Raw genomic sequence first — 115,074 nt, 5'->3', positions numbered from 1 at the left:
ACGTTCGATCATCCGGCCGGTCTGCAGACCTACTATCCGATCGTACGCGGCGACGGCATGGTGTTCTATGCACGCTGGAAGGATAGCGGCGGCGCGGACCAGATCTACACGAAGACCGCGGACCCGGCATCGACGCCGAACGCGCTGCCGATCAACGACTGCGTGAGCAACAACTCGGACCCGGCGCCGGTGACCGGCACGAACTACGTGTTCTTCTCGTCGACGACGGCGGGCGGCTACCAGCTCTACGTCGGCGACGTGACGACCGGCCAGCGCTGGAGCCTGTCGCAGTTCGGCGTGAACGCGGACACGACCAAGGCGAAGCTCGGCTCGAGCTACTACGGCGGCCCGGCCGCCGCGCAGCCGACGCTGCTGTCGCAAGGGCGGCCGGCTGCCGCGTCGGCGAGCTACAACACATCGCTGACGGCGGACAAGGCGTTCGACGGCAACACGACCAGCACGCGCTGGGATTCGCCGGAAGGCGCGGGCGTCGATCCGCAATGGATCTCCGTCGATCTCGGCGCGGTGAAGAAGATCAGCAGCGTCGATCTCTACTGGGACGCGGGCGCGCTCGTGTACCAGATCCAGACGTCGAACGACAACGCGAACTGGACGACGGTCTACTCGACGAACAACGGCGTGTCGTACGGTCACGTCACGTTGCCGAACCTGAATGCGCAGGGGCGTTACGTGCGGATGCTCGGTACGAAGCGGGCGACGCAGTGGGGGTACTCGCTCGACGAAATGCAGGTGTGGGGATCGTAAGCACCAGCAAAAAGCGGCCTTCGAGGCCGCTTTTTTTTATCGCGCAACTCGTGCGTCACGCATGAATCACATGCGCCGGAAACGCCGGCGCGGATGTCGCCGCGCCCGGCGCGAGCGGCGCGACCTGCTTGCGGCGTTCGCGCGTCGGCGCGACGCCGAACGCGTCGCGATAGCTCTTGCTGAAGTGGCACGCCGACTGGAAGCCGCACGCCATCGTGATGTGCATGATCGACATGTCGGTCTGCAGCAGCAGCTCGCGCGCGCGGCGCAGCCGCAGCGTCAGGTAATAGTGCGTGGGCGTCATCCCGAGGTGTTCGCGGAACAGGCGCTGCAACTGCCGCTGCGACATGTTCGCGAGCCGCGCGAGCTCCTCGCGCGACAGCGGTTCCTCGATGTTGTTCTCCATCAGCGAAATCACTTCGAACAGCGACTTGTTCGCCGAGCCGAGCCGCGCGACGAGCGGCATCCGCTGTTGCGCGCTCGTGTCGCGCACGTGTTCGACGATGAACTGCTCGGCGATCTGCGTGACGCGCGGCGTGCCTATCCGCGCGGCGATCAGGTTCAGCATCATGTCGAGCGGCGCGACGCCGCCCGTGCACGTGATGCGATCGCGGTCGACCACGAACAGTTCCTTCAGGAAGCGCGTGTCCGGAAACTCTTCCTTCAGCGCCGACATGTTTTCCCAGTGGATCGCGCACGCGTAGCCCGCGAGCAGCCCCGACTTCGCGAGCGCATAGGTGCCCGTGCACAGGCTGCCGAGCGGAATGCCCGAACGCGCGAAGCGGCGCAGCGTCGACAGATGGGCGGGCGTGGTCGCACGCTGCACGTCGACGCCGCCGCACACGAATACGATATCCGGCTGCCCGACGCACTCGGCCGGGCCCGTGTCGACCGTGAGGCCATTGCTCGCCGTGACCGGGCCGCCGTCCGGGCTGATGATCGACCAGCGGTAGAGCGGCTGGCCGCTCAGGTAGTTCGCCATCCGAAGCACCTCGATCGCATTGGTGAACGCGATCATCGTGAAGTTCGGTAAAGGCATGAACGCGAAGTGGGACAGCGACGCTGTGCGGTCGGGCGACATGGGGAGCGTTCCTTGAATCTCTAATAGCTTTTAGCCCGAGGCGCGGATCGGGCTGCCGTATTGTGGGAGCGAGCGCAACAACCGTGCCATACGGCTAAACCCTAGCTCCATACGTTGTATGGGCGCGGGGCGGATGCTGCACTGCACCGTAAGCGGGCCGCGCTGCACCCGGGAAGCACAGCACAGGCACCGGCGAAGTGCCTGTCCATCGGTGAATCGCGAATTCACCGCACACGCCGGCTTGCCTCGTCATCCCAAAAAGCACGACCGGTCACTTGTACAAAACGGACGCGCATGGCGGAAAAGGTAAAGAACGCGTCTAAATTCATCAATCCGTCGAAAATCCGAACGACAAGAATAGAGCCGTCGGCAGCCTTGCACTGGATGCGCTGGAAACCCAGGTACGGCGGGCCTCGAGCTTCGGTTTCACGCCCTTTATTCTTCGTCACGGACGCACTATGTCGAACACCCAGCCTTTCTTCTCGCAGCCCCTCGCCGAGCGCGACGCGCCGGTGCGCAGCGCCATCCTGAAGGAACTCGAGCGCCAGCAGTCGCAGGTCGAGCTGATCGCGTCGGAAAACATCGTGTCGCGCGCGGTGCTGGAGGCCCAGGGTTCGGTGCTGACCAACAAGTATGCGGAAGGCTATCCGGGCAAGCGTTACTACGGCGGCTGCGAATTCGCGGACGAGGTGGAGGCGCTGGCGATCGAGCGCGTGAAGCAGATCTTCAACGCCGGCTATGCGAACGTGCAGCCGCACTCGGGCGCGCAGGCGAACGGTTCGGTGATGCTCGCGCTCGCGAAGCCGGGCGACACGGTGCTCGGCATGTCGCTGGACGCCGGCGGCCACCTGACGCACGGCGCGAAGCCGGCGCTGTCGGGCAAGTGGTTCAACGCCGTGCAGTACGGCGTGAACCGCGACACGATGCGGATCGACTACGACCAGGTCGAGGCACTCGCGCACGAGCACAAGCCTAGCCTGATCATCGCCGGCTTCTCGGCATACCCGCGCGCGCTGGACTTCGCCCGCTTCCGTGCGATCGCCGACAGCGTCGGCGCGAAGCTGATGGTCGACATGGCGCACATCGCGGGCGTGATCGCCGCCGGCCGCCATGCGAATCCGGTCGAGCACGCGCACGTCGTCACGTCGACCACGCACAAGACGCTGCGCGGCCCGCGCGGCGGCTTCGTGCTGACCAACGACGAAGAGATCGCGAAGAAGATCAACTCGGCCGTGTTCCCCGGCCTGCAGGGCGGCCCGCTGATGCACGTGATCGCCGGCAAGGCCGTCGCGTTCGGCGAAGTGCTGCATGCGGACTTCAAGACCTACATCGACAACGTGCTCGCGAACGCGCAGGCCCTCGGCGAAGTGCTGAAGGCGGGCGGCGTCGACCTCGTCACCGGCGGCACCGACAACCACCTGCTGCTGGTCGACCTGCGCCCGAAGGGCCTGAAGGGCGCGCCGGTCGAGCAGGCGCTCGAACGCGCGGGCATCACCTGCAACAAGAACGGCATTCCGTTCGACACCGAGAAGCCGACCGTCACGTCGGGCATCCGCCTCGGCACGCCGGCCGGCACGACGCGCGGCTTCGGCGTCGCGGAGTTCCGCGAAGTCGGCCGCCTGATTCTCGAGGTGTTCGACGCGCTGCGCGCGAACCCCGAAGGCGACCACTCGACCGAACAGCGCGTGCGCCGCGAGATTTTCGCGCTTTGCGAGCGCTTCCCGATTTACTGATCGACGACCCCACATACAGCAGAGACTGGAGCGAAAGGCAGATATGAGCACGCTGCATCAGGACAGCATCATCATCGACGGACTGAACATCTCGAAGTTCGAGAAGCCGGTGTTCGAGGACATGCGCAAGGGCGGCATCACGGCCGCGAACTGCACGGTATCGGTGTGGGAGAACTTCACCAAGACCGTCGACAACATCGGCGTGATGAAGCAGAAGATCCGCGAGAACGGCGAACTGCTGACGCTGGTGCGCACGACCGACGACATCTTCCGCGCGAAGAAGGAAGGCAAGACCGGGATCATCCTCGGCTTCCAGAACGCGCATGCGTTCGAGGACAACCTCGGCTACATCGAGGCGTTCGCCGACATGGGCGTGCGCGTCGTGCAGCTCTGCTACAACACGCAGAACCTGGTCGGCACCGGCTGCTACGAGCGCGACGGCGGCCTGTCGGACTTCGGCCGCGAAGTGATCACCGAGATGAACCGCGTCGGCATCATGGTCGACCTGTCGCATGTGGGCGGCAACACGTCGTCGGAAGCGATCGCGTTCTCGAAGAAGCCGGTGTGCTACTCGCACTGCCTGCCGTCGGGCCTGAAGGAACATCCGCGCAACAAGAGCGACGCGCAGCTGAAGGAAATCGCCGACGCCGGCGGCTTCGTCGGCGTGACGATGTTCGCGCCGTTCCTGAAGCGCGGCATCGAGGCGAACATCGACGACTACATCGAGGCGATCGACTACGTCGTGAACCTGATCGGCGAAGACGCGGTCGGCATCGGCACGGACTTCACGCAGGATTTCGCGAAGGAATTCTTCGACATGCTGACGCATGACAAGGGCCGCTATCGCCAGCTGACGAACTTTGGCAAGGTGATCAACCCGGACGGCATCCGCACGATCGGCGAATTCCCGAACCTGACCGCGGCGATGGAACGCCACGGCTGGAAGGAGTCGCGCATCCGCAAGATCATGGGCGAGAACTGGGTGCGCGTGTTCAAGGACGTGTGGGGCGCGTAAGCACCCGCCGAGCCGAACCGCCACCCGCGATTCAACACTAGAACAATCGGGACGTGCCGGCGCCTGTCGCGCGGGCACGCGGACGATGTCGTGCCTGCGCCTGAGCCGCGCGGCCAATTTTCCTCACGGAGTCACCACGATGCAACCGCAACTGCCGATCAACGTCGATCCCGATACCGGCGTCTGGACCACCGACGCGCTGCCGATGCTGTACGTGCCGCGTCACTTCTTCACGAACAATCACGTCGCCGTCGAGGAAGCGCTCGGCGTCGAGGCGTATGCCGAGATCCTCTACAAGGCCGGCTACAAGTCCGCGTACCACTGGTGCGACAAGGAAGCGAAGCTGCACGGCCTCACCGGCATGGCGGTGTTCGAGCACTACCTGAAGCGCCTGTCGCAACGCGGCTGGGGCCTGTTCTCGATCATCGAGGCCGATCCGGCCAGCGCACGCGCGAAGATCGAGCTGCGCCACTCGTCGTTCGTGCTCCAGCAGCCGGGCAAGGAAGGCAAGCTCTGCTACATGTTCGCGGGCTGGTTCGCCGGCGCGATGGACTGGGTCAACGACACGACGCCGGAAGGCAAGGGCGCGCCGCGCGCGCAGTCGAAGGAAGTGCAGTGTGCGGCCGAGCACCACGATCACTGCGTCTTCGAAGTGTCGCCGATCGCGCACTGACGCGCCGACCCGACGACACAGCAACAAACAACACCCGCAACACGAGACATTCGAACGCCAGAGGTCGCCTGCGATGCGTTATCCCCACCTGTTCAAACCCATGCAGCTGAACCAGCTGACGCTGCGCAACCGGATCGTCAGCACCGCGCACGCGGAGGTGTATGCCGAGCCGGGCGGCCTGCCGGGCGACCGCTACATCCGCTACTACGAAGAGAAGGCGAAGGGTGGCGTCGGCCTCGCGATCTGCGGCGGCTCGAGCCCCGTGTCGATCGACAGCCCGCAGGGCTGGTGGAAGTCGGTGAACCTGTCGAACGACAAGATCATCGACCCGCTCACGCGTCTTGCCGACACGATGCACAAGCACGGCGCGAAGATCATGATCCAGGCGACGCACATGGGCCGCCGCTCGTCGTTCCACGGCGAGCACTGGCCGCACCTGATGTCGCCGTCGGGCGTGCGCGAGCCGGTGCACCGCGGTAACGCGAAGATCATCGAGATCGAGGAAATCCGCCGCATCATCGGCGACTTCGCGGCCGCCGCGAAACGCGTGAAGGCAGCCGGCATGGACGGCATCGAAATCTCCGCCGCGCACCAGCACCTGATCGACCAGTTCTGGAGCAAGCGTTCGAACCACCGCACCGACGAATGGGGCGGCAGCCTCGAGAACCGTCTGCGCTTCGGCATCGAAGTGCTGACGGCCGTGCGCGAAGCGGTCGGCAAGGACTTCTGCGTCGGCCTGCGCATGTGCGGCGACGAATTCCACGAGGACGGTCTCGATCACGAAGCGCTGAAGGAAATCGCGCAGGCGATGTCGGAGACGGGCCTGATCGACTACCTGAGCGTGGTCGGCTCGGGCGGCGACACGCACAACACGATCGCGAACTGCATGCCGCCGATGGCGCTGCCGCCGGAGCCGTTCGTGCACCTCGCGGCCGGCATCAAGTCGGTGGTGAAGATTCCCGTGATGCACGCACAGAGCATCCGCGACGCGGGCCAGGCCGAACGCCTGCTCGCGAACGGCATGATCGACCTGGTCGGCATGACGCGCGCGCAGATCGCCGATCCGCACATGGTGATCAAGATCCGCGACGGCCGCGAAGACGAAATCAAGCAGTGCGTCGGCGCGAACTACTGCATCGACCGCCAGTACAACGGCCTCGACGTGCTGTGCATCCAGAACGCCGCGACGTCGCGCGAAGCGACGATGCCGCACATCATCGAGAAGTCGCGCGGCCCGAAGCGCAAGGTGGTGGTGGTCGGCGCGGGCCCCGCGGGGCTCGAGGCCGCACGCGTCGCGAAGCTGCGCGGCCACGACGTCGTGCTGTTCGAGAAGAACGCCGAAGTCGGCGGCCAGGTGATGATCGCCGCGAAGGCGCCGCAGCGCGAACAGATGTCGGGGATCATCCGCTGGTTCGACATGGAAACCAAGCGTCTCGGCGTCGACCGGCGCCTCGGCGTCGCCGCCGACGAGAAGATGATCATGGCCGAGAAGCCGGACATCGTCGTGCTCGCGACCGGCGGTTCGAGCTTCACGTGGCAGGTGCCGGCGTGGGGCGTGGCCGAAGGTCTCGCCGTCAGCTCGTGGGACATCCTGACCGGCAAGGTCGAGCCGAAGCAGAACGTGCTGCTGTTCGACGGCGTGAGCACGCATGCGGGCGCCGGCGTGGCCGACTTCATGGCGAGCCGCGGCTCGAAGGTCGAGGTGGTGACGCCCGACGTGAAGGTGGCCGACGATTGCGGCGGCACGACGTTCCCGATCTTCTATCGCCGCCTGTACGCGCTCGGCGTGATCCCGACGCCGAACACGATGCTCGATCGCGTGTACGAGGAAGACGGCAAGATCATCGCCGTGCTGCGCAACGAATACACCGAGGAGCTGGAAGAGCGCGCGGTCGACCAGGTCGTGATCGAGAACGGTTCGTCGCCGAACGACGAGCTGTACTGGAAGCTCAAGCCGGAGTCGGTGAACCGCGGCCAGATCGATCCGCACACGCTGTTCGCGGCCGAGCCGCAGCCGTGCCTGTCGGAAGAACTGGGCAACGGCCGCTTCCTGCTGTTCCGTGTCGGCGACTGCATCTCGATGCACAACGTCCACGGTGCGATCTACGACTCGCTGCGTCTCGTCAAGGATTTCTAAAAAAATGAATCCGGCTTTCCTCATTACCGCACTGCTGTGGCTGTCGGTGGCGGGGCTCGCGTTCGCGGTCGCGAAGCGCTCGTCCTACTGGCGTCTCGGGCGCGCGACGGCGCCCGGCTCGTTCGGCATCGCGAACCTGTTCACGATCCCGAAGCGCTACTTCGTCGACCTGCACCATGTGGTCGCCCGCGATCCGTACATCGCGAAGACCCACGTCGCGACCGCCGGCGGCGCGATCGCCGCGCTCGCGCTGGTGTTCGTCAACTACGGCCTCGCGATCTACTCGCCGTGGCTCGACAAGCTGATCTTCCTCGCGGCGCTCGCGATGCTCGTCGGCGTGGTGTTCGTCTGGCGCCGCCGCGCGGCGAAGGACGTGCCGGCGCGCCTGTCGCGCGGCCCGTGGAACGCGCTGCCCTGGCTGCTCGGCTCGTTCGCGCTCGGCCTCGTGCTGTTCATGGTCGTGCCGACCGGCGCGATGTCGGGCGCGTTCGCGGTGCTCTGCGCGCTGCTGATCGGCGCCGGCGCCTTCACGATGACCGTCGGCGCCGCGAAGGGCGGCCCGATGAAGCACGCGATCGCCGGCTTGCTGCACCTCGCGTTCCACCCGCGCCAGGAGCGTTTCGCGGCCACCCGTGAATCGTTCACGGGCAACGGCACGGCCACGCCGCCGACCGCGCTGAAGCTGCCGGACATCGAGCACGAGGAGTATGGCGTCGCGAAGCCGGTCGAATTCCACTGGAACCAGCTGCTGAGCTTCGACGCGTGCGTGCAGTGCGGCAAGTGCGAAGCCGCGTGCCCCGCGTTCGCATCGGGCCAGCCGCTGAACCCGAAGAAACTGATCCAGGATCTCGTCGTCGGGATGGCGGGCGGCACCGATGCCGCATACGCCGGCAGCCCGACGCCGGGCCTCGCGGTCGGCCAGCATCGCGGCGAGCCGAACGGCCCGATCGTGTCGGGCCTGATCGAGGAGCAGACGCTGTGGTCGTGCACCACCTGCCGCGCATGCGTGCAGGAGTGCCCGATGCTGATCGAGCACGTCGACGCGATCGTCGACATGCGCCGCAACCGCACGCTGGTGCACGGCACGGTGCCGGGCAAGGGCCAGGAAGTGCTCGCGAACCTGCGCGAGACGGGCACGATGGGTGGCTACGACACGGCTGCGCGCTACGACTGGTCGGTCGACCTGAACGCGCCGGTCGCGCAACCGGGCAAGCCGGTCGACGTGCTGTTCGTCGCGGGTGAAGGCGCATTCGACATGCGTTACCAGCGCACGCTGCGCGCGTTCGTCAAGGTGCTGAACAAGGCGGGTGTCGACTACGCGGTGCTCGGCGGGACCGAGACCGACACCGGCGACGTCGCACGCCGCCTCGGCGACGAAGCGACGTTCCAGCAGATGGCGAAGCGCCTGATCGGCACGCTCGGCTCGCTGTCGTACAAGCAGATCGTGACGGCCGACCCGCACGTGATGCACAGCCTGCGCAACGAATACCGCGCGCTCGGGCTGCGCGTGACGGTCAAGCATCACACGACCTACCTCGCGGAGCTGGCCGACAGCGGCAAGATCGCGCCGAAGGCGGTCGAGTCGCTGCGCGAGAAGCGCACCACGTATCACGACCCGTGCTACCTCGGCCGCTACAACGGCGAGACGGAATCGCCGCGCAAGCTGCTGAAGACGATCGGCATCCAGGTCGTCGAGATGGAGCGCAACGGCATGCGCGGCCGCTGCTGCGGCGGTGGCGGCGGTGCGCCGCTGACCGACATCCCGGGCAAGCAGCGTATTCCCGACATCCGCATCGCCGACGCGCGCGCGATCGGCGCGGACGTGGTCGCGGTCGGTTGCCCGAACTGCACGGCGATGCTCGAAGGCGTCGTGGGCCCGCGCCCCGACGTGCTCGACGTGGCCGAACTCGTTGCCGCCTCGCTGGAGTGAATCGATGAACACGATCAAACGAATCGATCCGCGCCGGCCGTTCATCATCACGGCCGCGGGCCTGAAGCGCATCACGCTCGGCGAGGAAGGCAGCGCCGACGCGAGCGCCGCGCAGTGGTCCGCGCACGGCCACGGCGCCGTGGCCGCGAAGCCGCGCCGCGCGGTGCAGGACCCGAAGCACGTGATGCTGGTGGTGGCGCACGCCGAGCGCGGCGCGGTCGACGACCATGCGCGGCAGGCGATCGCCGCCGCCGCGGTGCTCGCCGACGCGCAGACCGAAGTCGCGCTGCTGGCATTCGGCGAACTGAAGGATGATGCCGCCGAACTCGGCGTCGACAAGCTGATCGAGTTGGCCGACTTCGACCGTCGCGCCTTCGCGCCCGAAAGCGAATTGCAAGCCTTGCAGGCATGCGCCGCGGCGCTCGCGCCGAAGCACGTGTTCGTGCCCGACAACGCGACCGGCGACGGCGATCTCGGCCGGCGGTACGCGGCGGCCGCCGGCGCGAGCGTCGCGACCCACGTGGTCGAGATCGACGCGAAGCATGTCGGCGCGTATGCGCAGGCCGGCCGCGCGTTCGCGACGCGCGGGCTGCCCGACGTGATCCTGCTCGCGCAGAACGCGGTCGAGGCGAAACTGCCGTTCGTCGGCGCCGGCGAGCGCCTGGCCGCCGACTTCATCCGCCCGGCCGGAGACGCGGCGCAGCCATACCGCGATCTCGGCCTCGAGGAAATCGACGCGGCGCAGGTCGCGCTGGAGGAAGCCGACTTCATCGTGTCGGCCGGCAACGGCGTGTCCGACATCGGCGCGTTCGAGCAACTGGCCGGCGCGTTCGGCGCGGCGATCGGCGCGAGCCGCGTCGCGGTCGACAACGGTCACTTCACGCGCGACAAGCAGGTGGGCGCGACCGGCAAGACGGTCGAGGCGAGCGTGTACATCGCGTTCGGCATCTCGGGCGCGGTGCAGCACTTGCAGGGGATCAAGGACTGCCGTCACGTGATCGCGGTGAACCTCGACGGCAGCGCGCCGATCGCGAAGCGCGCGAACCTGACGGTGGTGGGCGACGCGCAGGCGACGATCGCCGCGCTGATCGAACAGGTGCAGGCCGCGCGCGCGTCGCGCGGACAATCGCCGGCCGCGGTCGGCTCGCGTGAAACCGAAGGAGTCGCAGCATGAACGCCCCCCGCCAGTTGCAACGCATCGCGGTGCTCGTGTCCGTCGGCCGGCACCCCGTCAGCGGCACCGCGCGCTACAGCCGCAACGACGCGGCCGCGCTCGAGGTCGGCCGCCAGCTCGCGGAGCGGCATCGCGCGCAGCTCGACGTGATCCATGCGGGCGATCCCGCGAATGAAGCGCTTGCTGAATATCTCGCGCTCGGCGCGCGGCAGGTCGAGGTGCTGGCCTGCCACGACGGCGACGATGCCGCGCATGCGCTCGCCGCGCGCGTCGAAGGCTACGACCTCGTGCTGACCGGCACGCGCGCCGAGGGCGCGTACGACACCGGGATGCTGCCGTATCGCGTCGCCGCGGCGCTCGGCTATCCGCTCGTCGGCTCGGCCGTCGACGTGACGGTCGACGGCGGCCGCGCGGCGGTCCGGCAATTCTTGCCGAAAGGGCTGCGGCGGCGCGTCGACGCGGCGCTGCCGGCCGTCGTCGCGGTCCATCCGCTCGCCAACGTGGCGCCGCGCTACGCGTATGCGCGGCTGCGCGCCGGCGCGATCCGCCCGGCCCTCACGTCGACCGGCGCGGACGCCGATGCGGCGGCCTGGAAGGTCGGCCCGATCGAGCGTAAACCCGTAAAGCTGGTCGCCGCCGAGAAGCGCTCGGGGCATGCCCGGATGCTGTCCGCGACCACGACCGAAAGCCGCGGCGGCAACGTCGTAAATGAAGGGAGTTCAGTCGAAAAAGCACAAGTGATCCTCGCGTATTTGCGCGAGCATCAGCTCATCGACTACTGATTTTGATGCCTGTCGGCAACCACACTGGGACGCAAGGAATCCGGAGCAAACGATGAAAGTATCGGCAGACATTCGTGCACTGATCGAGCGACGCAAGGAAGGTTACAGCCTCGAGGCGCCGTTCTACACGAGCGAGGACATCTTCGCCCTCGACATGGAGGCGATTTTCCGCCAGCACTGGATCCAGGTCGCGGTCGAACCGGACATTCCCGAGCCGGGCGACTACGTGACCGTGGAACTGGGCAGCGACTCGATCCTGATCGTGCGCGACGACGACATGGAAATCCGCGCGTTCCACAACGTGTGCCGCCACCGCGGCGCGCGCCTGTGCAACGAGGATAAGGGCTCGGTCGGCAACATCGTGTGCCCGTACCACAGCTGGACCTACAACCTGACCGGCCAGCTGATGTTCGCCGAGCACATGGGCGAGAAGTTCGACCGCTGCAAGCACAGCCTGAAGTCGGTGCACGTGCAGAACCTCGCGGGCCTGATCTTCATCTGCCTCGCCGAGGAGCCGCCGGTCGATTTCGCGCAGCTGCGCGCCCAGATGGAGCCGTATCTGCTGCCGCACGATCTGCCGAACACGAAGATCGCCGCGCAGATCGACATCATCGAGGAAGGCAACTGGAAGCTCACGATGGAGAACAACCGCGAGTGCTATCACTGCGTCGCGAACCATCCCGAGCTGACGATCTCGCTGTACGAATACGGCTTCGGCTACCAGCGCTCCGACGCGAACGCCGAAGGCATGGACGCGTTCGCTGAAACCTGCGTGCGCCGCGGCAAGGAGTGGGCCGAGATGGGCCTGCCGTCCGCCGAAATCGAAAAGCTGCTCGACGTGACGGGCTTCCGCACGCAGCGCTTGCCGCTCGACCGCCACGGCGAATCGCAGACGCTCGACGCGAAGGTCGCATCGAAGAAGCTGCTTGGCCAGTTCGACCAGGCCGACCTCGGCGGCCTGTCGTTCTGGACGCAGCCGAACTCGTGGCATCACTTCATGAGCGATCACATCGTGACGTTCTCGGTGATTCCGCTGTCGGCCGGCAAGACGCTCGTGCGCACCAAGTGGCTCGTCCACAAGGATGCGAAGGAAGGCATCGACTACGACGTGAAGAACCTGACGGCCGTGTGGAACGCGACCAACGATCAGGATCGCGCGCTCGTCGAATTCTCGCAGCGCGGCGCGACCAGCAGCGCATACGAGCCGGGCCCGTATTCGCCGTACACGGAAGGTCTCGTCGAAAAATTCTCGGCCTGGTACATCGGCCGGCTCGCCGAAAAAATCGGCGCGTAGTACAGCAGACAGCAAGTGGAGCTACACATGATGCGAGATTCGGCCAATTTCGAGCCGGTGGACAGCCGGGTGACGCACCCGGCGTTCTGGAGCGCGCTGCCCGAGCGCTGGACGAGCGACGTCGAGGAAACGCTGGTGTGCTGCCACGTGCGTCAGGAAACCCACGACGTGAAGAGTTTCTTCTTCCGTTCGCCGCAAGGCCGTGCGTTTTCCTTCGAGCCGGGGCAGTTCATCACGCTCGAACTCGACATCGACGGCGAGACGATCAACCGGTGCTACACGATCTCGTCGTCGCCCGCGCGGCCGCACACGATCTCGATCACGGTGAAGCGCGTGCCGGGCGGCAAGGTGTCGAACTGGCTGCATGACAACCTGCAGCCGGGCGCGTCGGTTCGCGTGCTCGGCCCGGCCGGCGAATTCACGTGCGCGCGGCATCCGGCGCGCAAGTACCTGTTCCTGTCGGCCGGTTCGGGCGTCACGCCGCTGATGTCGATGAGCCGCGCGCACCATGATCTCGCCGAGGATCGCGACATCCTGTTCGTGCACAGCGCACGCACGCCGGACGACATCATCTTCGCGCGCGAGCTCGACCTGATCGCGTCGAACCATACGAATTTCCGCACGTCGTTCGTCGTCGAGCGCGTCGGTGCACGCACCAACTGGCCGGGCGTCACGGGCTTCCTGACGCTGCCGCTGCTGAAGCTGATCGCACCGGACTTCATGGAGCGCGAGATCTTCACGTGCGGCCCCGCGCCGTACATGAAGGCCGTGCGCGACCTGCTCGACGAAGCCGGCTTCGACCGCAAGCAGTATCACGAGGAAAGCTTCTCGTTCGAGACGCTCGCGCAGACCGCGAGCGACGACGTGCTCGCCGAACTCGCGCCGGCGGCCAACGACGGCGACGTCGCGACGAAGCAGTACACCGTCAGCTTCGCCAAGAGCAATCGCGAGATTTCGTGCGGCTCGGAGCAGCACGTGCTCGACGCGGCGCGCCAGTCCGGCGTGCGGTTGCCGGCGTCGTGCACGCAGGGCATGTGCGGCACCTGCAAGGTGAAGCTCGTGTCGGGGCAGGTCGAGATGAAGCACAACGGCGGCATCCGCCAGCGCGAGATCGATCAGGGGATGGTGCTGCTGTGCTGCAGCAAGCCGCTGTCGGATCTCGTGATCGACAAGTAGTCGTATCGAGCCATCGCCGGTCCGGGCGCGTCGCGTCGCGTTGCGTCGCCTCCGGACAAGCATCCGTCGGAAAACAACGATACCGCGGATTTGTGGTTGAAGAACCTAGAGAGACAACGCGCACGGTGCGCATTTCAAGGAGATCGACCATGAAGTTGTTCGGAAAACTGCTGTGGACCGGCGCACTGTCGGCGATGGTTGCATTGAGCGCGTCGGCGCTCGCGGATACGAAGCCCACGCTGAAGATCGGTTACGTCGAAGGCTGGGACGACAGCGTGGCGACGTCGAACGTCGCGGCACGCGTGATCGAGAAGAAGCTCGGTTACCAGGTCCAGCTCGTGCCGGTGGCTGCCGGGATCATGTGGCAGGGCGTGGCGCGCGGCGACCTCGATGCGACGCTGTCCGCATGGCTGCCCGTCACGCACGGCTCCTACTGGGGCGAATACAAGTCGAAGGTCGTCGATCTCGGCGCGAACTTCCCTGACGCGAAGATCGGCCTGATCGTCCCCGACTACGTGAAGGCGAAGAGCATCGAAGATCTGAATGCCGAGAAAAGCAGCTTCAACGGCCGGATCGTCGGCATCGATGCGGGTGCGGGCGTGATGCGCAAGACCGACGAAGCGATCAAGAGCTACGGCCTCAGCTACACGCTGATGCCGAGTTCGGGCAGCGCGATGACGGCCGAGCTGTCGCGCTCCGTCGGCGCGAACAAGCCGGTGATCGTGACCGGCTGGGCGCCGCACTGGATGTTCGCGAAGTGGAAGCTGCGCTTCCTCGAGGATCCGAAGAAGGTGTTCGGCGGCGCGGAGCACGTCGACAGCGTCGCGAACCCGCAGCTCGAAACGAAGGCCAAGCCGGTCGTCGCGTTCCTGAAGAAATTCCAGTGGAAGCCGGGCGAGATCGACAGCGTGATGCTCGCGATCCAGAACGGTTCGAAGCCGGAAGCGGCCGCCGATGCATGGATTGCCGCGCATGCGGACCGCGTGAATTCGTGGACTGAAGGCGCGCAGTAAAACCGCGGCGATTCGTCGCGCGAATCATCATAAATAAATACGCCGGGAATGGCATGCAGGAATCCGAAACAATCGTGAATTCATGCGGCCATATCCCGGCTTTCTTTTACTGATTCTGCAAAAAAGCGCGTAAGTTGTTACACTAGCGCCCTTGTGCGGAGTCATCACAGGAGGAATTGGATGAGTCAAGCAGGACTGCGTGCTAATCGCACCAGTGACGTTGAGGCAACCATCTCACATGATTCGACGGGCCACACGCTGCAACGTGGCCTGACTTGGAAAGACGCATTCTGGGTGACGAGCGGCGTGCCGGCAGGCGTGCTGTTCACGATCGGCGGCGTATGCGCGACGATCGGCCAGCCCGCGTGGGCGATCTGGATCGCCGCGATCACGATGGGGCTGATTCAAAGCGCGACTTATGCGGAAATATCGGGACTATTTCCCCATAAATCGGGCGGCGCGTCGGTATACGGCGCGATCGGCTGGGTCCGTTACAGCAAGCTGATTGCCCCGGTTTCCGTGTGGTGCAACTGGCTCGCGTGGTCGCCGATGCTCGCGCTCGGCTGCGGCCTCGCGGCGAGCTATGCGCTCACGAGTCTCTTTCCCGCCGACGCGGCGGTGCTGCACTGGCAGTTCAAGGTTGCGGATCTCGGGTTCATCAAGCCGGGTCTTTCCCTGCGAATCAACGCGACGTTCATCATCGCGACGATTCTGCTTCTCATCACGTTCAAGCTTCAGCACAGCGGCGCATCGAAAGCTGCGCGCACGCAGCGCATTCTCGGCATCGCGTCGCTCACGCCGCTGCTGATCGTCGGCATCGTTCCGTTCGTCACCGGCGACGTGCCGATGTCGAACCTGCTTCCGCTGCTGCCGCTCGGTCATGACGCTCAAGGCAACCTCACGACCGCGACCTTCGGTTCGTGGAACGGGCAGGGCGTGACGATGGCGCTCGGCGCGATGTTCATGGCCGGCTGGGCGTCGTACGGCTTCGAAACGGCGGTCTGCTACACGCGGGAATTCCGCGATCCGCGTCGCGACACCGCGAAGGCGATCTTCTGGTCGGGCGCGCTGTGCCTCGTCGTGATGACGCTCGTGCCGATGGCGTTCCAGGGCGCGCTCGGCACGCAGGCGATGCTCGACCCGGCGATCGGCGACGGCACCGGCGTCGCGGCCGCGATGGCGAAGATCGTCGGTGGCGGTGCGTGGGTCGCGAACGCGGTCGTCGTGATGCTGATGCTGTCGATCCTGCTGATCGTGATGACGTCGATGATGGGCTCGTCGCGCACGCTGTACCAGGCATCGGTCGACGGCTGGCTGCCGAAGTACCTGTCGCACGTGAACGAGCACGGCTCGCCCACGCGCGCGATGTGGACCGACCTCGGCTTCAACCTCGTGTTGCTGATGATGTCGGACTACATGACGGTGCTGGCGATCTCGAACGTCTGCTACATGCTGTTCGTATTCCTGAATCTCCAGTCGGGCTGGATCCACCGGATGGACCGCGGCAACTGGGATCGGCCGTTCCGCTGCCCGACCTGGCTGCTCGTCGCCGGCTCGGTCTGCGGCTACGCGAACCTCGTCTATGTCGGCGCGGGCGCGAACCTGCAGGGCGAAGGCACGCTGCGCAACGGGCTGATCGCGATGCTGCTGATCGTGCCGGTGTTTCTCTATCGTCACTACTGGCAGGATCGCGGCCGTTTCCCCGCGCAGATGCAGCGCGACATGGAACTCGAAGTGCCGAAGCGCGCGATGTGGCTGAACCTGATGCCGTATGCGGCGCTGGTCGGTGCTGCGCTGACGATCTGGCTGTCGTACTACTTTGCGTGGGTGAAGTAAGCATCTGAACGCGGCACGCGCGTCGCGCGACGAACCCGGACACCGCACCCGGGGCCGTTGCGCGACGCGGCGAACGCAACGCGATAAAAAACCCGACCGGCAGATGCTGCCGGTCGGGTTTTTTATTGGCTGCGCGCCGAACGGATGCGCTTACGGAAACACCACCGTCCGGTCGCCGTTCAGGAACACTCGCCGCTCGATGAACGCCTTCACCGCGCGCGCGAGCGTGATGCACTCGACGTCGCGGCCCACCGCGAGCAATTGCTCGGGACGCAGCGCATGATCGACGCGTTCGACCACCTGCTCGATGATCGGGCCTTCGTCGAGATCGTCGGTCACGAAGTGCGCGGTCGCGCCGATCAGCTTCACGCCGCGGGCATGCGCCTGGTGATACGGCTTCGCGCCCTTGAAGCCGGGCAGGAACGAGTGATGGATGTTGATTGCGCGGTTCGCGAGCTTCGCGCTGGTTTCCTGCGACAGCACCTGCATGTAGCGCGCGAGGATCACGAGTTCGGCGCCGCTCGACTCGAAGAAGTCGAGCCACTGCGCTTCCTGCTGCGCCTTGGTGTCGGCCGTGATCGGGAAGTGGCGGAACGGCAGCCCGTGCTGCGTGGCGAGCGGTTCGAAGTCCGGATGGTTCGACACGATGCCGACGATGTCCATCTTCAGTTCGCCCATCCGCCAGCGGAACAACAGGTCCGCGAGGCAGTGCTCGAGTTTCGACACCATGATCAGCACCTTCGGGCGCGCGTTCACGTCGTGGATCGCCCATTGCGTGTCGCCGTCACCGCCGCCGCCGAGCGCGGTCGCGATCGGACCGAACTCCTGGCGCAGCGCGTCGATCTGCAGCGTTTCATCCGTCGGATGAAACACGCAGCGTACGAAGAAGTGGTTGCTGAGATCGTCGTCGAACACGTTCAGCGCATCGACGTAGCAGCGATGGCGCTCGAGAAAGCCGACGACGGCGGCGACCTGGCCGGCCGCGCTCGGGCACGACAGCGTCAGGACGAATTGATCGGGGCGTGAGTCGGCGGTCATGAGATTCCTCGGATGTCAGGGAACGCAACGCGCGCGCGGCGGCGCGACGGGGCGCCACGCTACGCGGGTAGCGGGAGGCTCAAGTAAATCAGGACGATTCGGGCGCGGATAGAACCAACCCGCCGTGTGGCTGGTATCGGCGCGCCAGCGCCGCGGGGCGGTGGCGAGGCTTGAGGCGGGGGTTTTGGGGACGCTGGGCGGGGTGTCGGGGCGGGGCGGGCGCGGCTGGTCCAGCGAGCGTCAGGCGGTGCAGCCGTAGCCGGTCCAGCGAGCGTCAGGCGGTGCAGCCGTAGCCGGTCCAGCGAGCGTCAGGCGGTGCAGCCGCAGCCGGTCCGGCGAGCGTCAGGCGGCGCAGTCGTAGCGGCTCCAGCGGGCGTCAGGCGGTGCAGGCACAGCCGCTCCATCGGACGTCAGGTGTGGCAGGCGCAGCCAGTCCAGCGCGCGTCGGATGGGACAGCCGCAGCCGCTCCAGCAAGCGTCAGGCAGCGCTCCGCCGGCCAGCCGCCCGCTCAAGCCGGCGCGCACGCGTCCAGCAGCCAGCGCCGGAACACATGTGTCGCGTCCGGCTCGGGCCGCTGCGGCGGCCGCACGAGGAAGTAGCCGCGCGACGTGACGACGGGCGCGTCGACGAGCTTCACGAGCTGCCCGGTCGCGACGAGCTCGTCGACGAGCGGCGACCAGCCGAGCGCGACGCCGTCGCCGAGCAGCGCCGCGTGGATCACCAGCGCATAGCTGTTGAAGGTCACGCCGCGCGCGGCGGCCGGTGCGTCGAGGCCGTGCGCGTCGAACCAGCCGGCCCACGACAGCCAGCGTTCGGGGCGCGTCGCCTGCACGTGCAGCAGCGGCAGCGCCTGCAGGTGCTCGGGCCGCGCGACGTGCGCGTGCGCGGCGCGGAACGCCGGCGAGCAGACGGGCGTGACCGATTCGGGAAAGAGCCGCGCGGCCGTGCACGACGGCCAGTGGCCGTCGCCGAACAGAACCGCGATGTCGGCGTGGTCGCGCTGCGCGTCGTAATCCTGCGAGGTGACGACCCGCACGTCGACGTCCGGCATCACGCGCTTCAGGCCGGAGAGGCGCGGCATCAGCCAGTAGGTCGCGAAACCGAAATCCGTGACGATCGTGAGCGCGCCGTGCTCGCGGCGCGCGCGCAGCGTCGCGGTGGCGCCGCGCAGCGTGTCGAGGCTCAGCCGCACGGCTTCGTACAGGCACTGGCCGTCGCTCGTCAGCGTGACGCCGCGCGGGCTGCGCTCGAACAGCGGCACGCCGAGTTCCGCTTCGAGCTGGAACACCTGCTGGCTCACGGCCGGTTGCGTCGAGCCGAGCTCGCGCGCGGCGGCCGTGAAGCTCTGGAGACGGGCGGCCGATTCGAACGCGCGCAGCGCCTGCATCGACGGTAACGGTTCGGATTTCGACATAAGTCTCTCTAATGGCCTCATAAGGGCCGGACGCCTTCCCGCGCGAATTCGGGCGGGGGATAGTGCTTCGGACGGCACGGCGCCGCGCCAGGCCTTCCGCGATTCTAGCCAGTCGCGGCCGGTGCGCGCGGCACTTTCTTCAGGCTGCGTCCGTCATGCCGGCCGTGTCGCCGCCCGAGCGTCGCGCCGCTCCATTCGAACACCGATTTCCCCAAGACCGCCGATGACGAACCCGACTCCCAACATCCTGATCCTGATGGCCGACCAGCTGACGCCGTTCGCGTTGCCGGCCTACGGCAACCGCGTCGCGCGCACGCCGACGCTCGACCGGCTCGCGGCGCAAGGCGTGGTGTTCGACGCCGCGTATTGCGCGAGCCCGCTGTGCGCGCCGTCGCGCTTCTCGCTGCTGACCGGCAAGCTGCCGTCGGGTATCGGCGCCTACGATAACGCCGCCGAATTGCCGGCGCAAACGCTGACTTTCGCGCACTACCTGCGCGCGGGCGGCTACCGGACGATGCTGTCCGGCAAGATGCATTTCTGCGGACCCGACCAGCTGCACGGCTTCGAGGAACGGCTCACGACCGACATCTATCCGGCCGACTTCGGCTGGGTGCCCGACTGGGACCGCCCGACCGAGCGGCCGAGCTGGTATCACAACATGAGTTCGGTGCTCGAGGCCGGCCCGTGCGTGCGCACGAACCAGCTCGATTTCGACGACGAAGTCACGTTCGCGGCGAAGCAGAAGCTGTACGACGTTGCGCGCGAGCGCGCGGCCGGTCATGACGCGCGGCCGTTCTGCATGGTCGTGTCGCTCACGCATCCGCACGATCCGTACGCGATCACGCGCGAATACTGGGATCTGTACCGCGACGACGAGATCGACATGCCGGCCGTGCGGCTCGATGCGCAGCAGAGCGATCCGCATTCGCAGCGGCTGCGCTTCGTCTGCGAAAACGACCGCACGCCGCCGACCGACGCGCAGATCCGCGCCGCGCGCCGCGCGTACTACGGCGCGACGTCCTATGTCGACGCGCAGTTCGGCAGCGTGCTGGCCGCGCTCGAGCAATGCGGCTTCGCCGACGACACGATCGTGATCGTCACGTCCGACCATGGCGACATGCTCGGCGAGCGCGGACTCTGGTACAAGATGACGTTCTTCGAAGGCGGCTGCCGCGTGCCGCTGATCGTCCACGCGCCGGGCCGCTTCGGTGCCGCCCGCGTGCGCGGGCCGGTGTCGCACGTCGATTTGCTGCCGACGCTCGTCGACCTCGCCGGCGCGGCGCCGGCCGGCGGCTGGCCGGACCCGGTCGACGGCGCGAGCCTCGTGCCGCATCTGCAAGGCGCGCCCGCGCACGACGTCGCGCTGGGCGAATACCTCGCGGAAGGGGCGGTTGCGCCGGTCGTGATGATCCGCCGCGGCGACTGGAAATACGTGCATTGCCCGGCCGATCCCGACCAGCTCTACAACCTCGCCGACGATCCGCGCGAGCGCACGAACCTGGCCGGCCTGCCGGAAGCCGCCGGCGTGCTCGCCGCATTCCGCGAGGAGGCCGCGCGCCGCTGGAACCTGCCGGAACTCGACGCGCAGGTGCGCGCGAGCCAGCGGCGGCGCCGCTTCCATTACGCGGCGACGACGCAGGGCCGCATCCAGGCGTGGGACTGGCAGCCGTTCACCGACGCGAGCCAGCGCTACATGCGCAATCACATCGAACTCGACACGCTCGAAGCGATGGCGCGCTTTCCGCGCGTCGGGCGCTGAACGGGCCGCAGCGGACATTGACGAACGACGGAGGAAGCGAATCATGAAACGGCAATGCAATGCAGCAATCCGGAGTATGGGCACCGCGCTCGCCGCGGCCGCGTGCGTGGTGGCGATGCAGCAGCCCGCGCGCGCCGCCGACCCGCAGACGTGCCGCGACGTGAAGATGGCGGCGCCCGGCTGGACCGACATCGACGCGACGAACGCGATGGCCGGTGTCGTGCTGAAGGCGCTCGGCTATCGACAGGACGTCGCGAACCTGTCGGTGCCGATCACGTACCAGGGCTTGAAGAAAGGGCAGGTCGACGTGTTCCTCGGCAACTGGATGCCCGCGCAGGCGCCGCTCGTGAAGCCGTTCGTCGACGAGAAGTCGATCGACGTGCTGCACGCGAACCTGAACGGCGCGAAGTTCACGCTGGCCGTGCCCGACTACGTCGCGGCGGCCGGCGTGCACACGTTCGCCGATCTCGCGCGCTACGCGGACCGCTTCGGCGACAAGATCTACGGGATCGAGCCCGGCGCGCCCGCGAACCAGAACATCAAGCGGATGCTGTCCGACCATGCGCTCGGCGCGGCGAACTGGTCGCTCGTCGAATCGAGCGAGACGGGGATGCTCACGCAGGTCGAGCGCGCGGTGCGCGACAAGCGCTGGATCGTCTTTCTCGCCTGGGAGCCGCACCTGATGAACACGAAGTTCAAACTGACCTACCTGTCGGGCGGCGACGCGTATTTCGGCCCGAACTACGGCGGCGCGACGGTCAACACGGTCACGCGCGCGGGCTTTGCCGGCCAGTGCGCGAACCTCGCGCGGCTGTTCAGGCAGATGACGTTCTCCGTCGACGTCGAGAACCGGATGATCGCCGACATGCTCGACCACAAGACGTCGCCCGCGCTCGCCGCGCAGCATGCGCTGAAGGCCGATCCAGCGCTCGTCGAAGCGTGGCTCGACGGCGTTACCACGGCGGCCGGCGCCCCCGCGTTGCCGGCCGTGCGCGCGGCCCTCGACGCCCGCTGACAGCCTCCGCGCGGCCGGTTTCTCGCCGCGCCGCCCGCCTCCGTGTTTTCCCGAACGGTCGCATCGAGACCATTTGGTGTCGCCTTCAGACGGGTGACCTGAAATATGGGTTTGTATTTTTCGCCAATGGCTGCGTTATTGCGGAAAACGAAATGCCGAAGCCAGCGGACGTACCGAATTCGAATCAGCCGGCGTATTGCTGTGCGCGCCAGGCCACGGTTCTTTCCATCGAAGGGTTCAGGGAGGGTGGTCGACAATGAAGCAAAAGAAAGTTGCCGTAGCCGCCGCGCTGGCATGCGCGGCCTGTATTCCCGCCATCGGCCACGCGCAGAGCAGCGTGACGCTGTACGGGATTCTCGACGCGGGCATCACATACGTGAACAACACGGGCGGTTCGCACGTGGTCAAGTTCGATGACGGCGTCTCGTACGGGAACCGCTTCGGCCTGAAAGGCACGGAAGATCTCGGCGGCGGCCTGAAGGCCGTGTTTGCGCTCGAGAGCGGTTTCCACCTCGGCAACGGCCAGCTCGGCTTCGGCGGGGCGGAGTTCGGGCGGCAGGCTTATGTCGGTCTCCAGAACGATTGGGGCACGCTGTCGTTCGGCAACCAGCTCGACATCACCAACGAGCTCGTGTCGATCTACAACATCTCGGCATGGGGCAGCGGCTACGCGATCCACCAGGGCGACTTCGACCGCTTCAACGGCGACCGCCTGCCGAACTCGGTCAAGTTCCTGTCGAACGACCTGAACGGCGTCAAGTTCGGCGCGATGTATTCGTTCGGCAACGTCGCCGGCAACTTCCACCGCAACAGCGCATGGAGCGCGGGCGCGAGCTACACGAAGGGCGACTTCTCGATCGGCGCCGCGTACACGCGCCTGAACAACCCGAACGGCATCTACGCGTTCGACCCGTACGCGATGATCGGCACGCATACGTTCCTCGGCCAGCAGACCGTGACCGTCGATCCGGCGACCGGCGCGCGCACCGACCTGTTCGCGAACACCGCGATGGACGTCGACAGCCAGGGCACGTTCGGCGTCGGCACCAGCTACACGATCGGCAAGCTGACGCTCGACGCGAACTTCTCGTACACGACGATCAAGGGTTTCGGCCAGTCGTCGCACATGCAGGTGTATGAAGGCGGCGGCTTGTACCAGTTCACGCCGGCGCTGAGCTTCATCGCGGGCTACCAGCACACGCGCTTCGAAGGCCACCACTGGAACCAGGGCACGGCCGGCCTGCACTACCTGCTGTCCAAGCGCACCGATGTGTACATCTCCGGCGATTACCTGCGCGCGTCGCAGGGCGTCGATGCGGTGGTTGGCTACAGCTTCACGCCGTCGACGACGCAGACGCAGGCCGACGTGCGAATCGGGATGCGGCATTCGTTCTGAGCGGGGTGAGGTAGTTTTTTCGACGTCTTCAGCGAGGTCTCTCTTTGGCGCGAACCGTGGTTCGCGCTTTTTTTTTTGCGGCGCGATGCAACGTCGTGCGGTGTGCGCCGTCCTTGCCCGCGTCCGGCGAGCATCCGGCAAGGTTTCGTTGGTTGAAGCTATCATCGCGCTTTGGCCGCATCGCGTATCGGCGATCGCCGGCCTTCCTCCGATGACGTCTCGCCGATGACCACCCCGTTACCCGAATCCACTTCGCCGTCGCCGTTACCCGCCAACCTGTTCCGCCACACACCGTTCCAGCGCTTCTGGGGCACGCGCGTGATGTCGTCGCTCGCTTTCCAGATCCTGTCGGTCGCGATCGGCTGGTACGTCTATGCGCTCACGCACAGCGCATTCGCGCTCGGGCTCGTCGGGCTTGCGCAGTTCGTGCCGATGTTCGCGCTGACGCTCGTCGTCGGGCAGGTGGCCGACCGCTACGACCGCCGGCGCATCGCGACGATCTGCCAGGGCGTCGAGGCGCTGGCCGCCGGCGTATTCCTGTTCGGCGCGGCGCAAGGCGGGCTCACCGCCCCGGGCGTGTATGCGCTGGCCGCGATCGTCGGCACCGCGCGTGCGTTCGAATCGCCGTCGGTGTCGTCGCTGCTGCCGGCCGTCGTGCCGCGCGGCGACCTGCCGCGCGCGACCGCGCTGTCGACGTCCGCGAACCAGGCCGCGCAGATTCTCGGGCCCGCGTTCGGCGGGGTGCTGTATGGCGTCGGCGCGCCCGCGGCGTTCGGCACGAGCGTCGTGGCGTTCGCGATCGCGGCCATCCTGAGCGGCACGATTCCGCTGCGCAGTGCGCCGCCGGCGCGCGAACCGGTCACGCTGCGGTCGGTGTTTTCCGGCATCGCGTTCATCCGGCGCGAACCGGCGATCCTCGGCGCGCTGTCGCTCGACCTGTTCGCGGTGCTGTTCGGCGGCGCGACCGCGCTGCTGCCGATCTACGCGCGCGACATCCTGCAGGTCGGCCCGTGGGGGCTCGGCGCGTTGCGCGCGGCGCCGGCGGTCGGCGCGCTCGCGGGCACGCTGTGGCTCACGCGCTTTCCGCTGAAAGGGCGGCCGGGCCGCGCGATGTTCGGCGGCGTGATCGCGTTCGGCATCGCGACGATCGTGTTCGGGCTGTCACGCAATTTCGTGGTGTCGCTCGTCGCGCTGGCGGCGCTCGGCGCATCGGACGTGGTGAGCGTCGTCGTGCGCCTGTCGCTCGTGCAGCTGCGCACGCCCGACGACATGCTCGGCCGCGTGAGCGCGGTCAACTCGCTGTTCATCGGTACGTCGAACCAGCTCGGCGAATTCGAATCCGGCGTGACGGCTGCGTGGTGGGGTGCGCCGGTGGCGATCGTCGTCGGCGGCGCGGCGACGATCGCCGTCGCGCTGACATGGATGCGGTTGTTCCCGACCTTGCGGAACATGACGTCGCTGGAGCGCGATCATTGAATCGACGTCAGCGGGGCGATGCGTTTGCCGTTCACGGGAAACCGGCCTCATTCGCCGTAACTCATTTCAAATTGCTTTCTTGTTTCAATCGAATTCCAAACGGCATTCGGGTCGGATAATCGTCTGAACAATCAATCCGGTGCTGTCGTTTCTCGCGATGCGGGGTACCGGAGCTGAAAGCGGTGCTGGCATAATCGAGCCCACCGCGGTGGGAATCCGAAAAGAGGCTGATACTTCAGTGCCTTGCTGCACAAGGGTCCCAGCCCTGAATTTGTCAGACTGAATATCCCGATCAATTACAAAAGCCATTCATATAATTACATCAAACTTTCCGTAATTTTTCGAAACATCGTTCTTCCATATGACGAAGCGGGTATCGATTGAAACGAAAAGAAATATCTGGAATGATACCGATTCTCATTTTCATGACCGCGGCCACGACTGCGCTGCCGGTCACTCGTCAACCGTAGCCAGCTAGTGTCGCCGTCGGTCTGATCGTCGGCGGCCAGCGAGCCAGCGTATCCGTGCCTCGTGCGCGCGTCGCCGCGCGTCCACGCGGGGCGGTTTCAAATTCCGACTGGATTTTCATGCCGAACAAGACCCCGTTCGCGAGTGCGCTCGCGCTGGCCTTTGCTTTGCCTATCGCTTCGCCTGCATTCGCGCAGGGCACGAGCGCCGAATCGGCGCCGGCCGTCACCGCGAAACCGGGCAGTGCGACGCCGGCCGCGAGCGACACGCTGCCGACGGTCAACGTGTCGGGGCAGGCCGTGCATCAGGATTTCCAGGCCGAGCGTTCGAGCGTCGGCGCGAAAACCCCCACCGCGCTGCGCGACATTCCGCAGTCGGTCACGGTGATCAACAAGGCGCTGCTGGAATCGCAGGGGCTCACGTCGTTCCAGGACGCGCTGCGCAATGCGCCGGGCATCACGATCGGCGGCGCGGAAGGCGGGCAGATCGGCAACAACATCAACCTGCGCGGCTTCACCGCGCAGAACGACATCTATCTCGACGGCTTCCGCGACCGTAACCAGTACTACCGCGACACGTTCGATCTCGATTCGGTCGAGGTGCTGTACGGCCCGTCGTCGATGCTGTTCGGGCGCGGCTCGACGGGCGGCGTGATCAACCAGGTGTCGAAGAAGGCGAACCTGAAGCCGTCCGCCGAAGTGTCGACGACGATCGGCACCGACGACCACTACCGCGCGAGCGTCGACCTGAACCGGCCGCTCGGCGCGACCTCCGCGTTCCGCATCAACGCGTTCGGCCAGTCGCTCGGCTCGACGCGCGACGTGATGAAGAACAAGGACTACGGAATCGCGCCGGAGCTGCGCTTCGGCATCGGCACGCCGACGGAGATCACGCTGTCCGCGCTGGTCCAGCACAACTACGACATGCCGGACTACGGCGTGCTCGCGGTCAACGGCCATCCGGCGCCGGTATCGAAGCACACGTTCTACGGCCTCACCGACGACCGCACGATCCAGGACGTGCAGACGGTGTCCGCGCGCATCGATCATCGCGTCAACGACGCGCTGACGATCAGCAACCGCACGTCGTTCTCGCACTCGATGACCGATGCGCGCGAGACGGCCGCGAACGCGGTGCTGACCGGGCCGCTCGCGTCGAGCACCGCGCTCGCGAACGGCAACTACACGTCGTTGCCGATGTCCGCGCTGTACGTGAAGCTCGCGAGTCACGATCGCGTGATCGAAAACCATTCGGTCGACAACGACACGATGGCGCATTTCAAGTTCGACACGGGCTTCGTGAAGCACGACCTGATCGCGGGCGTCGAGGTCGGGCACGACAGCTACACGAACCAGGCGTACACGCGCAGCGGCCTGCCGATCCTGTCGCTGATCGATCCGGCCTATCTGTCGTCGAGCGCGTCCAACGCGACGCAGACGCCGGCCAATCACGCTGAATCGGGCGCGACGACGCTCGCCGCGTACATGAACGACACGGTATCGATCGGCCGCGACTGGAAGTTCGTCGGCGGGCTGCGCTGGGATCGCTTCCAGGCGCATCTCGCGAACACGGTGAGCGCGCCGCGCTACGCGTCGCAGACCAACTACTTCACGAGCGTGCGGGCCGGCGTGATCTACCAGCCGACCGAATCGCAGTCGTACTACTTCTCGTACGGCACGTCGTTCAACCCGTCGCTCGAGACGCTGACGGTCACGAACAACACGCAGAACCTGTCGCCGGAACACACGAAGTCGTACGAGGTCGGCGCCAAGTGGGATCTGCTGAACGACAACCTGTCGGTCACGTCGGCGCTGTTCCAGCAGGAGAAGAGCAACGCGCGCACGCTGACGTCGACGGGCGAATACCTGCTCGAGGGCGACATTCGCGTGCGTGGCTTCCAGGCGAGCGTGACGGGCCACATCACGCCGAAGTGGCAGGTGTTCGGCAGCTATACGTACATGAACGGCGTGATCCTGAGCGCGCTCGACGGCACCCAGGGCAAGACGCTGGCGAACACGCCACGCAACACGTTCACGCTGTGGACCACGTATGCGTTCACGCCGCACTGGGAAATCGGCGGCGGTCCGACCTACATGTCGGGTCGCTACGCGGCGAACACGAACTACGTGCAGGTGGGCGGCTATACGCGCTGGGATGCAACGGCCGCGTATCACGCGAAGCAGTGGGACCTGCGCCTGAACCTGCTGAACCTGACCAACAAGTTCTATTACGATGCGCTGATCCAGTCGGACGGCGGCCGCGCGGTGCCGGGCGTCGGACGCACGTTCCTCGCGACGCTCGACTACCGGTTCTGACCGCACGCGTGCGATCGCCGCGTCATTCGATGAAAAAGGTGGAACGATGCTTGTACACATCCCGAACGTGCTGACACCCGAGCAGGTGCGCACGGTGCGTGACCGGCTCGACCAGGCGGGCGACGCGTGGGTCGACGGCCGCGCGACGGCCGGCTACACGGGCGCGCCGGTCAAGCGCAACCAGCAGATCGCCGAGCATGCGCCGATTGCGCGCGAACTGGGCGACGCGATCCTCGCCGCGGTCGAGCGCAATCCGCTGTTCATCAGCGCGGCGCTGCCGAACCAGGTCTATCCGCCGCTCTTCAACCGCTACGAAGGCGGGATGACGTTCGGCAGTCACGTGGACGGCGCGGTGCGCGTGCTGCCGAACGGCGTGAAGCTGCGCACCGACGTGTCGGTCACGCTGTTCCTGTCCGCGCCTGACGAATACGACGGCGGCGAACTCGTGATCGAGGACGCGTATGGCGTGCAGCAGGTCAAGCTGCCCGCGGGCGACATGATCGTCTATCCGGCGACGAGCCTGCACCAGGTCACGCCGGTCACGCGCGGCGTGCGCGTCGCGAGTTTCTTCTGGGTGCAGAGCCTCGTGCGCAGCGATGCACAGCGGGCGCTGCTGTTCGACATGGACACGGCGATCCAGCGGCTCAACGCCGGCGGCGCCGATACGCAGGCTTGCCGTAGCCTGGTCGGCTGCTACCACAATCTTCTGAGAATCTGGAGCGAGACGTGAGCGTTGCCGATCCCATCGACATCGACGCGGCATCCGCGTCCCGCATCGCGCCGGGCATGCGCCCGGCCGGCTCCGGCGGCGCGCGTTCGCGCCGCGGCACCTTCATCAAATGGCTGCGCAAGGTGCACAGCTGGATCGGCCTGTGGGGCGCGGCGCTCGGCCTGCTGTTCGGCACGACGGGCTTCCTGCTGAATCATCGTGCGCCGCCGCTGCGCATCCAGACCGGCGCGCCGCGCGTCGAGACGTTGCGGCTCGGCGTGCCCGATCCGCGGCCCGCGTCACCGCGCGAGCTCGAGCAATGGCTGCGTGCGCAACCGGATCTGCATCTGCCCGAACGCATGGGCCGCGTGCAGAAGGAGCCCGCGCATCCGGTCGCATGGGGCGACCGCGAAACCGTGCAGCCCGAGCACTGGCAACTCGTGTTCGCGTCGCCGCATGAAAACGTCGCGGTCGACTACTGGGTCGGCAGCGACACGATGACGCTCAAGCGTACCGGTAACGGCACGCTCGCGTGGCTGACGAACCTGCACAAGGGCGTCGGGACGAGCATCGGCTGGGTGCTGCTCGTCGATACGCTCGCGGGCGCGCTGGTCCTGCTGTCGCTCACCGGCGTGCTGTTGTGGACGGAGATGAACAAGCGCAAGACGATCGGCGTGGTGCTCGTGATCGGCTCGATCGTCGCGATCGTGTGTGCGGCCGGCGCATAAGCGCATAACGGCTGACGGTCAGACGCCGGCGTCGCGCGCGACCTGTACGGCCGTGCCGTAGCAGATGACTTCCGTGACGCCGGACCCGATCTCGGTCGAGTCGTAGCGCATCGCGACGATCGCGTTCGCGCCGAGCTTGCGCGCGTCGGCGAGCATCTTGTCGAACGCCTGCTGGCGCGCCTTCTCGCACAGCGACGTATAGAGCGTGATGTTGCCGCCGAAGATGGTTTGCAGCGCCGCGCCGAACGAGCCGACGATCGAGCGCGAACGCACGATGATGCCCTGTGCGACGCCGAGCGAGCGGACGATCGTGTGGCCGGGCAAATCGAATGCGCTCGTGACGTGCTCGGGCGAGAGGGCGTCGACGGAGCGGGAGAAATCGGTCATGGCGGAGCACCGTGGTGCGGAAGTGGTCGAACGACGATTCTATCCGGAACGGAAAACGCGCTCGACCGGGCGCGCATGACGCACGCGCGCGCCCGGTGCGGCTCGCGCCGGCCGAGGCCGGTCAGCGCTTGACGGTCGTACTGCCGTCGCCGCCGAGATCGACCGCATACGCAAGCGCCAGCTTGCCGAACTTCAGCGCGTGGTTCGCCTGCCGGTCCGAATTCTCCAGCGTGTCGTTCACGGTATGGATATAGGGACTGTCGTTCTGGTCGGCCTCGAACGGGAACGACGCCGGATAGCCTTGCGCATGCCACGACGCGTGATCCGAGCACGCATAGCCGCATTGCGACGTGCCGATCGCGAGCTCGGGCAGGTAGGTCTTCGCGAGGTTCGTCAGGTAGGTGTTCTGCGCGGCGTTCGTGTAGTCGGTGATCAGGTAGATGTCTTTCGGATCGCCCTGGTAGTTCGTCATGTCGAGCTGCAGCACGCCGACCACGTTCGCGTTCTGCGTGCGGAACTGCTTCGCGATCGCCTTCGACCCGAGCAGGCCGGCTTCCTCGGCCGCATAGCCGACGAACTTGATCGTCCGTTTCGGCCGGTAGCCGTTCGCGAGCAGCACGCGCAGCGCTTCGGTCAGGCTGGCGATGCCGGACGCATCGTCGTCGGCGCCGGGCGAGCGCGTGTTTTCCGTCGTGCGGCCGACCGTCGAATCGAGGTGGCCGCCCAGCACGATCGTGCCCGAGGCCGGATTGCTGCCGCGGATCGTCAGGATCACGGATTTTTGCGGAAAGCCCGCATGCGTGAACTGCTCGACGGCGATGTCGGTGCGCGAGCCGGCCAGTTGCCGCCACTGCAGCGCAAGCCAGTCCGACGCGGCGACGCCGTGCGACGTCGTGTAGTAGCGGTTCGTGAAGCCGGACAGCGACGTGATCGTGCCGACGATGTTGCTGGCCTGCAGCTGCTGGATCCAGGCCTTGATCTGCGGCGCGTTCGATAGCTGGTAGGCGGGCACGGCCGCCTGTTTCGCGAGTGCTGCGGGTACCGGCTGCAAAGCCTGCCGTGCGTCGTCGAACGAGTCGTGCACGATGTAGCCGGGCCCGTGGCCGCGCGCATGGTGGACAGCATGGGCGAGTTCGCCGAGTCGTGAATCGTCGATCTCGACGATATGCACGGTTTCGCGGCGCACGGCGCCGTCGGCCGTCTTGCCGGCGTCGACCGCCGTGCTGTACTGCGCGGTTGTGCTCGCATCGATGCGTTGGAGCTGGCGGAACGCGGTGTCGCCGAGCGTGATCCACACCGGCGTCGCGTGCGCGGCGGCGGTCAGCAGCATGACGCCCAGCGCGGCGATCAGGCGGGTCAATGTCAGAGTAGGCATGTTCGATCTCGTGAGGATGGCGATGTCGAGGAAGAGGGGCGTCGCAGGTCATGCGACGCCCCCGCCTGCTGCGGAATTACGACTTCTGCGGCACGGTCACGCCGTACGTGCAGCTCTTGTTGTATGCATTGCCGATCGCCGTGAGTTGCGCGCTGCTGTAGCCGAGCGCGGCGGCGGCCGTCAGCACCGCCTGGGCGGCGGCCTTCTGGTTCGTCGAGCTGTTGGTCATCGACAGCCCTTTCAGGAAGGCCTTGTCCATCGCCTGCGCGCCGATCGCGTCGCGCGCGACGACGTTGCACGACGCCCAGTACTGGCCGGCCGTGTGGATCTCGGCGCCGCGTGCCTGCGCGTAGGTGCGTCCGACGTTCCAGTTCGTCACGCGGCCGCCCCAGTATTCGTTGTGGCCGTCCCAGTTGTAGACCCAGTGATACTGCGCGTCGGACGGGCTCCATTGATTGAAGTCGCGGCTGTACGCGGCGGCGAGATAGTCGCCCGTGCCTTCCGACAGGCCTTCCTGCTGCGACAGGCCGCCGTTGGTCACCCAGTCGTGGATGCCGTGGCCGAGCTCGTGGATCACGACGTCCGCATCTTCCGCGTCGTCGACACCGCCCTGGCCGAAGGTCAGCCGGCCGCTGCTCGACGAGTACGACGAGTTGTCGTCGCCCGATTCGCCGTGCGGGTCGTACTGCACGCCGCCCGTGTACTGGTAAGGCAGCGCCTTGATGCCGAGCGTCTGGTTCACGTAACGGAGGAACGTGTCGATGTGGTAGTACGTGTTCACCGCCTCGAAATAGAGGTTGCCGCGCGTGAACTCGAACGTCGGCGTCGCCTGCGCCGGACACGCGTTGTCGCGCGGCGCATCGAAGTCGACGCACGACGCATACGGGCCCGACAGCACGTAGCGCGAGTTCGACTGCGCGAGATCCTTCAGCGTCACGCGCACGCGCGCCGCCGTGAGCTGGGTGGAATCGGCGTCGTTGCCGTCCTTGTAGCCCGTGCTGCCGTAGCTGCTCTTCGTCGACGAAAGCGGATCGGGCCGGAATACGAAGCCGGTGCCGTCGGTCGCATAGAACGCCTTGTCCTCGGCGCGCAGCACTTCGCCGCTGTCCGCGTCGATCAACAGTTCCCAGTCGCCCTTCGGGCCGTCCTGCGGGCGGCCGCGTACCTTCCATGCGGTATGCGTGCCGGCCTTGTCGACGAACGCGACGCGCTGTGCGTCGAGGTTCGTGAAGCCGCTGACGCCGAGATACGCGCGGGCGCGGTCGAGCGCCTGCTGCTGGTCGACCGCCTGTGTCTTGCGCGCGGTGACGGCCACGCCGTTGATCGTGTTGCTCGCGACGTACAGGATGCGGCCGTCCTTCGCGACCGTCACCGCGATGTCGCTGCCGTACACGGGCAGTCCGGCCGCCTGCTGCTGGAAGCGCACGACGGTGAAGTCGACATCGCTGCGCTCCGACGTCACCGCGAGGCTCGCGAGCGCGGCCGGGTCGAGCCCGAGCTGCGTCGCCTGCGACGCGACGAAATCGCGCGCGGCGGCCGCGGGCGTGGCGGCCGCCTTGTTCGCGCGATAGGCGGGGTTGTACAGCGTGACGGCGACGCCGTCGGCGCGGAACTGCCCGGCGGCGGTATCGGCCTTGGCCGCGGCCGGTGCCACGCCGCGCGTCAGGCTTTCGCGCAGGCTCGACGCCTGCGGGTTCGCGACCTTGGTATCGGCCGCGCTGCCGCCGACGATGCCGAAACCGAGCGCGAGACCCAGGGCGAGCGGCAATGCTTTGCGTGATGTCTGCATGGGTGATCCTCATCTCAACGGTTGGACACGCCCGCGCGCTCGTGGCGAGCAGGCACGACACGGCTCGCGCGCCGGCTCGATGGAACCGGTGCGGCGAAGCGGTGCTGGGAGATTCGACTGACTGAGGATAACTAAGCGTCAGGTCGAAACGAATCGGAACGGAATGGCGGCGGGGAAGCGAACGGCAGGCAGGTGCGGCGACGGTGAGGCGAGCATCGTCATGTCATACCCCTCGGAATTGATATCGGTTTGGCAGCCTGCGTGGCGCGACATGCGTCGGGCCCGGGCTCTCATCTCCTTAGGGCTGCCTATCTAATTGCGAGGTATGTTACAGAATATTTTCGGCAACTTTGCAATTTATTTTCGAAGGCCGCTTCGGTCCGTCGATCAATCGCCGGCATTGTTGAGCGAATGGCGGGAAACGCTGCCGGCGCGTGCAATAGCGCGCCGGATTGTACGCAAAAGCGGCGCCGTTCAGCGCGTCGCGCGGCGGTCGCTGCGCGGGCTCACGCCGAAACGCGAGCGATATGTGCGCGAGAAATGAGACGGCGATTCGAAGCCGCACGCAACGCACACCGACGTGATGCTCATGTCGGTCTGCTGCAGCAGCTCGCGTGCGCGATCGAGGCGCAGGTTCAGGTAGAAGCGCGTCGGCGTGTCGTTCAGCGTCGCGCTGAACAGCCGTTCGAGCTGGCGCCGCGTGATCGCCACGTCCTGCGCGAGCGCATCGGAGCCGAGCGGAGTTTCCATGTGCCGCTGCATCGTGTCGATCACCTGGATCAGCTTGCGGTTGTGCACGCCATAGCGCGCGGCGATCTCGAGCCGCTGGCTGTCCGAGCGCTGCCGGATGCGGCTCACGACGAACTGTTCGGAGATGGCCGCCGCGAGATCGGCGCCATGCCGCCGGCCGATCAGGTCGAGCATCATGTCGATCGACGCGGTGCCGCCCGCGCAGGTGATGCGCCGGTCGTCGATCTCGAACAGTTCCTGCGTCGCGTTCAGGCCCGGGTAGCGCTCGCGGAACGCGGCGAGCGCTTCCCAGTGCAGCGTCAGCGTTTGCGAGGCGTCGAACAGCCCGGCTTCCGCGAGCACGAAGCTGCCGGTGTCGATGCCGCCGAGCGTCGCGCCGTGCCGGTTCTGGCGGCGCAGCCAGTCGGCGAGCGCACGGTCGTAGCACACGAGCGGATCGAAGCCGGCGACGACGAACACCGTCTCGACCTGCGCGACGTCCGCGTACGCGGCTTCGGCCGCGACCGGAATGCCGTTGCTCGCGGCGACGGGCGTGCCGTCCGCGCTGATCACGTGCCAGCGGTACAGCTCGGTGCGAAAGCGGTTCGCGACGCGCAGCGGTTCGACCGCCGACATGAAGCCGAGCGCGGAGAAGCCGGGCAGCAACAGGAAGTGGAAATCCTCTGGCATCGGGGCGTGGGGTGGAAGCGGGTGGTCGTCACGTACTGCGCGGGCGCGACACGGCGAGCGGGCAGGCCCGCGCACGCCGCGCCCGGCTCGCGGAAGCCGGACGTTCAACGCACGATTATCGCGGTTTTTGCCGGCGCTCAGCGCGTTTTTGCGCCGCGCACCGTCCGGCGCGCCGTCGTCGAAGGCAGTTCGCCGAACTGGGCCCTGTACGCGTTCGCGAAATGCCCGAGGTGGATGAAGCCCCAGCGCGCGGCCGCTTCGCTGATCGGCAGGTCCGACTGCCGCGTGTCGAGCAGCAGGCGTCGCACCTGCGCGAGGCGCAGCGAGCGCGTGTAGTTCAGCGGACCGGTCTGCACGACCGACTGGAAGCTGTTCTGCATCGTGCGCCGGCTCACGCGCAGCTGCGTGCACAGGCTCAGGATGTCGACGGGCGCTTCCGGGTGCCCGATCACGTAGTCGTGCACGCGCCGCACGATGTCGGCGTGGCACGCATGCGTGAGGCGGTGCGGCGGCTCGGGCATCCGGTAGGTCAGGAGATCGACGAGCACGTTGGCGACCTCGCCGCGCAACTCGGACTGCGCACGCGCCGCATCGAACGTGGCGGGTGCCGACAGCACGCGTTCGAGCAGTGTCGCGAACTGCAGGCTTGCGCGTTCGCGTGCGGCGACCGGCACGTCGACGACGCCGCGCCGCAGCGCGCGCTCGTCGACCCGGACGTCGGCGGCATCCTCGATCTGCTGCATCAGCTCGGCGTCGACGACCACGCCGATCAGCGACATGTCGTCGGGTGAATGCAGTTCGAACGGCGAGCCGCCGCGCGCCATCACGATCGTGCCGCGCTCGATGCGCGCATCGCCGAAGGCGAAGGTGCCCGAGCCGGTGAGCGGCATTCCGAATACCGTATGGCCAGCCGGCAGGCGCCCGCGCTGGATGACGCGCACGTTCGCCGCTTCCTGGAACAACTGCACGCCGTCGAGCTCCACGTGCTTGACCGTGCTGCGATACGAGCCGCAGCCGATCTGGTCGTAACGCTGATCCCAGCCGCGCAGCGCCTCGGCATGCCGGTCTGCGTCGTCGAACATCTGGTGAAACACGAGCACGGCGCCTCCGGCGGTCGTTCGGACCGCGCAAGATTAAACCGACCGGGCGGTCGGTGCAATACGGATGAGCGCTATTCCGGCAGGGGTTCTGGCGGGGTCGGATGGGGCGCGCCGCAGGTGCCTTTCAGGCGGTTTTCCAATATCCCGAATCGGCACGCACGCGTTGCCGGTCCGGGTGCTGAACCGATTTATTGTCGAACTACAGTCGCCCCACATTACCTGAATCCCAACTGGAGGCGACATGAGAACAAGGCGACGCACCGCGGCTTTCGCGGCGACGCTGGCGTTCGCGGCGGCGTGGGCCGGCAGCGCGGACGCGACGGAAAAGCCCGAGGAACTGGTCGTGCAGAAGATGCCGCCGTGGCATCCGCACGCGGTGTACGTCGTCGACATCGCGATGCCGACGATGACCGACGGGCGCATCTTCGTGTACGACGCCGACGCGAAGAAGCTGCTCGGCCAGATCGACGGCGGCTTCGCTCCCGGCCTCGCGATCTCGCCCGACCACAAGACGAGCTTCATCGCGACGACCTATTTCTCGCGCGGCTCGCACGGCACGCGCACCGACGTCGTCGAGATGACCGACAACACGACGCTCGATCACACCGGAGAGATCGTGATTCCGGCGAAGCACGGGCAGCACGTGCCGTCGCCGTACAACACCGCGTTCAGCGCGGACGGCACGCGGCTGTACGTCGCGAACATCACGCCGGCCGCGTCGGTGACGGTGATCGACGCGGTGTCGAAGCAGGTGCTGTCCGAGATCGACACCGCGGCATGCGTGCTTGCGTATCCGTCGGGGAACGACCGCTTCACCGCGCTGTGCGAAAGCGGCAAGGCGCTCACGGTCACGCTCGACGCGAACGGCAAGGAGGTGAAGCGCACGATGTCCGATGCATTCATCGACGTCGACAACGATCCGGCCTTCATCAACGCGTCGCGCTACCAGGGCGGCTATCTGTTCACGACCTACCACGGCAACGTGCGCAGCGCCGATTTCAACGGCGCCAGGCCCGCGTTCGGCAAGTCGTGGTCGCTGCTGACCGACGCCGAGCGCGCCGAAGGCTGGCGCCCGGGCGGCATGCAGCAGACGGCCGTGCAGGTCAGGCAGAACCGTTATTACGTGCTGATGCACAAGGGTGGCGACGGCACGCACAAGGATCCCGGCACGCAGGTGTGGATCTACGACCTGAAGACGAAACAGCGCGTCGCGCGCTGGGATCTCGCGCAGCAGAAGGTCGATCCGCTCGTGTCGATCCAGGTCAGCGAGGACGACAAGCCGCTGTTCTACGGGCTGACGGGCACGTCCGATCTCGTCGTGATGGACGCGCACAGCGGCAAGCTGCAGCACGTCGAGAAGCAGATCGGCAGTACGTCGACGCTGCTCGTGAATCCGTGAGGCCGCGATGACGCTCGATCCCGTACTCGCCACCAGCGCGCAGGCAGGCGCCGCCGTCGTCGTGTTGCTCGGCGCCTTCGCGAAGATGCGCCGGCCCGGGGCGTTCCGGCAGGCGCTCGCCGGCTATCGCCTGCTGCCCGATGCGCTCACCGCGCCCGCCGCGTTCGCGATTCCGCTCGCCGAAGCCGTCTGCGCCGCGGCGCTGCTGTTTCCCGATACACGCATGACCGGCGCGCTCGGCCTGATCGCATTGCTGCTCGTGTTCGCGGCCGGCGTGACGATCAACATCCTGCGCGGCCACACCGACATCGACTGCGGCTGTTCCGGTATTGCCGCGGCCGCGCGCACGGATGCGCCGCGCGGCATCGGCTGGCTGCATGTCGCGCGCGTGCTGCTGCTCGTCGTGCTGGCCGCAACCGCGCTCGTCGAGCCGGGCAGCCGCGCGGTCGTGTGGTTCGACTACCTGACGCTGTTCTCTTCCGTGCTGCTGATCGTCTGCGCGCTGCTCACCGTCGACGTGCTGCTCGCCAACGTACCGCGCCTTTCCCACCTGAGGAATTCATGATGCAAACCGCTCTCACCGTTTCCACCGCCTTGCTGTGGGTCGCCGTGCTCGCGCTCGGCGCGATCTGCCTCGCGCTCGTGCGCCAGATCGGCATCCTGTACGAACGCATCATGCCGGCCGGCGCACTGATGATCGACAAGGGGCCGGCGGTCGGCGCGATCGCGCCCGCCTTCGAGCTGACCGACATTCGCGGCTCGCAGGTGAAGGTCGGCGGCATCGATGCAGCGGGCAAGGCGACGCTGCTGTTCTTCCTGTCGCCGACGTGCCCGGTCTGCAAGAAGCTGCTGCCGCTGTTGCCGTCGCTGCAGGCGAGCGAGTCGACGCCGGTGAACATCGTGCTCGCGAGCGACGGCGATCCCGACGAACACACGCGCTTCGCGCAGAAGCACGACCTCGCGCGCTTCCCGTACGTACTGTCGCAGGAGCTCGGCCTCGCGTACCAGATCGGCAAGCTGCCGTACGCGGTGCTGCTCGACGACGCCGGCACCGTGCGCGCGAAGGGGCTCGTCAATACGCGCGAGCATCTCGAGAGCCTGTTCGAAGCGAAAGAGCGTGGCGTCGCATCGCTGCAGCAGTTCGTGCACGGCGATCACGACCACGACGGCCATCAAGAGCACGCGCAGCACGCGTGATCGGCCGACCTTCCTTCAACGTCAACGGAGAACAACGGAATGGGCCTGTTTGATTCATGGTTCGAACGGTCGGCGCGTGGCGTCGCGCAGCATAGTTCGCGGCGCAGCGCGATGGCGAAGCTCGGCAAGGTGCTGGTGGGATCGGCGATGCTGCCGCTGTTGCCCGTCGATCGAACCGCGTATGCGGCCGACGCGGCCTCGGGTGCATCGGCGGCGTCCGGTGCCGCCGCATCGGGCGCGAGCGACGATCCGATGAGCTGCGACTACTGGAAATACTGCGCGATCGACGGCTGGCTGTGCAGCTGCTGCGGCGGTACGTCGAGCAGCTGCCCGCCGGGCACCACACCGTCGCCGATCACGTGGATCGGCACCTGCCGCAATCCGCACGACGGTTCGGACTACATCGTGTCGTACAACGACTGCTGCGGCAAGACGTCGTGCGGCAAGTGCTTCTGCAACCGCAACGAGCGCGAGAAGCCGCTGTACAAGCTGTCGCTGAACAACGACATCAACTGGTGCATGGCGAACGGTAATTCGAATTACCACTGTTCGGTTTCGGTCCTGCTGGGAGCGGCAAAGCAATGAAAGTGAAGCAAGCTGGAAAGATCGTGGCCGCGTGCGTGGCGGCTGCCGCCGGGTTTCTGATGCTGCCGGGCGAGGCCGGTGCGCAGCAGGCCGTTCATTACCCGGCGGGCAAGAGCCTGTTCGACGCGCAGTGCGCGGTGTGCCACCAGGCGGGCGGCAAGGGGCAGGACGGCCTCGCGCCGCCGCTGACCGAGTATCCGGGCAAGTACGCGACGGCCGACGCGGGCCGCGCGCAACTCGTCGCGACGCTGTTGCACGGGATGTTCGGCGAGATCGAGGTGCACGACAAGCGTTACAACTTCAAGATGCCGTCGTTCGCGAGCGCGAGCGATGACGACATCGCGAACGTGCTCAACTACGTCGTGTTCGATCTCAACGACCGGCACGGCGACGCGAAGCCGTTCACGGCAGCCGACATTCGCGCGGCGCGGGCGAAGGAGATGGACGGCACGGCCGTTCACGCGCAACGGGCGGTCGTGACGAAGGGGCTGGGGCTGTGAATGCGGCCGGCATTCGGCGTCGCGGCGTGCGTACGGCGGCGTTGCGGATCGGCTCGTTCGTGACACGCCGTCTGTCTTCGGCGCTGGTGGTTGCTGTCACGACATGTGCGATTGCAGCTCCCGCGCATGCCGACGGTGCGGCCGACGCCACGCTCGCGCGGCAGCACTGGGTCCTCAACTGCATGGGCTGCCACACGGCGACGGGCGGCGGCATTCCGGGCAAGGTGCCGCCGCTCGCGAACTCGCTCGGCTATTTCACGCATCTGCCGGCCGGGCGCGAATACGTGATGCGCGTGCCCGGCGCGTCGAACTCGGCGCTGTCGGACCAGGATCTCGCCGACGTACTGAACTGGGTGCTCACGACGATGAATCGCGATGCGCTGCCGCGCGATTTCAAGCCTTATACGGCTGACGAAATCGCCGCGCGTCGACGGCCCGCGTTTTCCGATGTCGCGACGGTGCGTGCGAGGCTCGTGCGCGAATTGCACGAGCGCGGGATCGACGGTGTGTCCGAGCGCTATTGATTGGCGACGACGAGGCGACGCAGCATGTCGCGGCGCTTCGGTCGCGAACACCGGATTGGCAGCGCGCGGGTTCCGCGCTACGCTCGTCGTCATTGGCCGGCGCAGGCGCCAGGCGGATCGAACGGAGGTTCAAATGGCAATCGAATACTTCGCAGAAAGCAACCCCGTCACGCGAAACCTGGCTCGATCGTTGGCGACCAAAGCCGGCGATCTGGTATTCGTATCCGGTCAGGTGGCGAGAAACGAGGACGGCAGCATCGTTGCCGGCGGGATCGAAGCGCAGACACGTCAGACATTGAAGAACGTCGCACACGTACTCGCGCTGGCAGGATGCACGCTCGGCGACGTCGTGAAAACCACCGTCTGGCTCGAAGACGCGCGCGACTTCGCCGAATTCAATCGCGTCTATGCGGAGTTCTTCCCCGAGAACAAGCCGTCACGCTCGACGTTGCAGGCGACGAACATGGTCGGCACCAGGATCGAGATCGAGGCGATCGCGTGCAAGCCCTGAGTGCCATCGCGCAACGTCGATGCGGCCGCGTGCCGCTTCAGTGCGGCGGCGACAGCCGTTTGAAGCGGCTCCACAGCTGCTTCAACGTCTGATGATCGGCCGCGGCACGCGCGGCCAGAAAGCCGCGAGCAAAGCCCGCGCCCGGCGCGGCGTCGGGTGACGTGCGAGGCAGCGCCTTCAGAAACTGCTCGGCGACCACGGCATCGTTACGCCAGCCCAGATCATCCTGAAGTTCGGACAGCGCGTCGACGTACGAGCGGACGGCTTGCTTGCGGCACAGCGACGCGAAGAATTCGGTGGCGTACCGGACTTTCTTCGCCGCGATGCGCGCACGGTGACGCCGGTGATCGTCGAGATCGGCCAGCCTCTTGCCGCGTTTGATCAGTTTCCGGTGCCGGCGACGCAGAACTTCGTGAGCAAACGGACTCGCCGGCTGCATGATGGCATCGCGCCGTTCGTCAGGCATCCCGTCCCGCCAGCCCTTTCGGTTCACCCATGACGCGAGCTGTAACGCGAGCCGCGTGTAGCGAACCGATCCGACTGCGGAAGCCGCGCGCTGGCGATTGAGGGCGGCAATGCGCTTGCAGGCGTTCCGCACTGGACGGATCTCGTCCGGATTGCCGTTCGTGCCGGCATGGTCGAGCGTCGCTCCGGCAAGTACTTCCCAGTCGCGCGCGGCGCCGAGCTCGCCGGCGATCCAGCGCAGTTCGTCGTCAAGGCCGGGATACGCGGGAATCACTTTCGCGAACAGGTCGAGCGCCGAACGCAGGCGACGCAGCCCCACCCGCATCTGATGCACGCTCGACGGATCATGGCCGGACTCGACACCGCGTTCGTTGGCGCGGATCTGGTCCAGGCAGTTGCGCACGATCCGGCAGAACGCGTCTTCGATCGAATCGCGCTTCTTCAACTGCACCGGTCGCGCCTTGACGGCCGGCTGGTGCTCGGCGACGAGCAGCCCGTACCCGAGATCGGCCTTGCTCTCGTGATCGATGCGCAATGGCGCGATGTCGAGCAATTCCAGTGCGATGCCGTACAGGTTTTCGGGGCGGCCGCGTTTCAGTTCCAGTTCGATCGCGGCGATCGGGACCGACTTCGAATCCGCGTCGACCGTCCCCTTGTCGAGCGCGACCTCGACTTCGTCGCCGGAAGGCAGGCGCAGCGGTAGAACCCGCCGCTTGATCCGCGTGACGAACACGGGCTGAAGATCCGGTGCCGTGGCCTGGTCGCGAACCAGGCGGCCACACTCGGTGTCATCGGGGAGCGTGTCCCGCAGCCGTGTCAGATCGGGGACGTCGCCGTCGACGGGCGTCTCGAATTCGTCCCGCTCGAACAGGCCGGCCCGGGCCGATCCTTCCAGTTTCAACGTCTGGACTCTGTGGTTGCCGGCCGCACGCACCCGCAGGGAAGCCGCGCACCGGTGAAATGCAAGCGTGGCAGTGTCGAAGTACGTGCTCGTCAGCTGTTGAGTCGCGCCGGCGCCGTTGGACTGCGCAAGCAGCGGCGCGTGGCGCAACTTGTCGAGGTTCTTTGCGGAAACCCGCAGCTTCAGCTCTCGTTCCATACCGCCTCCGATATGTTGCCGACCATCAGTCCCCCGCCGATCCCCGGGAGTCTTCCCAGTCGTGCCACTCGATTCGATGCATGTCCACATAACGACTTACCGCTTCGCCGATCGTCGGAAAGAAGTTGTCGTCGCCGAACATGCTGTACATGCCGTAATGCCTGAGGCTGTCCTTGACGGGGCCTTTCAGCTCCGCGAAGACCAGCTTGACCTGCCGCGCGGCAAGTTCGAGATGCAGCCGTTCGAGGACATCGGCAGCCGTGAGGTCGATGTCGGTCACGGGCTCCGCCGCGATGACGATCCAGCGTGCCGGCTCCGGCGATTCATCGACGGCGCGCAACACGCGTTCCCGAAAGATTTCGCCATTCGCGAAAAAGAGCGGCGCATCCCAGCGCAGCAGCACGAGCCCGGGCACGCGCCGCGCGTCCGGATGGCGCGACACGTCGTGATAGCCCTTCCTGCCGTCGACCCGCCCGAGCACGGCATCGTAAGGCCGCCACGCGCGCCATAGAAACGACAGGACGGTGAGCAACAGCGCCAGCGCAATGCCGTTCACGACCCCGACGGCTGCAACGCCGACGAAGCACGCCACCGCCTGCACGAACTCGCTTTTGCGGAGCCGATAAAGCCGCACGACGCCGCGCACCTCGATCATGTTCACGCATGCCGCGATCACGACGGCGGCCAGCGCGGATTGTGGCGTGTGCGCAAGCGCGCGCGGCGCGAACAGCAGCAGTGCGGCAACGATGGCGGCAGCCACCACCCCCGTTGCCTGCGTTTTCGCACCCGCCGCTTCCGCGACGGGCGTGCGTGAGCCGCTCGCGCTCACCGCGAACCCTTGCATCAGGCCGGCGGCGAGGTTCGACAGCCCGAGCGCGATGCATTCGTGATTCCGGTCCACGCTGGTGTCGTTGCGCAGTTCGTAGGTGCGGGACAGCACGCTGATATCCGTGAACGAAACGAGCGCGATCGCCGCTGCGCTGCCCGCGAGATGCAGCCAGTCGTCGAGGCTCACGTCGGGGATGCGCGGCACCGGCAGGCCTTGCGGGACCGCACCGACGGTTGCAACGCCGGCGCGCGTCGACAGATCGAACCACATCGCCACCGCCGTCGCGCCCGCCACGGCGAGCAGCACACCCGGCATCCTGGGCCAGAGCCGTTTGCACGCGAGTATCAGCGCGAGCGCGGCGACACCGAGTGCGAACGACGTTGCGTTCACCTTCGATGCCGCGATGCCGGCGACCACGTCGCGCACCTGCTCGATGAACGATTCGCCGTTGCCCTTGTAGCCGAGGAGCTTGGGCAATTGTCCGATGCTGATCGTCAGCATGATGCCGTTCAGAAAACCGTACCGGATGGGCAGCGACAGCAGCTCGGTGACGAATCCGAGCCTGAGCACTCCGACCGCGATGCAGATCGCGCCCGCGAGTATCGCGAGCGCGCCGGCAAGGGCCAGCGCATGCGCGGCATCGCCGTGAGCAAGCGGCGTGATGCTTGCGGCAATCAGCGCAACCAGCGCGGAGTCGGGGCCGAGCACGAGGATGCGGCTGGGGCCGAAGAGCGCGTACGCGAGCATCGCGGCAAGCGACGCATAGAGCCCGTTGACGGCGGGCAGGCCGGCTGCGTTCGCGTACGCCATGCCGGCGGGCACGAGCACGGCACTGAGCGTGACGCCGGCAAGCAGATCGTGCGGCAGCCAATGCAATCGATACGTGCGCGCCGCGGCGAGTCCGTTGATCCACCGCAGCAGGCCGGCATCGGGCTTGCGGGGCGGGCGGGCCGTGTGCTGGCGGGCACGGCTTTTGATGTTCATCGCAGGACGTCAGGGAACCCGGGCGGAATCGTTCGTTACGTCCGCCGGTATCGTTAAAGATTATGTTCCCGTGCCGTCGGAGCGCAAGCCCGGTTTCACGATGTTGCGTTTCGGCGCGCCGGCCGGACAGTCCGGCTACTTCGCCGAACGCCGGTCCGATCCCGGCTGGCGATGGCCGAAGTGATCGGCGGTGCGATTGAATCGCCCGGCGGGAGCGGAGTCGTCCCGCCGTTGTCCGCTACTTGGTCGCGCGATCGCTCGCCTCGCCGAACGAAGCCCGAACTTCGTTCGCCGTCCGGGCGGGCGCCTGCAGATGCGGAAAGTGGCCCAGTTCCGGAAGAATCGAAATGTTCACCCCGTTTCGGTCCGCGTACTCGATGCCCATTTCCTTCTTGATATAGATGTCCTTCCCGCCCCACACGACCTTCACGGGGACTTGCAACCTTGCCATATTGGCTTCGAAGTAGTCCTGATCCCGGGTGAAGCATGCGTAGTAGTGGAAAAAGGCGTCGGCCGCGGTCAAGTCACCGTCCCATCCCTTCGCCACGTCGTCCATGAATTCCTCGGGCAACGTGTAGCGCTCGTCATCCTCCATGCCCCGGAAGAACGTGTTTGCGAGGATTTCGTCGCGATTCCTGTTCATGGCGGCGCGCACGATATCCGATGAAGGCTTCGACTTCAGGCCTTGCAGGCTTTCGTACATATATTGCGGCCGGTTGAACGGGGCAAAGTCGCCAACGATGATTTCCCGGGCGATATCCGGTTGTTCCAACGCTGCCAGCAGCGCCGGAAGCGCACCGATATCCGTCGCATAAATCAACAGTCTCGAACCATCGATGCCCGACGTACGGATGTAGTCTCTCAGCACACGGGCATAGTCGGTCGGCGCGTACGAAAAGCGATCGGCGCGCGGACGCGACGATTGCCCGTAGCCTGGCCAGTCGAACGCATGCACCTCGTAGTCGGAGGACAGTGATTCGGCAATCGGCTTCCACGCATACATCGTCTCGGGGAAGCCGTGCAGGAACAGCACGATGCCCTTCGATCGTGCGGGGCGGTAGACCATGCGGCGCAGCGTGATGTCGGCATTGACCTGCACGTCGCCGACGTCGACCGTGGGTTCCGGCGACGACGGCGCCGGCACGGTCGGGCACGTTGAAGAACCCGCAGCGGCGGCGGGAGAGGCGGGTGTTTTCGTTACGGGTCGAGTCATGATCGAGGATCTCGTTCGGTGCGACATCGCGCGGCACACGGTGCGCTTCGCTGTTTAGAAAGATGGAGGGGTGCAGGGGTTTCTACTGAGCCGCCGGAGGATTCAAGAGCTTGCTCAATGGCTTGAGCGGGCCGATCGGGAGCAGCGTGAACGTCATGAGGTGAGCCTTCCCCAACGGGAGTCGTTCCAGCATTTCATGCGCTTCACCCGCGTCCGTCACGTTCAGGACGAACGCGACCCCGGGCCGGTCCTGCAGGGAATACCACTGATCGATCTTGCCTGCGAGATACAGCTGTGTCGTCTCGCGGACTTCGGTCGGAAGAATGGTCTGGACGTGCTGCATGTCCGTGCCGGGAGGAAACGTACCGATCGCCAGTATCTTCGTGATGGGCGTGGTCGGCAACGGAGCGGAATGTGCCATGGAGACTCCTGCGAAAGCGAGCAGCAAGCAAGCTGCCGTCAAATCAAGAAGAAGGCGTTTCATCCCGCGGCCCCGGACCCGGTGGCGGGACGGCTGCCGAATTGAGCGCGGCGGCTTCCCGTTCCGACAGATAACACGCGCGAAAGCGCTCGTCCACGCGCTCGCGCATCAATTGCGAGAAGAGTAGTGCGGCATCGAGCGGTCGATGATTGATGACGACGGAATCCGTATCGCCTTGCTCGTTCATATGGGCGACGACCACCGTCTCGATCGCCACACCGTTGATACGTGAACGATAGGATTCCAGATAAAGTTCGTTGCCGATCATGCCTTTGTAAGCATGCTGCTGGAACTCGTAGAGCGAGACCGCGTGCTTGATTACCGAGAGAATGTCGGCTCGTCCGTCGATCGGGTGCCTCAGCACGGTGGCTTCCAGCGTCGCGTTTTCGGCCAGGCGTGCCAGCCACCGCGGCGGACCGCCGGCGGGTGCCATCATGGGGGCCGTGTCGTTGAATTTCATGGCGGTTACTCCTTGCACGCGTTGCGCGTGACACTTGCGTTTGCGGCATCGAGCGCTGCCGCGAGCGCTACGCGTGCCTTGTCCCGGCGCCGTCGCGCAAGGCGCTCGGCGCCCGCGTCGCGCTCCGGTTCGCCCGCGAGCAGCGCGTGGATATCGGGCAGCGTCCAGATCGCGCCGCGCGTTCCCCACGCACCGTCCGGTATCTCGGTCGGAAAGATCCAGACGCGCGGTGCGACATCGTCGAACGGCCGGCCTTCCGCGCGTGCCACGGCTTCCGTGACGCGTCGGACGAGCGAGCGGCGCGATTCGTCGGTGTATTGCACTTCGGGAACCGAAGGAATGATCCGGTAGCGCACCGTATCGGTACGTTCGCCGCCGATGTAGATCGCGGCCGGCCGGTGCAGATGGAATACGGTCACGCGCTGAACGACCGGGCTCGCGGGATCGTACCCTTCTGCTTCGATGAGGATATCGGTCAGTTCCCTGACGAGGCGGGCTTCAGCATCGGGCGTCAGTGCGTGGTCGGGCCACATCGCATCGATCATCGGCATCGGATGCTCCTGTTTTCGGTTGATCGGATGGCGCCATCGTCGCGGTTTACGCGGGCGCAGGAAAGTGGCAGCATCGCCACTATTCAAGGAAATTCGGACACGCAATGGCGATCATCCGCATCTGGGTCTATGACGGAATCCTGGCGTCCGGCGTCGCGGGACCGGTCGATGTCTTCAGCGCTGCAAATCAGTTCCATGCGCGCCGGCCGGAACCGGGCGCATCGTCCGCGCCGTTGTTCGCATGGCGCGTGGAGTCGCTCGACGGGCAACCGGTGAAGGCGGCGTCAGGTCAGATCATTCCGGTCGACGGCAAGATCGACCCGCGCAAACGAGCCGACGCCGTGCTGCTGACGGCACCTTTCTTTTCGCGAATCGACGAGTTCCTCGGGCATCGCGAGCAGTTGAGCGAACTGACTTCCGCACTGCGGCGTCAACACAAGGCCGGCGCGATGCTCGCCGCGTATTGCACGGCGAATTACCTGCTTGCCGAGGCGGGCCTGCTGGATGGCCGCGTCGCGACGACGCACTGGGCGAGAGCGGCGGATTTCGCGCGCCGCTATCCGCGTGTCGAAGTCCGCGCGAACGAGCTGCTGCTCGCGCAGGACGGGATCATCTCGGGCGGCTCCGTCACGTCCTATCTGAACCTCGCCGTGCATCTCGTCGAAGCCTGCGCCGGCGGAGAACTCGCGACGATGACCGCGAAGGCGCTGTTGATCGACATGAACCGGACGTCGCAGGCGTCCTTTGCCACGCTTCTCGACGAACACGGGCATACCGACACGCTCGTGGCGCGCGCTCAGCAGCGGATGGAAGCGACATTGCAGCAAGGATTCCGGCTCGGCGATCTGGCGGCATCGCTGGCCGTCAGCGAACGCACGCTCAATCGTCGCTTCAAGGAAGCGGTCGGCCTCGCGCCGTTGACGTATCTGCAGAATCTGCGGGTCGAAGTCGCGAAACGTCTGCTGGAAACACGGCCGATCGGGCTCGAGGACGTGAGTCAGCGCGTCGGTTACAGCGATGTCAGTACGTTCCGGCAATTGTTCAAGCGCAAGACGGGGTTGTCGCCGAGCGAATATCAAGTGCAGTTCTCGCGTGCGGCGGCAAAGAGCGTGCAGGCCGAACCACGCGATCAGCGCGATTGAGCGTCGCGACGTCGCGTTGCCGCTCGCGTTCGATCCGCGCCGCTCCGGGCGCCCGCTTTGTATCCCGAAGTATCTGCAACAGATGCGGATACGTACGCATACACATCGCCGACTTTCCGACAAGAACGGGATACGTTCGCCTGCTGCAATGCGCCTGTCGCGAGCGGAGTGCCGCACCGCGCATTGTCCAAGGAGTGTGTCATGAAAGTCGTCAAGGTCGCCGCTGTCCAGTTCAGCCCGGTGCTCTACAGTCGTGAAGCCACCGTCGCCAAGGTCGTGGAGAAGATCCACGACCTTGGCCGGCAAGGTGTGCAATTCGCCACTTTTCCCGAAACGGTCGTCCCCTATTACCCGTATTTCGCGGCCGTTCAGACGGGCATCGAACTGCTGTCCGGTACCGAGCATCTCCGGCTGCTGGAACAGGCCGTCACCGTGCCGTCCGCCGCGACCGATGCGATCGGCGAAGCAGCACGCAGGGCCGGCATGGTCGTGTCCATCGGGGTCAACGAGCGCGACGGCGGCACGCTGTACAACGCGCAATTGCTGTTCGACGCGGACGGGCAACTGATCCAGCGCCGTCGCAAGATCACGCCGACGCACTTCGAGCGCATGGTTTGGGGGCAGGGCGACGGATCGGGGCTGCGCGCGGTCGACAGCGCCGTCGGCCGTATCGGGCAGCTCGCGTGTTTCGAGCACAACAATCCGCTCGCGCGCTACGCGATGATCGCCGACGGCGAACAGATTCATTCGGCGATGTATCCGGGTTCGGCCTTCGGGGAAGGCTTCGCGCAGCGCATGGAGATCAACATCCGGCAGCATGCGCTCGAGTCCGGCGCGTTCGTCGTCAATGCAACGGCGTGGCTGGATGCCGACCAGCAGGCGCAAATCATGAAGGACACCGGTTGCGCGATCGGACCGATCTCGGGCGGCTGCTTCACGACGATCGTGTCGCCCGACGGCATGTTGATGGCCGAGCCGCTTCGATCGGGCGAGGGCGAGGTCATCGTCGATCTGGACTTCTCGCTGATCGACCGTCGCAAGATGCTGATGGACGCGGCCGGTCACTATAACCGCTCGGAATTGCTGAGCCTGATGATCGACCGTACGCCGACCGCGCATGTTCACGAACGCGTCGCGCAGCCGGTGGCCGGATATGACGCGGGCGCGGACGATTGGCGTGCCGCGGCTGCTTGATGCGCGGGCTTGCCCGGCCGTTGCCGAACATTCGGCTTGCCGATCGGGGCCGGCAGTCCTCGCATGAACGCGCATTTTTTGATCGCAACATGTGCATATGCATGTAAGGGTGCGATGAGATCTTTCCTTGAAAGGTGTGTGATATGAAAACGAACGCTGCCGATGATCGGCCGCTCCTGATGTCGGGCGCCGAAAGCGCGCCTGCCGGTGCCGGTCGCAACGTGACGACGTCGTTGTCGCGCCGGCGCTTTGTCGGTATCGCGACCGCCGCACTGGCGGCCGGTTCGCTGAGCCGCCTGGCGCTCGCGCAGACCAGCCCGGCAATCGGCACCGCGGAACCCGCACGCGGCGACAGATCGGCGATTCGGCCATTCCGGGTGCATGTGCCCGACGCGCAGCTCGCCGACATGCGGCAGCGCATCAACGCGACGCGTTGGCCGGACCGCGAGACCGTGGCCGACGAGTCGCAGGGCATTCAGCTTGCGACCATTCAGGCGCTCGCGCGGTATTGGGCGAGCGACTACGACTGGCGCAAGTGCGAAGCGACGCTGAATGCGTATCCGCAATTCGTGACCGAAATCGATGGCCTCGACATCCACTTCATCCATGTGCGATCGAAGCACGAGAATGCGATGCCGTTGATCGTGACCCACGGCTGGCCCGGCTCCATCATCGAGCAGTTCAAGATCATCGCGCCGCTCGTCGATCCGACTGCGTACGGCGCGCCGGCGTCGGATGCGTTCCATCTCGTGATTCCGTCGCTGCCCGGCTATGGTTTTTCGGCGCGACCCACGACGACGGGATGGGGGCCGGAGCGCACGGCGCGCGCATGGGTGACGCTGATGAAACGGCTCGGCTACGCGCGCTTTGCTTCGCAGGGCGGGGACCTCGGCGGCATCGTCACGAACGTCATGGCGAAACAGGCGCCGCCTGAGCTGATAGGCATTCATGTGAATTTCCCGGCGTCCGTGCCGGCGGAAATTCTGAAGTCGCTGACGGCCGGCGATCCCGCACCTGCCGGCTTGTCGGACGAGGAGCGGCACGCATATGAACAGCTGAGCGCCAATTTCAAGAGGAAGCGCGGTTACGCGATTGAAATGGGTACGCGCCCGCAGACGTTGTACGGACTCGCCGATTCGCCCGTCGCGCTGGCTTCGTGGCTGCTCGACCACGGAGACGGTTACGGCCAGCCGGCGGCAGCGCTGAGCGCGGCCGTGCAGGGTCGCCCGGTCAACGGCCACTCGGCCGGCGCGCTGACACGGGACGACGTGCTCGACGACATCACGCTTTACTGGCTCACGAACACGGGCGTCTCGGCGGCGCGTTTCTACTGGGAATCGCATGCGAACTTCTTCCTAGCGGCCGACGTCGGCGTGCCGGCGGCGGTGAGCGCGTTTCCGGGGGAAAACTACCAGGCGCCGCGGAGCTGGACCGAGAGGGCTTATCACAATCTGATTTACTTCAACAAACCGGCAACAGGCGGGCACTTCGCGGCATGGGAAGAACCGATGATCTTCGCGAATGAAGTGCGTGCCGGGTTGAGACCGTTGCGCGCGTGACGGGCGACGCGCTCCGCCTCGTTTGCGGCGGAGCGCTTCGACAACGGCGCGGTAGCGTGCATCGATGCGGTCTCGCCGGCTTGTCCGAAATTCAACGGAAGATGGCGATATTGCCTCTTTCGCCGGCTGCGCCTGTGTCCGATCATCCGGCCACTTTTCGTTGCGGAATCCAGAACATGACGGCCAATGCCCACCTCGCGACCGACCTGCTGCTTGCCTACGCAATCTATTTCGTCGGTACCGCGAGCCCCGGACCGAGCAATCTCGCCATCATGTCCATCGCGGCGAATCACGGCCGAAAGGCGGCATTGACGTTCTCGCTGGGCATCCTGTCGAGTTCGATGTTGTGGGCGAGTGTGGCCGTGCTGGGCGTATCGGCTGCGCTGATCGCGTATGCCCCGTTCATCGTCGCGATCAGGAATTTCGGCGGACTGTATCTCTTGTGGCTTGCATTCAAGTCGGCGCGCAATGCGCTCGGACGGGTGCCGCCCGCCGTATCCGAAACGGCGCGAACGCCGACGTTGACCAGCATCTATTGCCGCGGTGCGATGCTTCATCTCACCAATCCGAAGGCGATCCTCGTGTGGGTTTCGATCGTTGCGCTGTCGTCCGGCGGCACCCGGCCGTCACAAGGTGCACTGGTCGTGGGTTGTGCGGCCATTGGGTGCGGCGTGTTCGCCGGTTATGCATGGCTGTTTTCCATGGAGCCGGTTCGAAGGATCTACATGCGAACCCACAAGGCACTGGACGGGTGTCTGGCCGTCGTATTCGGGGTCGCTGGGATCAGGTTGCTGGCATCGCGTCCATAGCGCGGCTACCCGTCGCGCGCACGACACCGGATGTGCGGTGAATGAGACAAGCGCCGAAATTTCCAACGAGCGGACAGCTTTCGTTAGAATCGTTCGTCTATCAGAGAAAAGCAGCGTTGCATCGGCGCAGCGGCATCCGCTCATGAACACCGCTCGCGCTCATCCCATGTCCTTTACCGGAGGCGAACGTGCCAGGATTACTTCCCGATGTCGACCGCGACGGGCTTCTCGAATACTCGGTCGTGTACACCGACCGGTCGATCAATCACATGTCGCAGCGCTTCCAGGGCGTGATGCGCGACATTTCCGCTGCGCTGAAGAAGGTCTACAACGCGAAGGCGGTCGCAATCGTCCCGGGCAGCGGGACGTTCGGCATGGAAGCCGTGGCCCGGCAGTTCGCGACGAACAGGAAGTGCCTCGTCATCCGCAACGGCTGGTTCAGCTTCCGCTGGTCGCAGATTTTCGACATGGGCAGCATTCCGTCCGAGTCGATCGTGCTGAAGGCGCGTCCGGTCGAAGCGGGCAGACAGGCCGCCTTTGCGCCGGCGCCGATCGATGAAGTCGTCGCGGCGATTCGCGAGCACAAGCCGGATCTGGTGTTCGCGCCGCACGTCGAAACCGCGTCGGGGATGATGCTGCCCGATGCGTATCTGCGTGCGGTCGCCGACGCCGTGCATGCGGTGGGCGGCATGTTCGTGCTCGATTGCATCGCGTCCGGCACGATCTGGGTCGACATGGAGGCGAGCGGTGTCGACGTGCTGATCAGCGCACCGCAAAAGGGCTGGAGCGCGTCGCCCGGCTGTGCGCTGGTGATGCTCGGTGCGCTCGCCCGCGAGCGCATCGATGCGACGACGAGCACCAGTTTCGCGTGCGATCTGCGCAAGTGGCTGCAGATCATGGAAGCGTACGAAAGCGGCGGGTTCGCGTATCACGCGACGATGCCCACGGACAGCCTCGCGATGCTGCGCGACGTGATCAAGGAAACGGACGCGTACGGCTTCGACAAGGTGAGGGCGGAACAACTGGAGCTCGGCACGCGGATTCGTGCGTTGCTCGCCGGGAAGGGGTTCCGGAGTGTCGCGGCCGAAGGCTTCGAGGCACCGGGCGTCGTCGTCTGTTATACCGATGACGACGATATCCGGTCCGGCAAGAAATTCGCCGATGTCGGCATGCAGATCGCGGCCGGCGTGCCGTTGCAATGCGATGAGCCGGCGGATTTCAAGACTTTCCGGATCGGCTTGTTCGGGCTCGACAAGCTGAATGACGTCGATGCGGCGGTTGCGCGGTTCGCGAGTGCGCTGGAGCGGGTGCTGTAGCGCGTCGCCGATCCAGGCATGAATTGCGGCGCATGACGTGACGAGATCGATCCGATCACGCGTCACGGATGCGCCGCGTTTCCCGGATGCCGCCGCGATTGTCCGGCGCGGTCGGCACATAGCATTTGCGTGACCGTTCGGCTCCGTTCACGACATTCAGCCGGTCCAGGTGCCTACGTTGATGCACGGGGACGCGTTGCTGGTTCCTGCCTCAATGCTTCGGCGATATCCAATGCTGCTTTTTGCAGCTCGGGCACATAGCGACGAGTGGCATCTTCGAGACTTACCGCGCGCGACAGGAAGACGACATTGAGACTGGCGATCACGCGTTCGTCCGCGCTGATCGCGACCGCCACCGCGCCGATTTTCGCCTGCGCGGTCCAGTCGCCGTGATTCGATCCGAAACCATCTTCGCGCACACGCCGGATCAGCTTGCGCACGAGCGTATCGTTTCTCGCGAACGCCTGTTGTTCTTCACCGCCCGCGCCGGAGCGCAACAGGTCCAGAATATCCTCGCGCTCCTCATCGGGGCACATGGCGAAGTAGGCGCGGCCCGCAGCCGTCAGCAACATCGGCAAACGCCGCCCTACCATCGCGCGATGAAACGACAGCCGGCTGAAGCGGTGCGTCGTCTCGCGGATGATCATCGCGTCGCCATCGGGCGTGGTCAGATCGGATGGCCACGCGACGCGCTGCAGCAGCTGCCCCATGATCGGCGGCGCCACGGTGGCGATGCGCTCGGTATCGGTGAAGCCTTCGCTCAAGGAACGCACGGCGAGCGTCAGGCGGAAGCTGTCGTCCGATGTGCTGCGGCGCACGAATCCTTCCTCCATCAACGTTTCGAGCAGGCGGCGCACCGTAGTGCGATGCAGGCCGGTCAGATCGGCGATCTGCTGACTCGTCGCGCGTCCGTTTTCCATCGCGTTCAGAGCCCGCAGTACCTGGAGGCCGCGCGCCAGTCCGCGCACGTTCGTGTAGGTCGTCACGGAAAAATCCCATTGAAATCAACAATGTGCATTCTATGCACATTCCGGAGATTTTGTTGAGGGTGTTTTCCGCCATCCATAAACTGCGTCCATAAGCTGAACGATCGAGAGCCAGGCGCTTCGTCGGTTCGGCACATCGGACAAGCCCAGTCAGGAGACAAGCATGCGCCCCGCCTTTGAACCGGCGGCCGGCAACGGCCGCACTCATCCTCACGAAACGACACATCGTTCGATCGACGCAGATGTCGCCATCATCGGCGCGGGCCCGGTCGGCCTGATGATCGCGAACATTCTCGGCCTGCAGGGCGTGCGCGTCGTCGTGATCGAGAAGCTCGCGCAGATCATCGACTATCCGCGCGCCATCGGCCTCGACGACGAAGCACTGCGCGTATTCCAGTCGGTCGGCCTTGTCGACGAGCTGCTGCCGCACACCACGCCGAATCACTGGATGCGCTTCACGCTGAAAGGGAAGTGCTTCGCGTCGATCGAGCCGCGCACCGACGAGTTCGGCTGGCCACGCCGCAATGCCTTCATCCAGCCGCTCGCCGACCAGATTCTGTACCGCGGTCTCGGGCGTTTCGGGAATGTATCGACGCTGCTTGGCCACAGTGTCGACAGCTTCGCGCAGGACGAGAGCGGGGTGACCCTCGACGTGACAGACGCGAACGGTGCGAAGACAACGATCCGTGCCGCGTACATGGTCGGCGCGGACGGCGGCAACAGTTTTGTGCGCCGCGCGCTCGACGTGCCGTTCGAAGGCCGCACGAAGCCGAATCAATGGATCGTGATCGACGTGCGCAACGACCCGATCGGCTCTCCGCATGTCTATCTGCATTGCGACGCGCGGCGTCCCTACGTTTCGGCGGCGCTGCCGCACGGCATCCGGCGCTTCGAATTCATGGTGATGCCGGGCGAGACGGAGGAGGAACTGTCGAAACCGGAGAACATGGCGACGTTGGTGCGCGGGGTCGTCGACGATCCTGACAAGGTGGACTACATTCGCCGGCGGGTCTATACGCACAACGCGCGGCTCGCGAGCACCTTCCGCGTCAAGCGCATCCTGCTCGCGGGGGACGCAGCGCACATCATGCCGGTGTGGCAGGGGCAGGGCTACAACAGCGGCATTCGTGACGCGAGCAATCTCGGCTGGAAGCTTGCGATGGTCGTGAAAGGCACCGCGCACGACGCGCTGCTCGATACCTACACGACGGAGCGGCGTGCCCATGCGCGCTCGATGATCCACCTGTCGGAGGTCGCGGGCGATATCTTCGCGCCGACGAGCTTCTTCGGATCGAAAGTGCGTGACGCGTTCGTGCGCTGCTTCGATGTGCTGCCCTCCATGAAGCGCTATTTCGTCGAGATGCGCTTCAAGCCGATGCCGCGCTATGAAGAGGGTGTCGTGCTTCTGGCTCGACGCACGCGGTCCGAAGGGCAGCTCGCGCGCATGATCGCGAAGCGCGGACACGGCGCGTTCGGCAGGCTGGTCGGTTTGATGAGCGAGAAACGTGAATCGCTGATCGGGCGGATGGTGCACGGCCGCGATGCGCAGGCTGGCACTCCTGTGGGCCGCATGTTCATCCAGCCACGCGTGCGTCTGGTGGATGGCAGCATCGTCCGGCTCGACGATGCGATCGGCAACCGCTTCGCGATCGTGGGGTGGGGCACGGACCCGACCTTCGGCCTGACTCCCGAGGCACGCCGCATCTGGAACGCGCTTGGGGGGTGTTTCGTGATCGCGAAGCCCGACCCGCAGCTCGCTTTTCACGACGACGTGCCTGACGACGTGATCGCCGTTGGCGATGTCGACTCGCGCCTGCGCGACTGGTTCGCGCGCGTGCCCGAATCGGTCGTGCTGTTGCGGCCCGACCGCTTCGTGGCCGGCATGTGCTCGCCGCAATGTGTATCGGATTGCGTGTCGCAGCTTGCGCAACGGCTGTCGCTTGTTGTGGCAACGGGCGCGACGGCCAACGGCGCGACGTTCGCGCACGCCGCCGACCTGGTAGGGGCCTGAGATGCCGATCCATCTCGAATGCATGTCGCACACGCCCTTGCACGGGTATTTCGACCCCAGTCCGGAAGTCGTCGCGGAGGTCGAGCTGGTGCAGCGCGCGGCGCGCGAGCGGGTCGATGCGTTCGATCCGGAGCTGGTGATCGTGTTCGCGCCGGACCACTACAACGGATTTTTCTACGACGTGATGCCGCAGTTCTGCATCGGCGTGAGTGCGACGGCCATCGGCGATTTCGGCAGCGCGGCCGGCCCGTTGCCCGTCGCGCGCGATGTGGCGCTCGCGCTCGCCGATGCCGCACTCGCGAGCGATATCGACGTAGCCGTTTCGTATCGCATGCAGGTCGATCACGGCTGCGCGCAGGCGCTCGAGGTACTCACCGGTGGCATCGACCGCTATCCCGTGGTGCCCGTTTTCATCAACTCGGTTGCGCCGCCGATGGCGTCGTGCCGCCGCGCCCGGCTGCTCGGCGATGCGATTGGCCGTGCCGTCGCGCGCATGCCGCGGCGCGTGTTGCTGATCGGCTCGGGCGGTATTTCGCATGAGCCGCCGGTGCCGGAAATCTCGGGCGCGGACGATGTCGTCGCGGAACGGTTGATCGCGGGGCGCAACCCGTCGCCGGCGTCGCGCGATGCGCGGCAGTCGCGCACCGTCGCGGCGGCCAAGGCATTCGCGGCGGGTGACAGCCGGCTGCATCCGCTCAATCCCGCATGGGACCAGAAATTTCTCGAACTGCTCGAACGCGGTGAACTCACCGCCGCCGATGGCTTCACGAACGAAGCGATCACGCGTGAGGCAGGCAAGTCCGCACATGAGATCCGCACGTGGGTTGCGGCATTCGGTGCGCTTGCGGCGAGCGGTCGTTACGAGGCATCGATCGATTACTACCGTGCGATTCCGGAATGGATCGCGGGCTTCGGCGCGATGCACGCGCGAGAACGGACTCTTTCCAGGAGATAGAACCATGTCGGATGACAGCAACATTCTTTCGATGGCCGCGCGCCTGCGTGAGGCGCAGTCCTTGCGTCGGACGATCGCGCCACTGCGCGATACGTGTCCCGAAGGCGATCCGGCACTCGCGTACGCGATCCAGCAGATCAACAACGACTTGCGCGCGGCGAACGGCGAGCGCGTCGTCGGCAGGAAGATCGGCCTGACTTCGCCCGCGGTGCAGAAGCAACTCGGCGTCGATCAGCCCGACTTCGGCGCGTTGTTCGCGTCGATGGCTTACGGCGACAGCCAGCCGATGCCGCTCGCCTCGTTGATTCAGCCGAAGGTCGAAGCGGAGATCGCACTCGTGCTCGACCGCGACCTGACCGCCGAGAAACACACCTTCGCGGATCTGATCTCGGCGACCGCGTATGCGGTGGCCGCGATCGAGGTCGTCGACAGTCGCATCCGCGACTGGGATATCCGGTTTTTCGACACCGTCGCGGACAACGCGTCGAGCGCGCTGTTCGTGCTCGGTAGCCGGCCGGTGCTGCTGCGCGATATCGAGCTGAGCGCGTGTGCCATGACGCTCACGCAGGACGGCGAAGTGCTTTCACGCGGCAATGGAAGTGCGTGCCTCGGCAATCCACTGAATGCGGCTGCGTGGCTCGCGGATCGGATGGTTCGACTCGGCACGCCGCTGCGCGCCGGCGACATCGTGCTGACGGGTGCGCTCGGCCCGATGGTCGCGGTGAACGCGGCCGGCACTTATACGGCACACATCGAAGGGCTCGGCGGTGTGTGCGCCAGTTTCAGCGAATGACGGACGGAGACATTTCCATGGCAGCAGACAACACCAAGTGCAAAGCCGCGATCATCGGATCGGGCAACATCGGCACCGACCTGATGATAAAGATCATGCGTCGCAGCCGGCATCTCGAAGTCGCGGCGATGGTTGGCATCGATCCGGCCTCGGATGGTCTCGCGCGCGCGGCGAAGCTCGGCGTGGCGACGACGCATGACGGCGTGGAAGGGCTTGCGCGCCTGCCCGTGTTCGACCAGATCGACTTCGTGTTCGATGCGACGTCTGCCGGCGCACATGTGGCGAACGACGCGTTCCTGCGCACGCTCAAGCCAGGCATCCGCATGATCGATCTGACGCCCGCTGCCATCGGCCCGTACTGCGTGCCGGTGGTGAACCTCGACGCGCAACTCGATGCGCCGAACGTGAACATGGTCACGTGCGGCGGACAGGCGACGATCCCGATGGTCGCGGCAGTGTCGCGGGTCGCGAAGGTGCATTACGCGGAGATCGTCGCGTCGATCAGCAGCAAGTCGGCGGGACCTGGCACGCGCGCCAACATCGACGAGTTCACCGAGACGACGTCGAAGGCGATCGAAGCGGTCGGCGGTGCCGGCAAGGGCAAGGCGATCATCGTGCTCAACCCGGCCGAGCCTCCGCTCATGATGCGCGACACGGTCTATGTGCTGTCCGAAGCGGCAGACCGGACGCTGATCGAAACGTCCGTCGATCAGATGGCCGCGGCGGTCCAGGCCTATGTGCCCGGCTATCGTCTGAAGCAATCCGTGCAGTTCGACGACATCCCCTCCGCTGCGCCGTTGCATATTCCCGGACTCGGCCGTTTCAGCGGACTGAAGACCTCGATCTTCATCGAAGTGGAAGGCGCGGCACATTATCTGCCGGCCTACGCGGGCAATCTCGACATCATGACTTCCGCCGCGCTGGCAACGGCCGAACGCATGGCCGCGTCGCTCGTGAACGCCTGAAGCAAGGAGCACCCGATCATGGACAAAAAACTCTATATCTCCGATGTGACGCTGCGCGACGGCATGCACGCGATCCGTCATCAGTATTCGATTCAGAACGTGCAGGACATTGCTCGCGCGCTGGATGACGCGAAGGTCGACAGCATCGAGGTCGCACATGGCGACGGCCTGCAGGGTTCGAGCTTCAACTACGGCTTCGGCGCGCACAGTGATCTGGAATGGATCGAGGCGGTAGCCGATGTGGTGAAGCACGCGAAAATCGCGACGCTGCTGCTGCCCGGCATCGGCACGATTCACGACCTGAAGGCCGCGTACGACGCGGGCGCGCGTGTCGTACGTGTCGCGACCCATTGCACGGAAGCGGACATTTCGAAGCAGCACATCGAATATGCGCGCAGCCTCGGCATGGATACCGTCGGCTTTCTGATGATGAGCCACATGACCACGCCCGACCACCTCGCTATCGAGGCGAAGAAGATGGAAAGCTACGGCGCGACCTGCGTGTACGTGGTCGATTCCGGCGGCGCGATGAACATGAACGACATCCGTGCGCGCTTCAGGGCGCTCAAGGCCGTGCTTCGCCCCGAGACCCACACGGGCATGCATGCCCATCACAACCTGAGCCTCGGCGTGGCCAACTCGATCGTTGCGGTCGAGGAGGGGTGCGACCGCATCGATGCGAGCCTGGCGGGCATGGGTGCGGGAGCGGGCAATGCCCCGCTCGAAGTGTTCATCGCGGCGGCCGAGCGCCTTGGCTGGCATCACGGCACCGATCTCTATCGCCTGCTCGATGCGGCCGACGATATCGTCCGCCCGTTGCAGGACCGACCGGTGCGGGTGGACCGCGAAACGCTCGCGCTCGGCTATGCGGGCGTGTATTCGAGCTTCCTGCGGCATTCTGAAATCGCGGCGAAGAAGTACGGCCTGAAAGCCGTCGACATTCTCGTCGAGCTCGGCAAGCGACGCATGGTGGGCGGTCAGGAAGACATGATCGTCGACGTCGCGCTCGATCTGAAGAAGCGCGAAGCACGCGCCTGAGCCATTCGGTGTGCCACGCGCCATGAAGAGCGCTGCATCGTTCAACCTGGAGACATCAATGAAAACGTCAACGGCTTCCCCCCCGCGCGCCGGCAGCGCCATCACCATCGGCCTGTGCTTCGCAGTCGCGCTCCTCGAAGGGCTCGATCTGCAATCCACCGGCATCGCCGCACCGCGCATGGCACGCGAGTTTCATCTCGCTGCCGCGCAACTCGGCTGGGCATTCGGCATCGGCGCGCTCGGTCTGCTGCCGGGCGCGGCGATTGGCGGCAGGCTCGCGGATCGCATCGGCCGCAAGCGCGTGCTGATGATGTCGGTTGCGCTGTTCGGGATATTCTCGATCGCAACGACCCAGGTGTGGGATCTGCAGAGCCTGCTCGTCGCGCGCTTTCTCACGGGCCTCGGTCTCGGCGCTGCGATGCCGAACCTGATCGCACTGTGTGCGGAGGCGGCAGCGCCCGGACAACGCAGCACGGCGGTCGGCGCGATGTACTGCGGCATGCCCTTCGGAGCGGCGCTCGCGGCGGTAATCGGCATCGTCAGCCCGAGCGTCGAGGCCTGGCGGCATATCTTCTATGTCGGCGGGATCGGCCCGCTGCTGACCTTGCCGCTGCTTGCGCTTTTCATAAAGGAGTCGACGCACTTCGTCGCGGCTGGCCAGGGTGCGACCCATGAGTCGAAGGACGGCATCGCGCGCGCGCTCTTCAGTGACGGGCGTGCGGTGACGACCATCGCGCTGTGGATCAGCTATTTGGGGACGCTGATCGTGCTGTACTTCTTGATGAACTGGTTGCCCTCGATGGTGCTCTCGCGCGGCCTCACGCCGGTACAGGCAAGCATCGTGCAGATGATGTTCAACATCGGCGGCGGCGTCGGTGCGATCGTGATCGCCGGCCTGATGGATCGCATCGGCAAGCGCGTGGTCGTGGTCGGCATGTATACCGGCATCGCGACTGCGTTGCTTGCGCTCGCCAGCGCGAACGGCGGCACGTCGATGGCATTGGGCGGCCTGCTGGCGGGCCTGTTTCTCGTCGGCACGCAGTCAGTGCTGTACGCGCTCGCCGGTGCAACGTATCCGACGCGGGTTCGAGGCACGGGCGTCGGCGCGGCGGTGGCCGTCGGCCGCGTCGGCTCGATGGTAGGCCCGCTGATCGCCGGGCAACTGTTTGCGCTCGGCCAGAGCGCGTCGATGCTCGTGATCTCCAGCATTCCGCTCATCGTGATCGCGGCGCTCGGCGCGCTCGCGGTGGTCGGGAAATTTCCGCGCGAGTCGGCCGACGGCTCGCGCACGTTTGGAACCGAATCAATCTGACGAAGGATCTCGACATGACTGACACTGTGACTCATAGCGAAGCCGCGACCAGCAAGTACGTGAACGTGGTGGAAGGCGGCACGGAACTGCGCGTGCACTGCAACGACACCGGCGCGGGCAAGGAAACGCTCGTTCTGCTGCACGGCTCCGGTCCGGGCGCGAGCGGCTGGGCGAACTTCCATCGCAATGTGGACGCGTTCGCGAACGCGGGTTATCGCGTGATCCTCGTCGACTGTCCCGGCTGGGGCAAGAGCGATTCGATCGTCTGCACCGGCTCGCGCTCCGACCTCAACGCGCGCGTGCTGAAGGGCGTGCTGGATACGCTCGGCATCGAGCGCGCGCATCTCGTCGGCAACTCGATGGGCGGGCATAGCGCGGTGGCCTTTGCGCTGTCGTATCCGGAGCGCGTCGGCAAGCTGGTGCTGATGGGCGGCGGCACGGGCGGTCCGAGCCAGTTTGTGCCGATGCCGACCGAAGGCATCAAGCTGCTGCAAGGGCTGTATCGCAACCCTACGCTCGAGAACCTGAGGAAGATGCTCAATGTGTTCGTCTACGATGCGAGCACGATGACGGAAGAGCTGATGCAGACGCGGCTCGATAATATGCTGGCGCGGCGCGATCATCTCGAGAACTTCGTGAAGAGTCTGGCGGCCAATCCGAAGCAATTTCCGGACTACGGTCACCGGCTGAACGAAATCAAGGCGCCCGCGCTCGTGATTTGGGGGCGCGATGACCGTTTCGTGCCGATGGATGTCGGCCTGCGGCTCGTTTGGGGTATGCCGAACGCCGATCTGCATGTGTTCGGGCGCTGCGGGCACTGGGCGCAATGGGAGCACGCGGAGCGATTCAACCGGATGGTGCTGGAGTTCCTTCTCCAACAACAAGCCGTTTAGTCTGCTTTCCGCAATCCCTCCGTCGGGCGGCTTCTGTGCTTCGAAAGCGGCCGTCGACGGGCACCGGCGTCGTACGACCGAGATGGGTCGGTGACCGTCGACCGCGTGCGGCGGTAGCCGGGCACCAGCTGACATTTGGCGTCTGAAGTCGAAATGCTGGCTTCTCGGCTATCTCCGGCCGCTCCTGATATGAGTCCCTCCCGGACAAGCGCACGTCCGCTGCCGAGCAAGCGAGCAGACTATTTCCCCGCCGACAGATCCGGGAGCGACAGGAAACGAGGGCATTCGCCTCCAAGGAATAGGCCGACTATCAAACTCAAACTCGACTACGTTGGCGCGTCGTTGCGAATACCGATCACGTAACGCGCATTGCGCGCCACGGACGGGTCTGGATCGGCGGCCAGCCGGGCAAGCAGGGCCGACGCCGTGCCATTGAATTCGGCGACCGCCTGACAAATCCGTACACGGGTCGGGACATCGGCTCGACCGTCCGAGATCGCTGCTTCAAAGCGCTCCACAATTTGCCTTGCGATCGCGGGGTCTTCCGCTAAATCGGCTAACGCATCGGCCGCCTCGACATCGTGAGTCCCGCCAAGGACCTGCTCGATCAGCAGGGGAATGGCGTCGCGTATCCCCCATCCGCCAAGCACCCGCGCAGCGCGATACCGCACGCGCTCCGCGGGGTCGAGGAGCGAGCCACGCAAGGTCTCCACCGCATCGGAACCGCCGAGTTTCGCCAGCGCGAGCACGGCCCGTTCGCGTACTGCCGGATCGGGCTGTTGAAGCGCAGCGCCAAGTACGCTGGCGCCGCTGCCTACGGTTCTTCCAAGCGCCCAGTGCAGCGCACCTGCGACATTCGGCTCTTGTTCCTGGAGCAGTGCGTGGGCGATGAGTGCTGCAAGCGGAGCATCGCTGGACGCGGCGTCAAACGCAGCACGCTGTCTCTCAGGCGCATGCGTTGACTCCAGTCTTTTCAACAGATGCACGACCTCAAGCACTGCTGACCAATCATCGGGAGAGGTGGCGGACACAGAAGTCAGCCGGCAAAGCAACGCTTGCTCTGCGGCCACCCGCTCGCGGCTGCGAACCATCAGCGCGTCAATGAGCACATCGGGGTGAGGCGCCTGTTGGCTGAGCGCCTGACGCACCTCGGCCAGCCCAAGGCCCAGCGAACGCAGGCTCTCCACCTGGAACAGGCGCAAGGCATCGGCTTGCGAATACTCGCGGTATCCCGCTTCCGTACGTCCCGATGGGCTGACCAGTCCGATCGCGTCGTAGTGCCGCAGCATGCGCGCGCTGACGCCGGAACGATTGGCCAACTCGCTGATGCGCATCACTTGTCTCCGGTGTCATCTGGTTCACGCCGCGTCGTGTCTCGGCCTTGGCTCCCATCGAGCCTCGAAAATTCTAACAAACCGCCAACGGCTTCCATCACCTCGGCCAATACGTGGCTCATCACATCGATCGCCGTCAACCCGCCTATTCATCGGCGTAGGGCGACGGTGCACCTGCGCGCCACGCACCGGCTGGATCGAGCACAAACGCACTCTCCGGGTCCGCGATGAGCCTGAGGCTCGCGCAGGCATGAACGCGAACCGCCGGGTCCGTGTGTCGGGCCGCCGCATCGAGCGGGGCCATGGCGTCGTCTCCAAGCATGAGTAAGGCTCGGCTCAGACTGCGCTTGAGGTCCTTGTCGCCGCGGCCCAGCTCGCGAACCAGTTCGCGTGCCAAGGCGGCTCGTTGCCAGATCGGCACCAGCCCTGCCGCGGTGCGCCACGCAGTTCGTGCCACCTCAGGATCGGGGTCATGTAGATGCCCGCTCGTGATCGCTGACCAGGTTGCGGGGTCGCCGATCTTCGAGAGCGTATGCAGCGCCTGGCTACGCGCTTGCGCCAACGGCGAGCGCAGCTCGTCAAGCAGCAATGGCAAGGTCAGATCCTGCGCATGCCGGGTGAGCGCCCAGGTGAGCATGTCGCGAACGAAGAAATCCGGTTCGACACCGCAACGCTTCACCAGTAGCGTGATCTGGCCTGGATCGGGAGCCGTGCCGGCACCCAGCGCAGCCGCAAGACGGAGCGAAGCGTCCGGATGCTCGAGTGCCGTGGTCAGTGCGTGACGGGAAGTCGGGGGATAGTGACGGGTCATGAACGCCTCCTCGCCCGACAGTGGACGCCTTGTCACTGTGACAAGGTCAAGCGTTTTCGGGCGAGGGGCGAATTGCACGCCCAGGCAGCCGTTCGTGGGGCCGATTACCGCTTCCTCCGCGGGTGAGGGGCGGCGGGTGGCCACAAAGAGACGTTTACCTGTTTCTCTACCGAGACATCTGGACGTCCGGTCCTAGCTCAGCCTCCGCCACTGCCATCGCCCTGCGCGTGACCAGCTCGCCGAGTGCAACGTCGGCAAGCGCAATCCCAAGCGATTTGAAGACCGTTATATCGGCTTGCGAGCGCGTCCCGGCAACTCCATTGGCGATGACATCGCCGAGTTCCGCAACGGTGCTCCAGTCAACGACACCCGGCGCCGCCATCAGCAGATCCCCCGCCTCTTTCTCTGCCTGCTCTAGTGATTCGACAACAATCATGCCGGCCCGGGAAAGCGTCGTATCGTCCACTTCGCGTGCGCTTGGCTTGCTGGAGCCGATCGCTGCGACGAAGGTTCCTGGTTTGAGGTCGGCGCCGTCGAAGAGCGGGACCGTGCTGCGGGTTGCAGTGACAACGACGTCGGCCACCTGCACCGCTGTTTCTGCGGTTGAGGCCTCAAAGCGTACGCCAGCGTAACGCGCCTGCATTTGCGCAATCGCTTCCTGCACGCCCTCGATGCCGACCACCAGTACGCGCTTGATGCCCGAATTCTCGACAAGCGCCCGGATGTGGGCTCTCGCCTGGACGCCAGTTCCGAACACGGCCAGAGCCTCAGCATCGGTGCGGCCAAACGTATCAAACGCGACGCGGGTTACCGCCGCTGTGCGGTATTCCGTGAGTGCGCCGCCGTGGATAATGGAGAGCAACCTGCCGTCACGAGTGGAAAACAACGGAATCACGAAGTCGAAGACGCCGTTGTGCGTCGAGTAGACCTTCGCACCGCACACGCCGGCAGCGGGCAGAATTGCCCCCATCGTGCTCAACGACACGTTTTCGCCGAGCGTGCGCACGCGTGACTGAATCTTTGCGTGCCGGCGGCCTTGTTCAGCAAGCGCAAAGCGCATTGTTTCAATGGCGTCGCCCATGGTGATCAGCCGTTGAACCTGATCGTCGGTAATGATGTACATGGTATTTCCTGGCAGGGTTCAGAAGCGGTAGAAGGCTGCCTGCAATGCGCGGCGGTCATCCGGATGGCTGAGCATCGCCAGCATCAGGAGAATGCGAGCCTTTTGAGGCGCCTGATCGTCGACGACGATCCAGTCATAGTCGTCGTCAGGCTGCGCGCCGTTGCGCACGACTATGCCACTGCCTGTGCGCGAAGCCCTCACCACGTGCATGCCGCCGCGCGTTGCCTCCCGCAGCGGCCCGACCATATGCTCCGCGATGTTGCCGTTGCCGGTGCCAGCGAAGACAAGGCCGCGCGCATCCGCTGCAATGGCGCGGACGAGACTACTGCCAAGCGCGCCGTAGGCGTAGACGACGTCGACTTTTGGCAACGCCTTGATGTCGTCGATGGACCACGGGGTGGAAACAGTATGATCGCGCGATGGCATGCGGTAGTAGCGAGGCTTGCCTTGGGTCACGTAACCAAGCGCGCCGTAGGGCGAGCGGAATGCCTCGAGCTTGAAGCTGTTTGTCTTCGTAACGTCTCGAGCAGTGTGGATTTCTTCGTTTGCGACGACAAGCGTTCCCTTTCCATGCGAGGACGGATGAATGGCTACCGCAATCGCGTCGTAGAGATTCAGCGATGCGTCGGAGCTCATCGCCGATGGCGGCCTCATCGAACCAACTACAACGACGGGCTTCACGCTCTTCAACGTCAGATGCAGAAAGTACGCGGTTTCCTCGATGGTGTCAGTGCCGTGCGTGAGAATGACACCGTCTACTGTGTCGTCCTTGAGCACCTCGGACACCCGCTTCCCGATCATGAGCAGGTGCTGTTCGTTGAAGTTCTCTGAGCCCGCCTGCAGCAGCTGTTCTGCGCTCAGGTTTGCGAGCGACGACGCTTCTGGAATGGCCGACAAGATTTCATCAATCGGGAGCACTGAGCACGCGTATGCTGAAGTGTCGACAGCGCTTGCGCCACGGCCGGCAATCGTACCGCCAGTGCCGATGACCACAATATTGGGTTTGTCTTTCATTCGGTATCGACTCGAGGAATTTTTGATTGAGGACAGCCGTGCGCCACAGGCTGCACGGCTCATTGGGCGAGCGCGAAAAAGCTGGACAGCGACGAGTCAGGCTTGCCGTCGATCCAACCCGTGAGCAACGCAGCTGAACCGGAGGCCAACGTAAAACCGAGCGCACCATGCCCGATGTTGAGCCAGAGATTCGGATAACGCGTGGGCCCGATAATCGGCTTGCCGCGTGGCGTGGCGGGACGCAGCCCGGTCCACTCAGTGGCGTCAGCGTGATTGGCTACAACCTGAGGGAACAGCGCGGCGGCCTCCGCATGTAGCGCGGCAACGCGTGATGGATCGGACTTCAGGGAGTACCCGTCTAGGTCGGCCATACCTGCCACGCGCAACCGGTCGCCAAGTCGCGCATAGACCACTTTGCGGGCGAAATCGGTAACACTCAACGTCGGTGCTATTGCCTGAGGTCCCAGCGAGTAGGTCAGGCTGTAGCCCTTGAGAGGATAGACGGGCACACGAACGCCCAATGGCTGGAGCAGGTGCGCAGCGCTTGCCCCGGCAGCTACGACGACATGGTCCGCTTCGAGTGTCCCGCCGCCGCTGCGCGCTACGATGTGTCCGCCTTTGGCGACCTCCAGTGCGTCGATGCGCGTATTCATCGCAAACTGCACGCCGCGTGCCCTCAAAATGGCTTCAAGACCTTTGCTAAAGCGATGGCAATCGGCTGTATCTTCGCTACGCGTATAGATACCGCCGACAATCAGCTCGCGCACATCAGTCAGTGCGGGTTCGAGCGCGACGCATTCGGCCGCAGACAGTGCTTCCTGCTCACAGCCGAGCGAGCGCTGGAAATCAAGCAAATCGATGGCACCCTTCATGGCGGCAGCGTCGCGGTGCAGGACGAGCTTTCCAGAGTGTTGAAAGTCGAAGTCGAGCGTGGGTTCGTCGCGCAGGAGTTGGTGCATGAGCGCGCGGCTCGCAAATGAGAGCGAGAGCAACTCGCGCGTGGTGAGATTGCTACGCCGGTGCGTGCAGGCGAACACGAATTTCAGGCACCAGAGCCACTGCTCGGTGCTCACCGACGGCCGGAAGCGCACTGGCGAATCCCGTCGAGCGAGCCACGCGGGCAGCTTCGACAGCACGCCCGGCCCGGCAAGCGGCGCGACGTAGCTATACGACAACTGGCCGCCATTACCGAAGCTGGTCTCGGCGGCCACATCACCATGCCGGTCGATAACGATGACCTGATGTCCGGCCCGGTTCAGATAGTAGGCGCTCGCCAGACCGACGACACCTGCACCCAATACGGCAATCTGCATGTCGCTTGTTTCCCTGTTTCACGGTGCACTCACACGAGACAGGATGTTGAGCCAGGCGACACCAGCGGAATTGCACTGAAGAGCAAAAAAATAGAAGAAACGCGACAACGAATCTCCGCCGGACAGGGTGCGCGCAGCGATGGCGTCGCCCCCCTCGGCCGCACAGCTTCAGTCCTCGGTTGGACCTGCGCGCGAACCACGCAGCTTGCCAGGGGTCACGCCGTAGGTCTCGCGGAACACCCTGATGAAATGCGCGGAATCGGCAAAACCACACTCATATGCGATGTCAGTGACCTTGCGCCCGGTGTTCAGCAGCATCCAGCGCGCGTAGCGTAGCCGCATACCTCGATAGAACTCATTCGGCGACACCTTCATCTCGGCCATGAATGCCCGCTCGAGCTGGCGCACGCTCGTGCCAATCATCTTCGCGATCACCGCGATGTTAAGCGGCGCTTCGAGGTTTTCCTCCATGAGCAGCGCAGCATGGCGTACGTTTGCATCGTCCACCGACAGGTAGCCCAGTGCGCGGCGGCGCTCGATGAACGAGGCGCCGGCCTGCCGACTTACGGTCATCTGGTGAATCACCTTCGATGCGCGGTCAGGTCCGCAATGCAGATTGATGAGCCGCGCGGCGAGCTCGATGACCGAGATGCCGCCCGCACACGTGATGCGATCGCCGTCAATAAAGTAGTCGGCATGCGTGACGACGCGTAGCCCGGGGAACATGTAGCGATAGTCGTCGAAGTGAAAGCTGTGCACGCATGCGACGTGATCCTGCATGAGCCCGGCATGGGCGAGGACAAAGCTACCAGTGCAGATGCCTACCAGCGGAACGCCCGCCTGTGCGGCGGCGCTCAGGTAGTCCCAGTAGCGCCTGTCCACCTTCTCGAGATGCGGCAGCAGGCCGCCGATGACGACGATGTAGTCGAACTGCCCGACTTCCGGAAAGGCCGCCTGCACCGGTACAGCGATACCGCAGCTCGATTCGACGGTGGTGTCGTGCACGCCAATCGTCGTCCAGAGACAGCGCAACTGACGACTCTGGTCGCTGCGATCGGCAGCGTGACGTAACGCGTCACAGAGCCCGCCAAGCGACAAGAGCGGAAAGCGCGGCCATAGCAGGATTCCGACATTGAGCTCCGCGCCGGAACGCCCCAGAAGCGACTCGGGTGCCGTAGAAAGCGAGTCAAGCCGGCCCACCAGTTCGTGGGCCGGCGGCGCTTTGGCCGGGGGATCGTCGGAGGAAAACATGGGCAGCGCGAGTAATCGGTGTCACGCCATTATAAGACCGCACGGTACGCATCGCCGCTGTCGCATTTCTTCTGTTTTCTGGCAAATCGGTGCAATGCCGCTGGTTTGTGTCTGCATAAATTTGTCTCGCCAGCGCAGACCACCTGCCGCGCGGTACAAGGACAGAGGCGACGGGGACAATCCAGCGGATCGCCCTCGATGCAGATAACTATCGATGAGGTAATGCAATGACCAAGAGCAAAATATTGGGTCGCCGTGCGACGACCTTTGGCATTCTGGGGGCGCTGGCTGCCGTTTCTGCCGGGGTGGCGCATGCCGACGAAACCGTGAAAGTCGGTGAAGTCGCGCCTCTCACCGGTCCGGCTTCATATCTGGGCAAGGACACTGAGAACGGTGCAAGGCTCGCGGTCGAGGAAATCAACGAAAAGGGGCTTGTCGTCGGCGGAAAGAAGGTCACGCTGGTTCTCGACACCGAAGACGATGCTGGCGATCCGCGCCAGGCCACGCAGGTCGCACAAAAGCTTGTCGACGCCAAAGTAGTGGCGATAGTCGGTCACATGAATTCTGGAACGACGATTCCGGCCTCCAAGATCTATCGTGACGCCGGTATCGTTCAGGTCTCACCGTCGGCTACGAATCCGGCGTACACGCTCCAGGGCTTCAAGACCGCATACCGCGTGGTGGCAACTGATGCCCAGCAAGGGCCGGCCCTCGCCGATTACGCGATGCGGAAGTTAAAAGTCAGGACAGTTGCCATCGTCGACGACGCCACCGCATATGGGCAGGGTCTGGCCAATGAATTCGAGAAACGTGCGAAGGCAGATGGCCTTTCGGTGGTTTCGCACGACGCGACCAACGATAAGGCTATCGACTTCCGCGCTATCCTGACAAAAATCAAGGGCGCGCATCCGGACGTAATCATGTATGGGGGCCTCGACGCAACGGGCGGCCCGTTTGCGAAGCAGGCCAAGCAGCTCGGCATGACGCAGAAGATTCTTGCAGGCGACGGCCTGTGTGCCGACGACCTTTCGAAACTCGCCGGGGACGCGGCCGATGATGTGATCTGCTCCGTCGCAGGCTCGCCGCTCGAGAAGATGCCCAAGGGCCCGGCCTTCATGCAGCGCTACGAAAAGCGCTTCGGTACACACCCCGTCCTCAACTCGCCATTCGCTTACGACGCTGTATACGTCATCGCCGAAGCGATGAAGCGCGCCGGCTCGACGGCCCCCGACAAGATTCTTGCCGCAATGCCAGCGACGAACTACGAGGGTGTGCTCGGCCAGACACAGTTCGATTCGAAGGGCGACCTGGTCCACGGGACGATTTCCCTCTACAAGTATGTCGGTGGAAAGCAAACCCTCCTTGACTACGTGAAGAACTAACCCGGCAGGGCCGGTTGTTCAACCCGGCACAACTTCAGTGATGCGGTTGTGTCGGTCGTACACCTCCTCTTTTTCCCTCACTCCCGCCGTCTTGATAGCGAAAACGCTGACTGCCGACGCATCCTGTCGTGCGGGGCGTAATTTCCGTAAGCGCACAACGGCCGGACGCTCTAAACCGGATATGGATATCTTCCTGCAGCAGTTAATCAACGGGCTGGTACTTGGCAGCATTTACGCCATCATCGCGCTCGGCTACACCATGGTGTACGGGATTCTGGGCATCATCAACTTCGCGCACGGCGACGTGCTCATGATGGGCGCCATGGTCGCGCTCTCCGCGATCAACGTGCTCCACAATCACTTCCCGGGCCTCGGGAACATCCCCACGCTGTGCATCGCGCTCGCGGTCGCCGCGGTCGTGTGTGCGGTCATCGGGTACGCGATTGAAAAGGTCGCGTACCGGCCACTGCGCCGCGCGCCGCGTCTCGCCCCGTTGATTACCGCGATCGGCGTGTCGATCCTACTGCAGACGCTCGCGATGATCATCTGGGGCCGCAATCCGCTCGCGTTCCCCCAGCTCATCTCGACCGATCCCATCAACGCCATCAAGCCGGCTGAAACCGGCGTCGGCGCCGTGATCTCGCCCACCGAGATCGTGATCATCGTCGTCGCGTTCCTCGTGATGGCGGGCCTCCTGCTGCTCGTGCACAACACCAAGCTCGGCCGCGCGATGCGCGCCATCGCCGAGAACTCCAGCGTCGCGAGCCTGATGGGCGTGAATCCGAACTTCGTGATTTCGGCCACCTTCATGATCGGCTCGGCGCTTGCCGCGCTGGCCGGCGTGATGATCGCCTCCGAATACGGCAACGCCCACTTCTATATGGGCTTCATCCCGGGCATGAAGGCGTTCACCGCGGCGGTGCTTGGTGGCATCGGCAACCTGGGCGGCGCGATGGTGGGCGGCGTGCTGCTCGGCCTCATCGAGCAGCTTGGCGCCGGCTACATCGGCAGCCTCACGGGCGGCGTGTTCGGCAGTAACTATCAGGACGTGTTTGCGTTCGTCGTGCTGATCGTCGTGCTCGTGTTCCGTCCGTCGGGGCTGTTGGGCGAACGGGTCGCGGACCGCGCATAAAGAGGGGAACACAACATGACATCCATTCAACCGATCGAGCCGCCGACGACGCTCATCCCTGAAAAAAACACCGCGAAAACGCTCACGGTGGGCATCGTGACCGCCATCGTCGTGGCCTCGCTGCCCTTCGTGGTCGGCGCCACGGGCGGCAACTACTGGGTCCGCGTGCTCGACTTCGCGATGCTCTACGTGATGCTCGCGCTGGGCCTGAACGTGGTGGTCGGCTTCGCCGGCCTGCTGGACTTGGGCTACATCGCGTTCTATGCGGTGGGCGCCTACACCGCCGCGTTGCTGACTTCCCCGCACCTCGCCACGCAATTCGCCTGGATCGCCAACATGTTCCCGGGCGGGATGCACACGCCGTACTGGATCGTGGTGCCGGCGGCGATGGGGCTCGCCGCGCTAGCGGGCGTCCTGCTCGGCGCGCCGACACTGCGTCTGCGCGGCGACTACCTCGCGATCGTGACCCTCGGCTTCGGGGAAATCGTCCGCATCTTCATGAACAACCTCGACCGTCCGGTGAACATCACCAACGGGCCGCAGGGCATTACGGGGGGCGCGCCGCTGCATGTTGCGGGTATGGATCTCTCGCAGCCGCACACGCTGTTCGGCTTCACGTTTACCGCGGTGTACTGCTACTACTACGTGTTCGTGCTCTGCGCATTGATCGTGATCTGGGTGTGTACGCGTTTGCAGCACTCGCGCATCGGCCGCGCATGGGCCGCGATCCGCGAAGACGAAATCGCCGCGAAGGCCATGGGCATCAACACCCGTAACGTGAAACTGCTCGCGTTTGCGATGGGCGCGTCGTTCGGCGGCCTCTCGGGCGCGATGTTCGGTGCGTTCCAGGGCTTCGTCTCGCCGGAATCGTTCACGTTCTGGGAATCGGTCGTGGTGCTCGCCTGCGTGGTGCTGGGCGGCATGGGCCATATTCCGGGCGTGATTCTCGGCGCGGTGCTGCTGGCCATTTTTCCCGAGTTCCTGCGCTCGTCCATGGGCCCGCTGCAGCACATGCTGTTCGGCCATGAAGTCGTCGATACCGAAGTCATTCGTCAGCTGCTCTACGGCCTCGCGATGGTCATCATCATGCTCTACCGCTCGGAAGGCTTGTGGCCTGCCGCGAAGCACGAAGACAAGATCGCGAAGATCGCGAAGCGCACGAGCAAGAAGCCGGTGCGCGCATAAACGACCGGACGGAGAACAGACTATGAGCGACAAACCAATCCGCCTGTCGGTGAAGGGCGTGAGCAAACGCTTCGGCGGCCTGCAGGCACTCTCCGAAGTGGGCCTGCAGATCGAGGCAGGCACCATCTACGGCCTGATCGGCCCGAACGGCGCGGGCAAGACCACGTTCTTCAACGTGATCACGGGCCTCTATACGCCAGACTCGGGCGAGTTCCGGCTCGACGGTGACACCTATACGCCGACCACCGTGTATCAGGTGGCGAAGGCGGGCATCGCGCGCACCTTCCAGAATATTCGCCTGTTCGGCGGTATGACCGCGCTGGAAAACGTGATGGTGGGCCGCCACGTGCGCACGAAGCACGGCCTGTTGGGCGCGGTGTTCCAGACGCCGGCTGAGCGCAAGGAAGAGCGCGAGATCAAGGAGCGCGCGCTCGAACTGCTCGAATACGTGGGCATTGCGCAGTACGCCGACTACACCTCGCGCAATCTCTCGTACGGCCACCAGCGCCGTTTGGAAATCGCGCGCGCGCTCGCGACCGATCCGAAGCTGCTTGCGCTCGATGAGCCGGCAGCGGGCATGAACGCGACCGAGAAGGTCGAACTCACGCGCCTGCTCGACAAGATCCGCGCCGATGGCAGGACCATCCTGCTAATCGAGCACGACGTGAAACTGGTGATGGGCCTGTGCAACCGCATGACAGGGCTCGACTATGGGAAGGTGATTGCGCAGGGTTTGCCGCAGGACGTGCAGAAGGATGCGAAGGTGATCGAAGCTTATCTGGGTGCGGGGGTCCACTGATGTCCACGACGCAAGCAATGTTGAAAATCAAGGGCCTGCAGGTCAACTACGGCGGCATTCAGGCGGTCAAGGGTGTCGACCTCGAGGTCGGGCAGGGCGAACTCGTCACGCTGATCGGCGCGAACGGCGCGGGCAAGACCACGACGATGAAGGCGATCACGGGCCTGAAGGCGTACGCGGCCGGCGACATCGAGTACATGGGTCAGTCCATCAAAGGGCTGCCCGCGCACGAGCTGCTCAAGCGCGGTCTCGCGATGGTGCCGGAAGGGCGCGGCATCTTCGCGCGCATGTCGATCGTCGAGAACATGCAGATGGGCGCGTATCTGCGCACCGACAAGGACGCCATCCAGAAGGACGTCGACCGCATGTTCGGCTTCTTTCCGCGTCTGAAAGAGCGCGCATTACAATACGCGGGCACGCTGTCGGGGGGCGAACAGCAGATGCTGGCGATGGCGCGCGCGATCATCTCGCGGCCGAAGCTGCTGCTGCTCGATGAGCCGTCGATGGGTCTGTCGCCGATCATGGTCGAGAAGATCTTCGAAGTGGTGCGGTTGATTTCGTCCGAAGGCATGACCGTCCTGCTGGTCGAGCAGAACGCGCGTCTTGCGCTGCAGGCGGCGAATCGCGGCTACGTGATGGACTCGGGTCTCGTCACGATGTCGGGTGATGCGAAGCAGATGCTCGATGATCCGAAGGTGCGGGCGGCGTATCTGGGCGAGTGAATCAGCGATACCAGCGAGGACTGAATCCTTGGAAAAGCTTCACTACGGTAGACGGCTATCTGGGCGACCAGCAATACGAGGGTAGTCTCAAGTGGATGGCGCCTTCGCCACCGAAAGCCGCCATCCAGCGCTGGACGATCCGATGACCGGAAGGGGTCGATCACCGCCATTGGCGACGAACGATCGTATTATCCGAGACCCAATCTGACGTTGACCAACCGGTCAGATCCCGGCCTATACCCCCGATGCTACCGATGGCGTCTCTTCCAGTCGAACGATGGAAGCTCGATACGACTGGCGACAGACCCGTTCCAGGACGTTTCGAACCCGGCCCGCGCAAGCGCTTCCGCGACCCGGCGGCCCACTACCGCACCGCGCGCGTCGTCGCCGGCGAGGTCGCCGAAGGCGAGCGTGAGGCCGTGTCCATCCAGCGCTCTTTCGACATCCTGTCCGTGATAAAAGCAGTACCCGTGATAGCGCCCTTGCGGCGCGTCCTGCACGGCTTCCGAAACGTCCGAGTGGCCATCCGACATCGTGTATCCGGCGTTCGACAGCGCGCAGATGCCGTCGTCGTCCAGTTCATCGAACACGCGATCCAGCCGATCGCAATCCGTCTCCCGAGGCCAGGACCGTTCTGCCGCAGCCTTGCGTTCGAATTCCGACTCGATGAAACCTTCCAGCCGATCCGCGTCGCAGTCCGGCTCCAGGATGTCCTCCATCATTTCCCGCACATCATCGGGGTCGTTAAAGCCCGACCAGACCCATTTGGTGATGCACTCCATCACGTATTTTTCGGTGTCCGTCACGTCATGGTCTCCAGGTGTCGTCTTCGATCTTCAACGCCGCTGCCGGCCGTTACTCGCCAGCGACAGTCCTGCTCGACGGTTCGCACCGGCGTATTGAAACCGTGTCGAGCGGCGAACGTCCCTCCGGAAAACGGTTCGGCGTCTCGATGCGCGCCAGCGGCGCCGCCCGTTTTCGCGAGCACTAGCACCAGCACCAGCGTGCGCGATCCGCAGCTTCCAGCATCACCATGTCGAATGCGCTTTCTCCAATTGCCGGTGCTCATCGTCGCGGCACCGTTTCAGCGGAGGGCAGGATCGATTTCGGCACTGCTCAATCCGAATCCCGCCATGCGCGCGCGATGCTCCGGCGAGCCCAGATACGAGCGCAGCTGCTGGTTGACCACATCGAGCAACGCGCTGTTTTGTCGATTGAACGAGAAGGCGCCCAACGGCGGCCGGTGGTGTATCCGGTCCGCTGGCGGTTCGTGCGCGACGGCCTCGAGCAATGCGCCGCCCATCCGCTTCGCCACGATCCGAAGTCCGAGCGCAGTACTGGCGTACGCGTCGACCGCGCCGGCGCGCACCGCGTCGATCGCATCGGCTTGCCGGTCGAACAGGGTGATCTGATGCTCGCTCACGCCCGCGTCTTTCGCCGAGTCGTGCTGTACCTGTCCGGTAATGATGCCAAGACGTGCATCGGGACGCGCGGCAAGCGACGCATAGCCGGTCAGTTGCTTCGGGTTTCCGGCGCGAACGAGAAAGCCGTCCGCGATTCCCCACACGGGTACGCTGAACGCGACCATGGCGGCGCGTTCCGGCGTAACGAAGAGCGGAACGTTCATGTCCCAGCGGCCTGCGGCGACACCGGGCAGCAGTTCACTGAACGTCGTCAGGTGAGGTTCGATCCGCGTGACACCGATCGCCCGAAGGATCTCGCCGGCGAGATCGAGGTCGGCACCGGTTGCCGTGCCATCCGGTTCCGTCCATCCAAATGGCGGTTCGTCGAGGTATGCAATCGTTACCTTCATCGCGTCTTCTCGCGAGCAGGGACGGCCGCCGAATCGGCAGCCGATTGCCGACGATTCTAATACTCCGCTCGCAGGGCAGGGCCGGCCGCAGCCGGCCCCCATCATGCGACTACCTGGGCCGAACTCAACCCGCCGCGTTCCGATTCGCTTCGATCACGGTCAACGCCGTCATGTTCACGATCCGTCGCACGGTCGCGCTCGACGTGAGGATGTTCACCGGCGCATTGACCCCCAGCAGGAACGGCCCGACCGCGACGTTGCTGCCGGCTTCCGTCTTGAGCAGGTTGTAAGCGATGTTCCCCGCATCGACGTTCGGGCACACGAGCAGGTTCGCCGCGCCCTTCAGCGGCGACATCGGCAGCAGCCGCGCACGCAGCGCCTCATCGAGCGCGCAGTCGCCATGCATCTCGCCATCGGCTTCGATATCCGGCGCGTGCGCGCGGATGATCTCGAGCGCCTTGCGCATCTTCACGCCCGACGCCGCGCTGCCCGACCCGAAGTTTGACCGTGACAGCAGCGCGGCCTTCGGCGTGAGGTTCAGCCATTCCATCTGCCGCGCGGCCGCGATCGTGAATTCAGCGATCTGCTCGGCATCCGGGTTGTCGTTCACGTGCGTATCCACGAGCGCGACCGTCCGCTGATTGAGCAGCAGGATGTTCATCGCCGCGTAGGTCGATGCATCGGGCTTCTTGCCGATCACTTCGTCGACGAAGCGCAGGTGGTTGTGATACTCGCCGACCGTCCCGCAGATCATCCCGTCCGCATCGCCGAGCCGCACCATCATCGCGCCGATCAGCGTCAGGCGCCGGCGCATCTCGACGCGCGCCATTTCCTTCGAGATGCCGTCGCGGCAGCGCAGTTCCCAATACGTGGTCCAGTATTGCGGGAAGCGCTCGTCGTATTCCGGATTGGTCACCTCGACGTCCTGACCGAGACGCAGGCGCAGGCCGAACCGCTCGATCCGCGCGAGCAGCACCTCCGGCCGGCCGACCAGGATCGGGCGCGCGAGCTTCTCGTCGACGATCACCTGCACCGCGCGGAGCACGCGCTCGTCCTCGCCTTCGGTGAACACGATGCGTGCCTTGCCGCCGTCGCGCACGAGCTGGCGTGCGGTCGCGAACAGCGGCTTCATGAACGCGCCCGAGTGGTAGACGAACTGCTGCAGCTGCTCGACATACGCGTCGAGATCCGCGAGCGGGCGCGTCGCCACGCCGCCTTCGATCGCCGCCTTGGCGACGGCCGGCGCGATACGCACGATCAGGCGCGGATCGAACGGCTTCGGAATCAGGTATTGCGGACCGAACGACACTTCGTCGCCGCCGTAGGCCGCCGCGACGATGTCGTTCTGCTCTTCCTGCGCGAGGCCGGCGATCGCGTGAACCGCGGCGATTTCCATTTCGCGGGTGATCGTCGTCGCGCCCACATCCAGCGCGCCGCGGAAGATGTACGGGAAGCAAAGAACGTTATTGACCTGGTTCGGGAAATCCGAGCGGCCGGTCGCGATCACGACGTCGTCGCGTGTCGCGTGCGCGAGTTCGGGGAAGATCTCCGGCGTCGGGTTGGCGAGCGCGAGAATCAGCGGCCGCGCGGCCATCGCCTTCAGCATCTCCGGCTTCAGGATGCCGCCGACCGACAACCCGAGGAACACGTCCGCGTCGCCGATCACTTCGGACAGCGTGCGCGCATCGGTTTCCTGCGCGAAGCGTTCCTTGGCCGGATCCATCAGCGTGGTGCGGCCGCGATAGACGACGCCTTCGATATCCGTCGCCCAGATGTTCGCGACCGGCAGCCCGAGGTCGACGAGCAGGTCCAGGCAGGCCAGCGCCGCCGCGCCGGCACCCGACGTCACGACCTTCACTTCCTTGATCGACTTCCCGACCACCTTCAGCCCGTTGATGAACGCGGCGGCGACGGTGATGGCGGTGCCGTGCTGGTCGTCGTGAAAGACGGGAATCTTCATGCGCTCGCGCAGCTTGCGCTCGACGGTGAAGCACTCCGGCGCCTTGATGTCCTCGAGGTTGATCCCGCCGAAGGTGGGCTCGAGGCCGGCGATGATGTCGACGAGCTTGTCCGGGTCGGTCTCGTTGATCTCGATGTCGAACACGTCGATCCCCGCGAACTTCTTGAACAGCACGGCCTTGCCTTCCATGACCGGCTTGGACGCGAGCGCGCCGATGTTGCCCAGACCCAGCACGGCGGTGCCGTTGGTGATGACGCCCACCAGATTCCCGCGGCTCGTGAAGCGGTGCGCGTTCAGCGGCTCGGCGGCGATCGACTCGCAGACGCTGGCGACGCCGGGCGTGTAGGCGAGCGCGAGATCGCGCTGCGTCACGAGCGGCTTGCTGGCGACGACGGAGATCTTCCCCGGGGTCGGAAACTCGTGATAGTCGTACGCGGCCTGCTGCTGGGTCTCTGTCTGTTTCATGTTGTAGGGTCCGGGCGTGCGCGTCAGGCCAGTCCCGACGCGATCCATGGAGGTGATTCTAGGGATCAGCCATAAGGAGATGATTCTGTTTTAATATCGGTCCATCACTTTTTCATGATGGTGTGGCGGTACGGCAATGACATTCGACGCGAACGACGTGGTCAGGCGGCTTGGCGCGCGCCTGAAGATGCGGCATCTGATGCTGTTGCTGCAGATCCAGCAGCACGGGTCGCTGACGCGCGTCGCGGAGCACATGGCCAGCAGCCAGCCCGCCGTGACGAATGCGCTGTCCGAGCTGGAAAGCATGTTCGGCACGCCGCTGTTCGAGCGCTCGTCGCGCGGCATGCGGCCGACCGCGCTCGGTTCGGTCGTGCTCGAGCGCGCCAAGGCGATGCTGAAGGATCTCGACCATCTCGCCCGCGAGATGGAGGCGGTCGCCGCCGGCCATGCGGCGCACCTGCATATCGGCGTGATTCCGTTTATTTCGGGCCAGATGCTGTCGGCGGCGCTCAAGCGCCTGCAGTCCCGGATGGAACGGCGCCTGACCGTGACGATCCACGAGGGCACCAGCGATCAGCTGCTGTTGCAGCTCAAGGACCACAGCGTCGACCTCGTGATCGGGCGGGCATCGTCGGCGATCGATCTGGGGCAGGTCTCCTTCGAAGTCCTGTACCAGCAGCAGCCCCGCATGATCGCGAGCCGGCGGCTCGCCGCGAAACTGGCCCGCACGAAGCTCGACTGGGAGAAGCTGCATGCGCTGGACTGGATTCTCGGCGCGCCCCACACGCCGATGCGCGAGCAGGTGACCGACCTGTTTCTGTCGGCGGGCATCGCGCCGCCCGTGCCGATCGTCGAAAGCTACTCGTCGAAGCTGATCGGCGAAATGATCGCGTCGAGCGACGACGCGGTGTCGATCGTGCCGGCCGATATCGCGGAAGAAATGGTGCGCATCGCCGGCGTCGCGATCGTGCCTTACTCGCTGGTCTGGACGCTGCCGCCCATCGCGCTGTTTACCCGCGCTGCCGAATCGCATGCGCCGACGCGGGATGTGCTCGTGCAGGCGCTGCGCGAGATCTGCAGGGAAACCTACGTCGAAGCGCCGCGATAAGCCTTCGCTTGCCGGCCGGTACGCGCGCGGCCGGCAACCGCGTCATCCCCGCTTTTCGTCGTTTGCCGATGCAGATGGCGTGCTCCGGCGGGCGTGTTGCAATTGCACGCATTGTCATCATCGGTTGCGTTGTCATCCATCACTGGATCGTCACGGCGCAGGGCCGGTAACAGGGGCGCAAGTCCGATGACGGCATGACTTGATTCCGTCATTAAGAAACGAGCGGCATTGGTGAATTTCCAAATAGTGGATGTTCATCGCGTCGTGCTTGTCCTACCCTCATGGTCGGTCCACAACGAAGGAAGGCTCGCGGCGGCCGCGTACCGTGTCGATTCCATCGTCTTTGGCGTTTCTTCCGTCGCCGTTCGGCGGATTATCAACGTCAGACGCGTGCATGTCGATTCGTATGGTGTGCGTTGCACCATCGCTTCCGTGATGGCATGCGTTGTCGGCGCAACGATAATGCACCGGCGTATGCAGTGCGCTCGGCACGCAGCCGTTTGCAAGAAGGGTATCGGGATGACGGGCGACCTGCTCGCGCCTGGCGCGGCGAGGGCCCGGATGTTTTTTCGATCGATTGCGGATACAACGTGCGCGCTCGCGAGGCATGCACAGGATGGTCGAGACGCGGAGGGGCGGGCCTGATTTTTCGATTCGTATTCAAACATTTCGCATGGCTGATCGTGGCCGCCGCACCGGCGGCCGCGGCCGCGTTCGCGCAGACGTGCGTGACGCTGTACGGCCGGATCGACGGCGTCGTCGAATACCTGAGCCACATCAGCAACAACATCGATTGTCACAGCCCGGTGACCGGCGGCTTCGACGTGCAGGCGCAGTATGCGTTCGGCAACCAGTCGCGCGGCTTCAACCACGGCACGGCCGACGAATTCGGCCGCTCGGACGGGATCATGATCTCGTATCACTCGCCGGTGCTCGACGCGCGCGGCATCTACGATGCGCTGCGCGACAACAGCATCATCAGTCACACTTCTCTCGATAAGGTGATGTCATGAAAACATCCAACAAGCAGCATGCCGGTCTTGCCTCGTGGCGCCGGCGTACGCCGGCCATGATCGGAACGCTTGCCCTGTTCGGCATGCTCGCAAGCGGCCCGGGTGCGGCGGCGGACTGGGTCTTTGCCGGGCAGGGTGTCGACAACACGCGTACCGCGCCGGACGAGCGCGTCATCGGCGTCGACAACGTCTCGCAGCTTGCGCCGCGCTGGACGCTGGATACCGACGGCAACGTGTCGGCCACGCCGACCGTCGCCAACGGCACCGTGTATGTGCCGGACTTCGGCGGCTCGCTGTGGGCGGTCGATGCCGCCAGCGGCAAGGTGAAGTGGAAGAAGAAGATCGCCGAATACAGCGGCATCGACAACGATGCGTCGCGCACCAGCCCGGCCTACTGGGAAGGCACGCTGATCTTCGGGCAGGGCACCCAGGTTGCGAACAACCCGACCGGCGCGTTCGTGCTGGCAGCGAAGGCAGAGGATGGCGCGCCGCTGTGGCGGACCAAGGTGGATTCGGATCCGACCGCGATCATTACCCAGTCGCCGATCGTCGATCGCGGCGTAGTGTACGTCGGCCTCTCGTCGCGTGCCGAGGCGCTCAAGGACAAGCCGACCTATCGCGGCGCGGTGGTCGCCCTCGATGCCAGGACCGGCAAGATGCTGTGGAAGACCTATATGGTGCCGAAGGGATATACCGGCGGCTCGGTGTGGGGCAACACGGCTGCGGTCGATCATGAAACCGGCCTGCTCTACGTGACCACGGGCAACAACTTCTCGGTTCCGCCGGGTCACTGCCGTTATCCGACCCAGAAGAACTGCAAACCCGATACGCCTGCCAACATGATCGACAGCTTTGTCGCGCTCGACCTCAAGACCGGCAGGATCGTCTGGCATACCCGTACGTTGGCGGCCGACATGTCGACCAACTACGACCACGACGACGGCCCGGACTACGATTTCGGCTCGGGGCCCAACCTGTTCAAGGCGACCATCAACGGGAAGGAGAGGACGTTGGTGGGCGCAGGCGCGAAGAGCGGCGTGTACTGGGCGCTCGATCCCAAGACCGGCAAGGTGGTCTGGCAGACGCAGGTCGGCCCGGGCAGCCTGCTGGGCGGCATGCTGTGGGGGACGGCCGCCGACGGCAAGCGCATCTACGTTTCGATCGGCAACCTGGACGGAAAATCGATCGACGTCGACAACGGTCCGAACGGCCAGAAGACGACCAAGGGCGGCATCTGGGCGGCGGTCGACGCCGCCACCGGCAAGGTGCTGTGGCGCACGGCCGACCCGCAGGGCAAGATGGACACGGTGGCGATGTCGGCCGCAAACGGGGTCGTCTATGCCGGCTCGTTGGCCGGGACGGGCGCGAGCATGTATGCGCTCGATGCGGCGACGGGCGAGATCAAGTGGAGCTACGAGAACAACGGCGCGGTGGTGTCGGGCGCTGCCATCGTCGACGGGTCGGTGTACTGGGGGGCGGGCTACCACACCAAGGTGCTCGGTCTGCCGTACGACGGCACGAGTCACAAGCTCTATGCGTTTGGTCTCGCCGCCAGGCAATAAGCGCAACGCAGGTACCGGCGTACGCGGATGACGGGTTGCTCGTGCGCCGGCGCAAGCCCGGGCGGGCGGATGAAGAGGACCAACGCTGGACACCGGGGCGCGCTGCGCTCCGGACCCTGTTCCAGCCTTGCAGGAGAGACGATATGGTTCTTCGACACAGTATCGGTCGTTGGCGGGAGGTGTCCTTCGAGGTCGCCGCATGGGATGGCGTAGGCGCGCAGGTCGACCTCTCCTGTGGCTGCATGTTTGCCCGCGAGGCGACGGGCGATGGCCCGACCGGCGGGTTACGCCATCTCGACCTGGCACTGTCGGGGGCACTCACCGGCTTGCGGCGCGATGGCCGTTTTCGGGCCGCGCCGATGGAAACGCTGTGGATCAGCCATCCGCCCGCGGGCATCGCGGCGCGTTCCTTGTTGCTGGTCGGGCTCGGCGATCCGGCCAGCTGGACGATCGAAAGAACCGCGGATGCCGTCGCCACGGCCGCGCGGACGGCGATCCAGCAGGGTCTCGAAAGCGCGGCCTTTGCGCCGAGCATACTCGACGGCGGGCTGACGACCGCCGCCACCGAAGGCATGCCCCAAGCGATGGTGAAGGCCGTGCTGGCCGCGATCGACACCGGGTATCGGGTCGCGGAGCTGGGTCTTGCCGCGCCCCCCGCGCTGCGCCGCTGGGTGTTCGACGTCGGCGCGGCGCGCTTCGACGGCGCCGTCGAGCATTTCGGCAACGCGCTTGCAGCCGCACGGACCTGACTGACCCCGTTTGGCTGTCGCGCACGGCATCTCATGACGCCGCATCCGGACAAACCCCTCCTCATCGAAATCCGCCCAAAACCCCCGCCATACAAGCCACTCCCCGCGCGTAGTGGTTTCCACCCATAGTCGCAAATAGTCAAGAACAGGTCGCCGGCGGTCGTCTTGCGGTGAATATGGCTCGTTACTTTTACTCCCACGATGCAGGCCGGGACGCACTCCGCGAATCCGCAGGACATCGGTCCAACCGAAGGGGAGAAACCATGAAGTCGACAAAGATCGCCGCGTTCGTCGCGGCCGTGCTGGCGACCGGCGCGTTCGCGACCGCGGCGCAGGCCGAAACGGATGCCGCGACTTGCCGCAACGTACGCTTCGCGGATATCGGCTGGACCGACATCACGTCCACCACGGCGCTCGCGTCGACGGTGTTCGAAGGGCTCGGCTACAAGCCGACGACGACGATCGCATCGGTGCCGATCTCGTTCGCCGGCCTGAAGAGCAAGCAGCTGGACATCTCGCTCGGCTACTGGTGGCCGGTGCAGCAGAAGCAGCTCCAGCCGTTCCTCGACAGCAAGTCGATCAACGTGGTCGAACCGCCGAACCTGTCGGGCGCGAAGGCGACGCTCGCGGTGCCGAGCTACGAATACCAGGCCGGCCTGAAGACCTTCGAGGACATCGCGAAGCACCGCGCGGAGCTCGACGGCAAGATCTACGGGATCGAGCCGGGCAGCAGCGCGAACGCGACGATCCAGAAGATGATCGACACGAACCAGTACGGCCTCGGCGGCTTCAAGCTGGTCGAATCGAGCGAGGCGGGGATGCTCGTCACGGTCGAGCGCGCGATCCGCGACAAGAAGTGGGTCGTGTTTCTCGGCTGGGAACCGCATCCGATGAACATCCAGATCAGCATGAACTACCTGTCCGGCGGCGATGCGGCATTCGGCCCGAACTACGGCGAAGCGCGCGTGTACACGCTGACGGCGCCCGACTTCATCTCGCGCTGCCCGAACGCGGGCAAGCTCGTCGAGAACCTGCGCTTCACGACGCAGCTGGAGAACCAGCTGATGCAGTCGGTGATGAACAAGACGAAGCCGGCCGATGCCGCGAAGGCGTACCTGAAGAAGAATCCGCAGGTGCTCGATGCCTGGCTCGCCGGCGTCAAGACGTTCGACGGCAAGGACGGCTTGCCTGCCGTGAAGGCCTATCTCGGCCTGTAACGGCCCGCACGCGCCGCGAGCGGGCGGCGCGCAGCGAAAAATCATCTGCAGTACGACGGAAATCGAGCGACACGAACCGAAGCAAACGAGGGCACTCAGCATGAACCACGAAGTCATCATCACCTGCGCGGTCACCGGCGCGGGCGATACGGTCGGCAAACATCCGGCGATTCCGGTCACGCCGAAGGAGATCGCGGCCGCCGCGATCGAAGCCGCGAAGGCCGGCGCGACGGTGGCGCACTGCCACGTGCGCGATCCGCAGACGGGCCGCGGCAGCCGCGACCCGAACCTGTACCGCGAAGTGGTCGACCGGATTCGCTCGGCGGACGTCGACGTGATCATCAACCTGACGGCCGGCATGGGCGGCGATCTGGAGATCGGTCCGGGCGAAGACCCGATGCGCTTCGGCAAGGGCACCGATCTCGTCGGCGGCCTCACGCGTCTCGCGCACGTCGAGGAACTGCTGCCGGAAATCTGCACGCTCGACTGCGGCACGCTGAATTTCGGCGACGGCGACTACATCTACGTGTCGACGCCCGCGCAACTGCGCGCCGGCGCCAAGCGCATCCAGGAACTCGGCGTGAAGCCGGAGCTGGAAATCTTCGATACGGGCCATCTGTGGTTCGCGAAGCAATTGCTGAAGGAAGGGCTGCTCGACGATCCGCCGCTGTTCCAGCTGTGCCTCGGCATTCCGTGGGGCGCGCCGGCCGACACCGGCACGATGAAGGCGATGGTCGACAACCTGCCGCCGGGCGCGCACTGGGCCGGCTTCGGGATCGGCCGGATGCAGATGCCGATGGTCGCGCAGGCGATGCTGCTCGGCGGCCACGTGCGCGTGGGCCTCGAAGACAACATCTGGCTCGATCGCGGCGTGCATGCGACCAACGGCACGCTCGTCGAGCGTGCGCGGGAAATCGTCGAACGGCTCGGCGGCCGCGTGCTGACGCCGGCCGAAGGGCGTCGCAAGCTCGGCCTGCCGGCGCGCGGCGAACGTCTGCTCGAACGCCGCGCGGTGGCCGAGTTCGCGTGAGTTTCAACGCTGATTCCGCTTCAATGCGGCGGCGCGCACGGGTGCGCCGCCGTCCGATTCTCCTCGATTTGAAGGATGTGTTGACATGGCAGTGAAGACCGACATCAAGACGTTCGCCGCGATCGGCACCGGCGTGATCGGCAGCGGATGGATTTGCCGTGCGCTCGCGCATGGTCTGGACGTGGTCGTGTGGGACCCCGCGCCGGACGCGGAAGCGCGCTTGCGCGCGAGCGTCGCGAATGCATGGCCCGCGCTCGAACGCGTCGGCCTCGCGCCGGGCGCCGATCCCGCGCGGCTGCGCTTCGAGTCGACGATCGAGGCCTGCGTTGCCGACGCGGACTTCATCCAGGAAAGCGCACCGGAGCGCGAGGCGCTGAAGCTCGAACTGCACGAACAGATCAGCCGCGCGGCGAAGCCGGACGCGATCATCGCATCGTCGACGTCGGGGCTGCTGCCAACCGACTTCTATGCGCGGGCGACGCATCCGGAGCGCTGCGTGGTCGGTCATCCGTTCAATCCGGTCTACCTGCTGCCGCTCGTCGAGGTGCTCGGCGGCGCGCGCACCTCGCCGGAGGCGGTCGAGGCGGCGATGGAGATCTATCGCAAGCTCGGCATGCGGCCGCTGCACGTGCGCAAGGAAGTGCCGGGCTTCATCGCGGACCGGCTGCTCGAAGCGCTGTGGCGCGAGGCGCTGCATCTTGTCAACGAGGGCGTCGCGACGACCGGCGAGATCGACGATGCGATCCGCTTCGGCGCGGGCATCCGCTGGTCGTTCATGGGCACGTTCCTGACGTACACGCTGGCCGGCGGCGACGCGGGCATGCGACACTTCATGCAGCAGTTCGGCCCCGCGCTCGAACTGCCATGGACGAAGCTGGTCGCGCCGAAGCTGACCGATGCACTGATCGACAGCGTCGTCGAAGGCACGAGCGAGCAGCAGGGCACGCGCAGCATCAAGGAACTCGAGCGCTATCGCGACGAGTGCATCACCGAGGTGCTGAAGGCGATCGCCGCGGTGAAGGCGCGGCACGGAATGCGATTCGAGGACTGAACGAACATGACAGGCGATACCCCGCTGACGATCTACCGCGACGTCGTGCGGCCCGAATGGGTCGACTACAACGGCCATCTGCGCGACGCGTTCTATCTGCTGATCTTCAGCTTCGCGACCGATGCGCTGCTGGACCGCATCGGTCTCGACGACGCCGCGCGTCGCGAGCGGGGCCGCTCGGTCTACACGCTCGAAGCGCACGTGAACTATCTGCAGGAGATCAAGGAGGGCACGCGCGTGCGCGTCGATGCGCGCGTGCTCGCGCACGACGCGAAGCGGCTGCACCTGTATCTCGAACTGTTCGCCGACGGGCACGACGGCGCGGTGTCGGCGAGCGAGCAGATGCTGCTGCACGTCGACACGCGCGACGGCGCGAAATCGGCGCCGTTCGACGACGACGTCGCCGCGCGCGTGGCCGAACTGCATGCGGTGCAGCGCGATTGCGCGGCCCCTGCGTATGCGGGCCGCGTGATCGGACTGCCGCCGCGCCGCTAGCGTCGACGTTCAACCCTGGACCGCGGAGCGCACACGATGCTCGAACCGGAAATCGCGGCGTTCGTCGCGGCCGTCGACGCGTGGTATCCGGCCGACGCAGCGGCGCGCTCGCCTGACGAGCAACGCCGCGTCTACGATCGCTTCGCGGCCGCATGGACGCCCGCCGAACTGCCGGCCGGCATCGTCCGGCACGATGCGGTGTGGCATGCGCCGGACGGACGCGCGATCGCGCTGCGGCGCTATGCGCCCGCGCACGGTGAGCCGCGCGGCACCGTGCTGTTCTTTCATGGCGGCGGCTTCGTCGTCGGCTCGCTCGACAGTCATGCGTTGATCACCGCGCAACTGGCGGCCGACACGGGGCTGGCCGTGATCGCGGTCGACTACCGGCTCGCGCCCGAGCATCGCGCGCCGGCCGCGCTCGACGATTGCCGGGCCGTCACGCGCGCCGCGCGCGACGCAGCGCACTGGCCGTTCGACGCGTGCGCGCGACCGCTGACGCTCGCCGGCGACAGTGCCGGCGGCAACCTCGCGGCTGCCGTCGCGACCGCGCTGCGCGATGCGGGCGAAGGCGGCATCGACGGGATCGCGCTCGTCTATCCGATGCTCGGCTTCGAACCGCAATCGCCGGCGCGCGAAACCGAGGCACACGCGCCGATGCTGACGCTCGACGACGTCCATCGCTATCGCGCGTTGTACTGGGGCAGTGAACGCGACGATGCGCCGGGCGATGACGATCCGCTGCTGCGCGCCTCGGTGCCGCTCGCGGCGGCGCGTTTCGACGGCCTGCCGCCCGTGCTCGCGATCGGCGCGGAACACGATCCGCTGCGCGACGATGCGCGCGTCTATGTCGAACACATTCTCGCGGCCGGCGGCGCCGCGCGTTACTGGATGGGAGAGGGGCTGGTGCACGGCTGCTGGCGCGCGCTCGGAACGAGCCCGCAGGCCGCGCGGATGCACCGGATGATCGGCGGGTTTCTGCTCGCACCACACGCGTAGCGGGCGTTTTCCGGGAGGCAACGATGCAGGCAGCGCAACACCGTATCGAGGACTGGCGGACCTTTTCCGCCGACGCGGCCATTGCGGCGGCGACGATCGGCGAGGGTGCGGTGAACGTCGAGTGGAGCGACACGCGACGATCGCCGTTTCACTTCGACTGGTTGCGCGACAACTGCGCGTGCTCCGCGTGCGTGCATGCGCTCACGCGCGAACAGGTGTTCGAGATCGCCGATGCGCGCGAGGATCTGTCGGCGCTCGTCGTGCATGTCGAAACCGACGGCGCGCTGCACGTCGAGTGGAACGACGGGCATCGCAGCGCCTGGTCGCCGGGATGGTTGCGCGCGCATGCTTACGATGATGCGTCCCGCGCGGAACGCCAGGCCGCGCACGGGCGGCACGTGTGGACCGGCGACGATGCGACGGCGATCGGCGTGTTCGCGTGGCGTGACGTGATGGAGGACGACGGCGCGTTGCTCGCCTGGCTCGCCGCGTTGCAGCGCACGGGGCTGACGCTCGTCGAGGGCGTGCCGGCCGAACCCGGCCGGGTCGACCAGATCGCGCGGCGTGTCGGCCTGATCCGCGAAAGCAATTTCGGCGTGCTGTTCGATGTCGAATCGAAGCCGCGGCCGGACAGCAATGCCTATACGTCGCTGAACCTGCCGCCGCACACCGACCTGCCGACGCGTGAATTGCAGCCGGGCGTGCAGTTCCTGCACTGCCTGGCGAACGACGCAACGGGCGGAGACAGCGTGTTCCTCGACGGCTTCGCGCTCGCGGATGCGCTGCGGCGCGAATATCCGGACGATTTCACGCAACTTGCGTCGACACCGTTCGAGTTCTGGAACAAGAGTGCGAACAGCGACTACCGCTGTTCGGCGCCGGTGATCGGGCTCGATGCGCGCGGCAACGTGACCGAGGTGCGCGTCGCGAACTTCCTGCGCGGGCCGCTCGATGCGCCGGCCGGCGCCGTCGCGGCCGTCTACCGCGCGTACCGGCGGTTTCTCGCGCTCGCGCGCGAGCCGCGTTTCCGCGTGCAGCGCCGGCTGCGGGCGGGCGACATGTGGGCGTTCGACAACCGGCGCGTGCTGCATGCGCGCACCGAGTTCGATCCGTCGACGGGCCGCCGGCATCTGCAGGGCTGCTACGTCGATCGCGACGAACTGCTGTCGCGCTGGCGTGTGCTGTCGCGTGCGCTGCCCGCGGCTGCCGCCGGGCGCTGATCGGCGCATTCGACTTCCGCATTCGACTTCGTTACGCATACCTCGCCGGAGAAAAAGCGCCCGGACGCAAGGCGCCCGGGCGAAGCCACCCGCTGCCGGGCGGCGGAGGTATGCGTTTTCACAAAAAAAGACGAGCCCGCATGAGGGGCTCGTCCGGATCCAGCTTCTTCATCGCGCGATGCGCGGTGCGCCCGCCGGGGGCGCGTCGGCTTACTGGCCGAAGAAGACCGAGTCGCGTGCGTTCGACGACGCTGCGGCAGCCGGGGCGCCCGAGTGGACGACCGGAGCCGGTTGCGCGCCGTAGCCGCTGGCGTCGGCACCATGAACGCGCGCTTCCGCCGACTGGATGTCGTTCGGGTAGTACGGGCTCGACACGCCCGGCTTGTAGCCGGCTTGTTCGAGCTGAACCAGTTCGTTGCGGACTTGAGCGCGGGTCACGGTGCTTTGTGCGAAAGCGCCGAACGAAGCGGACAGGGCGACAGCGGCAACAACTGCGGAAACGAGCGATTTCATGATGACCTCCGGTGTTTTATTGGGTTCGCTTGCGACACCATGTCTGCAGCGATTGACTAAATCTTAGTCACCGGGTCGTTGAGGGTAAACGCTGATTTTGATGATAGATTGTTTCCAGGGCGGTAACAGTGGGACGCCGGATCAGGCTTTCATCCTGCTTTCGTTTCTGTGAGTGTAATAAGTATGAAGAATGTTGAGGCGGCACGCGCGGGATTCAGCGCGCCTCGGCGGCCGCATCGAACGGCTTGGCGGGCGGCCGGCCGGCGGGCGCGCCCGAACTCAGGAAACGCACGCCCGTCGCGGCTTCGGAGGCCTCCCACAGCAGAGCCGCGAGGGCCACGTCGCGTGCCGCGCGCGGCACGCTCGCCGGTGCCGGCAGGCCGCGCGACTCGAGCCAGCCGGACGGCCCGATGTACGAGCCGCCGGCGAGGTCGGGCGACGTCGCCGCATGAATCGCGGGCAACGCACCCTGCTCGGCCGGTTGCGCGAGATAACGGTTCGCCGCGCGCATCAGCGCGGCGCGCGTGGGCGAACTGTCCATCGCGGGGCCCGCGAACTGCAGGTTGGTTGCCGCGTAGCCGGGATGCGCGGCGACGCTGATTCCCGCGAACCCCGCGCGCTGGAAGCGGCGCTGCAACTCGAGCGCGAACACCAGGTTCGCGAGTTTGCTGTCGCAGTAGGCGAGATAACGGTTGTAACGGTGCTCGGCGCGCAGGTCGTCGACCCGGATCCGGCCGCCGCGGTTGAAGCCGCTCGACATCGTCACGACGCGCGCGCGCCGGGCGGCGCGCAGCGCGGGCAGCAGATGGCCGGTCAGCGCGAAATGGCCGAGGTGGTTGGTGCCGAACTGCATCTCGAAGCCGTCGTGCGTGTGTCGCAGCGGCAGGAACATCACGCCGGCGTTGTTGCAGAGGATGTCGACGCGGCCGTGGCGGTCGGCGACGTCGGCGGCGAAGCGCTGGATCGACGCGAGATCGGCGAGGTCGAGCGGATCGACTTCGACCTGTGCGGCGGGATGGAGCCGGCGAATCGCAGCGGCGGCCTGCGCGGCGCGCGCGGCATCGCGGCAGCCCATCACGACCGTCGCGCCCTTGGCGGCCAGCGTTTCCGCGATATGCCAGCCGAGGCCGCTGTTGGCGCCGGTCACAACCGCGACCTTGCCGCCTTGCGCCGGGACGTGGCGCGCGCTCCATGCATGCATGTCTGCCTCCATCGGCGTGGCCGGTACGCCACGACGCACAATCGTTACATTGAGTGGTGTAACGATAGTCCGCGCAGGCGGGGCAGACAAGCGGGGGAATTAGACCGGCGGTTCTAGGGCGCGCCAGCGCATCACGCCGGCGGGCCCCGGCACGGCTGGCCGGCGGGCGTTACCGGCTGCCGGCCAGTGCGAGCACCTCGGCCGCGGAGATCATCGCCGCCGCGTTCGCGGGTGCCGGGCGCTCGGCCGGGCGGAATACTTCGTCGCCGCGCTGGATGACCTGGCGCGACAGCGCGCAGGTGCCGGTGCGCTGCGCGAAGCGGCGGCGCCAGCGCTGTTCGCCGTAGTGACAGCGGCCGGGTTCGACCCAGCGGACGACGAGCAGCGTATCGGAGCGTTCCAGAATTTCGACGTGGACGTCGGCGGGATCGAGCACAGGCAGGGATTTGGAGGCCTTCATTTGCCGTTTCCTAAAGCTCGTGCGGTTTCGGCCGTGGCAGTGGATGTCACTACCCGAGGGCGAATCCGTAGCGGTTTCCATGAGTGGTGCGCTAAATGTAAGCGTCTGTGACCGGAAAAAACATCCTGTCTGGCTCAAATTACCTTTTGTCGAATCAGAAACAATCGACGCGCATTTTCGTGAAAAAGCCAACGACAAAAGCGCCCCGGACGCGCACGCCCGGGGCGGAAAATCGGCCCGCGCCCCCGTGTCTGCTCGCTCAGTCACGTGGACACCGCGGGGGACGGAGACGCCCGTCAGGGATCGGCGACGGGCGGGGGGCGGTGTCCGGGGAAGCGCGGTCCGGCAACACCATGATCGCGCGCGCCTGCCGTTGACACCCTGACGGGAACATGACTTTTTTGTCAGTTTCGCCGTGCCGACGGCGCGACTCCGATGCCCCGGGGTCGCGAAAACGCCCACCGGTATTGGCTTTGCGCGATACGCGGCCGATCGGCGGAACCTGAAAAATACGGTAATCGAAGCCCGCCGCAGCGCCTTCCGCCCGATTCTCCCGCTCGGGAAAATACTGAATCACACGAACGTGACAAATCCGGAATCTGTTCCTATGATTGGTTGGACCTTTAGTCCTTTGTGCCAATCAGCCGGCCCGGCCGGCTTCTTCGGGAGAGGTGCTCATGAGATTGCAGGGCAAGCGCGCACTGGTGACGGCGGCCGGGCAGGGTATCGGCCGCGCGACCGCGCTGCGGTTCGCAAGCGAGGGTGCCGACGTGCTGGCGACCGATATCAACGAAGCCGCGCTCGCGCAACTCGCGGCCGACGCCGAACGCGCGGGCGGCCGGCTGGCCACGCGGCGGCTCGACGTGACCGACGCGGGCGACGTGGCCGCACTCGCCGCGCAGGAGCGCGCGTTCGACGTGCTGTTCAACTGTGCGGGCTTCGTGCACCACGGCTCGATCCTCGACTGCGACGACGCCGCGTGGGCGTTCTCGCTGAACCTGAACGTCACGTCGATGTACCGGCTGATCCGCGCGCTGCTGCCGGCGATGCTCGCAGCAGGCGGCGCGTCGATCGTCAACATGGCGTCGGCCGCGTCGAGCGTGAAGGGCGTGCCGAACCGCTTCGTCTACGGCACGACCAAGGCGGCCGTGATCGGCCTGACCAAGTCGGTCGCCGCCGATTTCGTCGAGCAGCGCATCCGCTGCAACGCGATCTGCCCGGGCACGATCGAGTCGCCGTCGCTGGAGCAGCGGATCGCCGAGCAGGCGCGCACGCGCCAGGTGTCGACCGATACCGTGCGCCAGGCGTTCGTCGCGCGTCAGCCGATGGGCCGTATCGGCACCGCGGACGAAGTGGCCGCGCTCGCGCTGTATCTCGCGTCCGACGAAGCGTCGTTCACGACCGGCGCGATTCACCTGATCGATGGCGGCTGGTCGAACTGACCGCGTCTAGCCGACCGCGCCCTTCCACTCACTTTCCATTTCCGCTCACACCACATGAAACTGCTGAGATTTGGCGACAAACACCATGAAAAGCCGGGCCTGCTCGATGCGCAGGGCAGGATCCGCGACCTGTCGGGCGTGATCGACGACGTCGCCGGCGACGCGCTCGCACCCGCGTCGCTCGCGCGGCTGCGCGAGCTCGACCCGGCGTCGCTGCCGCTCGTCGAAGGCACGCCGCGGCTCGGCGCGTGCGTCGGCCGCGTCGGCAAGTTCATCTGCATCGGGCTCAACTATTCCGACCACGCGGCCGAATCGGGGATGGACGTCCCGAAGGAGCCGGTCGTGTTCGGCAAGTGGACGAGCGCGATCTCGGGGCCGAACGACGACGTCGAGATCCCGCGCGGCTCGGAGAAGACCGACTGGGAAGTCGAGCTGGGCGTCGTGATCGGCCGGGGCGGCCGCTATATCGACGAAGCCGACGCGCTGTCGCACGTCGCCGGCTACTGCGTGGTGAACGACGTGTCGGAGCGCGAGTACCAGCTCGAACGCGGCGGCACGTGGGACAAGGGCAAGGGCAACGATACGTTCGGCCCGCTCGGCCCGTGGCTCGTGACGGCCGACGAAGTGCCCGATCCGCACGCGCTGCGGCTGTGGCTGGAAGTGGACGGCCACCGCTACCAGAACGGCACGACCGCGACGATGGTGTTCCGCGTGCCGCACCTGATCAGCTACCTGAGCCGCTTCATGAGCCTGCAGCCGGGCGACGTGATCTCGACCGGCACGCCGCCGGGCGTGGGCCTCGGGCAGAAGCCGCCCGTCTATCTGCGCGCCGGGCAGGTGATCACGCTCGGCATCGACGGGCTCGGCGAGCAGCGCCAGCGCACCGTGCAGGCCTGAAACCCTTTCCCGGACGGTTCGCCATGCCTATCATTCGATCGATGCGCGTCCTCGACGTGCGCTTCCCGACCTCGCGCCAGCTCGACGGTTCCGATGCGATGAATCCGGACCCCGATTATTCGGCTGCGTACGTCGTGCTCGAAACCGACCGCGACGGGCTCGAAGGCCACGGGCTCACGTTCACCATCGGGCGCGGCAACGAAATCTGCTGCGCGGCGATCGACGCGATGCGTCACCTCGTCGTCGGCCTCGACCTCGACTGGATCCGCGAGGACATGGGCCGCTTCTGGCGGCACGTGACCTCGGACAGCCAGTTGCGCTGGATCGGCCCCGACAAGGGCGCGATCCACCTGGCAACGGGCGCCGTCGTGAACGCGGTGTGGGATTTGTGGGCGAAGGCCGTCGGCAAACCGCTGTGGCGGCTCGTCGCCGACATGAGCCCCGAGGACATCGTGCGCGCGATCGATTTTCGCTACCTGACCGACTGCCTGACGCCGGACGAGGCGCTCGACCTGCTGCGCCGGCAGGCGTCGGGCAAGGCCGCGCGGATCGCGACGCTCGAGCGCGAAGGCTACCCGTGCTACACGACGTCGGCCGGCTGGCTCGGCTACAGCGACGACAAGCTGCGCCGGTTGTGCCATGAAGCGGTGGACGCGGGTTTCGATTACGTGAAGCTGAAGGTCGGCGCGAACCTGGAGGACGACATCCGCCGCGTGACGATCGCACGCGAGGTGATCGGCCCGGACCGCAAGCTGATGATCGACGCGAACCAGGTGTGGGAAGTCGACGAGGCGATCGACTGGGTGCGCGAGCTGGCGTTCGCGAAACCGTGGTTCATCGAGGAGCCGACGAGCCCCGACGACGTCGAAGGGCATCGCAAGATCCGCGAGGCGATCGCGCCGGTGCAGGTCGCGACCGGCGAGATGTGCCAGAACCGCGTGATGTTCAAGCAGTTCATCGCGCGCGGCGCGATCGACGTCGTGCAGATCGATGCGTGCCGGCTCGGCGGCGTGAACGAGATACTCGGGGTGATGCTGCTCGCCGCGAAGTACGGGCTGCCGGTGTGTCCGCATGCGGGCGGCGTCGGGCTGTGCGAATACGTGCAGCATCTGTCGATGATCGACTACGTGTGTATTTCGGGCACGAAGGAAGGGCGCGTGACCGAATACGTCGATCACCTGCACGAGCATTTCGTCGAGCCCTGTGTCGTGCGCGGCGCGGCGTACATGCCGCCGACGGCACCCGGCTTCTCGATCGAGATGAAGCCGGCATCGCTCGAGCAGTACCGGTTCCGCGGCTGAAGCGCGCAGCGCGCAGCACGACGGCGCACGACGACCCGCGCATGACCTGCGTGCGGCGACAACATGAACGACGGAGACGCGAAGTGGATTTGAATCTGCAAGACAAGGTCGTGATCGTGACCGGCGGCGCGTCGGGCATCGGCGCCGCGATCTCGATGCGGCTTGCCGACGAAGGCGCGATTCCGGTGGTGTTCGCGCGCCACGCGCCGGATGACGGCTTCTGGCGCGCACTCGCGCAGAAGCAGCCGCGCGCCGCGTGCGTGTCCGTCGAGCTGCAGGACGACGCACAGTGCCGCGACGCAGTCGCGCAGACCGTCGCGCGCTTCGGCCGCATCGACGGCCTCGTCAACAACGCGGGCATCAACGACGGCGTCGGGCTCGATGCCGGGCGCGACGCGTTCGTCGCGTCGCTCGAACGCAACCTGATCCACTACTACGTGATGGCGCATTACTGCGTGCCGCACCTGAAGGCGACGCGCGGCGCGATCGTCAACATCTCGTCGAAGACGGCCGTCACCGGCCAGGGCAACACGAGCGGCTATTGCGCATCGAAGGGCGCGCAGCTCGCGCTGACGCGCGAATGGGCGGTCGCGCTGCGCGACGACGGCGTGCGCGTGAACGCGGTGATCCCGGCCGAGGTGATGACGCCGCTCTACCGGAACTGGATCGCGGGCTTCGACGACCCGGAAGCGAAGCTCGCGGAAATTGCCGGCAAGGTGCCGCTCGGCAAGCGCTTCACGACCGCCGACGAGATTGCCGACACGGCCGTGTTCCTGCTGTCGGCGCGCGCATCGCACACGACGGGCCAGTGGCTGTTCGTCGACGGCGGCTATACGCATCTCGATCGCGCGATCGGCTGAGGGCGGCGAGCCATGCAACCCGATCCGAACCCGACGACCCCCGCGCCCGCGGCGCTGATCGAGCTGACCGGCGTCAGCAAGCGCTTCCCGGGCGTGCTGGCGCTCGACGATTGCCGCTTCGACCTGCGCGCCGGCGAAGTGCATGCGCTGATGGGCGAGAACGGCGCGGGCAAGTCGACGCTGATGAAGATTCTCGCCGGCGTGTACCAGAAGGACGAAGGCGAGATCCGGATCGACGGCCGCGCGGTGGACATCGACGATCCGCGCGCCGCGCAGGCGCTCGGGATCGGCATCATCCATCAGGAACTGAACCTGATGAACCACCTGAGCGTCGCGCAGAACATCTTCATCGGCCGCGAGCCGCGCGGCCGCTTCGGCGTGTTCGTCGACGAGGACCGGCTGAACCGCGACGCCGCCGCGATCTTCGCGCGGATGCGGCTCGATCTCGACCCGCGCACACCGGTCGGCCGGCTGACGGTCGCGAAGCAGCAGATGGTCGAGATCGCGAAGGCGCTGTCGTTCGACTCGCGCGTGCTGATCATGGATGAACCGACCGCCGCGCTGAACAACGCGGAAATCGCCGAGCTGTTCCGCATCATCGGCGACCTGCGCGCGCACGGCGTCGGCATCGTCTACATCTCGCACAAGATGGACGAGCTGCGCCAGATCGCCGATCGCGTGACGGTGATGCGCGACGGCAAGTACGTCGCGACCGTGCCGATGGCGGATACGTCGATGGAAGCGATCATCGCGATGATGGTCGGCCGCCAGCTCGATGCGACGTTCCGAACGCCGCCCGATACGTCGGCCAACGCGGTCGCGCTCGAGGTGCGCGGGCTGTCGCGCGGCCGCGCGATCCGCGATGTCGGCTTCACGCTGCGGCGCGGCGAGATCCTCGGCTTTGCCGGATTGATGGGCGCGGGCCGCACCGAGGTCGCGCGCGCGGTGTTCGGCGCGGACCCGGTCGACGCGGGCGAGATCCGCGTGCACGGCAAGACCGTGACGATCCGCACGCCGGCCGACGCGGTCAGGCACGGGATCGGTTATCTCTCGGAGGACCGCAAGCACTTCGGGCTCGCGGTCGGGATGGACGTGCAGAACAACATCGCGCTGTCGAGCATGCGGCGCTTCGTGCGCCGCGGCATGTTCCTCGATGCGCGCGGGATGCGCGACACCGCGCAGTCGTACGTGCGGCAGCTCGCGATCCGCACGCCGTCCGTCGCGCAGCCGGCGCGGCTCCTGTCGGGCGGCAACCAGCAGAAGATCGTGATCGCGAAGTGGCTGCTGCGCGACTGCGACATCCTGTTCTTCGACGAGCCGACCCGCGGCATCGACGTCGGCGCGAAAAGCGAAATCTACAAGCTGCTCGACGCGCTCGCCGCCGACGGCAAGGCGATCGTGATGATCTCGTCGGAGCTGCCCGAGGTGCTGCGCATGAGCCACCGGATCCTCGTGATGTGCGAAGGGCGCGTGACCGGCGAATTGCGCGCGGCCGACGCCACGCAGGAAAAGATCATGCAGCTCGCGACGCAGCGCGAGTCGACCGTATTGTCCTGATTCCGACGCTTACCCGATCATGTCCAACGATACGCATCCCGTTCCGCCTCTTGCCACCGGCGACACGCCGGCCGGCGCAGCGGGCCTCCGTGCCCGCTTCTTCAACCCGGCCGCGCGGCAGAAGCTGCTCGCGTTCGCGAGCCTCGTGCTGCTGATCGTGTTCTTCAGCTTCGCGTCGCCGAACTTCCTCGAAGTCGACAACCTCGTGACGATCTTGCAGGCCACCGCCGTGAACGGTGTGCTGGCCGTCGCGTGTACCTACGTGATCATCACGTCGGGCATCGACCTGTCGGTCGGCACGCTGATGACCTTCTGCGCGGTGATGGCCGGCGTCGTGCTGACGAAGTGGGGCCTGCCGCTGCCGCTCGGGATCCTGGCCGCGCTATTGTTCGGCGCGCTGTCGGGCAGCGTGTCGGGCTTCGTGATCGCGAAGATGAAGGTGCCGCCGTTCATCGCGACGCTCGGCATGATGATGCTGCTCAAGGGGCTGTCGCTCGTGATCTCGGGCACGCGGCCGATCTACTTCAACGACACGCCGGGCTTCACGTCGATCGCGCAGGATTCGCTGATCGGCAGCCTCGTTCCCGCGCTGCCGATCCCGAACGCGGTGCTGATCCTGTTCCTCGTCGCGGTCGGCGCGTCGATCGTGCTGAACCGGACGATCTTCGGCCGCTACACCTTCGCGCTCGGCAGCAACGAGGAAGCGCTGCGGCTGTCGGGCGTGAATGTCGATGCGTGGAAGATCGCCGTCTACACGTTCAGCGGCGCGGTGTGCGGGATCGCCGGGCTGCTGATCGCGTCGCGGCTGAATTCCGCGCAGCCCGCGCTCGGGCAGGGCTACGAGCTCGACGCGATCGCGGCCGTCGTGATCGGCGGCACGTCGCTGTCGGGCGGCGCGGGCAGCATCGTCGGCACCATCATCGGCGCGTTCATCATGAGCGTGCTGACCAACGGCCTGCGCATCATGTCGGTCGCGCAGGAATGGCAGACGGTCGTGACGGGCGTCATCATCATCCTCGCCGTCTACGTGGACATCCTGCGCCGGCGCCGCCGCTGACGCATGCACGCACGAACACGAACATGCAGGCGCTTCACCGCCGGCCGGGCCGGCATTTCAGTCGATACCAACCAAGGAGACGCGAAGTGATCAGGAGCAAGGTGTTGAACGCGATCGTCGGGCTGACGTTCGCCGTCGGCGCGACGGCCGGCGCGCAGGCGCAGGAATCCTACATCCCGCTGATCTCGAAGGGCTTCCAGCATCAGTTCTGGCAGGCCGTGAAGGCGGGCGCGATGCAGGCCGCGAAGGACTACAAGGTGAAGGTGACGTTCGAAGGCCCCGAAACCGAGGCGATGGTCGACAAGCAGATCGACATGCTGTCCGCCGCGATCGCGAAGAAGCCGGCCGCGCTCGGCTTCGCGGCGCTCGACAGCAAGGCCGCGCTGCCGCTCCTGAAGAAGGCGCAGGCCGAGAAGATTCCGGTGATCGCGTTCGACTCGGGCGTCGACAGCGACATCCCGGTGACGACCGCCGCGACCAACAACAAGGCCGCCGCCGCGCTCGCCGCCGACAAGCTCGCCGCGCTGATCGGCGACGAAGGCGAGGTGGCCGTGGTCGCGCACGACCAGACGAGCCGCACGGGCATCGACCGCCGCGACGGCTTTCTCGAACGGATGAAGTCCGCGCACCCGAAGGTGCAGGTCGTGACCGTGCAGTATGGCGAGGGCGATCAGCTGAAGTCCACCGAAGTGACGAAGTCGATCCTGCAGGCGTATCCGAAGCTCAAGGGCTTGTTCGGCACCAACGAAGGCTCGGCGATCGGCGTGGTGAACGGCGTGCGCGAGATGAAGCGCAAGGTCGTGATCATCGGCTACGATTCGGGCAAGCAGCAGAAGGACGCGATCCGCAGCGGGCTGATGGCCGGCGCGATCACGCAGAACCCGGTCGGGATCGGCTACAAGACGGTCGAGGCGGCCGTGAAGTCGGTCAAGGGCGAGAAGCTGCCGAAGGTCATCGATACCGGTTTCTACTGGTACGACAAGACCAATATCGACGACCCGAAAATCACGGCGGTGCTGTACGACTGAGCGCGACGTGACGCGGCGGGCAACTGTGAATCACGAGGACACCATGGGCGCAGTGCGTATCGATTCCCACCAGCACTTCTGGCGTTACCGCGCGGCCGACTATCCGTGGATCGGTCCCGGCATGGGCGTGCTCGCCCGCGACTACCTGCCCGACGCGCTGTGGCCGCAGATGCATGCACAGGCGCTCGGCGCGTCGATCGCGGTGCAGGCGCGCGCCGGGCGCGACGAGACGGCGTTCCTGCTCGATCTCGCCCGCGACGACGCGCACATCGCGGCGGTGGTCGGCTGGGAGGATCTCGGTGCGCCGGAACTCGCCGAGCGCATCGCCGAATGGCGCAGCCCGAAGCTGCGCGGCTTTCGTCACCAGGTGCAGGACGAAGCCGACGTCGGCGCGTTCGTCGCGGATCCCGCGTTCAATCGCGGTGTCGCGTGGCTGCAGGCGAACGGCTATGTGTACGACGTGCTCGTGTTCGAGCGCCAGTTGCCCGACGTGCGCGCGTTCTGCGCGCGGCACGATGCGCACTGGCTCGTGCTCGATCATGCCGGCAAGCCGCCGCTCGCCGAATTCCACCGCGATGGCGCTGCGCTTGCCCGCTGGCGTGCCGGGTTGCGCGAGCTGGGCGCGCTGCCGCACGTCGTGTGCAAGCTGTCGGGGCTCGTGACCGAGACGGACTGGCGGCGCGGCCTGCGCGGGCAGGACATCCGGCACATCGAGCAATGCCTCGACGCGGCGCTCGACGCGTTCGGCCCGCAGCGGCTGATGTTCGGGTCGGACTGGCCCGTATGCCTGCTTGCGGCGTCGTATGACGAAGTGGCGTCGCTGGTCGAGCGCTGGGCCGAAGCGCGGTTGTCGGCGGCCGAGCGCAACGCGCTGTGGGGCGGCACGGCCGCGCGTTGCTATGCGCTGCCCGGCGATTCGAAGCCCCGCATATAAAATAGGCGCGAACGGCCCGACGCGCGCGCTCCATTCGTCAGACCGTCCGCAATGCAATCGCTTACCTGTATCAACGTATGTCCATCCAGCCGATTCAGAACCGCCGCCTCTACCAGCAGATCGCCGACAAGCTCAGCACGATGATCGAGTCCGGCGACTTCCCGCCGGGCAGCTATTTGCCGCCCGAGCGCGAACTGGCCGAGCAGTTCGGCGTGTCGCGCACGTCGGTGCGCGAGGCGCTGATCGCGCTCGAAGTCAGCGGGCTCGTCAGCGTGCGCGTCGGCGACGGCGTGAAGGTGCGCCAAACCGAGGCGGCGGCCGCGCCGGAGCCGCGGCCCGATACGAAGGTTGCGCCGTTCCCGGTCGTCGAGATCGATCCCGAGCTCGGCATCGCGCTCGACCTCGATACCGAAATCCCGCCGTTCGCGTTGCTGCAGGCGCGCCGGCTGATCGAGCCGGAAGCCGCGTCGCTCGCCGCGAAGCACGGCTCGGACGCGCAGATCGAAGGGATTCACGCGGCGTTCCTGCGCAACCAGGAAGACAACCGCAGCGGCTCGCTCACGCATCCGGGCGACCGGTTGTTCCATATCCGTATCGCGGAAGCGAGCGACAACCCCGCGTATGCGCTGATGATCAAGCAGCTGCTCGCGCACAAGTACGACCTGATGTTCCAGCGGCTGCAGTCGCTGTACATGCCCAACGACATGCCGCACCGCTCGGAGCTCGAACACCGCGCGATCCTCGACGCGATCCGTGCGCGCGACCCGGAGGCCGCGCGCCGTGCGATGGCGGAGCATCTCGACGAGGTGATCCGGATCTTCGGCCGCGCGCTCGACTGAGCGCGGGCGAGCGCAATCAGAAGCGGTCGGCGCGGTAGGGCGTCGGGTCGGTAAACGGCGCTTCGCCGGTCATCATCTCGGCCAGCAGGCGGCCGGAGACGGGGCCGAGCGTGAGCCCGTGATGGTTGTGTCCGAACGAGAACCACAGCCCGCGATGCGCGGGCGCGGGGCCGATCACCGGCCGCATGTCGGGCGTGCACGGCCGGAAGCCGAGCCACGGCTGCGGGTCGAGCCGTTCGCCGAAGCCGAACACCGGGCGCGCGACGCGTTCCGCGCGCTCGAGTTGTACGCCGGTCGGCGGCAGGCCGCGCCGGGCGATCTCGACGCCGGTGGTCAGCCGCAAGCCGCGCCGCATCGGCGCGATCACGTAGCCGTATTCGCGATCGACGATCGGCGCCGACGGCGCGCCGCGTTCGGACGGCGCGTAGTGCATGTGATAGCCGCGCTTCTCGCGCAGCGGAATCTTGTAGCCGAACTTGCCGAACACCGTGTCGGACCACGGGCCGAGCGCGACGACCACGGCCGGCGCGGCGATCTTGCCGTCGTCCGTCGTGACCTGCCAGCCGGGCGACAGCGCGTCGAGGCTCGCCGCGTCGCCGGTGAGCAGCGTGCCGCCGCCTTGCACGAAGAGTTGCGCGTAGGTTTTGACGAGCGCGGACGGATCGACGACGCTTTTCGGATCGAGCCAGTGCAGCGCGCCGCAGAAGCCGGGCGCGAGGCTCGGTTCCTGCGCGCGCAGTGTCGCGGCATCGAGCGGCGTGATGCCGAGCCCGTGGCGGCGCGCGGTGAGTCCCGCATCGGTGACGGCGCGTTCGAACGCGGCCGGCGTGCGGAACGCTTCCATCCAGCCGCTCGCGCGGATCAGCTCGGTGGCGCCGGCGCGTGCGATCAGCGCGTCGTGCTCGACGATGCAGCGCTCGATCAGCGGCAGCATGTCGCGCGAGGCCGCCGCGTGACGCAGCGGCGCCGATTCCCACCAGAACCTCGCGAGCCACGGCGCGAACGCGGGCAGCGACGTGCTGTGCCAGTAGAGATCGGTGGAGCGGTTCAGCGCGTAGCGCATCAGCGTGAACGGGCTGCGCGGGAACGGATACGGCTCGACCGACGAGCGCTCGATCAGCCCCGCGTTGCCGAAGCTCGTGCCTTCGCCGGGCGCGCCGCGGTCGACGAGGGCGACCTTGCGGCCGCGATCCTGCAGGTGCAGCGCGGCGGAGACGCCGACGATGCCCGCGCCCAGAACGATTACGTCGAAGTCCATGAGGGAAGGCGAAATAGACGGTTAGCGATCAACACTCGAAGTCGGCGACGGCGCTTCGGTCGGGTGCTCGGAATTGCAATCGAATGATCAGCTAGGATACTCGCGAACGCGACGATGCGCGAATCGGGCGCTTGGCCGTGAGGTTGTCGCAACAACCATTCCGGTTGTACGCTAGGCGGCCGGCCGTACGCAGCCGGATACGAAGGCGTCGCGCAAATTGCATTTCTCACTTCCGGAGCGATTCGAGTACCTGGAGAGCGGGCGACTTCGTCGAATTTGCCAACTGGTCACGAGAGCGCTCCATGCCCGAAAACAATATTTCCGAGGCCCGACAACCTGCCGCAATTCCGTGGCATCGATCGCCGCTCGTTCGCAGCGCAGCCGTTTTGGCGGGACTGTTCGTCATCCTGCAGCTCCTCAGGTTTCAGCTGGTGATCAGACTTGTGGTCGGTGCGATTTCGGCAACGATGCTGTATGGGATCTTGCGTGAATGGATCCCCATGCTGCGGCCATTTCGAACATGGCTGATCCGCCGCACGGTCAGAGTCATGCGGAAACTGCGCCCGATCGCGAAACTTCCTCCGGATGTCACCGTGGCCTATGGTCTGGTCGCAATGATGTTGCTGCTTTCCGGAATCCTGTGGATTGGGCTGGATATGCCGCGGATCGGCCGTTTCTCCATACCCGTGTTTCTTCTCCTTGCGTACGCGGCTGCTCGACACATCTACCATGTGTTGAGCCTGGTCGCGCGCTGGACGTGGAGCAAGGTATTGGGAAAGGGCGCCTATCTGGCGGTGGCGTCGATCGCGCTTTGGCTCGCGCACTCGGACGCGGAGCGACTGGTCCTGACGCTGACGCATGAAACCGCCGACCACTTTTCCAGCTTCACCGGCCTGTCGGCTTCCGTATTTTTCGCGCTGCGTCTGGTTCAGGCAGCGGGACTTATGCTCGTTGCGTTCTTCGTATTTCAGTTGGTTTTCCTGGTCGGCAGCATGATCATTCAGCATGCTGCAAATCAAGTCAGGATATTCAGCACGCACGGAGCTGAACGGATGACCGTGACCTGGAGAAGGCTCAGGTTCGGGCTAAAAAAAACGGAGCCTGACGGCCGGAAGCGGCTTCGCCAGGTGATTGCCATGCTGGCGCCGTGTGGCATGGTGTTCTGGGCAATAGCGTTGCTGATGGGGCCCACCTATCTCATAGGCAGTATCGAGACTCGGACGCTGTTTTCTCACGTGCTGGTACGGACGACGTATTCGGCGGCAAGCGCGTGCCGTGGGGACAGTCGTGCGGGGTTGTTCGCACGCATCGGTGACGACAGTGTGTCGGAGGCCGTGAAGGACGGGTACGGGTATGTATTCCGGACCGTGTCGTGTAAAGCGAAGTAGGTACCGTTTTCCGCGGGCGCATGAACCCTTGTCGTGTCGCGCATCGTATGACGGATCCGTTTCGTCAGGCGCGGAATCGTGCAGCAACTTTTACTGGCTGTGCATCGATGCGTATTGGAAACCGGCCCGGTGCGCCTCTGCGAAACTGCATGTGCTTGATGCGCACGGTCGTCCTATCCGCTGATCAATCTGCAGAAGCCGAATTCAGATCGGCGTTGCGCTTCGCTTTCACCGCCATCACCAGGCTCAACGCTGATTCAACATACTTTCCGATGGTTATTTGGCGGGAGTATCCCACTGGTTCGGGTTGCGAATTTTTACCTAAGATGGAAGCAATCATGTGCGTGACACGGTACCTGCGCGCGCACACGGCAGGCAGGAGGCAGGGCCGGGAACGACTGCAACCGATGTTTCCATCATGGATGCGAGTGTGTGCGCGACGGCCGCGAAGCATGCGGCCGCATCGACGCCAGCGGGCGCGGCGGCAATCGCCGCGCGGACGGCGTCCGGCCGGTCGGGCCGAGTCGCGTCGTTGCGTCACGCATTCATCGCAATCGTTTGCGTTCTGAGCGTTGTCCCTTCAGTCCTCGCCGGATCGCTTGCCGACAGGGACGACCCGCTCGACACGATGCACGTCGCAGCCACCGCGACGCCCGCCGGCCCGACGGGCCCCGCCTTTTCGTCACACGACTCCAACGTACGCCAGGTCGTGCTCGGCATCGTCAGTTTCACGCGCTGGCCGACGACGCCCGTGCGCCTGCATCTGTGCGTGACGGGCAGGCCCGACTACGCGGGCGACCTCACCGACACGATGCAGGCCGGCTCGACCGTGCTCGACGTGCAGCGCGTCCGCTTCGACGATCCCTCGCTCGGCATCGCCTGCGACGTCGTGTATCTCGGCGCGCTCGGCAACGACGAGCGAATGCGGGTGAGAACCGCGCTCGTCGGCCATCCGGTGCTGACCATCGCCGAACACGATCCGTCGTGCACCGCGGGCAGCATGTTCTGTCTGACGGTCGAAGGCGAGCACGTGACGTTCGACATCAATCTCGACGCCGTCGCGCGCAGTGGCGTGCGCGTGCATCCGAACGTGCTCAACCTCGCGCGGCGGACGCTGACGCCATGACACGTTCAGCGCCCCCCATCGCGTCCTCACGCGTGCCGCGCCCGACGCTGCAAAGCGTGTTGCGCCGCGCGCACCTGCGCCTGGCGTTCGTCGCGGTGACGATGGCCGCCGTGTCGCTGATCGTCGTCGCCGTGATCGCGTTGCGTGCGTATGCCGGCAACAACCTCAACCTGCTGGCCCGCTCGCTCGGTTACACGGTCGAGGCGGCGCTCGTGTTCGGCGACCGTGCCGCGGCGAGCGAAGCGATCGCGACGATCGCCAGCGATGAGGACGTCGCGCAGGTGGTCGTCACGGACAACAAGGGGCAGTTGTTCGCGACCTGGAAGCTGCCTGCCGGCGGCCGGATCGCCGGGCTCGAGCGCGGCGTCGCCGCTCTCGCGTTGCCGGGGGCCGTGACCGTTCCGGTGATGCACGACGGCATCGTCGTCGGTCAGGTGATCGTGCGTGGCCGCGGGCATCAGTTCTTCGGATTCCTGCTCGGCGGCATCGGCGGCATTCTCGGCTGTCTCGTCGTCAGCGTGTTCGGCGCTTACATCAGCTCGAAGCGTCTGCTGCGCAATATCGTCGCGCCGCTGCGCGCGCTTGCCGCCGTCGCGCACGCCGTGCGGCGCGAGCGTGCATTCGCGCGTCGTGTCGAGCCGGTGGCGATCGCCGAACTGAACCAGCTCGGCGACGACTTCAATGCGCTGCTCGATGAACTCGAGGAATGGCAGAACACGCTGCGCGACGAGAACGCGTCGCTCGAATACAAGGCGACGCACGATGCGCTCACGGGTTTGCCCAACCGCGTGCAGTTCGAGTCGCGTCTGTCGCTGGCACTCTGCGACGCCGTGTTGACGGGGCAGCGGGTCGCCATCCTGTATCTCGACTGCGACCGCTTCAAGGAAATCAACGACTGCCTTGGCCACGATGCCGGCGATGCGGTGCTGGTCGGCGTCGCGGCACGGTTGCGCGCGCAGGTGCGCGAAACCGATCTCGTTGCTCGCCTGGGCGGCGATGAATTCGCGGTGATGCTGACGGGTGTGCGCGACACGGACAGCGTGTGCCTGATCGCCGACCAGATTTTGTCCGGCATGGTGTCGTCGATCGAGTTGCCCGACGGACGCATGGTGGCCACCATGATGAGTGCCGGCGTTGCGCTGTATCCCGACCATGCGTCCGACGCGAGCGGCTTGCTGCGCGCGGCGGATGCCGCGATGTACCGCGCCAAGCGTGCGCGGCCGGGGTCGTGGCAGTTGTCGGAAGGCGTAGCCGGGCCGGTTTGACGTCGATCGTTTCGCGCTGCGGGCGAGGCCGCGGCGGCGGGATAAGAAGCGCACGCGATGCGGGCGCATGCGAAGGAAGGGGACTGTGATGAAAAACGCGTTATCTGTGAGCATGGGGAGGATGTGCGTCGCGAGCGCGGTGCTGCTGTGCCTGCTGCTCGGCGGGTGCAAGACGCCGCCGCTTCATCGTGGGCTCACGCAGACGCAGGTCACGGCGCTGAAGTCGGCCGGGTTTCAGGAGACCGAGCAGGGGTTCGAGTTCGGGTCGACGGGGCCGATTTTGTTTGACTTTGATCGGTACAACCTCAAGCCGGTCGTCAGGCGGATCGTCGAGCGGATCGGGAGGACGTTGAGGTCGGCCGGGATCAACGGTGTGCGGGTTTATGGGTACTCGGACGAGGAAGGGGAGACGGCTTACGATCTCGAGTTGTCCCGGCGGCGGGCGGAGGTGGTGGCGATCGAGCTGGTGGATGTGGGGCTGGACGGCAAGCAGATCGCGGTGGTCGGGAAGGGGAAGAGCGATCCGGTGGGGGATAACCGGACACCCGCCGGGCGGGCGCAGAACCGGAGGGCGGCGATTGTGGTGTCGCCGCGGTGAGGGGAGCGCATGCGTTGGGCTGTAACAGTTTGCCACCATTGCCATGCAGAAGCCCGAACGTCCATTCGCGAGCGGCGAACCTTGATGATCACGGCAACCGGGCCGGATCTGCGGCACGAAACGGACACGCGTGACTGGAAGTTTCCCGGAAAATCTGAAACGAAGTTTTCAACTGCCTGAATAAAATCGTTCCGCCTTTTTTGAACGCTGCATGGCCAAGTGGCGAGTGCAGCGGCTACCGGAACGTGTATGGCCCTCGAACCCAACGACCTGCTTCGGCATTTCGAACGTGAGCTTGCGCTGCTGCGCCGTTCGATGCAGACGTTCGCGCAGCGCTTTCCCAGGATCGCCGCGCGCCTTGCGATCACTGGCGAGCATTCGGACGACCCGCACGTCGAACGCTTGTTGCAGTCGTTCGCGTTGCTAGCGGCGTCTCACGACATCCGTCTCGAGGATGACGTGCCTGCGTTTTCACACAGCCTTCTCGAATCGCTGCACGGCACGTTCCTGCGCCCGTTTCCTTCCTGCGCGATCGCGCAATTTCGTGGCGGCCAGACCGACAAGCAGACCGCACCTCGCGTCATCCCCCGCGGTGACCGATTGATCGCGCCGGCCGGCCGCGAAGTATTTCGGATGACAGATGACGTCACGATCGTGCCGTTGACCGTCGCGGCCGTGCGTTACACGACGTCGGCGATCGCACCGCGAGACGCGGCGTTGCCCGCCGAAACGTCCGGCTTCCTGAGCATCACGTTCGAGCTGACTGCATCGGAAGCCACGTTTGCGATCGTGCCCGACAGGCTGCGCCTGCACTTCACCGGTGCGCGCGAGGTTGTCGCTGCACTCGCGGACGCCGCGCTGCTGCTTGCCGTACGAAGTTTCGCCGAAGTGGGCGAGTCCGGTCGCTGGAAGCGCCTGCCGGGCGTGGCGGTCACGGCCGTCGGCGTCGAGCCGGCCGATGCACTGCTCGCCCCGCCGCCCGACGACACCCTCGGGCCGTTTCACCTGCTGATGACGTACTGCGCCGCTCCGGAGCGTTTCGACTTTGTCGACGTCGACATGAGGCCGCTCAAGCGTGCCGCCGGCGACAGTCGTCGCGTCGTGCTGCACCTCGCGATCGCCGGCGTGCATCGGGACTCGCATCGCGCCCAGCGTCTGGCCGCCGCGACGGCGGACCATGTGCGCTTGTTCTGTACGCCCGTGATCAACCTGTTCCCGGACGATGCTGCGCCGATCGAGACGCGTGCCGGTTGCGCGTATTACCCGGTGAAGGCGCTGGCTCAGGCCGGTGCGCCGCGCACGGACATCTGGTCGATCGACGCCGTGCGTGAGATTTCCGACGCGGGGACATCGGCTCTGGCGCCATTCCATTCCCTGCGGCACGGCATCGACAGCCGTCCCGGGTTGTTCTGGACTGTATTGCGCGACGAGGCGAGGCGGACACCGAAGCGGAAGCCAGTCGACTCCGACGCCAAACAGGCGGACAAAGCGCCGACACCGACGCCTACCCCGGACGAGACGCCAGAGCCGCTCCACGGCGTCGAACTCCAGCTCACCGACCGGGACGGCCAACCTGCCGATCCGGGCAAGCGCAATCTGGCGATCCGGCTTTCCTGTACCCAGGGCGACCTGTCCGGGATGCAGGCGTGCGAACTGACGCCGGCGGAAGGCGACCCGGTGGGAACGATCATGTTGCTGAACCGGCCGACCCGGTGCCGGGCGCGGGCTTTCCGCCACGGGGAGCTGTGGGATCTGCTGTCGCTTCTCGTGCCCCAGGCGATCCGGCTGGACAAAGGCGGCCCGGCTCAGCTCAGGCGGCTTTGCGCACGCTGGGCGGAGGATTCGGTCGATGCCGGCCGGCGCTTCGATGCGCTCGTCTCGTTGTCGACCGCGCGCGTGCGGTGCTGGCTGCCCGGCAAGCCGGCCTCGGCGTTCGTGCAAGGGCTGGAAGTGCGGCTGGTCGTGGACGAGCAGCGCTTCGCCGGGTTCAGCCTGGGCGGGTTCGCGCACGTGATGGACCGGTTTTTCGCGCCGTACGTTCCGGTTACCGGCTTCGTGCAGATCGTGCTGTTTTCAGCCCATACCGGTGCGGTGCTTCGGCGTGGGCAACCTTGTCCCGGCACCCAGCCTTTGATCTAGTTCCCGATTATTGGGGCGATAACGAAAACGTTTGCGAAGGCGTCTTTCGCGCCCCCGGGTTTTGACCTACATTATCGAGGCTTCGGCCCGGCGAACCGGCCGACAGAACCTGAGAACACAAGCAAGGAACAAGAATGAGTTTCGCTCCGAACGGGGGTATTCCCAACGGTTTGGGCGGCAGTGCGCTCGGCTCCCTGAGCGCGCTCGGCGGCCTCGCAGGTCCGATCGCATCGAGTGTTGCCGGAAGCGTCGGCCCGCTCGCCGGCCTGGCCGGGCACGTCGACACCGTCCAGCGTGCGATGCAGCTCGCGCAAACCGGTTTCTCGCTGATGGACAAGACGCCCGGCTCGATTGCCGAGGCGATCAACGGCGCCGCCAACCCCGCGCGCCTGACCCAGCTCAATCGCTACGTGACGCTCGATACGCCGCTCGGCCCGGACGTGCTGCTGGTTAGCGCGGCCGTCGTCGACGAGTACGTGAACCGCTTGCCGGAGATTCACCTCGACCTGCTGTCGCATCGCCACGACCTTCGCCCGGACGACCTGATCGGCCAGCAGGTCAAGATCCGCTTCGACCAGCAGGCGCGCCTGTCGACGCTCGAGCGCTTCGTCGCAACCGGCACCGGCGATACCGACCGCTACTTCGACGGCTACGTCGCATCGTTCGACCGCGCCGGCAATCCCGGGAACGTCACGCAGTATCACCTGACGGCCGTGCCGTGGTTCTGGTTCCTGACGCGCTCCACCGACTGCCGGATCTTCCAGAACAAGACCGCGCAGGACATCCTCACCGAGATTTTCCAGGAGCACGGGTTTTCCGATTTCGTGTTCGATATCCGGACGAGCCAGAAGCCGCTCGAGTACGTCGTGATGTATCAGGAGACTTACTACAACTTTTGCGCGCGGCTGATGGAACAGGAAGGGCTGGTCTGGACGCACCGCTACGAGAAGGACAAGCATTTCCTCGTGATCGGCGACACGAACCTGCTGTTCCGTCCGATCGACGGGCTGGCCACCGTGCCGTTCGCCGCGACCGAGGCGAGTGAGGACAGCGGTATCGACCAGTTGCACGAGGGCCGGCGCTTCGGGGTCGGCAAGGTCACGTTTCGCGACTTCAATTACCAGAATCCGTCGTCGCCGCTGATGCTGGTCGAGGCCGAGCCGCAGAACCTCAAGCATGCGCGCCTCGACGCGACCGAGCGGTTCGAGCACCAGTCGCTGTACGACCATGGCGACGACGGCAACCGCTATGCGCGTTTCGCGATGGAGGCCGAAGAGGCGCAGGCCCATCGCTATACCGGCGGCGGCTATGCGTGGCGCATGACGACGGCCGGCGCCGTCACGGTGGCGAATCATCCCGTCCTCGAGAACAACCAGGAATACGTGATCCTGCACGTGCGTCATGAAGCGGTGAACGATTACACGCAGCACAGCGCGAAGCTGCCGTATCGCAATTCGTTCGCGCTGCTGCCGAAGAAGATTCCGTACCGTGCGCCGCGCGCGACGCCGAAGCCGGTGATTCACGGCACGCAGTCGGCGATCGTCGTCGGGCCGAAGGGCGAGGAGATCTATACCAACGGCAGCGCCGTGAAAGTGCACTTTCCGTGGGACCGGCGCGGCAAGAAGGACGGCTCCGATTCGATGTGGGTGCGCGTGTCGCAACCGTGGGCCGGCGACGGCTGGGGCGCGGCCGCGATTCCGCGGATCAAGCAGGAAGTGCTGGTCGCGTTCAACCAGGGCGATCCCGACAACCCGGTGATCGTCGGGCGCGTGTTCAACGGCGAGCAAGGTAATCCGTACCACGGCGCGGCTGGCCAGACGATGGGGATCAAGAGCCAGACGCACAAGGGGCAGGGGTCGAACGAAATCCGCATGACCGATACGAACGGCATGCAGGAGTTCTTCATGCACGCGCAGAAGGACATGAACACCGTCGTCGAGAACAACGAGACGCACAAGGTGCTGGGCCCGATGCGTACCGTGCTGGTGGCGACGGGTAGCGAAGAGAAGCAGATTCCGCAGGGCAACCTGACCGAGACGATCGCCGAGAAGCGCAGCACGACCGCGACCACCGTCGAGGTGACGACGCCGGCCAAGGACGGCGGCGGCGGCACGCAGATGTACGTGGCCGAGCGCGGCATCCTGCTGAAGGTGCAGGACAGCTCGATCTCGCTCGCGCCGGAAGGCATCCGCCTCGAACACAAGGGTTCCGTGATCCTGATGACCGACGACGGCGTGATGGTCAACGGCAAGCGCATCGATCTCAACAAATAACTCGAACGACACCAGCCATGCACTACGCAATCCACGAAGGCACCTTCGAACTGCCGGACGCGGCGCTCGACCGCACCGTCAACATCCTGATGATGAACGTCGGCCCCGGCGGCCTCAACCTCGTGATCGCCCGCGGGCGGTTTCGCGACGGCGAGAATCTCGACGCATTCGTCGCGCGCGAATGGGAAGTGGCGTCGCGCGATGCGCGGATGCTCACCGAGAAGGCGCGCCGGCCGATCGTGGTCGGCGGGCGCGCGGGCATCCAGATCGATTCCACGCACGAACGGGACGGCCGGCTCTGGCATCAGATGCAGACCATGTTCCCGTCGGACGACGCCGGCCGCGTGCTCGTGATGACGCTGACCAGCGCGGCGCCGCTGACCGACGAACAGCAGGCGATCGCCGACCGGATGCTCGCCAGTTTCCAGCCGCGCGCGGCTCGGCCGACCCTGCTCGGGCCGGGTGACGCGTCGTGAGCGCGGAACACTTCGCCGCCGCCCGCTTCGAAGACCCGATCCAGCACACGTCGTTCTGGGGCGAACTTGCCGGCACGGTCGGATCGGTCATCGGCGGTGCCGTCGTCGGCGCGTTGGTGGCCGAGGCGATGGAGGGGCTGGTGTTCGTCGGCCTCGCCGCGCTCGAAATCGGCACGGCCGGGTTGGCGACGCCGCTCGTGATTGCGATCGGCGTGGGCGTTGCGGTGGGATCCGGCGCGCTGATGGAAGCGAGCGGCATGAACGAAGCCATCGACGATGGCGCGAAGGCGCTGGCCGATTCGATCGCGCCGCCCGAGATCAAGGGCAAGATCGCGAGCGGCTCCGGCAACGTTTACGTCAACGACAAGCCGGCGGCGCGGGCCGCGCAGCCGGGGGATCTCGACACCGTCGCGTGCACGGATCATCCCGGGCCGCAGATGATTGCCGATGGGTCGGGGAGCGTTTATATCAACGATCAGCCGGCCGCGCGCGTCGGCGACAAGACGACTTGCGACGGGACGATCGCCGAAGGCTCCGATAACGTTTTCATCGGCGGCGGCACGCAGCGCGTGCGGGACGTCAAGTCGGCGACGCGGCTCGGCTGGCTCGGCGCCGCGCTGGGGATTGCGCTGGCGGTCTGCGGCCGCGGCAAGATGAGCTGGGGACAATTCCTGAAGAGCAAGGTGCCGTGTATCGCGATGAATTTCGCGGCGAGCGCTTTCGGGACGTGGCTCGGCAGCCTGGCGAGACCGTCGGCCGGCCACCCGGTGAACGTCATCACCGGCGGCAAGGTTCTCGACGGCACGGACGACACCGACTTCGCATTGCCCGGGCCGCTGCCGATCGTGTGGCGGCGTTTTTACAGCAGCCATGACGATCGTGCGGACAGCCTGTTCGGCACAGGCTGGAGCGTGCCGATCAGCGTCGAGCTGCGGATTGCGCGCGAGCACGGCGAGGTCACGTCGATCACGTATTGGGACGAGCAGGGGCGCGATATCGAATTTCCGGCCGTGCCGCCCGGCGAGAGTCATTTCAGCGTGCCTGAAGGCATCTACCTGATCTGTACCGCCGGCGGTCACTATGTGGTCGAAACGGTCGACGGTCTGTATCGCGATTTCGGCCGTGCGCGCGGCGATGCCGACAGCGAGACGCTCAAGCTGTGGCGTCTCGAGGATCGCAACGGCAACTGGATCGAGGTCGAGCAGGAAGCGGCCGATGACGTCGTGCGGCCCGGGCTGCTGCGTGATAGCGCCGGTCGTTTGTTGACGCTTGTCTACGATTCGTCGCACCCCCGACGCATCGCCGCGATCGAGCTGACGCGTGGTGTGGACGGCGAACATCCCGATACGCTGGTGTGTTACACGTACAACGACGCCGGCGAACTGGTGGCCGTGACCGATCGCAGCGGTCACGTCGGGCGACGGTTCGGCTACGAGCGCGGACTGATGGTGCAGCACACGTTGCGCGGCGGCTTGACGTGCTTTTATGCGTGGCAGGGAGTCGGCCGCGACGCGCGTGTCGTGCGCCACTGGACCGACGACGGCGAAGCGTACACGTTCGATGCTGATCTCGTTCGGCGTTCGGTGACGATCACCGACCAGATCGGGCGCGTCACGCAATGGACGTGGAACGAGGATCGGCAGCCGACGAGCCATACCGACGCCGAAGGCCATGTTTGGCGGCTCGAGTGGAACGCGATGCGGCAATTGGTCAGTACGACCGATCCGGCCGGGAATACGACGCGCTTCGAATATGACGAGCGCGGCCGGCAGACGCAGCGTATCGATGCGCTCGGCCAGGTCGAGCGGACCGAGTGGAACGGGCACTACGATCTGCCCGTCGCTGAAACCGATCCGGCCAATGCGCGCTGGATCTATCGCTACGACGATCGCGGCAACCTGACGATGACGCGCGACCCTGCGGGTTTCGCGACCGAGTATTACCGGGACGATCGCGGGCTCGTTCATACGATTCGCGATGCGCGTGGCGGGTACAAGTTCCTCGAATGGAATGGTCGGGCGCAGTTGACGTCGTATACCGATTGTTCCGGCAAGGTCACGCGGTTCGCGTATGACGCACGTGGTGCGCTCGCGCGGGTGACGGACGCGGCCGGGCAGGCCACCGTGTATGAAACGGATGCGATGGGGCGCGTCACGGGGATCGGGACGGCGGACGGTGCGCGTCAGACGTTTCGATACGATGCGGCCGGGCGGCTCGTCGAGGTCGTTGACGCGAATCAGCGTCGGACGCGGTATGAACTCGATCCGCGTGGGTTGCTGTTGTCTCGCACGGATGCGGCGGATCGCGTGGTGCGGTTCGGTTACGACGGTGCTTTCAGGCTTGCGAGCCTCACCAACGAAAATCGCGAGACATACCGTTTCCAGTATGACCGGCGCGATCTGGTTTCCGCGCAAATCGGGCTCGATGGTCACGAGCGTACCTATGAGTACGACGTGTGCGGCCAGGGCACGATTGTCCGCGATGGACAGATCGAGACGCGATACGAGCGCGACGCGATCGGACAGCTGACGGCGAAGCAAGCTCCGCATGAGCGTTGTGAATACCTGTATGACAAGGCCGGGCGAATCACATCGGCGGAGTTGTACGCGCTTGCTGCGCGTGGGCCGTCGCTGAAGAACCGGGTCAGCCTGAAATACGACGCGCGCGGTGAGGTCGTCGAGGAATACACGCCGACTGGCTGGCTCGCGCACACTTACGACGAGCTTGGCAATCGCGTCAGCACGACGATTTCCGGCGAACGAACGATCGATTGGCTGCATTACGGGTCGGGGCATGTGCATCAGATCCGGTTCGATGGTGCCACGGTGGCCGATATCGAACGGGATGACCTGCATCGCGAGATTCTGCGAACGCAGGGCAAGCTGACGAGTCATTTCGGGTATGACGCGGTGGGGCGTCGGGCGCGGCACGCTGCGCAGCGAGGTACGGTGGGCGGCGAGTTGCTTGCGAAGCAGTGGCAATACGATGCAGCAGGCGACGTGATCCAGAAGCGCGATCAGCGCTACGGCACCACGAGCTATCGGTATGACCCGACGGGGCGTATCGAGCAGGCCGTGGGGCCGGGATTGCCGTCGGAAGTGTTTCGCTGGGATGCGGCGGCCAACCTGGTGTCGAGCGATCATCCGGGCGGCTTTGTCGAGCACAACCGGCTCAAGATGTTCGAGGACAAGCGCTTCGAGTACGACTCGTATGGGCGGCTGGTTCGCAAGCGGAGCGGGCATGGGCCGGCCAAAGAGCTTGTTCTTGAATACGACGATTGGAACCAGTTGAAGTCGGTGGTGACGAAGGACCGGCTCGGCATCGCGACGACGCACTTCGAATACGACGCGTTCGGGCGGCGGATCCGGAAGCTCAACGGCAGTTACGCGAGTACGGATTTCCTGTGGGACGGCATGCGGTTGGTGCAGGAGACGTATCACGATCGTCGTGGTGAGGAAGCGCTGACGTATTTGTACGAGTCCAATAGTTACGTGCCGCTTGCTCGGATCGATCAAGGGAAGGCGGCGGCTAATGATGCGGATGGACGGGATGCCGTCTACTACTTCCACAACGACGTTTCGGGGCTGCCGGAGGAACTGACTGACGCGGATGGCGAACTGGTCTGGCAGGCACGGTACAAGGTGTGGGGCAATGCGGTGCAGGAGGAGTGGATTGCGCGGGTGCCGCAGCGACCGGTGCCGGAATGGGGTGAGCTTCAGTTAACTTCACATGCACCTGCAAGCGTGCCGCGGCCGCAAAACTTGCGCTTCCAAGGACAGTACCTGGATCGTGAAACCGGGCTGCATTACAACACCTTCCGATTCTACGATCCAGATGTTGGACGATTTATCAACCCAGATCCGCTCGGATTGGCGGGCGGGTTGAATCTGTATCGGTATGGACCGAATCCGCTGGCGTGGATTGATCCGTGGGGCCTGACCTGCCTGAGTCAATGGAGCGGAAAGCGCGGTCGTGAAAAATCGATGTATGACTTGGAGCGAAACGGCTTCAACGTGGTTGCCGAAGAGGTGACAATGAAGGTAAATGGCAAGCGTATTCGGGCCGACTTCGTTGCGACGGACAGCCACGGCAACTATCACGTCTTCGAGGCCAAGCATGGGACCGGACGCCTGACCAAAAATCAAAGCGCTTCTGGTGTATTTGACATGGCTAGTCCATCAAATACTGTCGATGGAATAGGTGGTGGAGTGATTACGCCATCAGCGGGAAAAGCCGGACAGTTCGAGATCGCGACTGGCAACAGAGATATAGGCGAAGTGCTTGGTGAGCGTGGTACTTCGTACGATGCAACATTTCACGTGTTGAAATATTGAGGTGTGTAGATGGACGTGGAACTGAAAAAGAAGTTTGAAAAAAGATTGCAAGAGGTTCTCAAAGAAAATATAAATGAGAGCGGCGTCAAGGTGTCGAGAGGTGAAATTATTGTCGACCGCGAAGGGGCGGGTAATGGGCGAATCGGATTCAGGTTTCTCAGAAATGCAAACGGGTATATTCTTTCTGCTGCTGCTGATTCTCCTCGTCTTCAGGATTTCTATGTAGGCAGTAATCCTCCATACAAGCCAAAGATTCCGACGGGGTTGGTTCTGGCGATGAATACATCTATGGAGACGGTAAAATCGTTTTCGCCGAATGTCGGTGGGGCGGTTGATTTGCCGCGGAATGAGGTGGAGATAGAGTCGACATGTCGATGGATATGTGAAAAAGTGGTGGGTATTTATTTGCCGCGGGTGATCAATGTGGTGGAGATTAATTCAGGGTTGATTAAGGATGTAATGGACAATCCGAGCTACTACTCGTACCCATTTTTGACTATCGTTTTCGCGGCGAAGAAGAATGGTGTCGGTCAAGATGGGCTGGATGTCGAGTATTTGCTGGGTAAAAAGGTGTCCGGGAATAAGTCGTTTGATCAAAATATTTTGAAATCTTA

The 115,074-nt window shown here is 65.5% G+C and carries 101 protein-coding genes and 1 pseudogene (2 of these 102 only partly in view); 71 read left to right on the top strand and 31 right to left on the bottom strand.

The window, feature by feature from the left end:
- Positions 1-765, top strand: the 3' portion of a protein-coding gene (locus DIE02_RS06740) for a discoidin domain-containing protein (protein WP_044844365.1). Its footprint begins 648 nt before the window's first position; 765 of the gene's 1,413 nt are visible here — the last part of the coding sequence; its start codon lies off the left edge, out of view; its stop codon occupies positions 763-765.
- Between the two features lie 55 nt (positions 766-820).
- Here DIE02_RS06740 and DIE02_RS06735 read toward each other — a convergent pair whose 3' ends face one another.
- Both DIE02_RS06735 and DIE02_RS06730 read right to left on the bottom strand, forming a co-directional pair.
- Positions 821-1,846, bottom strand: a complete 1,026-nt coding sequence (locus DIE02_RS06735; protein ID WP_124485146.1) for a GlxA family transcriptional regulator — start codon at positions 1,844-1,846, stop codon at positions 821-823.
- 224 nt (positions 1,847-2,070) lie between these two features.
- Positions 2,071-2,295 (bottom strand): hypothetical protein, encoded by a 225-nt coding sequence (locus tag DIE02_RS06730; RefSeq protein WP_124485147.1) that lies wholly within the window; start codon positions 2,293-2,295, stop codon positions 2,071-2,073.
- Between the two features lie 9 nt (positions 2,296-2,304).
- Between DIE02_RS06730 and DIE02_RS06725 the strand changes: the two genes are divergently transcribed.
- The 11 genes from DIE02_RS06725 to DIE02_RS06675 all read left to right on the top strand — a co-directional run bounded on the left by DIE02_RS06725 (position 2,305) and on the right by DIE02_RS06675 (position 16,609).
- Positions 2,305-3,579 carry a serine hydroxymethyltransferase gene (locus DIE02_RS06725; protein WP_124485148.1) on the top strand — a complete coding sequence of 425 codons (1,275 nt, stop codon included), beginning with the start codon at positions 2,305-2,307 and terminating at the stop codon, positions 3,577-3,579.
- Positions 3,580-3,622: 43 nt separating this feature from the next.
- Complete coding sequence (locus DIE02_RS06720) at positions 3,623-4,594, top strand: dipeptidase (RefSeq protein WP_044844362.1); 972 nt, start codon at positions 3,623-3,625, stop codon at positions 4,592-4,594.
- A gap of 139 nt (positions 4,595-4,733) precedes the next feature.
- The gene (locus tag DIE02_RS06715; RefSeq protein ID WP_006488993.1) at positions 4,734-5,267 is read left to right on the top strand and encodes a DUF5943 domain-containing protein; all 534 of its coding nucleotides are present in this window, start codon (positions 4,734-4,736) and stop codon (positions 5,265-5,267) included.
- 73 nt (positions 5,268-5,340) lie between these two features.
- Positions 5,341-7,404, top strand: coding sequence for an NADH:flavin oxidoreductase (locus tag DIE02_RS06710; RefSeq protein WP_044844361.1), 2,064 nt, complete (start codon positions 5,341-5,343; stop codon positions 7,402-7,404).
- A gap of 4 nt (positions 7,405-7,408) precedes the next feature.
- Positions 7,409-9,334, top strand: a complete 1,926-nt coding sequence (locus DIE02_RS06705) for a (Fe-S)-binding protein (protein ID WP_124485149.1) — start codon at positions 7,409-7,411, stop codon at positions 9,332-9,334.
- Positions 9,335-9,338: 4 nt separating this feature from the next.
- Positions 9,339-10,508, top strand: coding sequence for an electron transfer flavoprotein subunit alpha/FixB family protein (locus tag DIE02_RS06700; RefSeq protein WP_124485150.1), 1,170 nt, complete (start codon positions 9,339-9,341; stop codon positions 10,506-10,508).
- Positions 10,505-11,290, top strand: coding sequence for an electron transfer flavoprotein subunit beta/FixA family protein (locus tag DIE02_RS06695; protein ID WP_044844358.1), 786 nt, complete (start codon positions 10,505-10,507; stop codon positions 11,288-11,290). Before DIE02_RS06700 ends, DIE02_RS06695 begins: the two co-directional genes overlap by 4 nt.
- A gap of 52 nt (positions 11,291-11,342) precedes the next feature.
- Positions 11,343-12,584, top strand: a complete 1,242-nt coding sequence (locus DIE02_RS06690; RefSeq protein WP_044844357.1) for an aromatic ring-hydroxylating dioxygenase subunit alpha — start codon at positions 11,343-11,345, stop codon at positions 12,582-12,584.
- A 27-nt stretch (positions 12,585-12,611) separates the two neighbouring features.
- The gene (locus DIE02_RS06685; protein WP_124485151.1) at positions 12,612-13,760 is read left to right on the top strand and encodes a hybrid-cluster NAD(P)-dependent oxidoreductase; all 1,149 of its coding nucleotides are present in this window, start codon (positions 12,612-12,614) and stop codon (positions 13,758-13,760) included.
- A 149-nt stretch (positions 13,761-13,909) separates the two neighbouring features.
- Positions 13,910-14,773: a glycine betaine ABC transporter substrate-binding protein gene (locus DIE02_RS06680; RefSeq protein WP_124485152.1), complete on the top strand. Its 864-nt coding sequence runs from the start codon at positions 13,910-13,912 to the stop codon at positions 14,771-14,773.
- Positions 14,774-14,953: 180 nt separating this feature from the next.
- The gene (locus DIE02_RS06675; protein ID WP_124485153.1) at positions 14,954-16,609 is read left to right on the top strand and encodes an APC family permease; all 1,656 of its coding nucleotides are present in this window, start codon (positions 14,954-14,956) and stop codon (positions 16,607-16,609) included.
- A gap of 150 nt (positions 16,610-16,759) precedes the next feature.
- Here DIE02_RS06675 and purU read toward each other — a convergent pair whose 3' ends face one another.
- Complete coding sequence (gene purU, locus DIE02_RS06670) at positions 16,760-17,647, bottom strand: formyltetrahydrofolate deformylase (protein ID WP_124485154.1); 888 nt, start codon at positions 17,645-17,647, stop codon at positions 16,760-16,762.
- A gap of 509 nt (positions 17,648-18,156) precedes the next feature.
- Positions 18,157-19,083 carry a choline sulfate utilization transcriptional regulator gene (locus DIE02_RS06665; RefSeq protein ID WP_124485155.1) on the bottom strand — a complete coding sequence of 309 codons (927 nt, stop codon included), beginning with the start codon at positions 19,081-19,083 and terminating at the stop codon, positions 18,157-18,159.
- A 202-nt stretch (positions 19,084-19,285) separates the two neighbouring features.
- On the opposite strand from DIE02_RS06665, the gene betC reads away from it, so the two are divergent.
- The 7 genes from betC (at position 19,286) to DIE02_RS06625 (ending at position 28,928) form a co-directional block, all read left to right on the top strand.
- A complete protein-coding gene (gene betC, locus DIE02_RS06655; RefSeq protein WP_124485156.1) occupies positions 19,286-20,821 on the top strand; it encodes a choline-sulfatase in 1,536 nt (511 codons plus the stop codon).
- Between the two features lie 43 nt (positions 20,822-20,864).
- Positions 20,865-21,836 carry a choline ABC transporter substrate-binding protein gene (gene choX / locus DIE02_RS06650; protein ID WP_124485157.1) on the top strand — a complete coding sequence of 324 codons (972 nt, stop codon included), beginning with the start codon at positions 20,865-20,867 and terminating at the stop codon, positions 21,834-21,836.
- Positions 21,837-22,092: 256 nt separating this feature from the next.
- Positions 22,093-23,232, top strand: a complete 1,140-nt coding sequence (locus DIE02_RS06645) for a porin (RefSeq protein ID WP_124485158.1) — start codon at positions 22,093-22,095, stop codon at positions 23,230-23,232.
- Between the two features lie 225 nt (positions 23,233-23,457).
- A complete protein-coding gene (locus DIE02_RS06640; RefSeq protein WP_124485159.1) occupies positions 23,458-24,708 on the top strand; it encodes an MFS transporter in 1,251 nt (416 codons plus the stop codon).
- 587 nt (positions 24,709-25,295) lie between these two features.
- Positions 25,296-27,491 carry a TonB-dependent siderophore receptor gene (locus DIE02_RS06635; protein ID WP_124485160.1) on the top strand — a complete coding sequence of 732 codons (2,196 nt, stop codon included), beginning with the start codon at positions 25,296-25,298 and terminating at the stop codon, positions 27,489-27,491.
- Between the two features lie 46 nt (positions 27,492-27,537).
- Complete coding sequence (locus tag DIE02_RS06630) at positions 27,538-28,221, top strand: Fe2+-dependent dioxygenase (protein ID WP_124492195.1); 684 nt, start codon at positions 27,538-27,540, stop codon at positions 28,219-28,221.
- Positions 28,222-28,277: 56 nt separating this feature from the next.
- On the top strand, positions 28,278-28,928 hold the full coding sequence (locus DIE02_RS06625) for a PepSY-associated TM helix domain-containing protein (protein WP_409362219.1): 651 nt from the start codon (positions 28,278-28,280) through the stop codon (positions 28,926-28,928).
- Between the two features lie 18 nt (positions 28,929-28,946).
- Here the strand turns inward: DIE02_RS06625 and DIE02_RS06620 are convergent, their stop codons facing one another.
- The 5 genes from DIE02_RS06620 to DIE02_RS06600 all read right to left on the bottom strand — a co-directional run bounded on the left by DIE02_RS06620 (position 28,947) and on the right by DIE02_RS06600 (position 34,998).
- On the bottom strand, positions 28,947-29,315 hold the full coding sequence (locus tag DIE02_RS06620; protein ID WP_124485163.1) for a YbjQ family protein: 369 nt from the start codon (positions 29,313-29,315) through the stop codon (positions 28,947-28,949).
- Between the two features lie 121 nt (positions 29,316-29,436).
- Positions 29,437-30,690: a M20/M25/M40 family metallo-hydrolase gene (locus tag DIE02_RS06615; protein ID WP_124485164.1), complete on the bottom strand. Its 1,254-nt coding sequence runs from the start codon at positions 30,688-30,690 to the stop codon at positions 29,437-29,439.
- 76 nt (positions 30,691-30,766) lie between these two features.
- Positions 30,767-32,479 carry a M36 family metallopeptidase gene (locus tag DIE02_RS06610; RefSeq protein WP_124485165.1) on the bottom strand — a complete coding sequence of 571 codons (1,713 nt, stop codon included), beginning with the start codon at positions 32,477-32,479 and terminating at the stop codon, positions 30,767-30,769.
- Between the two features lie 474 nt (positions 32,480-32,953).
- Complete coding sequence (locus tag DIE02_RS06605; RefSeq protein ID WP_044847758.1) at positions 32,954-33,898, bottom strand: GlxA family transcriptional regulator; 945 nt, start codon at positions 33,896-33,898, stop codon at positions 32,954-32,956.
- A 137-nt stretch (positions 33,899-34,035) separates the two neighbouring features.
- Positions 34,036-34,998, bottom strand: coding sequence for a helix-turn-helix domain-containing protein (locus tag DIE02_RS06600; RefSeq protein ID WP_124485166.1), 963 nt, complete (start codon positions 34,996-34,998; stop codon positions 34,036-34,038).
- Positions 34,999-35,239: 241 nt separating this feature from the next.
- On the opposite strand from DIE02_RS06600, the gene DIE02_RS06595 reads away from it, so the two are divergent.
- The 7 genes from DIE02_RS06595 to DIE02_RS06565 all read left to right on the top strand — a co-directional run bounded on the left by DIE02_RS06595 (position 35,240) and on the right by DIE02_RS06565 (position 39,714).
- On the top strand, positions 35,240-36,397 hold the full coding sequence (locus tag DIE02_RS06595) for an amine dehydrogenase large subunit (RefSeq protein ID WP_124485167.1): 1,158 nt from the start codon (positions 35,240-35,242) through the stop codon (positions 36,395-36,397).
- A gap of 7 nt (positions 36,398-36,404) precedes the next feature.
- A complete protein-coding gene (locus DIE02_RS06590) occupies positions 36,405-36,962 on the top strand; it encodes a MauE/DoxX family redox-associated membrane protein (protein WP_124485168.1) in 558 nt (185 codons plus the stop codon).
- Positions 36,959-37,594, top strand: a complete 636-nt coding sequence (mauD, locus tag DIE02_RS06585; protein WP_124485169.1) for a methylamine dehydrogenase accessory protein MauD — start codon at positions 36,959-36,961, stop codon at positions 37,592-37,594. The genes DIE02_RS06590 and mauD overlap by 4 nt, the downstream gene beginning before the upstream one ends.
- Positions 37,595-37,633: 39 nt before the next feature.
- Positions 37,634-38,179 carry a methylamine dehydrogenase light chain gene (locus tag DIE02_RS06580; RefSeq protein WP_044847763.1) on the top strand — a complete coding sequence of 182 codons (546 nt, stop codon included), beginning with the start codon at positions 37,634-37,636 and terminating at the stop codon, positions 38,177-38,179.
- On the top strand, positions 38,176-38,679 hold the full coding sequence (locus DIE02_RS06575; RefSeq protein WP_124485170.1) for a cytochrome c: 504 nt from the start codon (positions 38,176-38,178) through the stop codon (positions 38,677-38,679). The genes DIE02_RS06580 and DIE02_RS06575 overlap by 4 nt, the downstream gene beginning before the upstream one ends.
- 59 nt (positions 38,680-38,738) lie before the next feature.
- Complete coding sequence (locus DIE02_RS06570; RefSeq protein WP_124485171.1) at positions 38,739-39,203, top strand: cytochrome c; 465 nt, start codon at positions 38,739-38,741, stop codon at positions 39,201-39,203.
- A 133-nt stretch (positions 39,204-39,336) separates the two neighbouring features.
- The gene (locus DIE02_RS06565; RefSeq protein WP_124485396.1) at positions 39,337-39,714 is read left to right on the top strand and encodes a RidA family protein; all 378 of its coding nucleotides are present in this window, start codon (positions 39,337-39,339) and stop codon (positions 39,712-39,714) included.
- Positions 39,715-39,751: 37 nt separating this feature from the next.
- Here the strand turns inward: DIE02_RS06565 and DIE02_RS06560 are convergent, their stop codons facing one another.
- The 6 genes from DIE02_RS06560 to DIE02_RS06535 form a co-directional block, all read right to left on the bottom strand.
- The gene (locus DIE02_RS06560; protein ID WP_124485172.1) at positions 39,752-41,278 is read right to left on the bottom strand and encodes a CYTH and CHAD domain-containing protein; all 1,527 of its coding nucleotides are present in this window, start codon (positions 41,276-41,278) and stop codon (positions 39,752-39,754) included.
- A gap of 25 nt (positions 41,279-41,303) precedes the next feature.
- On the bottom strand, positions 41,304-43,091 hold the full coding sequence (locus tag DIE02_RS06555; RefSeq protein ID WP_124485173.1) for a SulP family inorganic anion transporter: 1,788 nt from the start codon (positions 43,089-43,091) through the stop codon (positions 41,304-41,306).
- Between the two features lie 238 nt (positions 43,092-43,329).
- Positions 43,330-44,304 (bottom strand): alpha/beta fold hydrolase, encoded by a 975-nt coding sequence (locus tag DIE02_RS06550; protein WP_124485174.1) that lies wholly within the window; start codon positions 44,302-44,304, stop codon positions 43,330-43,332.
- A gap of 82 nt (positions 44,305-44,386) precedes the next feature.
- On the bottom strand, positions 44,387-44,725 hold the full coding sequence (locus DIE02_RS06545) for a muconolactone Delta-isomerase family protein (RefSeq protein ID WP_124485175.1): 339 nt from the start codon (positions 44,723-44,725) through the stop codon (positions 44,387-44,389).
- A 43-nt stretch (positions 44,726-44,768) separates the two neighbouring features.
- A complete protein-coding gene (locus DIE02_RS06540) occupies positions 44,769-45,245 on the bottom strand; it encodes a hypothetical protein (protein WP_124485176.1) in 477 nt (158 codons plus the stop codon).
- A gap of 5 nt (positions 45,246-45,250) precedes the next feature.
- On the bottom strand, positions 45,251-45,796 hold the full coding sequence (locus DIE02_RS06535; protein WP_124485177.1) for a Tautomerase enzyme: 546 nt from the start codon (positions 45,794-45,796) through the stop codon (positions 45,251-45,253).
- A 104-nt stretch (positions 45,797-45,900) separates the two neighbouring features.
- On the opposite strand from DIE02_RS06535, the gene DIE02_RS06530 reads away from it, so the two are divergent.
- The 5 genes from DIE02_RS06530 (at position 45,901) to DIE02_RS06510 (ending at position 51,816) form a co-directional block, all read left to right on the top strand.
- Entirely contained in the window at positions 45,901-46,938 is a 1,038-nt protein-coding gene (locus tag DIE02_RS06530; RefSeq protein WP_124485178.1) for a GlxA family transcriptional regulator, read from the top strand.
- Between the two features lie 201 nt (positions 46,939-47,139).
- A complete protein-coding gene (locus tag DIE02_RS06525; protein ID WP_124485179.1) occupies positions 47,140-48,132 on the top strand; it encodes a carbon-nitrogen hydrolase family protein in 993 nt (330 codons plus the stop codon).
- 179 nt (positions 48,133-48,311) lie between these two features.
- On the top strand, positions 48,312-49,691 hold the full coding sequence (locus DIE02_RS06520; RefSeq protein WP_124485397.1) for an epoxide hydrolase family protein: 1,380 nt from the start codon (positions 48,312-48,314) through the stop codon (positions 49,689-49,691).
- Between the two features lie 176 nt (positions 49,692-49,867).
- On the top strand, positions 49,868-50,500 hold the full coding sequence (locus tag DIE02_RS06515; RefSeq protein ID WP_124485180.1) for a LysE family translocator: 633 nt from the start codon (positions 49,868-49,870) through the stop codon (positions 50,498-50,500).
- A 188-nt stretch (positions 50,501-50,688) separates the two neighbouring features.
- A complete protein-coding gene (locus tag DIE02_RS06510) occupies positions 50,689-51,816 on the top strand; it encodes an aminotransferase class V-fold PLP-dependent enzyme (protein ID WP_124485181.1) in 1,128 nt (375 codons plus the stop codon).
- A 173-nt stretch (positions 51,817-51,989) separates the two neighbouring features.
- Here DIE02_RS06510 and DIE02_RS06505 read toward each other — a convergent pair whose 3' ends face one another.
- Positions 51,990-52,802, bottom strand: coding sequence for a DNA-binding transcriptional regulator (locus DIE02_RS06505; protein WP_124485182.1), 813 nt, complete (start codon positions 52,800-52,802; stop codon positions 51,990-51,992).
- 163 nt (positions 52,803-52,965) lie between these two features.
- On the opposite strand from DIE02_RS06505, the gene DIE02_RS06500 reads away from it, so the two are divergent.
- From DIE02_RS06500 to DIE02_RS06470, 7 genes are read left to right on the top strand one after another with little or no spacing between them, the layout of a single operon-like run.
- The gene (locus tag DIE02_RS06500; RefSeq protein ID WP_124485183.1) at positions 52,966-54,813 is read left to right on the top strand and encodes a bifunctional 3-(3-hydroxy-phenyl)propionate/3-hydroxycinnamic acid hydroxylase; all 1,848 of its coding nucleotides are present in this window, start codon (positions 52,966-52,968) and stop codon (positions 54,811-54,813) included.
- A gap of 1 nt (position 54,814) precedes the next feature.
- A complete protein-coding gene (locus tag DIE02_RS06495; RefSeq protein WP_124485184.1) occupies positions 54,815-55,768 on the top strand; it encodes a 3-carboxyethylcatechol 2,3-dioxygenase in 954 nt (317 codons plus the stop codon).
- Positions 55,769-55,772: 4 nt separating this feature from the next.
- Positions 55,773-56,561, top strand: coding sequence for a 2-keto-4-pentenoate hydratase (gene mhpD, locus DIE02_RS06490; protein WP_124485185.1), 789 nt, complete (start codon positions 55,773-55,775; stop codon positions 56,559-56,561).
- Between the two features lie 17 nt (positions 56,562-56,578).
- Positions 56,579-57,526 (top strand): acetaldehyde dehydrogenase (acetylating), encoded by a 948-nt coding sequence (locus DIE02_RS06485; protein WP_124485186.1) that lies wholly within the window; start codon positions 56,579-56,581, stop codon positions 57,524-57,526.
- Positions 57,527-57,541: 15 nt separating this feature from the next.
- On the top strand, positions 57,542-58,564 hold the full coding sequence (gene dmpG / locus DIE02_RS06480; RefSeq protein ID WP_311766789.1) for a 4-hydroxy-2-oxovalerate aldolase: 1,023 nt from the start codon (positions 57,542-57,544) through the stop codon (positions 58,562-58,564).
- 58 nt (positions 58,565-58,622) lie between these two features.
- Positions 58,623-59,876, top strand: a complete 1,254-nt coding sequence (gene mhpT / locus DIE02_RS06475) for a 3-(3-hydroxy-phenyl)propionate transporter MhpT (protein ID WP_124485188.1) — start codon at positions 58,623-58,625, stop codon at positions 59,874-59,876.
- 14 nt (positions 59,877-59,890) lie between these two features.
- The gene (locus DIE02_RS06470) at positions 59,891-60,769 is read left to right on the top strand and encodes an alpha/beta fold hydrolase (protein ID WP_124485189.1); all 879 of its coding nucleotides are present in this window, start codon (positions 59,891-59,893) and stop codon (positions 60,767-60,769) included.
- 326 nt (positions 60,770-61,095) lie between these two features.
- Here the strand turns inward: DIE02_RS06470 and DIE02_RS06465 are convergent, their stop codons facing one another.
- The 6 genes from DIE02_RS06465 to DIE02_RS06440 all read right to left on the bottom strand — a co-directional run bounded on the left by DIE02_RS06465 (position 61,096) and on the right by DIE02_RS06440 (position 67,615).
- The gene (locus DIE02_RS06465) at positions 61,096-62,103 is read right to left on the bottom strand and encodes a HEAT repeat domain-containing protein (protein ID WP_124485190.1); all 1,008 of its coding nucleotides are present in this window, start codon (positions 62,101-62,103) and stop codon (positions 61,096-61,098) included.
- A gap of 145 nt (positions 62,104-62,248) precedes the next feature.
- Positions 62,249-62,914 (bottom strand): HEAT repeat domain-containing protein, encoded by a 666-nt coding sequence (locus DIE02_RS06460; RefSeq protein ID WP_124492194.1) that lies wholly within the window; start codon positions 62,912-62,914, stop codon positions 62,249-62,251.
- Between the two features lie 166 nt (positions 62,915-63,080).
- Positions 63,081-64,037 carry an ornithine cyclodeaminase family protein gene (locus DIE02_RS06455; protein WP_124485192.1) on the bottom strand — a complete coding sequence of 319 codons (957 nt, stop codon included), beginning with the start codon at positions 64,035-64,037 and terminating at the stop codon, positions 63,081-63,083.
- A gap of 18 nt (positions 64,038-64,055) precedes the next feature.
- Positions 64,056-65,114, bottom strand: a complete 1,059-nt coding sequence (locus DIE02_RS06450; protein ID WP_124485193.1) for an asparaginase — start codon at positions 65,112-65,114, stop codon at positions 64,056-64,058.
- Positions 65,111-66,364: a D-amino acid dehydrogenase gene (locus tag DIE02_RS06445; protein WP_124485194.1), complete on the bottom strand. Its 1,254-nt coding sequence runs from the start codon at positions 66,362-66,364 to the stop codon at positions 65,111-65,113. The genes DIE02_RS06450 and DIE02_RS06445 overlap by 4 nt, the downstream gene beginning before the upstream one ends.
- Before the next feature lie 168 nt (positions 66,365-66,532).
- Entirely contained in the window at positions 66,533-67,615 is a 1,083-nt protein-coding gene (locus DIE02_RS06440; RefSeq protein ID WP_124485195.1) for a GlxA family transcriptional regulator, read from the bottom strand.
- A 227-nt stretch (positions 67,616-67,842) separates the two neighbouring features.
- On the opposite strand from DIE02_RS06440, the gene DIE02_RS06435 reads away from it, so the two are divergent.
- The 5 genes from DIE02_RS06435 to DIE02_RS06415 all read left to right on the top strand — a co-directional run bounded on the left by DIE02_RS06435 (position 67,843) and on the right by DIE02_RS06415 (position 72,835).
- The gene (locus DIE02_RS06435) at positions 67,843-68,997 is read left to right on the top strand and encodes a branched-chain amino acid ABC transporter substrate-binding protein (RefSeq protein WP_124485196.1); all 1,155 of its coding nucleotides are present in this window, start codon (positions 67,843-67,845) and stop codon (positions 68,995-68,997) included.
- A 181-nt stretch (positions 68,998-69,178) separates the two neighbouring features.
- Complete coding sequence (locus DIE02_RS06430; protein WP_124485398.1) at positions 69,179-70,129, top strand: branched-chain amino acid ABC transporter permease; 951 nt, start codon at positions 69,179-69,181, stop codon at positions 70,127-70,129.
- A 15-nt stretch (positions 70,130-70,144) separates the two neighbouring features.
- On the top strand, positions 70,145-71,314 hold the full coding sequence (locus DIE02_RS06425) for an ABC transporter permease subunit (RefSeq protein ID WP_124528850.1): 1,170 nt from the start codon (positions 70,145-70,147) through the stop codon (positions 71,312-71,314).
- A 22-nt stretch (positions 71,315-71,336) separates the two neighbouring features.
- Positions 71,337-72,113, top strand: a complete 777-nt coding sequence (locus DIE02_RS06420; protein WP_124485198.1) for an ABC transporter ATP-binding protein — start codon at positions 71,337-71,339, stop codon at positions 72,111-72,113.
- Between the two features lie 17 nt (positions 72,114-72,130).
- Positions 72,131-72,835, top strand: a complete 705-nt coding sequence (locus DIE02_RS06415) for an ABC transporter ATP-binding protein (protein WP_124485199.1) — start codon at positions 72,131-72,133, stop codon at positions 72,833-72,835.
- A gap of 248 nt (positions 72,836-73,083) precedes the next feature.
- On the opposite strand, the gene DIE02_RS06410 is transcribed toward DIE02_RS06415, so the two are convergent.
- The 4 genes from DIE02_RS06410 to DIE02_RS06395 form a co-directional block, all read right to left on the bottom strand.
- Complete coding sequence (locus tag DIE02_RS06410; protein WP_124485200.1) at positions 73,084-73,641, bottom strand: DUF6891 domain-containing protein; 558 nt, start codon at positions 73,639-73,641, stop codon at positions 73,084-73,086.
- Positions 73,638-73,904, bottom strand: coding sequence for a hypothetical protein (locus tag DIE02_RS06405; protein WP_124485201.1), 267 nt, complete (start codon positions 73,902-73,904; stop codon positions 73,638-73,640). The genes DIE02_RS06410 and DIE02_RS06405 overlap by 4 nt, the downstream gene beginning before the upstream one ends.
- 15 nt (positions 73,905-73,919) lie before the next feature.
- Positions 73,920-74,648: a transporter substrate-binding domain-containing protein gene (locus tag DIE02_RS06400; protein WP_124485202.1), complete on the bottom strand. Its 729-nt coding sequence runs from the start codon at positions 74,646-74,648 to the stop codon at positions 73,920-73,922.
- 124 nt (positions 74,649-74,772) lie between these two features.
- Positions 74,773-77,073, bottom strand: a complete 2,301-nt coding sequence (locus DIE02_RS06395) for an NADP-dependent malic enzyme (RefSeq protein WP_124485203.1) — start codon at positions 77,071-77,073, stop codon at positions 74,773-74,775.
- Between the two features lie 136 nt (positions 77,074-77,209).
- Here DIE02_RS06395 and DIE02_RS06390 point away from each other — a divergent pair, with 136 nt between their 5' ends.
- From DIE02_RS06390 to DIE02_RS06345, 10 genes and pseudogenes are all read left to right on the top strand, one after another.
- Entirely contained in the window at positions 77,210-78,181 is a 972-nt protein-coding gene (locus tag DIE02_RS06390) for a LysR substrate-binding domain-containing protein (protein WP_124485204.1), read from the top strand.
- 641 nt (positions 78,182-78,822) lie between these two features.
- Positions 78,823-79,155, top strand: a pseudogene (locus DIE02_RS06385) (hypothetical protein); the annotation flags it as partial.
- A gap of 35 nt (positions 79,156-79,190) precedes the next feature.
- The gene (locus tag DIE02_RS06380; protein ID WP_124485205.1) at positions 79,191-80,756 is read left to right on the top strand and encodes a PQQ-binding-like beta-propeller repeat protein; all 1,566 of its coding nucleotides are present in this window, start codon (positions 79,191-79,193) and stop codon (positions 80,754-80,756) included.
- Positions 80,757-80,899: 143 nt separating this feature from the next.
- The gene (locus DIE02_RS06375; protein ID WP_124485206.1) at positions 80,900-81,505 is read left to right on the top strand and encodes a M17 family peptidase N-terminal domain-containing protein; all 606 of its coding nucleotides are present in this window, start codon (positions 80,900-80,902) and stop codon (positions 81,503-81,505) included.
- Between the two features lie 263 nt (positions 81,506-81,768).
- A complete protein-coding gene (locus DIE02_RS06370) occupies positions 81,769-82,722 on the top strand; it encodes a choline ABC transporter substrate-binding protein (protein WP_044847783.1) in 954 nt (317 codons plus the stop codon).
- Between the two features lie 100 nt (positions 82,723-82,822).
- Positions 82,823-83,752 carry a 3-keto-5-aminohexanoate cleavage protein gene (locus DIE02_RS06365; protein ID WP_006484708.1) on the top strand — a complete coding sequence of 310 codons (930 nt, stop codon included), beginning with the start codon at positions 82,823-82,825 and terminating at the stop codon, positions 83,750-83,752.
- Positions 83,753-83,837: 85 nt separating this feature from the next.
- Positions 83,838-84,803: an L-carnitine dehydrogenase gene (locus tag DIE02_RS06360; protein WP_044847784.1), complete on the top strand. Its 966-nt coding sequence runs from the start codon at positions 83,838-83,840 to the stop codon at positions 84,801-84,803.
- A gap of 6 nt (positions 84,804-84,809) precedes the next feature.
- Positions 84,810-85,298 (top strand): thioesterase family protein, encoded by a 489-nt coding sequence (locus tag DIE02_RS06355; RefSeq protein WP_044847785.1) that lies wholly within the window; start codon positions 84,810-84,812, stop codon positions 85,296-85,298.
- A gap of 36 nt (positions 85,299-85,334) precedes the next feature.
- On the top strand, positions 85,335-86,294 hold the full coding sequence (locus tag DIE02_RS06350) for an alpha/beta hydrolase (RefSeq protein WP_124485207.1): 960 nt from the start codon (positions 85,335-85,337) through the stop codon (positions 86,292-86,294).
- 23 nt (positions 86,295-86,317) lie between these two features.
- Complete coding sequence (locus DIE02_RS06345; RefSeq protein ID WP_124485208.1) at positions 86,318-87,514, top strand: TauD/TfdA family dioxygenase; 1,197 nt, start codon at positions 86,318-86,320, stop codon at positions 87,512-87,514.
- 210 nt (positions 87,515-87,724) lie between these two features.
- On the opposite strand, the gene DIE02_RS06340 is transcribed toward DIE02_RS06345, so the two are convergent.
- From DIE02_RS06340 to DIE02_RS06330, 3 genes are all read right to left on the bottom strand, one after another.
- Complete coding sequence (locus tag DIE02_RS06340) at positions 87,725-88,027, bottom strand: DUF4148 domain-containing protein (protein ID WP_124485209.1); 303 nt, start codon at positions 88,025-88,027, stop codon at positions 87,725-87,727.
- A 214-nt stretch (positions 88,028-88,241) separates the two neighbouring features.
- Positions 88,242-89,228, bottom strand: coding sequence for an oxidoreductase (locus tag DIE02_RS06335; protein WP_124485210.1), 987 nt, complete (start codon positions 89,226-89,228; stop codon positions 88,242-88,244).
- A 169-nt stretch (positions 89,229-89,397) separates the two neighbouring features.
- Complete coding sequence (locus DIE02_RS06330; protein ID WP_044847789.1) at positions 89,398-89,688, bottom strand: DUF3331 domain-containing protein; 291 nt, start codon at positions 89,686-89,688, stop codon at positions 89,398-89,400.
- 677 nt (positions 89,689-90,365) lie between these two features.
- Here DIE02_RS06330 and DIE02_RS06325 point away from each other — a divergent pair.
- From DIE02_RS06325 to DIE02_RS06285, 9 genes are all read left to right on the top strand, one after another.
- Complete coding sequence (locus DIE02_RS06325; RefSeq protein WP_044847790.1) at positions 90,366-91,130, top strand: SDR family oxidoreductase; 765 nt, start codon at positions 90,366-90,368, stop codon at positions 91,128-91,130.
- Positions 91,131-91,184: 54 nt separating this feature from the next.
- Positions 91,185-92,027, top strand: a complete 843-nt coding sequence (locus DIE02_RS06320; RefSeq protein ID WP_124485211.1) for an ureidoglycolate lyase — start codon at positions 91,185-91,187, stop codon at positions 92,025-92,027.
- Between the two features lie 23 nt (positions 92,028-92,050).
- The gene (locus DIE02_RS06315; RefSeq protein WP_124485212.1) at positions 92,051-93,328 is read left to right on the top strand and encodes an L-fuconate dehydratase; all 1,278 of its coding nucleotides are present in this window, start codon (positions 92,051-92,053) and stop codon (positions 93,326-93,328) included.
- Between the two features lie 83 nt (positions 93,329-93,411).
- Complete coding sequence (locus DIE02_RS06310) at positions 93,412-94,188, top strand: SDR family oxidoreductase (protein WP_124485213.1); 777 nt, start codon at positions 93,412-93,414, stop codon at positions 94,186-94,188.
- A 12-nt stretch (positions 94,189-94,200) separates the two neighbouring features.
- On the top strand, positions 94,201-95,745 hold the full coding sequence (locus DIE02_RS06305) for a sugar ABC transporter ATP-binding protein (protein ID WP_124485214.1): 1,545 nt from the start codon (positions 94,201-94,203) through the stop codon (positions 95,743-95,745).
- A 19-nt stretch (positions 95,746-95,764) separates the two neighbouring features.
- The gene (locus DIE02_RS06300; protein WP_124485215.1) at positions 95,765-96,802 is read left to right on the top strand and encodes an ABC transporter permease; all 1,038 of its coding nucleotides are present in this window, start codon (positions 95,765-95,767) and stop codon (positions 96,800-96,802) included.
- 86 nt (positions 96,803-96,888) lie between these two features.
- Positions 96,889-97,830 (top strand): ABC transporter substrate-binding protein, encoded by a 942-nt coding sequence (locus DIE02_RS06295; RefSeq protein WP_124485216.1) that lies wholly within the window; start codon positions 96,889-96,891, stop codon positions 97,828-97,830.
- Between the two features lie 43 nt (positions 97,831-97,873).
- Positions 97,874-98,764, top strand: coding sequence for an amidohydrolase (locus DIE02_RS06290; protein WP_124485217.1), 891 nt, complete (start codon positions 97,874-97,876; stop codon positions 98,762-98,764).
- A 77-nt stretch (positions 98,765-98,841) separates the two neighbouring features.
- On the top strand, positions 98,842-99,603 hold the full coding sequence (locus DIE02_RS06285; protein ID WP_124485218.1) for a FadR/GntR family transcriptional regulator: 762 nt from the start codon (positions 98,842-98,844) through the stop codon (positions 99,601-99,603).
- Positions 99,604-99,619: 16 nt separating this feature from the next.
- On the opposite strand, the gene DIE02_RS06280 is transcribed toward DIE02_RS06285, so the two are convergent.
- Positions 99,620-100,861: an FAD-binding oxidoreductase gene (locus DIE02_RS06280; protein WP_124485219.1), complete on the bottom strand. Its 1,242-nt coding sequence runs from the start codon at positions 100,859-100,861 to the stop codon at positions 99,620-99,622.
- A gap of 302 nt (positions 100,862-101,163) precedes the next feature.
- Here DIE02_RS06280 and DIE02_RS06275 point away from each other — a divergent pair, with 302 nt between their 5' ends.
- Positions 101,164-102,249 carry a hypothetical protein gene (locus DIE02_RS06275; protein WP_124485220.1) on the top strand — a complete coding sequence of 362 codons (1,086 nt, stop codon included), beginning with the start codon at positions 101,164-101,166 and terminating at the stop codon, positions 102,247-102,249.
- A 184-nt stretch (positions 102,250-102,433) separates the two neighbouring features.
- On the opposite strand, the gene DIE02_RS35430 is transcribed toward DIE02_RS06275, so the two are convergent.
- A complete protein-coding gene (locus tag DIE02_RS35430; protein WP_185702600.1) occupies positions 102,434-102,589 on the bottom strand; it encodes a hypothetical protein in 156 nt (51 codons plus the stop codon).
- Between the two features lie 78 nt (positions 102,590-102,667).
- On the opposite strand from DIE02_RS35430, the gene DIE02_RS06270 reads away from it, so the two are divergent.
- The 8 genes from DIE02_RS06270 to DIE02_RS06235 all read left to right on the top strand — a co-directional run.
- Positions 102,668-103,375, top strand: coding sequence for a YfiR family protein (locus DIE02_RS06270; RefSeq protein WP_124485221.1), 708 nt, complete (start codon positions 102,668-102,670; stop codon positions 103,373-103,375).
- A complete protein-coding gene (locus DIE02_RS06265; RefSeq protein WP_124485222.1) occupies positions 103,372-104,640 on the top strand; it encodes a diguanylate cyclase domain-containing protein in 1,269 nt (422 codons plus the stop codon). The genes DIE02_RS06270 and DIE02_RS06265 overlap by 4 nt, the downstream gene beginning before the upstream one ends.
- Positions 104,641-104,728: 88 nt before the next feature.
- Positions 104,729-105,238, top strand: coding sequence for an OmpA family protein (locus DIE02_RS06260; RefSeq protein ID WP_044847820.1), 510 nt, complete (start codon positions 104,729-104,731; stop codon positions 105,236-105,238).
- Positions 105,239-105,487: 249 nt separating this feature from the next.
- A complete protein-coding gene (gene tssF / locus DIE02_RS06255; RefSeq protein ID WP_124485223.1) occupies positions 105,488-107,377 on the top strand; it encodes a type VI secretion system baseplate subunit TssF in 1,890 nt (629 codons plus the stop codon).
- A 134-nt stretch (positions 107,378-107,511) separates the two neighbouring features.
- Entirely contained in the window at positions 107,512-109,650 is a 2,139-nt protein-coding gene (locus DIE02_RS06250) for a type VI secretion system Vgr family protein (protein WP_124485224.1), read from the top strand.
- A 17-nt stretch (positions 109,651-109,667) separates the two neighbouring features.
- Positions 109,668-110,126 (top strand): DcrB-related protein, encoded by a 459-nt coding sequence (locus DIE02_RS06245; protein WP_039323783.1) that lies wholly within the window; start codon positions 109,668-109,670, stop codon positions 110,124-110,126.
- Complete coding sequence (locus DIE02_RS06240) at positions 110,123-114,460, top strand: RHS repeat-associated core domain-containing protein (RefSeq protein WP_260427240.1); 4,338 nt, start codon at positions 110,123-110,125, stop codon at positions 114,458-114,460. Before DIE02_RS06245 ends, DIE02_RS06240 begins: the two co-directional genes overlap by 4 nt.
- A 9-nt stretch (positions 114,461-114,469) precedes the next feature.
- A protein-coding gene (locus tag DIE02_RS06235) for a hypothetical protein (RefSeq protein WP_124485225.1) crosses the window boundary here: on the top strand, positions 114,470-115,074 show its 5' portion. It continues 7 nt past the right edge of the window; the window shows 605 of its 612 coding nt (coding positions 1-605); its start codon is at positions 114,470-114,472; its stop codon lies off the right edge, out of view.

The organism is Burkholderia sp. Bp8991 (assembly GCF_003853795.1).
Lineage (GTDB): Bacteria > Pseudomonadota > Gammaproteobacteria > Burkholderiales > Burkholderiaceae > Burkholderia.
The sequence above is the reverse complement of the archived record's forward strand: the minus strand, read 5'-3'. Positions and strand labels throughout refer to the sequence as shown.

Excerpts from the sequence above, each read along its gene's own strand:
- mhpT (WP_124485188.1), top strand. The coding sequence starts at position 58,623 with ATGAAAACGTCAACGGCTTCCCCCCCGCGCGCCGGCAGCGCCATCACC.
- DIE02_RS06415 (WP_124485199.1), top strand. The coding sequence starts at position 72,131 with ATGTTGAAAATCAAGGGCCTGCAGGTCAACTACGGCGGCATTCAGGCG.
- DIE02_RS06300 (WP_124485215.1), top strand. The coding sequence starts at position 95,765 with ATGTCCAACGATACGCATCCCGTTCCGCCTCTTGCCACCGGCGACACG.
- DIE02_RS06465 (WP_124485190.1), bottom strand. The coding sequence starts at position 62,103 with ATGCGCATCAGCGAGTTGGCCAATCGTTCCGGCGTCAGCGCGCGCATG.
- DIE02_RS06245 (WP_039323783.1), top strand. The coding sequence starts at position 109,668 with ATGCACTACGCAATCCACGAAGGCACCTTCGAACTGCCGGACGCGGCG.
- DIE02_RS06290 (WP_124485217.1), top strand. The coding sequence starts at position 97,874 with ATGGGCGCAGTGCGTATCGATTCCCACCAGCACTTCTGGCGTTACCGC.
- DIE02_RS06720 (WP_044844362.1), top strand. The coding sequence starts at position 3,623 with ATGAGCACGCTGCATCAGGACAGCATCATCATCGACGGACTGAACATC.
- DIE02_RS06380 (WP_124485205.1), top strand. The coding sequence starts at position 79,191 with ATGAAAACATCCAACAAGCAGCATGCCGGTCTTGCCTCGTGGCGCCGG.
- DIE02_RS06590 (WP_124485168.1), top strand. The coding sequence starts at position 36,405 with ATGACGCTCGATCCCGTACTCGCCACCAGCGCGCAGGCAGGCGCCGCC.
- DIE02_RS06340 (WP_124485209.1), bottom strand. The coding sequence starts at position 88,027 with ATGAAATCGCTCGTTTCCGCAGTTGTTGCCGCTGTCGCCCTGTCCGCT.
- DIE02_RS06565 (WP_124485396.1), top strand. The coding sequence starts at position 39,337 with ATGGCAATCGAATACTTCGCAGAAAGCAACCCCGTCACGCGAAACCTG.
- DIE02_RS06360 (WP_044847784.1), top strand. The coding sequence starts at position 83,838 with ATGGCAGTGAAGACCGACATCAAGACGTTCGCCGCGATCGGCACCGGC.
- mhpD (WP_124485185.1), top strand. The coding sequence starts at position 55,773 with ATGTCGGATGACAGCAACATTCTTTCGATGGCCGCGCGCCTGCGTGAG.
- DIE02_RS06705 (WP_124485149.1), top strand. The coding sequence starts at position 7,409 with ATGAATCCGGCTTTCCTCATTACCGCACTGCTGTGGCTGTCGGTGGCG.
- DIE02_RS06550 (WP_124485174.1), bottom strand. The coding sequence starts at position 44,304 with ATGACTCGACCCGTAACGAAAACACCCGCCTCTCCCGCCGCCGCTGCG.
- DIE02_RS06365 (WP_006484708.1), top strand. The coding sequence starts at position 82,823 with ATGAACCACGAAGTCATCATCACCTGCGCGGTCACCGGCGCGGGCGAT.
- DIE02_RS06690 (WP_044844357.1), top strand. The coding sequence starts at position 11,343 with ATGAAAGTATCGGCAGACATTCGTGCACTGATCGAGCGACGCAAGGAA.
- DIE02_RS06610 (WP_124485165.1), bottom strand. The coding sequence starts at position 32,479 with ATGCAGACATCACGCAAAGCATTGCCGCTCGCCCTGGGTCTCGCGCTC.
- DIE02_RS06530 (WP_124485178.1), top strand. The coding sequence starts at position 45,901 with ATGGCGATCATCCGCATCTGGGTCTATGACGGAATCCTGGCGTCCGGC.
- DIE02_RS06620 (WP_124485163.1), bottom strand. The coding sequence starts at position 29,315 with ATGACCGATTTCTCCCGCTCCGTCGACGCCCTCTCGCCCGAGCACGTC.
- DIE02_RS06560 (WP_124485172.1), bottom strand. The coding sequence starts at position 41,278 with ATGGAACGAGAGCTGAAGCTGCGGGTTTCCGCAAAGAACCTCGACAAG.
- DIE02_RS06315 (WP_124485212.1), top strand. The coding sequence starts at position 92,051 with ATGCCTATCATTCGATCGATGCGCGTCCTCGACGTGCGCTTCCCGACC.
- DIE02_RS06275 (WP_124485220.1), top strand. The coding sequence starts at position 101,164 with ATGCCCGAAAACAATATTTCCGAGGCCCGACAACCTGCCGCAATTCCG.
- DIE02_RS06330 (WP_044847789.1), bottom strand. The coding sequence starts at position 89,688 with ATGAAGGCCTCCAAATCCCTGCCTGTGCTCGATCCCGCCGACGTCCAC.
- DIE02_RS06260 (WP_044847820.1), top strand. The coding sequence starts at position 104,729 with ATGAAAAACGCGTTATCTGTGAGCATGGGGAGGATGTGCGTCGCGAGC.
- DIE02_RS06420 (WP_124485198.1), top strand. The coding sequence starts at position 71,337 with ATGAGCGACAAACCAATCCGCCTGTCGGTGAAGGGCGTGAGCAAACGC.
- DIE02_RS06665 (WP_124485155.1), bottom strand. The coding sequence starts at position 19,083 with ATGAGGCCATTAGAGAGACTTATGTCGAAATCCGAACCGTTACCGTCG.
- DIE02_RS06615 (WP_124485164.1), bottom strand. The coding sequence starts at position 30,690 with ATGCCTACTCTGACATTGACCCGCCTGATCGCCGCGCTGGGCGTCATG.
- DIE02_RS06470 (WP_124485189.1), top strand. The coding sequence starts at position 59,891 with ATGACTGACACTGTGACTCATAGCGAAGCCGCGACCAGCAAGTACGTG.
- betC (WP_124485156.1), top strand. The coding sequence starts at position 19,286 with ATGACGAACCCGACTCCCAACATCCTGATCCTGATGGCCGACCAGCTG.
- DIE02_RS06370 (WP_044847783.1), top strand. The coding sequence starts at position 81,769 with ATGAAGTCGACAAAGATCGCCGCGTTCGTCGCGGCCGTGCTGGCGACC.
- DIE02_RS06675 (WP_124485153.1), top strand. The coding sequence starts at position 14,954 with ATGAGTCAAGCAGGACTGCGTGCTAATCGCACCAGTGACGTTGAGGCA.
- DIE02_RS06350 (WP_124485207.1), top strand. The coding sequence starts at position 85,335 with ATGCTCGAACCGGAAATCGCGGCGTTCGTCGCGGCCGTCGACGCGTGG.
- DIE02_RS06635 (WP_124485160.1), top strand. The coding sequence starts at position 25,296 with ATGCCGAACAAGACCCCGTTCGCGAGTGCGCTCGCGCTGGCCTTTGCT.
- DIE02_RS06645 (WP_124485158.1), top strand. The coding sequence starts at position 22,093 with ATGAAGCAAAAGAAAGTTGCCGTAGCCGCCGCGCTGGCATGCGCGGCC.
- DIE02_RS06535 (WP_124485177.1), bottom strand. The coding sequence starts at position 45,796 with ATGCCGATGATCGATGCGATGTGGCCCGACCACGCACTGACGCCCGAT.
- DIE02_RS06345 (WP_124485208.1), top strand. The coding sequence starts at position 86,318 with ATGCAGGCAGCGCAACACCGTATCGAGGACTGGCGGACCTTTTCCGCC.
- DIE02_RS06710 (WP_044844361.1), top strand. The coding sequence starts at position 5,341 with ATGCGTTATCCCCACCTGTTCAAACCCATGCAGCTGAACCAGCTGACG.
- DIE02_RS06395 (WP_124485203.1), bottom strand. The coding sequence starts at position 77,073 with ATGAAACAGACAGAGACCCAGCAGCAGGCCGCGTACGACTATCACGAG.
- DIE02_RS06355 (WP_044847785.1), top strand. The coding sequence starts at position 84,810 with ATGACAGGCGATACCCCGCTGACGATCTACCGCGACGTCGTGCGGCCC.
- DIE02_RS06485 (WP_124485186.1), top strand. The coding sequence starts at position 56,579 with ATGGCAGCAGACAACACCAAGTGCAAAGCCGCGATCATCGGATCGGGC.
- DIE02_RS06265 (WP_124485222.1), top strand. The coding sequence starts at position 103,372 with ATGACACGTTCAGCGCCCCCCATCGCGTCCTCACGCGTGCCGCGCCCG.
- choX (WP_124485157.1), top strand. The coding sequence starts at position 20,865 with ATGAAACGGCAATGCAATGCAGCAATCCGGAGTATGGGCACCGCGCTC.
- DIE02_RS06455 (WP_124485192.1), bottom strand. The coding sequence starts at position 64,037 with ATGTACATCATTACCGACGATCAGGTTCAACGGCTGATCACCATGGGC.
- DIE02_RS06695 (WP_044844358.1), top strand. The coding sequence starts at position 10,505 with ATGAACGCCCCCCGCCAGTTGCAACGCATCGCGGTGCTCGTGTCCGTC.
- DIE02_RS06430 (WP_124485398.1), top strand. The coding sequence starts at position 69,179 with ATGGATATCTTCCTGCAGCAGTTAATCAACGGGCTGGTACTTGGCAGC.
- DIE02_RS06545 (WP_124485175.1), bottom strand. The coding sequence starts at position 44,725 with ATGGCACATTCCGCTCCGTTGCCGACCACGCCCATCACGAAGATACTG.
- DIE02_RS06625 (WP_409362219.1), top strand. The coding sequence starts at position 28,278 with ATGCGCCCGGCCGGCTCCGGCGGCGCGCGTTCGCGCCGCGGCACCTTC.
- DIE02_RS06515 (WP_124485180.1), top strand. The coding sequence starts at position 49,868 with ATGACGGCCAATGCCCACCTCGCGACCGACCTGCTGCTTGCCTACGCA.
- mauD (WP_124485169.1), top strand. The coding sequence starts at position 36,959 with ATGATGCAAACCGCTCTCACCGTTTCCACCGCCTTGCTGTGGGTCGCC.
- DIE02_RS06460 (WP_124492194.1), bottom strand. The coding sequence starts at position 62,914 with ATGACCCGTCACTATCCCCCGACTTCCCGTCACGCACTGACCACGGCA.
- DIE02_RS06640 (WP_124485159.1), top strand. The coding sequence starts at position 23,458 with ATGACCACCCCGTTACCCGAATCCACTTCGCCGTCGCCGTTACCCGCC.
- DIE02_RS06700 (WP_124485150.1), top strand. The coding sequence starts at position 9,339 with ATGAACACGATCAAACGAATCGATCCGCGCCGGCCGTTCATCATCACG.
- DIE02_RS35430 (WP_185702600.1), bottom strand. The coding sequence starts at position 102,589 with ATGATTGCTTCCATCTTAGGTAAAAATTCGCAACCCGAACCAGTGGGA.
- DIE02_RS06425 (WP_124528850.1), top strand. The coding sequence starts at position 70,145 with ATGACATCCATTCAACCGATCGAGCCGCCGACGACGCTCATCCCTGAA.
- DIE02_RS06390 (WP_124485204.1), top strand. The coding sequence starts at position 77,210 with ATGACATTCGACGCGAACGACGTGGTCAGGCGGCTTGGCGCGCGCCTG.
- DIE02_RS06575 (WP_124485170.1), top strand. The coding sequence starts at position 38,176 with ATGAAAGTGAAGCAAGCTGGAAAGATCGTGGCCGCGTGCGTGGCGGCT.
- DIE02_RS06435 (WP_124485196.1), top strand. The coding sequence starts at position 67,843 with ATGACCAAGAGCAAAATATTGGGTCGCCGTGCGACGACCTTTGGCATT.
- DIE02_RS06725 (WP_124485148.1), top strand. The coding sequence starts at position 2,305 with ATGTCGAACACCCAGCCTTTCTTCTCGCAGCCCCTCGCCGAGCGCGAC.
- DIE02_RS06735 (WP_124485146.1), bottom strand. The coding sequence starts at position 1,846 with ATGTCGCCCGACCGCACAGCGTCGCTGTCCCACTTCGCGTTCATGCCT.
- DIE02_RS06525 (WP_124485179.1), top strand. The coding sequence starts at position 47,140 with ATGAAAGTCGTCAAGGTCGCCGCTGTCCAGTTCAGCCCGGTGCTCTAC.
- DIE02_RS06405 (WP_124485201.1), bottom strand. The coding sequence starts at position 73,904 with ATGAGCACCGGCAATTGGAGAAAGCGCATTCGACATGGTGATGCTGGA.
- DIE02_RS06555 (WP_124485173.1), bottom strand. The coding sequence starts at position 43,091 with ATGAACATCAAAAGCCGTGCCCGCCAGCACACGGCCCGCCCGCCCCGC.
- DIE02_RS06580 (WP_044847763.1), top strand. The coding sequence starts at position 37,634 with ATGGGCCTGTTTGATTCATGGTTCGAACGGTCGGCGCGTGGCGTCGCG.
- tssF (WP_124485223.1), top strand. The coding sequence starts at position 105,488 with ATGGCCCTCGAACCCAACGACCTGCTTCGGCATTTCGAACGTGAGCTT.
- DIE02_RS06540 (WP_124485176.1), bottom strand. The coding sequence starts at position 45,245 with ATGAAATTCAACGACACGGCCCCCATGATGGCACCCGCCGGCGGTCCG.
- DIE02_RS06605 (WP_044847758.1), bottom strand. The coding sequence starts at position 33,898 with ATGCCAGAGGATTTCCACTTCCTGTTGCTGCCCGGCTTCTCCGCGCTC.
- DIE02_RS06595 (WP_124485167.1), top strand. The coding sequence starts at position 35,240 with ATGAGAACAAGGCGACGCACCGCGGCTTTCGCGGCGACGCTGGCGTTC.
- DIE02_RS06440 (WP_124485195.1), bottom strand. The coding sequence starts at position 67,615 with ATGTTTTCCTCCGACGATCCCCCGGCCAAAGCGCCGCCGGCCCACGAA.
- DIE02_RS06680 (WP_124485152.1), top strand. The coding sequence starts at position 13,910 with ATGAAGTTGTTCGGAAAACTGCTGTGGACCGGCGCACTGTCGGCGATG.
- DIE02_RS06520 (WP_124485397.1), top strand. The coding sequence starts at position 48,312 with ATGTCGGGCGCCGAAAGCGCGCCTGCCGGTGCCGGTCGCAACGTGACG.
- DIE02_RS06375 (WP_124485206.1), top strand. The coding sequence starts at position 80,900 with ATGGTTCTTCGACACAGTATCGGTCGTTGGCGGGAGGTGTCCTTCGAG.
- DIE02_RS06305 (WP_124485214.1), top strand. The coding sequence starts at position 94,201 with ATGCAACCCGATCCGAACCCGACGACCCCCGCGCCCGCGGCGCTGATC.
- DIE02_RS06685 (WP_124485151.1), top strand. The coding sequence starts at position 12,612 with ATGATGCGAGATTCGGCCAATTTCGAGCCGGTGGACAGCCGGGTGACG.
- DIE02_RS06320 (WP_124485211.1), top strand. The coding sequence starts at position 91,185 with ATGAAACTGCTGAGATTTGGCGACAAACACCATGAAAAGCCGGGCCTG.
- DIE02_RS06500 (WP_124485183.1), top strand. The coding sequence starts at position 52,966 with ATGCGCCCCGCCTTTGAACCGGCGGCCGGCAACGGCCGCACTCATCCT.
- DIE02_RS06400 (WP_124485202.1), bottom strand. The coding sequence starts at position 74,648 with ATGAAGGTAACGATTGCATACCTCGACGAACCGCCATTTGGATGGACG.
- DIE02_RS06250 (WP_124485224.1), top strand. The coding sequence starts at position 107,512 with ATGAGTTTCGCTCCGAACGGGGGTATTCCCAACGGTTTGGGCGGCAGT.
- DIE02_RS06285 (WP_124485218.1), top strand. The coding sequence starts at position 98,842 with ATGTCCATCCAGCCGATTCAGAACCGCCGCCTCTACCAGCAGATCGCC.
- DIE02_RS06335 (WP_124485210.1), bottom strand. The coding sequence starts at position 89,228 with ATGCATGCATGGAGCGCGCGCCACGTCCCGGCGCAAGGCGGCAAGGTC.
- DIE02_RS06280 (WP_124485219.1), bottom strand. The coding sequence starts at position 100,861 with ATGGACTTCGACGTAATCGTTCTGGGCGCGGGCATCGTCGGCGTCTCC.
- DIE02_RS06270 (WP_124485221.1), top strand. The coding sequence starts at position 102,668 with ATGGATGCGAGTGTGTGCGCGACGGCCGCGAAGCATGCGGCCGCATCG.
- DIE02_RS06495 (WP_124485184.1), top strand. The coding sequence starts at position 54,815 with ATGCCGATCCATCTCGAATGCATGTCGCACACGCCCTTGCACGGGTAT.
- DIE02_RS06715 (WP_006488993.1), top strand. The coding sequence starts at position 4,734 with ATGCAACCGCAACTGCCGATCAACGTCGATCCCGATACCGGCGTCTGG.
- DIE02_RS06445 (WP_124485194.1), bottom strand. The coding sequence starts at position 66,364 with ATGCAGATTGCCGTATTGGGTGCAGGTGTCGTCGGTCTGGCGAGCGCC.
- purU (WP_124485154.1), bottom strand. The coding sequence starts at position 17,647 with ATGACCGCCGACTCACGCCCCGATCAATTCGTCCTGACGCTGTCGTGC.
- DIE02_RS06325 (WP_044847790.1), top strand. The coding sequence starts at position 90,366 with ATGAGATTGCAGGGCAAGCGCGCACTGGTGACGGCGGCCGGGCAGGGT.
- DIE02_RS06450 (WP_124485193.1), bottom strand. The coding sequence starts at position 65,114 with ATGAGCCGTGCAGCCTGTGGCGCACGGCTGTCCTCAATCAAAAATTCC.
- DIE02_RS06630 (WP_124492195.1), top strand. The coding sequence starts at position 27,538 with ATGCTTGTACACATCCCGAACGTGCTGACACCCGAGCAGGTGCGCACG.